This is a genomic window from Limnospira fusiformis SAG 85.79 (assembly GCF_012516315.1).
Classification (GTDB): Bacteria; Cyanobacteriota; Cyanobacteriia; order Cyanobacteriales; family Microcoleaceae; genus Limnospira; species Limnospira fusiformis.
On the sequence record NZ_CP051185.1, the window covers coordinates 3,571,487 to 3,686,829 of the forward strand.

Genomic DNA, 115,343 nt, shown 5'->3' on the forward strand with positions numbered 1-115,343 from the left:
AGACTCGGATTATCCTTATGGTTACTGCGAGGAAGGACAACGCTTCGGTGCCCTCAAATCCGGGAAGAGGCAGGGCAGGGTGAGCTATATGGCCGCATGGTGTCATCAACAACTCTTAGCCCCCTTTACCTTTGAGGGTTGTTGTAATCGGACAGTGTTTGAGTTGTGGCTGGAGTTCATCTTAATTCCAACATTGAAGCCAGGTCAAACTCTGGTAGGGGTCGAAAGGGAAGTCGCCTTCCCCAACTCCCATTCAAAACCGTGCTTGATACTTTCGCATCACACGGCTCCTGATGTGGACACCCTATTTGTCATTAGGAACAGGGTGACAAATCCCTGCTTTTGTGACTTCAACTTTAGGAAGCTATATACAACACGTAGTCTTTAAACTCGCTCACGTCATGCACTTTTATAGCACCAGACAGGAAAGTTAGGACGTATAATGGAGAGGACGAGATGACTAAGAAGAACAAAAATGCCAGCCCCCTATAGTTACGACCTCAGACAAAAAGTTATTGATGCAATTGCACTAGACGGTATGCCCAAAACAGAAGCCAGTCAAGTTTTCCATGTCAGCCGGAACACCATTAATCTCTGGCTGCAAAGAAAAGCACAGACCGGAGACTTCCTCCCTAAACCTAATCACCCACCTGGCAATAACCACAAAATTACCGACTGGCAGAAATTCCAGGCTTTTGCCCAAGAGCATGGCCACAAAACCTCCGCTCAAATGGCTCAACTTTGGGATGACGACATCTCTCCTCGCACCATATCCAGAGCCTTGAAGAAAATTGGCTTCACCAGAAAAAAAACTTACGGCTACCAAGAAGGTGATCAGCAACAGCGAGAGGAGTTTATTGCTCAGATTGAACAGATGGAGCGACAAGAAGTGGTCTACCTCGATGAAGCTGGCATGAATAGTCAAGACTCGGATTATCCTTATGGTTACTGCGAGGAAGGACAACGCTTCGGTGCCCTCAAATCCGGGAAGAGGCAGGGCAGGGTGAGCTATATGGCCGCATGGTGTCATCAACAACTCTTAGCCCCCTTTACCTTTGAGGGTTGTTGTAATCGGACAGTGTTTGAGTTGTGGCTGGAGTTCATCTTAATTCCAACATTGAAGCCAGGTCAAACTCTGGTAGGGGTCGAAAGGGAAGTCGCCTTCCCCAACTCCCATTCAAAACCGTGCTTGATACTTTCGCATCACACGGCTCCTGATGTGGACACCCTATTTGTCATTAGGAACAGGGTGACAAATCCCTGCTTTTGTGACTTCAACTTTAGGAAGCTATATACAACACGTAGTCTTTAAACTCGCTCACGTCATGCACTTTTACATCATCGCAGTCTCTATATCCACACCGTGACTAGTGGGCATATCCCAACCATTACAGTTAGGCATTGGCTTTTAGTCACATCCTTTCCCCTTATGGGGTTAGGGGTCGAGAGTGAAGTCACCTTCACCCTCTCCCATTCAGAACCGTGCTTGATAGTTTCCCATCACACGGCTCCTGGTGTGGATACCCTATTTGTCAAAGGAGCAGAATCAAGAGACCTGCTTTCTACTTCGATGTTCAGAGCTATATGCACCACGTAGTCTTTAAACTCGTCCTCGCCATTATACTCTTACTGACCGCAGTATCTATATCCCCACCGTGACCTGTGGGCATATCCCAACCATGACAATTGGGCTTTAGCTTCTGGTCACATCCTTCACCCTCTAAGCATGCGCTTACATTTTTCACTACTGCCTTGTGAATAGCATTACTCACTGGTTTATAGGCAGAGCGTTAGAGGGGTTACAACGTTCCGATTATATGGGCATTCCATCGTTAGATTTGTCCTCTCCGCCGGGGTACTTTTAAAGGTCTGTATAGGTAGTCGCACGAACCCCCTACTTTTCCCCTTGCCCTTTTGAGCGCAGCGTGTCAACCTATTTCGCTGCTAGTGTATTACGATGGTTCAAGTCGGACATTCGGTCTTGCTAATCATAGATGGTTGGCAGTGGTCGCGTCTTGGTAGTAGGTTCTACCTCACGCCTTCCGTTCCCCGCTTCAATCCTGGAGTTATGATTTCCAAAACTGGGGGTGGCTATCGCCGTTACTCTCTACTCCCTGATTTCTCAGTTCGTTTATGACCTTGAGTTCCCTGCCTTGCTTAGTTCCCTAAGCGTCGGGACATATAACCAGTTATGAGGATGGTCAGGAGAGGTCTCCTTATATCCAGATTCGGAGCTGGAATCCTCACCGGGTAGTTATTTCGGGCATTTCAGCCCTATTTCATACCCGAACGTCTCGCACCATGCGCTTACACTTTTCACTACTCTACGAGATGTGCTCGCAGAGAGCCTAATAGGGGTTTAAACGTTCCGTATATATGGGCATTCCATCTTTAGATTTGTCCTATCCACCGGGGTACTTATAAAGGTCTGTACAGGTAACCGTTTCAATTCCCTGTTTTTCCCCTTGCCCTTTTGGGCGCAGCGTGTCAACATATTTCGCTGCCCATTGTTAACGATGGTTCAAGCCAGACATTCGGTTTCCCTAATCTCCTGGATGGTTGGCAGTGGTCGCCTTTAGTAGTATGTTCTATAGCACAAGACAGAACACTTAGGACGTATAATGGAGAGGACGAGATGACTAAGAAGACCCAAAATGCCAGCCCCCTATAGTTACGACCTCAGACAAAAAGTTATTGATGCCATTGAACTAGACGGTATGCCCAAAACAGAAGCCAGTCAAGTTTTCCATGTCAGCAGGAACACCATTAATCTCTGGCTGCAAAGAAAAGCACAGACCGGAGACTTCCTCCCTAAACCTCATCACCGACCTGGCAATAACCACAAAATTACCGACTGGCAAAAATTCAAGGCTTTTGCCCAAGAGCATGGCCACAAAACCTCCGCTCAAATGGCTGAACTTTGGGATGACGACATCTCTCCTCGCGCCATATCCAGAGCCTTGAAGAAAATTGGCTTCACCAGAAAAAAAAACTTACGGCTACCAAGAACGTTGGAAGCAACAGCGAGAGGAGTTTATGGCTCAGATTGAACAGATGGAGCCGGAAGAAGTGGTCTACCTCGATGAAGCCGGCATGAATAGTCAGGACTCGGATTACCCCTATGGTTACTGCGAGGAAGGAAAACGCTTCCATGCACTCAAATCAGGGAAGAGGCAGGGCAGGGTAAGTATGATAGCCGCATGGTGTCATCAACAACTCTTAGCTCCCTTTAGCTTTGAGGGTTGTTGTAATCGGACAGTGTTTGAGTTGTGGTTGGAGTTCATCTTAATTCCAACATTGAAGCCAGGTCAGACTCTAGTATTGGACAATGCAACGTTTCATAAAGGGGGGCGGATTGCTGAACTGGTGGAGGCAGCTCAATGCCGTTTACTCTATCTACCACCTTATTCGCCAGACCTCAACAAGATAGAGAAATGTTGGTCGTGGCTGAAAGCCCGTATTCGCCACTGCATTGAGCAGTTTGATTCTCTCCATGATGCCATGGATTCCGTTCTCAAAGCTGCGTCCTAACCACCTTGACTAATGCTATACATCACGTCTTCCGTTCCCCGCTTCAATCCTGGGTTTGTGATTCCCAAAACTGGGGGTGGCTACCGCCTTTACTCTTTCCCATAATCGCCCCAAGTGAGTTTAATACTCCTCCTAAGTATACTTGGACGGTATATTGCTATTTCTTAAAATGGGATTGACCTTGAGTTTCCTGCCTTGCTCGTTTTAGACCGAGCGTCGGAACATATAGCACCAGACAGGAAAGTTAGGACGTATAATGGAGAGGACGAGATGACTAAGAAGACCAAAAATGCCAGCCCCCTACAGTTACGACCTTAGACAAAAAGTTATCAATGCAATTGAACTAGACGGTATGTCCAAAACCAAAGCCAGTCAAGTTTTCCATGTCAGCCGGAACACCATCAATCTCTGGCTGCAAAGAAAAGAACACACCGGCGACTTCCTCCCTAAACCTAATCGCCCACCTGGTCATAGCCACCAAATTACCGACTGGCACAAATTCAAGGCTTTTGCCCAAGAGCATGGCCACAAAACCTCCGCTCAAATGGCTGAACTTTGGGATGACGACATCTCTCCTCGCACCATATCCAGAGCCTTGAAGAAAATTGGCTTCACCAGAAAAAAAACTTACGGCTACCAAGAACGTTGGAAGCAACAGCGAGAGGAGTTTATGGCTCAGATTGAACAGATGGAGCCACAAGAAGTGGTCTACCTCGATGAAGCCGGCATGAATAGTCAGGACTCGGATTACCCTTATGGTTACTGCGAGGAAGGAAAACGCTTCCATGCCCTCAAATCAGGGAAGAGGCAGGGCAGGGTGAGCTATATAGCCGCATGGTGTTATCAACAACTCTTAGCTCCCTTTACCTTTGAGGGTTGTTGTAATCGGACAGTGTTTGAGTTGTGGTTGGAGTTGATCTTAATTCCAACATTGAAGCCAGGTCAGACTCTAGTATTGGACAATGCAACGTTTCATAAAGGGGGGCGGATTGCTGAACTGGTGGAGGCAGCTCCATGCCGTTTACTCTATCTTCCGCCTTATTCGCCAGACCTCAACAAGATAGAGAAATGTTGTTCGTGGTTGAAAGCCCGCATTCGCCATTGTATTGAGCAGTTTGATTCTCTCCATGATGCCATGGATTCTGTTCTCAAGGCTGCGTCCTAACCGTATTGACTAGTGCTATATATACAGTTAGGGGGTAAACTGGGTCGAGTCAGTCTATCTCCCTCTAGGAGGTTATTTCAGGCATTGCAGCCTTATTTCATTCCTAAACGTCTCGCACAGTACTGGACAATGCAACGTTTCATAAAGGGGGGCGGATTGCTGAACTGGTGGAGGCGGCTCAATGCCGTTTACTCTATCTTCCGCCTTATTCGCCAGACCTCAACAAGATAGAGAAATGTTGGTCGTGGTTGAAAGCCCGCATTCGCCATTGTATTGAGCAGTTTGGTTCTTTCCATGATGCCATGGATTCTGTTCTCAAGACTGCGTCCTAACCGTATTGACTAGTGCTATATTACCATGGTTCAAGTCGGACATTCAGTTTCCTTAATCATAGATGGTTGGCAGTGGTCGAGTAGGAGGTAGGCTCCTCCACACGCCTTCCGTTCCCCGCTTCAATCCTGGGGTTATGATTCCCAAAACTGGGGGTGGCTATCGCCGTTACCCTCTGCTCTGTGATTTCTCGGTTCGCTTAGGACCTTGGGTTCCCTGCCTTGCTTAGTTCCCTAAGCGTCGGGACATGTAAACAGTTATGAGGATGGTCAGGAGTGCGCTCCTTATATCCAAATTCGGGGCTGTAATCCTCACCGGGTAGTGATTTCGGCCATTTCAGCCCTATTTCATACCCGAACGTCTCGCACCATACGCTTACATTTTTCACTACTGCCTGTGAGTAATATTGCTCACTTATTGATGGGCAGAGCATTAGAGGGGTTACAACGTTCCGTTTATACGGGCATTCCATCGTTAGATTTGTCCTATCCACCGGGGTACTTTTAAAAGTCTGTGAAGATGGTGTGTCGAAACCTCTTCTTTTCCCCTTGTTCTTTTGAACGCAGCGTATCAACCTATTTCGCTGCTTACTGATGACGGTGGTTCAAGCCAGACATTCGGTTTCCCTAATCATGGATGGTTGGCAGTGGTCGCATCTTGGTAGTGAGTTCTACCTCACGCCTTCCGTTCCCCGCTTCAATCCTGGAGTTATGATTTCCAAAACTGGGGGTGGCTAACGCCGTTACTCTCTACTCCCTGCTATATCATGGAGTCTACACTCTCCAATCAAAACAGTTTGTTTATGACCTTGAGTCCCCTGCCTTGTTTGGAAGGTTGTCTTTCCAAACGTTGGGACATATAAACAGTTATGGGGATGGTCAGGAGCGAGATCCTTATATTCAACCAAGGGGCTGAAATTCCCACCAGGAGGTTATTTCGGGTATCTCAACCCTATTTCATGCCTGAACGTCTCGCACCAACATTATCAGAAAATCATAATAATATTTAGTATTTGAGACTTACAGCCATATAGTTATCTGTTGAGAGATTATATTCTCCAGGCGATCGCTATATAAATCCCCCCTTCCAGCTATAATCTAGCTAGGCTATTATTGACAACCCAGACATCTACATCTGTAGGAAATTACCCCCATTGATGAATGTCCTAGTATCCGATAGATAATGGCTAGAGTATTTCACCATAGTAATATTTGGGAAAAAATTGATGATGAACACACCTAATTTTTTGTCAATTCAATCCTGGAAACAGTCAGAATTTTGGCTGATGGCGATCGCCGCCGGTTTAATGTCAATTCACCTCACCCTAATTTATCATCGTAATAACGTCAGTTTTTTGGCACTAAGTATCATGTTTTGGCTATCTGCATCTTCCTTGGTATGGGAGAAAATCCAGGAATTAGCAAAGCAAACCAGCAGCCCCTGGGCCACCTTATTAGGGATGCTAATAATTGCCATAGTGTTGCTAAAAAGCGCTACCCGTCCTACTTCTAACTGGTTAGGGATTTCGCCATTTATATCAGCCCTGGGCTGGACACTAATAGCTTCCGGTTTTAGTGGCTTTCGGGAATACTGGCGGGAACTAACAATCTTATTTTTTCTGGGTGTTCCCAAAGTATTTATTTGGCCGTTAGTAGATATTTCAGGTATTACCGCTAAATTTGCCGCCTTAATTTTATGGTACGCTGGGGCTGATGTTTCTCTGGATAAATTTAACGTCATGCTACCGGAGGGAGGAGTGAGTGTCAATATGGGATGTTCCGGGTTAGAAGGAATGTTTTACCTGTTAGGATTATCAGTGCTATTTCTGGTGATGTTTCCCCTAGAGGTACTCTGGAAAAAAATTATTATTCCCGTGGTAGCAGTATTAATTAGTTTTGTAGTCAATGGATTTCGGATTGTCTTATTAGCTGTGCTGGCTAATGCCCAAAAACCCGAAGCAGTTGATTACTGGCACGTCGGAGAAGGTTCTCTGATATTTTCTATGATTTCGGTGGCATTGTTTGGCTGTTTTTGTTGGTTTATGATTAAACAGGATACACCACCAACTAATCAAGACACCCTCAGCCCATAAATGTTATGAAAATCTGGGAAAATTTGCGAATTTCATTACTTGTGCTAACATTTGGGGGAGTAGTTATAGTTCTAGGAAAATCAATCCTAGAGCCCCAGAAAACTACTGAACAAGTTGTCGAACTCTTTACCTTTCCGGCGATCATCCCCTTACCTGGATGGCAGCATCAGGAAAGTGAAGCACTGACAGAACCCTGGGGAAATACTTATCGTTATCAGCAGAATGATAAAATTCTACAGATAGAAATGCGATATGTTGATCATCCTCATCCCAATGAAAAACTGTTTCGCCAGTATGATCCGAGGGATGCTTCTGTTACGGCACAATTTCCGACACTAACTCGCACCAATAATACAGGTTCCTATAGCCTTTCGGTTGACAATTACCGTGTCTACCTTCGATCTTGTATTAATCCACGATCGCCTAGTGCTATCACCTACGAACAGTTCATTCAAAACCGCTATACCTATGACTTACACTTTTCCCGACTTATACCAGTTATCATGGGAGCAGAACCCCTAAGAGATCACCGATGTTTGTGGTCTCATTTATCACTGCCAATTTCCAATAATTCTTTTGAGGAAACTTACCCAATTTTAGAGGAAGTTTGGCAAGTGTGGTATCAGTGGTGGCATCCTCGTTTCCCTCGACTTGAGCGCTGATTATACCCGTTCTCAATTTACCAACTTTTAAACCTATGACTCAATCTGATGGCAAGCCTCTTAATGATAAAATAGAGGTACTTTGGAAGTTCAGCTCTAACCTGTTAAAAACTATTCCTCCCCTGCGAGCGGTTGGCTACGGGTTATTATTTTTATCAATGCTAGATTTGCTCACCATTATACTTCCTCCCCAACTTATGAACCCGGTTTGGGAGTTTCAAACTATGGGGGGGATTGTGGAAAGGTCTGCTGTTCCTCTCATTTCTCTGGTGTTTATTTTCTTTGGGGAACGCAATTTACGAGGTCGATTTGAAGAACCTTTGTTAATGTTCATGTCCTGGTTTTCCTTACTGTTAGGTGTACTATTTATTTTAATGGTTCCCCTAGGGATTTTCAACACTCTGAGAATTGAGCAACAAAGCAGTGAGCAAATTGATAGTCAAGTGGAACAACGCATCACGGATATTCAAACGGTTCAGCAGCAGTTAGAACAGACCACATCAGAAGACCAAATGCGGGAACTTATCAGCCGTCTGGATACCCAAGGACGCTCTCCTGATATTCAAAACCGGGAACAGGTGAACCAAATTAAAGAAGAGCTTTCTGGTTTTCTGTCTACTACGGCGCAAAGGACTCAAATTGAAGCAGAACAAACCCGCAGAAACCGCAGAATTACCCTCTTCAAAAATTCGGTTAAGTGGAATATAGGGGCTTTGGTTTCCGGTGTCTTATTTGTGACTATTTGGAGAGGAACAGCTTGGGCTAGGAAAAAAGTTTAAGCAGTTACTCAGCGACTATTAAACGGGGGAAGAACTAGACGATCGCATGGGTATCAACTTGGAGGAAATCCGAGAAATTAGTGCGATCGCATCTTCTTCTAAAGATTGATAATTAGAAGGGAAAGGATAACGCCCTTGTCTATCAGCTTTCAGATAAACAAAATCACAGACAGCCCGCCGGAAATTAGTCTGATTATTAATCTTTAATTGGTCTATACATACTCCGGTCAGTGTAGCTTGCTCAAAATTTGTATGGAAAGCTAAAGCATTTGACAAATTTACTTCTTCGAGGTTAGCGCGAGTTAAATTAGCATTTTCCAGGTTAGCCGACCGTAAGTCTGTACCTAATAAATTAGCACTTAATAGATTAGCTTTACACCATTTAGTTTCACTGGCGATCACTCCCATTAATTGCGATCGGTAAAGATTTGCGCCACTAAAATCAGCACCCTGAATATCAGCACCTCGAAAATCTACACCCACCAAATGAGCATTAGTAAAATTGACATTTCGCAAGTCAGCACCTTTAAAACTTGACCCTTGCAAATAAGCCCCAGTAAAATCAGCCTCTTTCAAATAACTACCATCAAAATGAGCTTGATCACCCTCAACATTTTGGAAACTTCCCTTTAAACAATAGGCTCCTTTTAAATCCGTATCTGTGAGGTTAGTTTCTCTAAAATTAATCCCTTTGAGATACATTCCTTTGAGGTTAGCATTCATCAGATCCGGCTGTACTTCCGGGTAATCTTCTCGCCATTTGTTCCAAAATGCAACCCCTCGTCTCAAGCAGGTTAACTGTTCCTGGTTTACCACTGTTAAGCCACCCCCTAATTTAGATTCTACTGAATATTCAGGAATTTTAAAAGTTGCTAATTGGGACATACATACTACCCTCAATTTATGGGATTATTTGTAGTTATAAAACATATCTGAGGCGATCATATCATCAATTTTATTTATATAAAAATAAATTATGGATGGTTGGAGATATATATAGGGAGCCATATCAATCTAATTTCCCCTTCAGCTAAATGGTATATATACTTAATAGGTGTGGGAGTTAGTTGTTGAAGTAATTTTAAGCAATTTTCATACTTAAATTTACACTGATGAGTGTAGCACCCTAATGGCCTAGAAAACATCTACCTAGAGAATGATGATCGCCTCAGATATAATTGCTAGTATCGCTAACTTTAAATTAATCCTCACAGCCATGATTATACAGTTGTTAATATTACATTAACCACAGCACACAACCAGGTTGAACCGTAGTAACAATGGCTCAATCAGCACCCGGTAGGGATAGTGGTGACTTTTTACTAAAAAGTGGGCCTTTTTATTGACATTGCCTAAATCGATGATTAGACTGGTGTTAAATACAGAAAAACTACAGCCATATGAGGGGTGAATCACCCTACCGAGGCTGTAGTAAAAAGCGATCGCGTACCGTGCGCGTAGCAGGTACTCTCCATCGTAATTTAGTGAGGAATTTCAAGATATGGAAGCTGTTCTCATTGGTGTGATCTTACTAGGATTAATCTGGCGAACGGAACCCGCTCCAGCCAAAAAACCAGCACCTCCCAAGCGATTTTATGTTGACAAGAAAATTCTCAAAAGGGTTACCACCAACAGCAAAGTCCCCGCCGACTGGGGGGATCCAGATGATGATTAGGATTGAATTTCCAGTTAATTATACCCACTTAATCATGATTAATGAGACCAGATAAAACCTCAGATATTTTGATTTTTGGCAGGGATAAATCAGCTTAATTTTGCTGTATTTGGCATCTCTAAATTGCCAATAATAATTGACATAATCAACCCGGTGGGTGAGGTATAGGGTGCAGCCCGAACCGGGTTAATGTGCAAGTATCGGTTAATTAATCATCAGAAAGTAAACTAGCTAATAATGCTTTTTGGGCGTGCATTCGGTTTTCCGCCTGGTCCCAAACCCGCGATCGCACACCTTCAATTACCCCATCAGTAATTTCCTGATCTCGATGAGCAGGTAAACAATGGAGAACGATCGCATCATCATCAGCCTTAGCTAATAGACTGTCATTCACCTGAAAAGGCATAAATAAAGGAATACGATCATCCGCCTCACTCTCCTGACCCATACTCGCCCAAACATCAGTATATAACACATGAGATTTCTGGACAGCTTCAGCGGGGTCATCGGTAATAATCACCTCAGTTTTACCAGCAGCGATCGCCTTAGCCTGTTCGACAATTTCGGGATTTGGCGGATACTGAGATGGGGTAGCAATTCTAATATTCATCCCCACCATAGCACAGCCCAAAAGCAGAGAATGAGCCATATTATTAGCCCCATCTCCCAAATAAGTTAAAGTCAGTCCAGCCATGCGATTAAAACATTCTTGAACCGTCATCAAATCTGCCAAAACTTGACAAGGATGCTCCCGATCTGTGAGAGCATTAATTACCGGAATTTCCGCATAACTAGCAAAAGTTTCCAAATCCTTTTGTTCAAAAGTCCGAATAGCGATCGCATCTAAATATCGACCCAATACCCGCGCCGTATCAACCAAAGGTTCCCCCCGACTCACCTGGGTAACACTAGGATTTAAATCAATTATATGTCCCCCCAATTGATACATAGCCACCGAGAAACTGACACGGGTGCGAGTCGAAGCCTTAGAAAACATCAACCCCAAAACCTTCCTTCGCTGTAGTTTCCGCATTCCCGACTTTAACTGAATCGCCAAAGATAAAACCGAGTGTAACTCAGCCACAGTCAAATCAGCCAAACTCAGCAAATCTCGTCCTTTTAATGATTCCATAATTGCTCCTAATTATTTGAATATGGCGATCGCCCCATCGAGCAAATCACATCCCTGCTGAACCGTCTCCACCTTAGCCAGTTGTTCCCGCAGTTCATTTGCTCCTGGGAAACCTTTAGCATACCAAGTCATGTGTTTACGAGACTGATAAATACCACGCTGACCTTTGTACACCCAAAGTGCTTGTAAATGTTCCTTCGCACATTCTAAACGTTCAACCACCGTCGGCGCTGTCTTCATCTGGCCAGTTTTCAGGAAATAATCAATTTCCCCCACCAAAAACGGATAACCCAGAGTTCCCCGAGAACACATAACTCCATCAGCGCCAGTTTCCTGTAAACACTGAACCGCCGAGGACACCGAGACAATATCCCCATTAGCAATTACTGGAATCGATACATTCTGCTTGACCCTAGCGATCCATTCCCAGTTAGCTTTCCCTGTATAACCCTGAGCGCGAGTGCGTCCGTGAATGGTCAGCATTTGCGCTCCCGCATTTTCCATGCGTTTGCTAAAATCTAGGATATTGATTTCGTCCTCATCCCAACCTAAACGAGTTTTTACAGTGATGGGAACTGATACAGCTTCGTTAAGCGATCGCACTATTTTCTCAGCGATTTCCGGTTGTCGTAACAGCGAAGAACCGCCGCCATTTTTAGTAATTTTATTCACCGGACAACCCATATTCACATCAATAGTATCCGCCCCTTCTTCCACAGCTTTTCGCGCCGCCTCCACTAAAAAATCTGGGCGACAATCAAATAATTGAATACTAATCGGGCGTTCTCCTGGGTCAATTTCCATCAGAATTGGTAACTCCCGCACATGAATAATTTGGGAAGCGTGTACCATCTCTGTATACATCATCGAATTGGGAGCATAGCGCCTCACCAAGCGCCGAAATACCAAATCTGTCACCCCTGACAGAGGCGATTGTAACACCCTACTGTTTACCTCTAATTTACCAATTTTTAGGGGTGAGGATAGCCGTTCTTTTAATTCAGCAGATAGGGCAGACATAGCAGGCAGACAATTAAGCAAATCAAACTTTCATTATACACTAATATATAATAAACTGCAATCATTCATAAATCCTTGGGGCGGTCATTTACCAGCCAGCCACAGACAACCGGGAGGGTTTTCTGTGGTAGATGAGACCCCGTGGCTCAACCCTCACTGTTATAGTTATAGGAGTCGCCATACCAGATTACAATCTAAATTGTTACAATTATATCTCTTGTGGTTTACCATACCGCCATCATTCCCTGGAACCTCTAATTAGGAGAAATTACAGATGATTCAAATGCGTAAGCGTTCAACTCCCTGGATTCAACAAAAGTCACGTTTGATTATTGCTGGAATTGGTGCTTTTGGTGCTGCTATTACCTCTTATCTAACCATACAAGCACTACAGGAAGGACCGACTAGCTGTCCTACAGAAGGCTGTGAGAGTGTCCTAGATAGTCCCTATGCGGAAGTTTTTGGCTTACCTCTGGCTTTGTTTGGCTTTCTGGCTTATGTCTATATGATTGCTATGGCGGTTATCCCACTATTGATTAGTTCAGAAACTCAGACAACTTGGCGGAAGAAAGCCGAAAATTACACCTGGCTACTGATGTTTATAGGTGGGTGTTCTATGGCGATTTTCAGTAGCTATTTGATGTATATCATGGCTTTTGAAATTCAATCTATTTGCTGGTTTTGTATCGGTTCAGCGATCGCCTCTTTCAGCCTGTTAGCATTAACTATTATTGGCCGTAATTGGGAAGATATCGGTCAACTGGTTTTTTTAGGTGTCATTGTCGCTATGGTTACTATAATTAGCACTCTGGCTATTTATGCTCCCATTAATAACCCCTCCCTCACTGATGGTAGTCAAAATTCTTACAATATCACCTCAGTTTCTAATCCAGATAATATCTCCCTAGCTCAACATTTAACTAATGTGGGTGCTGCGATGTATGGTGCTTACTGGTGTAATTTCTGTGAACAACAAAAACAGTTATTTGGTAGGCAAGCTATCAATTATCTTACCTATATTGAATGCGACCCCGCTGGAGAAAACCCTCAACCAGAGCTGTGTCAAGCTAAGGGTATTCCCGGATATCCAGCTTGGGAAATTAACGGCGAATTACATCCGGGGTTAATTTCTTTAGAACGTTTAGCCGAATTAAGCGGTTACACGGGTTCCCGTAATTTTGGGAATTCCTAAAAAAAGCAGCTTCGTCGGGTGCGTCAGAATAGGTCAATCCCAATCATCACCCAATTCTTAAAAACTGACGCACCTATAATTCTGGGTCTACTATAGAACCCATAAACCAAATGGTGCGGGTTTGATTATCGCGAATGGCTACGAAAAATGGACGATTTACCACCATTGAGAATGGTTCAGTTATGGAGGGGGTACTTTCTGATAATACCGTAACTGAAGTGACAGCAGCGGCTTCTGTTCCCTCCTCATTAACCTCTACAAAAGTCTTATGTTTAACCTCAGAAATGCGTACATTGTTATCTAAAGTCATATTAGAAAAATCAGCTTGATTCGGGTGAAAAGCTATATCCATCCCCATGGATTTCAAACTATCGTTTAAACCGACTTCATACTCCAGTTTAAACCGGGGGAGTCGGAGCGAACCTGGTCGCGATCGCATTTGATTAATCCACTCTTCCCACTGGGTAGCATTCAACCGTGTATAAAAGCGATCAATGCTCACATTTTCACGGGGGAGAAATACATATAAACTAAATCTAGCATCATCACCGTAGGGAATGCTAATCCCTTGAAAATCAGAGTTTTCTAGATACAAATAATTACCGAATTTAAACATCAGGGGATGAATTTTCTGGCTACCATCAATCAGGGTAAAAGGCTGTGATTCGGTGAGTTGTTCTTCAAATTTTTCCGACCATATCCCCTTAAAATATATGGCATTAATTAGATACAGAATAGTTTGATTGGGGATAGTTTGGACAATCTGAGCAATTTTGCCATTAGTTTCCTGTTTAACCCAATCATTAATTTGGGATGGCGTATCAGGACTACTAAAATCAACTGCTGTGAGTTGAGCCTGATAAAACTGATTTACCCTCTCCAGAAAATCTGGTAAGAAAAAAGCAGATTCATGTAACCACAGAGAATTAGCAATATTAATTTGCACATCTTGATTAATGGCTGAAATTGAGTTATTGAGATCTAAATTCGCCTGATTGAGTTCTGCTAAACTGATACCCTGAACTTGCAAAGTTTCAGCGATCGCCTCTTGAGTAGTTCCCGCCGCCCCATTATAGGTCATAGCCAGAGCATTAGTAATACTCGCCGGAGAAATAAAAATATTTTCCTGACTTTGATGCTGATAAACATGATCAAACAGCTTAAACGCAAAACCGGTGTAAGCCGCCGCGACTTGGTAATTAATCCTCATATTTTCCGTAGTTTGATGTGCGCTTAAATCCGATGTTAAATGGGAATCTGGAATTTGATCAACAGCCCAACCACTGACTGCCACCATGACAGCCGTGGCTATTAATAATCCGATGTATTGGCAAGAATTAGCCCATAATTTTTTCATAAAATAACCTCAAATCATTGGGCAGCGATCCTGTCTAAAGATCTACTATTATTGATATCTATGTAGTCATCAAAAATCCGCCAATTATCGCATCCAAATATCTCTCTCGATCCCAGCCTTAGCCCCAGCCAGGTAGGAGTTAAGGTCCCAGGGGAGTTGGGGGGAGTTGGGGAGGACTCAGCCATTTCTGTAGTGAAGGTGAAAAAAGCGATCGCGGTTAGGGGGGTAAGAGATGGGACAATTGCTGCCCAAGATGCCACTAATTTAACCTTCATAGATCCAGTAAATAATGATTATTTGTTAACGTAAATTGCCCTAGGGAGGATAATTTATGCTATCATGTGGCTATAATTGTGGCATAGTTCCCAACTTAATGGGAAATGTTATAAAGTACCGACAGTTTTATGTCCATTAGTCTCCCAGCTAAGATTGAAGCGATTTTGTACCTGAAAGGTCAAGCCTTGTCCTTGTCCGAGATTGTACAATTAGCTCAATGCGATCGCGCCGAAGCAGAAGAGGCCATAATTCAACTAATGTCAGATTATGCCCACCGGGATACTGCCTTAGAAATTGTGGAAACCAAGAAAGGTTACAGCCTGCAACTGCGCCAAGCCTACGGGGAACTAATGCACACCCTAGTACCACCAGAATTAGGTGTAGGGGCTTTACGGACTTTAGCAGCGATCGCCCTTAATGGTGGCATTACCCAAACCGATCTCGTAGAATTACGAGGTTCAGGGGCTTATCAGCACGTTCAGGAACTGGTAGAATTAGAATTCGTCACCAAACGACGACAACCCCAAGCCCGTTCGTATTGGTTACAGGTAAGCAAAAAATTCCATCAATACTTTCAACTAGACCAACTTCCCCAGCAACTTTCGCTAAATTTAAAAGCAAATTTGCCCGAAGATACCACAGCATCCAGTTAAATCGACTAAACTAGAAGTAAAGTACAGCAGACACTAACAAGTCACCTCATGGTTTTTAACTCCGACTTTCATTCGTCTAATGACCAAGAAATCTCTGAGAACCCCCTGTTGCACTATCTACAACATCAACATCCCGATGTTTTAGCCCACATTGCTCAATCAGCCAGTCCAGAGATCAAAGAAATAATTTCCCGCAATGTCCAAGGTCTGGTAGGCGTTTTACCCTCAGATGACTTCGACGTACAAATCACAACCAATAGAGACAACCTGGCTGGCTTACTAGCTTCAGCCATGATGACTGGTTATTTTCTCCGTCAGATGGAGCAACGTATGCACCTGGAGGAAAATATATCCAGGACCGCGTCTTCGCGTTCCCAATCAACTAAACCAGAACGGGATTAACCGGATTAACCGGATTAACGGGTAATAGTAATTTACCCAAAAATCAGTCAACTCCTGATAGGGCGGAGTCTGGAGCTGCAGCCATCTGCACTTTCATGGTTTCGATTTTTCCAAGGCGGTCAATCTCAATTTCCAACTCTTGTCCCACTAGGGTCAATTGTATTTGCTCTTGGACTTGGGTGGGGGTGCTAACCGGGGTTCCGGCGACTCGATTAATGATATCTCCCCGTTGAATACCAGCATTAGCGGCGGGTGAACCTTCGACCACCCGAACCACCAACACTCCCCGATCCTTAGTCAGTTTAAGATTAAGTTGCTGATCCATCTCGTCCTTAATGGTGGGGTTAAGGGCTACCATTTTCACCCCTAGGAAGGAATGGTCTGCTCTTCCGTTATCAAATAATTGATTAGCAATTCGCAGGGCGGTTTCAATAGGGATAGCAAAGCCCAAACCTTGAGCATTAGAACGAATAGCGGTATTAATGCCAATAACTTGACCCCGATCATTTAACAGGGGACCTCCTGAGTTACCAGGGTTAATAGCAGCATCAGTTTGAATAAAGCGCACCCGTTTATTAGGGATACCGACCTGAGAACTCGATCGCCCGATCGCACTAATAATTCCCACAGTTACGGTATTATCCAAACCGAGGGGATTACCAATAGCGATCGCCCACTGACCGGGAATCAACCCCTCAGAAACACCAATAGGGGCTGTAGGTAGGTCTTGGGCTTCAATTTTGACCACAGCAATATCAGTTAACTCATCGACCCCCCTCACCTGACCTTGAAACACGCGACCATCGTTAAGAGTGACACGGACTATATTAGCCCCATCAACGACATGAGCATTAGTAATCAGACGACCATCAGAACTGATAATAAATCCAGAACCAGTTCCCCGCTGCAACCGTTCAGAGTCCTGGGGAATGCGATCGCCAAAAAATCGTTTAAACAGGGGATGATTCAAAGCATCTGGTAAATTCTTAGAAGCAGTCCGCACAGCATCAATACGAATAACCGAGTGTCCTACCTTTTGTACAGCTTCAGCGATAAAATTGGAATTACTGCGAGCAGCAATAGGACTCTGACGGTAGTAGGGTTGAGTTTCCGGGGACACTTCTCGAACCACGGGGACGGCGGGAGAATTAGTCACCAGATGATTAGCATACAAATAGCGACCACCGATTAAACCAGTACCGCCCCCGATCGAAAGTAGGGCCAGATACACGGTTAGCTGCCTAAAAGATAAATCCATGTTTAAATATTCCGACCGGATCGATATCTGATACATTTACGCGACATTTATCCGGCTATTGCCTGACAATGCGACGATAGCACTATTACCCGTTAAGGTAACAGAGGCGGTATCCCGCAAAGCTTTTAGAAAGATTCCAAAAGCACCGTTCCAGTCCCTGGGTAGAGTGAACCCACACTCAGGACATCGGAACACTTTTGAGCCACCTAGCTGGGAATGCACATGACCACAGTGAGTACAGGTTTTGCTGGTGTATTCTTCCGTCACATCTACAACTGTGGTTCCAGTTATTTCCCCTTGATGTCTCAGGGTTAGTTTGAATCGATAATGCGCCCATGTCAGCATGGCGCGGGCAGTCTTAGACCTGATTAGACGCTTCACCTGACTGGCCATATCGGAAGTCTCGAAGGTGGGCAAAAAAATTAGGCTGCAGTTGTGAGTCAAGTAGTGAGCAATTTGTTTGTGGGCTTCATCAACTAGATTGCGGATTTTGGTTCTCATTCGTTGAGCCGCTTGCCTCATCCGTCGCCTCCTTGAACGACAGGGTTCCTTGGCGATTCGGCTGATCAAATCATCCAAATGTTGACATAACCGAGTGATGCGTCCTATATCTCCGGAGCCCAATTCCAGAAATCGTGAACCATCAAACCCAGTTATGAAAGTTCGGACGCCCGGGTCTAATGCAATCACGCCAGTAGCGTCAGTTGGGGTAACGGCAACTGGTTCAGGGAAAATCGCCAACCATCGACCTTTGGTAAACACCAACTGAGTCCCTTGCCCGCAAGTTTTAGGGATGGGTTCGGAAACCATGAAAGTTAATCCTTTCGTTAGTCTTGGATAACAACTCCCTGAAGAGAAATTAGTATTATTGAACTTAATCCCTTGAGAGCTGTCACGACAACTTCTAAACCTTGCATCAGGACTAGCGGTCAAAGCCTGATAGGCATCAAAGATGGCATTTTGCCGAATGTGGCAGGGTGTTTCTTTGACCCATTCGGGTAAGTCACTCTGCATCACTTTATTGCGTAATTTCAGTTTACTTAGTCGTTTACCACTCCTAGATAATGCAATTGCTTGGTTGTAGCAATACCGACAAGCGGCTAACCATTTGCGCCAGACTTGATTTAGCTCCGGGCTGGGGTAAATCCGGATCTTCTTTGACCTGAGTTTTGTATTTACTCCGTCCGTATAATCGGGAACTGAAGCAGTGGAGGATGGCGAGGATGTCCTCAACCATTTGTCGTTCTGGACTGAGACTTGTCTGGTTGAGAACCATGAGTGAGCACCTGTTTTGCTCACAGAGCCATCGAAACCAGTTCCATCCAAATCTGGCCAATCGGTCTGGGTGGGCAACGACAACCATGCGGACATCTCCTGACAAATGATGTCCCAGTCAGGCCAGCATTTTCTTTCCCTTGAAGTTGAGCCCGCCTCCGATTTCTGAGACGACTTCTGCTTCGGGGTAGAGGTTGGACAGTGCGGCCACCTGTCGGTTGAGGTCGGACTGCTGGGCGCGGCTACTAACTCTGGCATAGATAACGACTTTGCGTTTGTCACTGCCTGAAATGGAATCAGAATATGACTCAACGTTGTATCGTCGTTGCCCAGCGGGGGTTCTGATGGTCTCGATTGAGCCATTTTCGTCCCATCTGCGGAGTGTTCTTTCATGGACTCCAAGGATTTTGGCCGCTTCCTTGGGTTTGACATATCTGGCAATAGGTTTATCCTCAACTCTTCTCGCTTATTATTTTATTATACCGTATTGCCCTAAAATGTTAACCTAATTTGAGATTAAATCATGCTCTCAATCAAATGAACCCCAGCCATCAAGCTAAGTTCCTTCCCTCAATTCTAGCAACTGTATCCCAGCCTCGGCTATATTAAAGCCAATATTGCCCGGCTGCTACCATGAAACAAAATTAATATGGACTGAATATGATCTGCAAGTCAGCCTTGATCTCTGTTATCCTCCTAGGTGCGATCGCCCCTGTGGGACTAGCTAACGTATTTTCCCAGGAAGCGCGAGAAGTTTGTCCAACTCCGGTTTTATCCCGTTTGCAACGTCATCGTGTCGCCCCAGGCGAAACCCTAGAAACCATTGCGCGACAGTACAATTTAATTGCTGCTACCCTCATGGGTCTGAATCCCAGTTTACGCGATGGTGTAGTCTCCGTCGGACAAGAGATCCTGATTCCCCCCTACAATGGCATTCAGATAGAAGTAGAACCCGGTCAGACCTGGGTGGATGTAGCCCGCGCCCATAATACCAGGGCGGATGTAATTTTTGAAGTCAATGGCTGTCAACCGGAACCCAGGGTAGTATTTATTCCCGGAGTCAACTGGGCCCCTGCGCCGCCAGTTACCCTCTCCCCTGACCTGTTATCTGGTCATCCCTTGCCAATGATGACTGAGGTACTGTTTCGCTATGGGTGGCAGTTAGATCCTGTTAGTGGTCAAGTAGTATTTCATGGAGGTATTGATTTATCCGCACCTACCGGAACTCCTGTTTTAGCTGTAGGCAAAGGTGTGGTAGCTTTTGCTGGATATAGAGAGGGCTATGGTAATCTGGTGGTAGTTAATCACGCCCAGGGAAAACAAACCCGCTACGCTCACCTTTTGGAAACGGTGGTTGACACCGGACAGCAAGTAGCATTAGGGGAAACTCTAGGATTAGTGGGTCAGACGGGCCGACCAAGTAGCGATCGCCCCCACCTTCATTTTGAAGTCCGCTATAACTCCAATTTAGGATGGGTTGCCGAAGATCCTAGTCCTTACTTAAATATTCAAGAAGCAGACAGCCAGTATAAACGCCGAGTCCGCCGACAATAGGCTGGTTAAATTTAACCCCCTCGACTCCCTCCTGCACCTCTAAATGTAGCGCCGCGACCACCGGAACCAAAACCACCTCGTGTCACACCACCAACAGAGGGACTTCTACCTCCAGGAGTGGTATTACGAATACCTGCACTAGATGGAACAGCACGAGGGCTAGAATTAAAGCTACGATAGTAATAGTAGCGACCCCCGCGATGTTTATAGTAAGGACCATAATGGTAACCTACGGGGTAGGAACCATCGGTAATTGGTTCACATAGATCAGCTTCACCCCATTGTTGGTGACAGTCCTGAAGATTTCTATATACTTCTCGTCTTTTATGGTAAGAGGCGCAGGCTTCCAGACCGACTGATGCTATCAGGACTAGGGTGATAACTGCTGTTCTTTTATATCTGCGAAATTTAATTTTATCCATGATGAGACTCAGAAATTTGGCTTTGACATACTCCTAGGCGAAATCTGAACACAGTATAATGAGGACTATTTCTTTCTCTAGGATAACCAATGATCCGTGCCAGACCAAATTATGAGTCAACTTTTAACTTTCTTTTTAGATTTTCTGGTAGTCTTCTGATTTTGAGAAGGTGGTGTTGCTGCTTGTAAAGTTGGCATAGCGATAGTAACTGTAGTACCTTGGTCATGTCCGGCGCTGTCAAGTTTAATACCGCCACCCATCATTTCCATGAGACGACGCGCGATCACTAATCCTAAACCCACTCCTCCCGACTCCCTAGTGGTGGAACCATCAACCATCACGAAAGGCTGAAATAGTTGGCTTTGCTTCTCTGGGATTACCCCAATTCCTGTATCAACAATAGTTACAATTACCTGTTCAGATGCTTTGATAATCTGACCGGAATTAGAAGCGATCGCATTCCCCCAATTCGGGAAGCGTTCAAGTTTGCTAGAAATGGTGATACTACCAGCTTTGGTGAACTTGACAGCATTATTAATAATATTGATAAAAACCTGTTTAAGTTTATCTCGGTCTGCTTGTACTTCCAGAGGTTCAGGGGATAACATTAAGTTTAAATCTAAACCTTTCTGCTGAAGATCCAGAGTTTGTAAAGCGATCGCCTCTTGGAGAATCACCCCCAAGTCCGTCGGTTCCAAAAATAAAGATAGTTGACCTTCCTCAATCAAAGCAATATCTAAAATATCATTAACAATATCAAATAAATGCAGAGCCGAGTCATTAGCCATCTGTAAATATTCCATTTCCTCATCGCGATCGTCACAAAATCCTTCCTGAATCAAATTCAGGGAATTAATAATGCCATTAAGCGGGGTTCTTAACTCATGGGATATAACCCGCAAAAATTCATCTTTTAGCTGGTTAGCCACCCGCGCCTCCTTAGTCGCAAAAGCCAAGGCTTGAGCGCGAGACTGCAAACGATCAACCATAGTCCGCAAAGCCTGAGCCAACTGCTCAACTTCCCGGATTTTCAGATTTTTGGGAACCTCTACATGGGATTCAATGCTGTTAACTTGTAAAGCATAATCTCGGAGTTTTTCTAAAGGACGCGCCAAATCCCTAGATAGATATAATGCTGCACTAATAATCGCTATAATTAAACTCAGAATTAGCACAACTAAAACCGAATTAATATCCTTTAAGCCATAGAGAGCATCATCTAAACTCGCCACCGCCAAGATAACCCATTGACTATCATAATTCTTGGGAAAAACCGGACTTTCAATAGCATGATATCCCGCCAATAATTCTTCCCCATTTGGTTCAAAAGCAAACAAATGAATAAAATTAGTACGACCCGCCAACGCACTACGCAGTAAACTCTCTAGCCGCTGAGAATCAGCGTGATCTCTAATATTTAATCCCACCCACTGCGGATTAGGATGAGCTACAATAGTTCCAGCTTCATCTAAAATTACAGTCGAACCTGTTAAAGATTTCGGGGTGTGTTCACCTCTGAGTAAAGAATAAGACTCCAGACTTAATCCATAACGGAGTCGATTAACTTCTCCATCAGCAATATAAACCGGAGCAATAGAGATTAAACTTAGTTGATTATTTTGGCGACGAAGTAAAACTCTACTTCCCTCTGGACTATCGGACTCACTATCATCGAGATGTTGGGGAAAAAAGCCTTTGTCAGCCTCTGCAGTTCCCACATTAATAATATGAGCTTCCGACTGACTCACAGCCCAGTTCTGAGATTGAGTAGCAGACCATAAATCCTGGGGAAATTGAACCCGCGCCCCCTCGTCACAGGTACTAGCTACCATCTGATTGGTTTCCAGATTAGTCATTTGCAGACAGTTGACCTCAAAAGGTAATTCGGAGACGACCTCTTCGAGAAAACCTTGAAAATTCTCCTCTTCTCCAGACTGCAAAACGGAACTGTGAGCCACTAAAATCAAACTTGATCTCAAGGACTTCGCCCATTCATCAATACCCGCAGCTTTTTTAACTGCACTTTCAGTTAAGTTCAGACGAGCCGTTTCTAGTAAAGCTGAACGAGCTTTGCGATAGGTCACATATTGTCCAACCAACAACACCGGAAGGCTTAACAGCAAAATCCGGGATAGCAGAAGACGGCGAAATGAAGATTGACCGCGTTTAGACATAATTCACATCAAACAGAGGTGCTATGGCTCAGGGCTGCCCAATTCTCATAGTAGCGCGAACCCTGGCGTTATGAATCACTTGACAAATCATCGGGTTCTGATTTGGGGCTGAAACTGTGACTCAAAACGGAGGTATAGCACAAGACAGAACACTTAGGACGTATAATGGAGAGGACGAGATGACTAAGAAGACCAAAAATGCCAGCCCCCTATAGTTACGACCTCAGACAAAAAGTTATTGATGCCATTGAACTAGACGGTATGCCCAAAACAGAAGCCAGTCAAGTTTTCCATGTCAGCAGGAACACCATTAATCTCTGGCTGCAAAGAAAAGCACAGACCGGAGACTTCCTCCCTAAACCTCATCACCGACCTGGCAATAACCACAAAATTACCGACTGGCAGAAATTCAAGGCTTTTGCCCAAGAGCATGGCCACAAAACCTCCGCTCAAATGGCTGAACTTTGGGATGACGACATCTCTCCTCGCACCATATCCAGAGCCTTGAAGAAAATTGGCTTCACCAGAAAAAAAAACTTACGGCTACCAAGAACGTTGGAAGCAACAGCGAGAGGAGTTTATGGCTCAGATTGAACAGATGGAGCCGGAAGAAGTGGTCTACCTCGATGAAGCCGCCATGAATAGTCAGGACTCGGATTACCCCTATGGTTACTGCGAGGAAGGAAAACGCTTCCATGCACTCAAATCAGGGAAGAGGCAGGGCAGGGTAAGTATGATAGCCGCATGGTGTCATCAACAACTCTTAGCTCCCTTTAGCTTTGAGGGTTGTTGTAATCGGACAGTGTTTGAGTTGTGGTTGGAGTTCATCTTAATTCCAACATTGAAGCCAGGTCAGACTCTAGTATTGGACAATGCAACGTTTCATAAAGGGGGGCGGATTGCTGAACTGGTGGAGGCAGCTCAATGCCGTTTACTCTATCTACCACCTTATTCGCCAGACCTCAACAAGATAGAGAAATGTTGGTCGTGGCTGAAAGCCCGTATTCGCCACTGCATTGAGCAGTTTGATTCTCTCCATGATGCCATGGATTCCGTTCTCAAAGCTGCGTCCTAACCACCTTGACTAATGCTATAAACGGAACGTTGTAACCCCTCTAATGCTCTGCCTATAAACAAGTGAGTAATGCTATTCACAAGGCAGTAGTGAAAAATGTAAGCGCATGGTTAGAGGGTGAAGGATGTGACCAGAAGCTAAAGCCCAATTGTCATGGTGGGGATATGCCCACAGGTCACGGTGTGGATATAGATACTGCGATTATTAGGAGTATAGTGGCGAGAACGAGTTCAAAGACTACGTGCTGCATAAAGCTCTGAACATTGAAGTACGAAAGCAGGGGGTAGTAACCCTGTTCCGATGACAAAAGGGTATCCACATCAGGAGCCGTGTGATGGGAAACTATCAAGCACGGTTTTGAATGGGAGTTCGGGAAGGTGACTTCACTCTCGACCCCTAACTCCTAGAGGATGTGAGATGTAGCCAGAAGCCAATGCCCAACTGTAATGATTGGGATATGCGTGCGAGAAGTTCAGGTATGAAATAGGGCTGAGATGCCCGAAATAACTACCTGGTGGGGACTTAAGCCCCTAGTCGCTGGATATAAGAGGTTAATCTCTGACCATCCCTATAACTGTTTATATGTCCCAACGTTTGGAATTCAACCTTCCAAACAAGGCAGGGAACCCAAGGTCATAAACGAAGTGTCTAGTGGGAGTCGTGAACCGATTGAGCATAGAGTAAAGGGCAACGGCGATCGCCATCAGCCAAAATTCTGACTGTTTCCAGGATTGAATTGACAAAAAATTAGGCGTGTTCATCATCAAGTTTTCCCAAATATTACTATGGTGAAAGACTCTAGCCATTATCTATCTGATACTAGGACATTCATCAATGGGGGTAATTTCCTACAGATGTAGATGTCTGGGTTGTCAATAATAGCCTAGCTAGATTATAGCTGGAAGGGGGGATTTATATAGCGATCGCCTGGAGAATATAGTCTCTCAACAGATAACTATATTGCTGTAAGTCTCAAATACTAAATATTATTATGATTTTCTGATAATGTTGATTTTTGTTAACAATATCTAAAATACATGGTATTTTCAGATAACATCCCTTACACTTTGCTGATAACAGTAGTTTATCAGTAACTTATTGATGATTGACATTAGTATATTCCCCCCGGCTCATGTAGTGATTAATCTTGTCCCAGTTATATTAGGTCAACAGAATACAGTTCCACAACTAGATATTCCCTACGAGCAAGTAGAACCAAACCCAGGAATATTGCTCGGCTATTTAATTGGCTATTTAGTGTTTGGTTTTTTATCATGGAAAATTTATCAAAGATGTGGAGTAGAAAATGCTTGGTTTGCTTGGATTCCCATTTTAGGAACCTATATAAATTTCGTGGCTGGGGATGAAGATAACCCGATTTTATGGACGATTTTGATGTTCATTCCCTGCGTCAATATTATTGCCATAATTTGGTTGATTAAAGCCTGGATTAGAATTTGTAAAAAACTAGAAAAAACTCCATGGTTAATTCTTTTGTGGATAGTTCCTGTGGTAGGAACCTTAGTTTTCTACTCCTATCTCGCTTTTGGTTAAGTTAATGTGGGAATCAAAATTATGCTAAAACTCAAGCACAGAAAAACGATATTTTGGTTTTTGATTGCCTTATTAGCTGGGAGTTCCATGGCGGTATATTCCCAGTCAGAGATTAATTTTTTCGTGAAAACTTTTGAACTTGTGTTATTTCAGCAATTGGCAACCGTGGTCATTTACCTAACCTGTTTTGGGGTAGATTTGCTAAAAAGTCGCTAATTGATGGGGAATTATAATGGTAGGTAAAACACTCAAATCGCCTGTTCTGCTTTCTCGCCAACAGCGACAAAAACGGATGTTTAGTTTAGCGATCGCCTTAATACCTATTATCGGTAGTATAGGGTTTAACCTAGGTATTCATCTGGAGTTTTTGAGATGTCCGCTAATGCGATATGTGGGGGTTCCTTGTCCAGCCTGGGGGTTAACTAGATCGTTAATGGCTACAGTCAGAGGTGACTTAAATCAGGCGATCGCCTACCATTTATTCGGTCCCCTAATTTTCTTGGGTTTTGTGATTGCTATTATTCATCTAATTTTGGAAATTATCAAAAATCGAAAATTAGATATTTTTTATATTCACTGGTTAACTAATCCCCAGGTACAAATTTTGATTTTTCTGATTCTACTCGGCTATCACAGTGTGCGATTGCAACATTTGTGGCAAATTGGTAAACTGTATCCATCTTTCCTAAACTCCCCGATAGGACGCTTGCTCCTTAGCTAAATCTCCGATAGCATCTGAAGGCTATGATCATCAAAAATTTGCCAATCTTCCAGAATTCAGTTATGATGTGTAGGCATTGTTGCTAACTGAGGAGGATCATGAAAACCTGGTCGTGGATTTTACCCCTAGAGGCGATCGCTTGTTTAGACAAATCCCTAGGGGGTAACCATGAATAATAAAATACTCCGAAAAATCACTTATTTTATCAGCATTTTTGTCTTGACATTTTCCTTAAATGTCGCTTTTCACAGTCCCGCTTTCGCTCAATTTTCCTTATCTCCCGCCTCATCAACCACTGATCAGCAAAGTCAAACCTTTTTGTGGAATGTCAACCGCGCTTATAGCTGTGGTGCTAGTTGGTGTAGCAAAGTTTATTTAGGTGACCAAGGTTTTCGTGGCGGATTAACCCTCGGTGCGCGACGGAGTTTAGAACAAGATGACCGCGAAACTGCCTTAACCTTAGAAAGACGTGCAAAATTAGTACAGGAAGCCTTTAATCGAGGTCTCCGCAATATTAGCAGAAATCAAGAATTACCACCAACATATCATCGAGAAGATTGGCAGTTTTGGCGGTTGTTTAATAATGATAAACCTCTCCATCCATTTACGCCGCAATTAAATATAGGTATTAAGAATAATGAAACGGTAATTTATACTCAACCAGATCCTGATTTACGCATCCCTAGAGTTGTAGTAATAACCGTCAATAATCATGATGCCATTGTTAATGGCACAACAGTTGAAGAATTAGCATCAGTTTGGCGAGACCAAATCACCCAATATGCTAGTGAGGCATTATGGGGCAAAGAATTTGATGCTCAATATCCTTTAGCAAGAATTACAATCAGCTTGGTTATTGTGGGATTTACTTTCCTATGTCTGAGGCTGATTTCGGGGTTAAGCAAATTACTAACACAATGGCGCACTCGAATTAAAATAAAATTAAAATATCTGGTCGATGAGGCGAAAGTTAACCCCGAGACCTTATCAGGAGAAACTATTTCTGATGCTGTAGTTAACCAGCATGAAGACATCAGTTATGATGCCGATGAAGTTGAGGATGTGAAAAGTAATGGTCAACGCTATAGTTCAGGTTATCTCAATCAAAAGATTCATGAAAAAATCAATCAAATCCCTAAACTGATCGCCAGGAGATTAAATAGTCAAGTATCACTTCAGCAAGAAAAAAACTTAGTAGAATTATTGCGGAGATTTCTGTTTATAGGGAAATTATTAGTTATTTTAATGGGTATCAGTTTAATTTGTTTTGTATTTCGGCAAACTCGTCCTTTAATTATTATGTTTGCCTATCAAGCAATTCTGATACCTAGCCTGTGGATTAGTATTAGCTTAATTGATAAGCTGTTAGATTTTTTCATTGATAATACCTTAAATAGTTGGGCTAAAGAAAAACAAGAATCCCATCCTAATTCTAACCGTTACACTATGAGAGTTAGCACCTATTCTCCGGCGCTAAAAGGTGGTAAAAGTTGGATTTTCTCCGGTCTGGGAATTTATTTAACTGTGGTTATCCTGGGCATCAATCCGGCTTTCCTAGCCGGGGCGGGAGCCTTCGCTTTATTAACTGCTTTTCTATCTCGAAATTTAATAGAAAATATGTTAAATGGCATCTTAATTTTTATTACAGACCGTTATGCTGTCGGTGATGTAGTCCAAATTGGCAATTTAGCCGGAGCCGTAGAAAGCATGAATTTGTATTGTACTAATCTCCGCAATTTAGATGGTCAATTAATAACTATTCCTCATGGTCAAATCACCACAGTTATTAATAATACTAAAGACTGGTCAAGGGTTAACCTAGGCTTGAAAATTGCCTGGGATGCTGACATCAAAAAGGCTATGGAAATTATTCTTAAAGTCTGTCACAAGATGCAAAATGAGGCGGAATGGTCAGACAAGATTTTAGAACCTGCTGAGATTCTGGGAGTTGACGATATTTCCCATGAGGGAATTGTGATCCGGTTTCTGGTTAAAACTATACCTAGCCAACAATGGGCGGCAGCAAGGACCCTGCGGTTACGACTCAAACAAGCCTTAGATGAAGCAGAAATTGCCCTAGGTGTTCCTCAGCGTTCCTTATGGTATAATAAACATGATAATCAAACTTCTGAGGATTTCCTGAATTTGCTCAAGCCCTGATTATTAGTTAATTTATGTACTCTAATCAACCCGATATTGGTTATGTTCCTACCCCTCAAGATTTGCTAGAGGATGTTCTCCGTTGGGTGAAAGTTGGTGCTGATGATGTTTTATATGACCTAGGTTGTGGAGATGGACGGGTAGCGATCGCCGCCGCCGAAAAATTTGGCGCGAGGGGAGTTGGTATTGATATTGACCCCGATCGCATTAAGGAAGCCACAGAAAATGCCCAAATAGCCGGAGTTAGCGATCGCGCCATCTTCCGTCAAGCCAACCTGTTTAACAGTAATTTTCAGGAAGCCACAGTTATCTTTATTTATCTGTTACCTCAGCTTAACCTACGCTTAAAACCCCAATTATTCCAACAACTACAGCCGGGAACCCGCATTGTCTCCCGCGACTTTGATATGGGAGAATGGACCCCGGACGCTGTACTGCATTTAACCCACCCCGAAGAGGAATGCACATTCTATTTTTGGAGTATCCCAAGTCCGGTAAAATAATAACTGTTATTCAGATTCGTAAAAACCAGAAGGTGAAATGGGAACAATGTTAGTTTGTTGCTGGTTATTTAGGGCGCGGTTATTCCACACAGCGATCGGCAACCACAAAAACCTAAGATGCTATTAACACTATACCATGAAAATTGCGATTCTATCCCAAGATAGTTCCCTTTACTCTACTCGGAGACTGAAAGAATCAGGGGAACAGCGGGGTCATGAGATGCACGTAATCGATTACCTGCGCTGCTACATGAATATTACCTCCCATAAACCCATGGTTATGTATGGGGGAAAACCCCTAGAAGGATTTGATGCCATTATTCCTCGTATTGGTGCATCTAAAACTTTTTATGGTACTGCTGTTGTCCGCCAATTTGAGATGATGGGTGTGTTTACTCCCAATGAGTCTCAAGCCATTTCTCGGTCTCGTGATAAGCTGCGTTGCTTGCAATTATTAGCCAGAGAAGGCATAGGTCTTCCGGTGACAGGATTTGCCCATTCTACCAAAGATATTGATGGTTTGATTAACGTAGTTGGTGGGGCCCCCTTAGTGATTAAACTGTTAGAAGGAACCCAGGGAATTGGTGTAGTTTTAGCTGAAACATACCAGGCGGCTAAGTCTGTAATCGAGGCTTTTCGGGGACTTGATGCCAATATTTTAGTCCAGGAATTTATTAAGGAAGCTGGGGGGGCAGATTTACGCTGTTTTGTAGTTGGTGAAAGGGTGGTGGCTTCCATGAAACGCCAAGGCGCAGAAGGAGAATTTCGATCTAATCTTCACCGGGGAGGAAGCGCCCAAAAAGTCAAATTAACCCCAGAGGAAAGATCAACCGCTGTCCGCGCTGCTAAAATTATGGGGCTGAAAGTGGCGGGGGTGGATTTATTACGATCCAATCATGGACCTGTGGTAATGGAAGTTAACTCCTCACCGGGACTAGAAGGAATTGAGACAGCAACAGGAGTAGATGTACCTAGGAAAATTATGGAGTTTCTGGAAAAGTATGCCGCACAAGGTAATGCGCGCGATCGCACCCAAGGTTAAAATTTACGATCCAACTAGCCAATTTAATGATATCCTAGGGAGGTAGGTTTCTTTTGTGTATTAACAAAGTTGGATAATTATGGAAGTTAATGACCTAGGATTTGTTGCCAGCATTCTTTTTGTGCTAGTTCCTGCCGTGTTTCTTCTGATTCTGTATATCCAAACCCAGAGTCGCGAAGGCAAAGAAGGATAAACTCACATTTTGCCAGTTTTTTCCCAATTAAAAAAGCGCCGAGGCTATTAGCCAATAGCGCTTTTTTAGTCATGATTTTAGTTAAAGCATTCCCGTTGCCACCATCTGGCGTTGATAGCCAATATTGGCTTCTTTTAGGCGTTTGACCGCTTCCGCCAAGCGATCGCAATCAGCAATCAGACTAATCCTAACATAGCCTTCTCCTCCCGCCCCAAAAGCATTACCTGGAGTCACCACCACCCCAGTTTGTTGCAGGACTGATAGGGCAAAATCCGTTGAGTTCATACCCACGGGACAGGGAGCCCACAAATACATCGCCGCTTTGGGTTTAGGAATATTCCAGCCTAATTCTCCCAATTCTCGGACTAGAAAATCCCGGCGGGTGCTATACCTATTTTGTACCTCTTCTAAGTAGGAATCTGGCAAATTTAAAGCTGTTTCTGCCGCCGATTGTAAAGCCGAAAATAAACCATAATCTAAGTTTGTTTTCAGAGTTCTTAATCCCTGAATTACTCGCGAATTTCCCACCACAAAACCTACCCGCCAACCCGCCATATTATAGGTTTTTGACATGGTATGGAACTCTACCCCAATCTCTTTACCTCCCGGAATTTCTAGTAAGCTAGTCGGTTGATAACCATCAAAAGCTAGTTCCGCATAACAGAGGTCATGAACCAATAGAATTTGATGTTTGTGGGCGAAAGCCACCAAATCCTCAAAAAACTCCCTGGGGGCGGTTGCACCTGTGGGATTATTAGGATAATTAAAATAGAGAATTTTGGCGCGATCAGCAATATGATCCGGGATATCTGCTAAGTCTATAATCCAATCATTTTCTGGTTTCAGGCGAATTTTGTAAACATCCCCCCCAGAAATTAACGGACCCCGAAAATGGGCGGGATAAGCCGGATCTGGCGATAAAACCACATCTTGAGGGTTGACATAGGCTAAGGCTAAATGGGTGAGACCTTCTTTAGACCCTAATAGGGGTAAGGCTTCACTATTGGGGTCTAGGTTAACTCCATAGCGACGGTGATACCAACGAGTAATGGCCGCGCGGAAACTAGCAGTCCCTTCAAAGGGTGGATAGCCATGATTGGCTGAATTTCGCAAGGCGGCGATCGCCGCTTCTACTACAGGTTCAGGAGTCGGTCCGTCCGGGTTTCCCATACCCAAATCAATTAAATCAAGGCCTTGTTCACGGGCATGGGCTTTTAATTCATCTAATCGCGCAAATACATAGGGGGGAAGCTGTTTAACCCGATCTGCTGGGGTAATCCAATCTAAATTCATGTTGATTTCTGGTTGTTAACTTAAAAGTCAGTCGAGGGAATAGGGGGCGGTTTGACAGGTGAGTTTATAGTGCAATTTATTTTGATTAGTGATTAATTGCCCCAGACCTGAAGACAGATTAAACCGCCCATAGTTAACCTTTAACTCTTAGTTGCGCCCACAGGTACAGTAGTAGAAACCATGGCTGCCATTAATGATTCTGGGCAAACTTTAAAGGGTAGTCGGTGAATGTCAGACTTTTCACCACAGGCAATTTCTGCCCCATGCCTTAACTCGGCTAAGGTAATATTTCCTAACCCCAAATCCGCCAAAGTTTGGGGTAAGTGGATATCGCTATAAAACTTCAACAGTTGCCCTCTAGCAGAAGCTGCTAGTTGATTTCCTTGCAACATTTCTTCTAGGCGCAACTGTACTAAAATGCCATAGGCGACTTTTTCTCCGTGAAGGGTCTTGTGGGTGGCAGATAGGTGAGTTAAACCATTATGGACGGCATGGGCCGCTACAGTCCGACACTGCGCCCCCCCTAAACCACCGATCGCCCCAGCCAGTAAAACTGTGGCATCAACCACTTCTCGCCAGGTTTGGCTTCCGGGTTCATTGAGGGCTGCTACGGATTTTTGAAACAAAATGTCCCGCAGGACTCTCGCCTGTTGCACTGCTGCCACAATCAGGGTTTCTTCTGAATGTCCGCTACTGACTGACGCTTCATACCATTTGGCGATCGCATCTCCAATACCAGCAATTAAAGTCCGCATTGGCGCTGTTTGAATCAGGCTATAGTCCAGGATTAGCAAATCAGGACACTTGGCTAACCCTACATCATACAAGAATGCTCCCTCATTTGTATAGATATTTGATAGGGCAGTCCAGGCGGCGCAGGTCGCCCCAGAGGTGGGAATAGTTATAATGGGTACTCTCGTCCTATAAGCTAGGAGTTTGGCAAGATCTAAAGCCTTTCCGCCGCCAACTCCGATCACCAAGTCCCCTTGATGGTCCGCGCCAATTTGTTGGAGTTTCTCTAAACTGCTTTCGCTACAGTCGGGGGTATAGTTAGCCCAATTAGCCTTGAGTTGATGGGTTTCTATAATCGGTTGTAAATGGGGTTGAATTAATTTTAGGGTGCGATCGCCTCCCACTATTACCGGACGACTACCAAAGGCGGCGATCGCCTCTCCCGCCTCCGCCAGTCTGTCAACTCCTCGAATTACCTGGGCTGGGGCAATACTTAATGCCGGAGTTGGGCTGATATAAGTGGTTTTGGTCAATAGGGGAGAGGATAAAGGTTCCATACAGGCCCTCGCAAAATTCGTTAAGTCGCTAATTCTAGCCGATTTTACTCATAACTGGGAAGATCTCATCCCATTAATTTTGATTTTACATACATTGGGCTAAAACTTCCACCGTTTGCTCTCCGGTTTTCTGCCAGGAAAATTCTTGACATCTACTGAGTCCTTTTTGTCTAAGTTGTCCCGCCATTTGTGGATCGCTGATTAGGGTTTTCATGGCGGCGCTGATCTCTTCTACTTCATAGGGATTTATCAGTAGGGCTGCCTCTCCAGCTACTTCCGGCAATGATGCTAAATTTGACGTGATTACAGGGGTTCCACAGGCCATAGCTTCTAACACCGGAAACCCGAAACCTTCCCATAAACTTGGGAAAACTAAGGCGATCGCCTGATTAATTATTGACGGTAATTCCCCCGCTGCCACATAGTCTAAAAATTTTACCTGTTCCCTTAGTCCCAATTCTTTTACCTGTTGTTTTAATAGGGGTGTATAGGTGCTGTCACTCGGCCCCGCTAACCACAGTTCATAATCTTTCGGTAATTCGGAAAATGCTGTAATTAGCCTCGGTAGATTTTTATAATGATCATGGCGACCAATATACAAAAAGTAGTTTTGCGTCGGTAAATCTAAAAATTGAAACCTCTGGCGATCGTACCCTAATAAAATTGGAGTGATTTTCCTGGCACTAATTCCTAACATCTCCACTAAACTATTCCCCGTCGCTTCCGAATTGCAAACAATATGTTCCGCTTGTTTTAGCACCGCCGGAACATAGGATTTAAAATAAGCTGTTAATCGCGACCCTCGCTTCGGAAATTTTAGCGGAATTAAATCATGAGCCATTACTATTGACCTACAACCTGTATATAAAGGCGCTTCTGGTAGGGGTGAAAATAACAACGTAGCGCCTGATTTTTTATAGATTAATGGTAACTTAAATTGAGTCCAAATTAATCGCCTCAAATGTCCCTTTGTACCATGGTCAGGTGTCATATTATTCGGAATTTTCTGGCATTCATAACCACCTATATCATCAGCAGTTAGCAATAAAGGCTCTAGGGGTTTCAACCAGGGTATAAGATTAGAAGCATATACTGATATACCTGTGGCTTTCGGTATTAAAACTGATAGATTAATTGCTAACTTACCCTTCAATTATCATCTCCTCAATAAATCTATATAAATAGTAATTATCGCCTGGCTTAATATCCCCATATTCCATAACTTACTCCTTGAGGATATATTCATTTATGTCAATATTCCATCAAGAGCCGATAACTTTTACTTTGGATGTGGACATAAATTTTTCCTGCCACTATTTCCCATTCTCTTATAATAGGTCAATAAAGGGAGTTTGTCAATAGGTAATTATGGGTATTTAGTCAAAAGCGATCGCACTTCATAACCAGATATATCTGAGGTTAAATGAATATTTTATATGGATTCGATGAAGTCCATTAAATTGTCATAATTTCTATCAACAACCTAGCCATTTGTGGCTGTATGCTTGACAAAAACCAGTTTTTGTGAAAAAATATCATACACATGGTATCGTGGCTGTTTTTTTGAGAATTTTAGGCTATAAGTGAGACCTAAGCCATTTTTAGCCTCTGGAGTTAAGTTAAATCTTGTGGGTAACGATTCCCAATTGTTGTAAATGCTGACCGAGTTTAGATGGTGTCTGAGAGGGTTGGCTATCCTCTACAGAAACCGATGCTGATGTGTCTGACGGTAACTCTTCTGGGAGAGGAATCCAATGACCACGGCTATCATACCAACGCAGCCAAAAGCGCTTTAAGCCTTGGTATTCTCCAGACCACAAGCCGAGACCCAAATCTAATCCAGGAAACCAAAACTGATTGTTGTTTAACTCCTGTTTCTGATAGCGATCGCCTAACAGCTTAAACAACTGTAAACTATTGGTAGTATAGTCAAAAATCACATAGAAAGGAATCCCCAGAATTTGCTCATAAACCTCCCAAGCTGTAGGTTGTTGAGGTGATGATGGTTGTTTGGCTGATTCATCTCGGCTAGGGAGAAACTCCATAACCATTGCTGGTCGTCGTCCTTCCTGCCAGGTATAATAGCCTTGTTTCCGAGGTAAATCAACTAGAGACTCAGATAAACCAACTACCGCAAACCAATCGGGATATTCGCACCAGGTGGGGTTTAATGGGTCATAATAGAGACTCATATTATTAGCCATCAAAATCCGATCTCTCGAATATTGAGGAGGTGCAAAAGTGAAGCAAAATAATTCCGACTGTAGCTGATGATAGCTGTGATTATCTCCGGGCTGTTTACACTTGTTGATATCCATAATAACTAACCACTATTTACTGCAAATTATTTTATCCCAAAACCCTATATTTTACATAGTCTACAACTCCCATTAATTTAGCTAAACTAGCCTGATGATAACGGGGAAAAGTGATTAGGGAAACCACAGTAATCCGTAGTATTCGATACCAGCAAGCCGAACTTTTAGCGTGTTTTTCTAAACTCAGCAGATAGCTATAGATACTATGTTTGAGTTTCAGATGAGGATTTCTCCCAGTAATCGATGAGGGATGGTGAATTACCCCAATGTGGGGAGTCATCCCAATTTGATGTCCGAGTTTACTATAACGCAAACACAGGTCAAAATCTTCGTAATATAAAAAATAATCTTCATCAAACTGAGGACAGTTTCCGAATTTTTTGAGATTCATTAACAAGCTACAAGCGGTAACCCAGGTAGTGGGGATACAATCAGAGACCGATGCGGGGAGATGCTGTTGCTGGACAATCAAGCCAGTTTCCTGTATAAATTCTCCTCCCCCAAACCAAACCCGTCCATCAGGTTGATAAACTAATGTTCCCAAAATTGAGAATTGGGGATTTTTCCTCAAGACCGCTAAAATTTGGTTAGGGGTATCTTCTGGAATGACAACATCAGGATTAACTAGCCACACCCAAGCATTGTTGTCTCGCTGATAAACCCACTGTAACCCCAAATTACAGGCGCGACCAAATCCTAAATTGTGGGAAGCATCTAAAATAATGACTTGTTTGGTGTGTAGTTTCCAGATGCTTTTATCTTGGGGGGAGTTGTTGACAATAATAATCTGATGGTCAAGACTTGAACTATTAGCGATAGATTGAATGAGTGTCTCAATCAAATCAGTAGAGTGATAATTAACAACTATCCAATAAATCACAAAAGCTGGTTTTAGATATAATCATAATTTGGGTTTATAGAAATAACCCCAGGGTAGCCATAATTAAGTAAGTTGAAAACAGCATATATATGTCGGCACATATTCCCATTCTTATATAGTAAGTCAAGTCGGATAATTTGTCAATAGTAAGGATGAAAAAAAGATGGTAGGAACAATGGGGAAATTGCTCCTACAGAGAGAAGGGAAGAGATGAACAGATTAGGAAAATCCCATCAAGTCAATTCCACCTGAGAATCATCCCCCAACATAAACCGTAAAGCCTTGGGTCTTTGTGGTGCGGTAGTCAATTGAGCGCGGCGACCAATTAGAGTATCAACAATGCGGTGATTAATATTAATAATTTTCGCCTCGGATAAAATCACACTATGCTCAATTTCAGCATCAATCAAATTGACAGCATCAGCAATACTGGTATAAGGACCAATAAAACTATTTTCCAGGTGACAATTTTCGCCAATTATGACGGGACCCCTAATAGTACAGTTAATCAACTTAGTTCCCCGACCAATTTTAACCCGTCCAATAATCTGACTTTGGGGGTCAACATCTCCTTCAACATTATAGGTAGAACGTTCATCCAAAATAATCTGATTAGCACTGAGTAAATCATCTTTTTTACCCGTATCTAACCACCAACCTTCGAGGGTACAAGCATCGACTTGCTTATCAGTGTTGATTAGTTGTTGAATAGCATCAGTAATTTCCAACTCTCCCCTAGCGGAAGGCTGAATATTAGCTATAGCCTCATGAATAGTATTATCAAAGAAATAAACCCCGACCAAGGCTAAATTTGAGGGAGGATTTTGGGGTTTTTCTACCAACTGTAATACCCGACCATTATCACCGACAACGGCGACACCGAAAGAGGTGGGATTTTCGACGGGTCGCAGCAAAATCAAACCATCAAGCTGCTTTTGTTTAAACTGTTCCAAAAAGGGAGATAGGGGATTTTGAATTAGGTTATCTCCCAAGTACATAATAAAGGGAGAATTACCCAAAAAAGGCTGGGCAATTTTTACGGCATGAGCTAGACCAGCGGGGGTATCTTGCAAAATATAAGTAATTTTTGCGCCAAATCGATCGCCTTTACCTGTCAAACTTTTAACTTCTTCGCCAGTTTCAGGACTAATAATAATGCCAATATCGGTAATTCCCGCCGCGACAATTCCTTCAATTCCGTACCATAAAATAGGTTTATTAGCGACGGGAACGAGTTGTTTTGCACCAGTATAAGTGAGGGGTCTTAGTCGAGTTCCTTTACCACCAGAAAGAATTAATGCTTTCATGAAAATTCACCTAATTAGGACTGTTTTAGAAAAGTTTTTAACAGGCTAGAAGCCTGTTTTAGTGATGTTTTAGCCTTGGTTAACTAGGGTTGTGAGCATAGTTCGGAGTCCAGACCGCCACTGAGGAGGATGATTTCCCAGGAGGGTGGCTAACTTTTTACCATTCAAAACCGAATAAGCCGGACGACGCGCGGGAGTAGGATATTCAGCGGTTGTAATGGGAATAACCTGTTGAATTTTCAGAGGTAAACCCAATAATTTAGCTTCCTCAAAAATAGCGATCGCAAAATCATACCAACTGGTAACACCACTATTAGTATAATGATAGATACCAGATGTTTCTGAATTTAATTGGGGAATTAACCGGACAATTGCGGTAGCTAAATCTCCTGTCCAAGTGGGAGTCCCCACCTGATCCATGACGACTTTCAACTCTTCTCGTTCCCCACCTAAACGCAGCATAGTTTTGACAAAGTTTCCGGTTCCTCCTGCGCCATAAACCCAGGCGGTGCGAATAATGGCATAATTCGCATCAGTGGCTAAAATGGCTTGTTCTCCGGCTAATTTTGATGCACCATACTGTCCTAATGGGTTAGTGGGGTCGGTTTCGACATAGGGATGACTTTGGGTTCCATCAAAGACATAATCGGTGGAGACGTGAATTAATTTAGCATTAATCCGCTGGCTTTCGGCGGCTAAAATACCGGGTGCTATGCCATTAATAGCGGTGGCTAAATCGGTTTCTGTTTCGGCTTTATCAACGGCTGTATAGGCGGCAGCATTAACGACTATATGAGGTTGAATCTCTGCCATTAATGATGAGATAGCATCAGGTTTAGCTAAATCTAGGGTATCTCGTCCGACGGCGAAAACCTCACCCAGGGGAGTGAGTAAAGGTTGTAATTCTGAGCCTAATTGTCCGTTTTTTCCGGTTAGTAAAATACGCATTATTCAAAAAGCTCTGCATTGGTCAAAGTGTTGCCATTTTTATCTTTTTCAGATAACTTAGGTTCTAGGGATTCTAGGGGCCATTCAATGGCGATATCTGGGTCATTCCAGAGAAGCGATCGCTCATACTGTGGTGCATAATAATCAGTGGTTTTATAGAGAACCTCAGCTACAGGAGAAGTTACTAAAAAACCATGAGCAAATCCGGGAGGAATCCACAATTGTTGCTTATTTTCAGCACTCAGATAATAGCCTACCCACTGACCAAAAGTTGGGGAACTTTTCCGAATATCTACTGCTACATCAAAAACTTCTCCTAGGACTACCCTAAGTAGTTTACCTTGGGTTTGTTGAATTTGATAATGGAGACCCCGCAACACTCCTTGACTAGACCGAGAATGATTGTCTTGTACAAAGTCTGTGGTTACACCTGTTTTTTCGGTAAATACTTTCTGGTTAAAACTTTCAAAGAAAAAACCGCGATCGTCTCCAAAAACTTTGGGTTCTACCAGGAAAACATCAGGAATTTTCGTGGGAATAACGTTCATTTGACAGTTCCGCAAAATGGCATCAATATCTAGTTTACTATATGGGGGGATATAAAATCATCAAAGTTGAGTAATTTGCACAATTACCTTTCCATTGAGGCGGACAAATTGATGTTTATCTGGGTCATAAACCCAAGCCTTGATTTGTGTTTCTCCGGGTGGTAGAGATTCGGGGGGGAGGGTGGTTGTCCATCTTGATTGTTGGTAGCGATCGCTTTGGAGAATATCGGCTAAGTCAGGACTGTATAAGTTCACATAAGCACTAGCAAAAAATAGCTGTTGGTCGTCTTTAGATAAAAATACTAATTGTGGTTGTTGGTCTCGGTCTGGTAAAATTGCCCAACCTCTGAGAGTTAAGGATTCTGATGATTGAATGACTTGGGGGGAATTAGTATTTATTGGAAAGTCAATATAACCATAGTTTAACTCAGGATTATCGGTGAATTTAAGTGGGTCAGCGAAATTTCTAAAGCCGATATTTTGGAGAGATTCGACACCTTCTTGAATCCACCAAGTCGATCTACTGAGGGGGAGCAAACAACGTTGAGGGGAGTTTTGAAAAAAGGTTGATTGTGAGTCCAAATAGGGAAATAAATATAGACAAGTTTGCGCGGTTTGGCTATAAAATAAATTGGTCTGAACTCTGGCGATCGCATTTCCTGAACTCACCCAAACTAAACAGCATAAAACCCCACAAATAAAGCTATAAATTAAAGTAGGAATAGGCAAGTTAAAACTAGGATATTTCTCAGAAATCCACTGAATACTGAGATAAACTATGGCAATTAGTAATAATGTGCTATGGCTAGTATAGCGAACGGCTGTTAGCGGGTAGTTAGCGCCCAAATCAACTCTTCCCCAGCTCATTAATAGAGATGTTAATAGGGAAAATATTCCCAAAGAAATCCAGGGACTAGCATCTAAAAAAGTTTGAAATTTCCAGTATTTTCCGCTATGATAGTATAGTAAATACAGGAAAAATATCAGAATTACCAACCCCAATAACCAGGAGATTTGGGGAGATTGAACTATGGGTGCAGCCAGAACATTTAACCAGAAATGAATAAAGGTATAAACTCGCTCCCAACCGGAGAGGGTAATAGATAATGGTTCCCGTTGATAACCAATGGCATATAATCCACAGGATAGCAAAAAGAGGAGTAACCAAATAAGCGATCGCTTTCTTTGCTGTGTAGCATTTCCTGGTAGAGAAATTAGGGAAGGGATAACCGCCAACCAGGACACCAAACCTTGGGCGGAGGAAAAACTAGCGATCGCACATAAACCAGCAGCTATCAAGAACTTATAGTGATGATTTAAGGGACTTGGCATGAAGATTAACACCGCGAAAATCAGGCAAAAATTAATCAAAAAAATGGGGATTTGAAACCCCCAAAGCCATTCTTGATTGAGTGAAAAAAACAGGATACAGGTGAGCAAATTAGCCAGATGAAAGAGATAAATATGAGTTACCCCATTCGCCAAAACTGATAATTTATATAACCCCAAAAACGAGATAATTGCCAGACCCAGACTAAAATATAATTCGGCTTTAATATTCCATTGGGAGAGGAAACCCAGACCGATAAAAATCAGTCTAGGAAAGAGAATTCTATGGGTGTTATGGAGAGCAAACAAATCAGCAAAGGTTAAGTTCCCGGTAGCGGTCTTTTCAAATAAACCGGGTAAAACCCACTGGTCAAAGGAAGGCACATCAACAGCAAAGTACCCCACAAAAGCGATCGCACATAGTACAGGAAGGAGATAACAAATCCACAATCCAGGATGAAATTCAAGTAGCGATCGCCGAGGGGTATCAAACATTTAAAGTCAATTAGGCTTATCTCAAGTCAGTGATACTTTCAAACTTACCTGTGAGTCGGCTAAACAGCATTTGCAGAACCGTGCGGCTACCGATATTAACCTTAGTATTGACTGCCATACCAGACTGCAATTTAATCTGAATTTCCTGTCCTGGTATATCTTCATTGAGCATAAAATATTGTCTTTCCAACTTAATATTTGCCCTAAAGGAAAAGAATGGGCGACCTTCTTCTGGAGGAATAGCATTTTGGCTAATCCATATCAACTCACCCGGAACCGTGCCAAACTCATTAGAAGGGAAGGCATCAATATTAACTTCCACCCCAATACACTGCTCATCAGCAATGCCAATTTCCTCTCGTGCCGCCGCCGAAGTAGGACAGATGCAGTCTTTTTCCACCTGACACTCAATCACCTCTCCTGCCACTTCCTTACCATCAAAAGGAGTCAACAACTCCCGTTTCATCCGCAGAGCATTTAACACCAGTGCCATATCACTGTTATTGATATGAACCTCTGCTTTTAAGCCTTGATCATCATCTAAAATCGTGACCAGAGGTTGAGTTTGTTGAGCCTCAAAATAGGCTTCATCACAACGGGAAGGCATAGGATCGCCAGGCCGGAGAATGGAATTGATGACATAGGAGCAAATCTCATCCTGATTCATATCCAAAGCAGCATTAGATTTAGTCGAAGGCTCCAATTCAAAGATAATCCCCGAAGCAGGTGCTCTCAAAACCTGAGTATTTCTCTGTTCCTGCAACTTTTCAATTTGAGACTTAATGTCAGAGATTCTTTTTTCATTCTCCAATCGTGAGCGGCTGAGTTGAGAATCAGAGCTGGCAATTTGTTTATGATTTTCTTGAATACGATTGTAGATATCTCTAGCCCAGGAATCCTTAGTATTTTGCAACTCTTCCTGAGCGCGGGAGATGGAAGCCAGAGTGCGCTGTTCTTCATTTTCCAGGCGTTGAATTTCTGCCCGTTGCTCTTGAATCTCCCGACGGCGCTGGTTAATTTCACCTTGGCGCTGTTCAATTCTATCTTGTTGTCCGATGACTTCATTTTGACTTCTGAGTATTTCCTGTTCCCGCTGTTTGCGTTGCAGGTCAGACATAGCCCCTTGCTCAACCAACGGAGAAATCTGAGCTAAAATCGACTCATTAACACTCAGGAGTTCCTCCGACTTAGATAACTGATTGCCAGCCAAGTTCAACTGCTGTTCCGAATAAGTCAATTGATTTTGTGTATATTCGAGCTTTTCGGTGGCAGCACGCAAAGAATCTCGATTTTGCTGAAGCTGTCTTTCCAGTTCTATAATTTTCAGTTGGCCGGTAGCAACTCTTGATTGATATTCAGCGCGATAGTTAGCCACTAAACCAGCCATAGCCGGGCTAAAACTCATAGCAGTTCCTCGGCCATGGTAAAGTTCGTCCACCAAGGATTGTAGAGTTTGATTTTCTTGACTGCGAGCTTCTCTGTCTCTGATCAAATCTGCTAACTGTGGGGGTAAGTTAGTAGTAATTTGATTATTAACAATGCTCTCATAGAACTCGTTTTCCTTTTCTAGGGTAGCTCGCAAAGTTTCAACCGCGCGCAGATCAGCGCTAGGATTAGTGGGGCTAAAAGTAAGTATAGGCTGATTTCTTTCGACCCGATCGCCATTTTCCACGTGCAAGCGGACCACCGCGCCAGTAGTTGGGGCTTGAATTTCCCTAGCTCCCGATGTCAGGGCCAATTGTCCCATAGCTGGAACCGTTTGCTCAATATTAGCAAAATAAGCCCAAATGACCGATGTGGTGCTTACTAGCATAATCATCCACAGAAACAAGTGGGAGAGGAGGCCAGGTTTTTCTAGGATGACCGGTTGTTCAGAAATAGATGCTGATTTCATAAGTCCTGTTATCTGTTGTTCAATACCAATAGAAAATGCTTAAAAACTCGACTCCTCTACCACCAATGACGTTGACCGCCTTACTGTTGTGCCTCTTGTTGTTGATACAGGCAATAGTAACGTCCTTTGATAGCCATTAACTCATCATGGGTTCCTTGTTCTACAATGGAGCCTTGATCCATCATAATGATAGCATCCGCATTTTTGATAGCGCTGAGGCGGTGGGTAATAAAGAACACGGTGCGATCATGAAATTCTTGACTGAGATTTTGACTAACTAAGCGTTCTGACTGATAATCGAGGGCGCTAGTTGCCTCATCAAGAATCAATAGCCTTGGCTTTTGTAGAACCGTGCGGGCGATCGCAATCCGTTGTCGCTGTCCACCAGAGAGACCGGAACCACGCTCACCCACCACCGTATTGTACCCATTAGGTAAACCCATAATAAACTCATGGGCATCAGCCACCTTAGCTGCTCGGATAATTTCATCGGTACTAGCTTCTGGGTTAGTGAGGGCGATATTTTCCTGTACTGTCCCACTAAATAGCAAAGTATCCTGAAGCACCACCCCAATTTGACGACGGAGGGAATATAGTTCCACCTTATTGATATCGTAATTATCAATTTTAATCCGGCCCGACATAGGTGGATAGAGACGTTCGAGGAGTTTCATCAACGTACTTTTACCGGAACCACTCAACCCCACAATTGCCACAAAGGAGCCGGCCGGGAATTCTAAATTAATATTTGCCAATTGCAAAGGGCCACTGGGTCCAAAACGGAAAGATACCTCTTCAAAGATAACAGAGCCATCAATTTCCGGCATGGGGATATTATTGCGATCGGCTTCGTCAGCTTCAGGAGCCGTATCTAAGACATCTCGCAGACGTTCTACAGACATTCCCACCTCTTGGAAACTTTGCCACACACTGACAAAGCGCAACAGAGATCCGGTCACGTTTCCAGCAATAATTCGGAAGGCAATCAATCCCCCGATAGTCAGTTCATTATTAATCACCAAATAGGCCCCTACCCACAACAGAGCCAAGGCTGAAAGTTTATTCAAAAACCCACTAATGGAGTTAGCCGCGGTCTGGGTGAGAATAGTTTTGAAACTAGAGCTCATATAACGGGCATAGCGTCCCTGCCATTCCCAGCGGGAGGTCAACTCAATATTTTGAGCCTTCACGGTTTGCATACCGTTAAGCACCTCCACCAGATAGGCTTGGGAGTGACCGTACAACTCAGCTTTTCTCCTGAGTAGTCTTTGGATAATGGGGGAGTTGATGATAATAATCAGAGCAAACAGGGGTAGGGGTGCTAAAGCCACTAGAGCCATAGTCACATTCAGATAGAACATGACCGCCACATAAACCACGGAGAAAACCGCGTCCAACACTACGGTTAAGGCTGTACCTGTGAGGAAGTTACGGATATTACTGAGTTCCCCCACCCGTGCCATCAAGTCTCCGACCTTGCGGTTATCGAAATAGTTGAGAGGTAGGCGTAATAGGTGGTCAATTACTTCGGAACTGAGTTTAACATCGAGTCGGTTGGTGGTGTCAACAAACAGATATGTTCGCAGCGCAGACAGCAAGGCTTCAAATAGAGCTACCCCCAACATCAAAAATGCCAAAATATTGAGAGCGTCAATGTTGCGCTGTCCCATCACCTTATCGATGATGATCATGGTCAGCAGGGGGTTCACCAAGCCGAAGAGTTGCACAAAGAAGGAGGAGAGCAGGACTTCTACAAATACTCCCCGGTGTTCCATAATGGCTGGAACAAACCACCAGAAGCTGAACTGTTCCTGCTGGTCGCCTTTGGTTTCTTGGAGTAGGAGAACTTGACAGGCTTCTCCGTAAACTTCCACAAACTGGCCAGGGCGCATCTTTACTACCCCTTCTTCGGGGGATGCCATGATCAGTTGTTTTTCACTGATGCTATAAATGATCGCAAAGCTATTGCGCCACGGGATCATCGCGGGAGCCTTCAGTCGGCATAAGGCTTTGGAGGGGACTTGCACTAACTGGGCGGTAATTCCCATCATTTGAGCGATCGCACCACAGGCTTGCAGGGTTAGAGAACCCGCCGTTTCTAGCTGACCTTCAATGATGCGCCTAATTAGTTCTTTGCGGAAATTTACCCGAAAATGCTTACTCAACATATTGAAGCAAGCTAAGGGAGCGTCAACAGTACCCCGTCCCCGCACTAGGGGGAATCTTTGAATTTGTTGGGACGAGTCTAGTTCTGGCTCTGGCGGGGTTTCTGGCGCGGGGATAACATTGGGTAATAATGCTTTTAACCCGTCTTTTGAGGTGTCTTCTTCTGATACTACTTCCGTCCGCGTCGGTGCTGTTCGCAAACCTACCAGTCGCGCTCCCCTCGGTCCTTCGACTTTCAGGCTTTTACCCAAGGTTTCTAAATTGATGCCATTTCCGATAGAATAATCTCCCACCACTCCGCTACTGACTAACCAGAGACGATTGGCATCTAGTCTGAATTTTAGATCAGAGCCTTTGGTTTGACCGTTTAGCAGGTTGACGACGATCGCATCTGGCCAATATTCTTTGGTCATTTCTTTGATGTTACCGCCGGAGTTCGCCACCTGTTGCAGGTTTTGGCTCAGTAATTCAAATACTTCTGATATGGCTGCATGGTCCCGAAATGCCTCCGCAAACTGGGGTTCTTTCTCCATTAGTTTCATAAAGACCGCCGCCGGGATGCTTATACAAATCATCTCTGTCGAAGCGATCACTGTTTCGCAGGGAACTCCCCTTAGCAAACCAGCCCATCCCAGGATTTCTTTGGCTCCTAGTAGTTGTAAGCTGGTATGGCGTTGGCTTCTGGAGTCGTATGCTAACAGTCGAGCTTGTCCCTGGTAAATTACTGCTACCTGGGTGGGGAGTTTGTCTCGCTCAAAAATTGGTTGTCCTGTCCGGTAGCTTAATAACTGACATTGCGGTAATATGTCTCGTAGCCCCTTTTCGCTAATGCGATCGAAGGGGCTAATTTCCAGCAGAAATTCCTGGATCTGTAGGTTGGAAACGGCAGATGTGGTCATGATACGGAAGACACCTCAGTATGCAGGGGTTCAAGACAGCCAACTTTGGCTATTTCCTCTCGGAGCCAAGTCTCAAATAGTTCGTCAATTAAATGACGGCGCATGGACTCATCGAGTTGGGCTGGGATAAATTTTTCTAGTCTAATAATTACCATCCATTCTGATAAAGGACGCGGGGGCCACAGTTGCCCCGGTTGACTTACTGCTAACAGTTTACTAATTGCCGGGTGGGGTTGAGCTAAGGACACTGGCCCCATGATTCCCCCAGTTCGGGATTCTGGCCCATCTGAGTATTCCCGTGCGGCTTCGGAAAATTCTTGCTCTCCTTCGGATATGCGAAAATACAATTCGTGGGCTAGTCCGGGATTTTTGGTCCTGATTAAAGAATACACTACATGATCTAAGCTACTTTTCCTGGTGATAAAGTGGCTTTCTACTTTGTTAGTCCACCGTTCACGCTTGAATTTTTCTATTTTAATCGGACGCTCGGCGATCGCCTGAGCTTCCTCTAAGGTTAGTTTATTTAAGTTTAACCAGGCTTTTTGAGCTTCTGGAGAGGTCAGTTGGTGTTGGGCTGCAAATTTTTCCAGCGCCGCCGCTGCTTCCTCTTCTGTACAGGTAATGTCGGCGATCGCTTCGTCTAAAATTACCTCCCGCACAAATTGCACCATCATCTGATAGTGCTTTAGTCGCGAGGGGATCTCCTCTGCCTTAATAATAGTCTCTCCGACTTTGTACACTCCGGTCATTGCTCTCTCCCACTGACTGGGGCTTCCCCCTGAGCCTTTATCGCTTCACTACCCTAGGGCAATGATTGTGTTTACGCAAGTTTTTCATATTATGCACCGATGATAACAGACCTTTTGCCGCTCCTGTCCTGACGAAGCAAAACAAGTTTCGGTTCCGCCTGCCATACCACTGGCTTCCCTAAATTATTGCCTAATATATTCTATATGTTGCATCATCAGACTATATTCACACTCTCCCTTATATACCATTCCCAATCTGTAGCGATCGCGTCAGGAACATTAATTGACTCCACAACATTTCAACATTTTTTTATTTTTGCTATTGACAAATTCTGTGTTTTGTGATACAGCTTACACTTAGTCAGGGTGGTAAGTCCATACCCCGTTATGGCCATTAACCCCAAAACTCGTGACGCGCCAGCCATAATTGGCGCAGTGGCTAGGCGGGGGACACTGGCTGACCGACCCAGCACTAGGTAACCATAGCATACCTGGAAACTCCTTATATATCTGGCTTTGCTAGTGATTCGTGTTTCGGGTTAACTCCCTCCAAGTCTCAGTGATATGGGCTATTAGCGGAAATTTGCATAAAACACGACCATTTTACCTTCCTATATTGTACAAAATTTAATGATAATGTCAAGTCCCTAAAAAATAAAGTTTTCTGACAATAGGATAAAAGGCGCTTTTCGGGAATTGAACTAATCACAATTAACCGGGAATTGGCGATTAATTTAAGGCGTTGTAAAGCAGACTTACGGGATAATTGGCGGTCAAAATTAGGGAGTGTGGTGGCGACCATAAAAAACCCAAACCGCGTGGCGATCGCTCAATATTTCACTGATATCTTGATTAAGGTTCATCAAAGGTCGTTCATCCCATAATTCTAAAGCAATTTTAGCCACATAAACCCAGAGACTGACTTGGGAAGGTGATTCGTCAATATGGCGTTTTAAGTATTTCCATACTCCGCGAGTAAAATTCACATAATCACCCCTATCTTTGTCATCAGTAAAGTGGTAACTAGGGGAGAAAATGAATTTCAGAAAATCCTCAAATAAATAATTAGGAATCACCGCATTATGATAATTTATCCCCAATTGATAAGCCGGCTTATATAGCATAGCAGCCAACCAAGATTGACAACCATTTTGAACAGAAAACCCCTGAGAAACCCGGATTTTTAATGATTCGACAAACTCAGATTCGCTGGGGGTCAATGTCAACTCACGGATACCACTATTAAGGATAATTTTATGCACTTTTCCTTGAACACCATCAGATAATTTTTGCAAGGAAGCAGCCTCAGATTTAAGCCAGAGCATAGCCGTCAGTTTTCGCAGGAGTCGAAGGTGTTGCTGGGTAGGTTGATGATGGGGGTTATGACGATATTGATTAACCAATTCTTCGGCTAAGTTTAGATAATCTTGGGGAGACTTAGACAACAGTTGATAAAAGATATATTCTTTGATATTTAACCCCAAAAACCGATAGTCAGGGTCAATAATCATTTTCCGATATAGTCGGCTATAGTCTCGGATATTCTCACCAGCGATAATATTGAGTTGAGTTTGTTGTTGGCGATGAATTCGCAGGGTAGATAAGGCTTTATCAACAAAGGCTATTTGATAATCTGCCATAATTCTAAACCACATATCTGCATCTAATAATTGATGTAGGTCGGGGTCAAAGCCTCCTAATTGAGCAAAGACATTACGCCGAATTAAAACAGTTGTCGGTTCGCCGATTTTATTTAACCGACCTCGGAAGCATTTAGGGTCTGATAATAATTGGGAACCGGGTTGAATGGTTTTTAAGTTTGACCAGTCTTGATGCAGGTTTTGGGTTCCTTTGTAGGCGGCTTGACATTGGGGATGAGTCTGGGAATTATCATCAAGGATAATATGGCGGCGGGAGAAAACTAAACCAATTTCTGGGTTGGCTTCAGCCATAGCCACGAGTTGTTCTATACAGTTGGGTTCAAGGGTATCATCTTGGAATAGGAATTTAACATATTTTCCTTGAGCTTGGGAAATACAGAAATTGAGGTTATCAACTAAACCATAGTTAATATGGGTGAGGATACGAAAAGGGATAGGTGATGAGACTTGCAAAGATTTGGCGATCGCTATAGTATCATCTATGGAACCATCATCGGCTAGGATGATTTCACAATTACTATAGGTCTGGTTTAAGGCGCTGAGAATTGCTTCTCTAATAAAGGTTTCGCCGTTGTAGGTGGGAATGCAAATACTGACCAAGGGAGGAGTTGTCGTTTCCGGTGACAATTCCATAATGGGAACTGAACGTATATCAGTAAAGTTTTGGGTAGCATTGTGAATAATTTGCAGGCGAGACAAAATGCGATCGCCGATAGTTTGAGGACTTAATTGGGTTCTGATATCGGTAGCTGCTTGCTGACCAATTTGATGAGCAGCTTCTGGGTAGTTAACCACATATTGCATTAACTCAGCTGCCTGTTTAATATTGGGGGCAGCCCACACATTCCCCGGTCGATAGGGTCCGTCTGTTTGGTCAATTAAAACTCGCCGATATTTGACCAAAAAACTATTGGCTAAATTCATAAATTCCGTATTGGAAGAATAGCCAGTAGCTATGACGGGTTTACCATAAAACATAGCTTCCGCCATGGTTAAACCAAAACCCTCGGAACGATGTAGGGAAATATAACAATCACAGTTATAAACTAAACCATTAATTTGTTCCCGTGATAAATAGCCATCAATAATTTGAATGGCTGGACAATTAGCGATCGCTTGAAAAAGGTGATTTCTTTCTTTGGGGAAACGATCAGAGTTAGAACACTTTAAGATTAACACCACATTAGTAGGATGATTTCCGAAAGCGGTTTTAAAGGCTTCTACTACTGCCAAGGGATTTTTGCGTGCTATGCGGCTATAGAAATCAAACATAAATAAAAAGATAAACTTGTCGGGGGGAATTGATAAATTTTCCCGACTTAAATTTACCTCTGGCAGTGACACGGTAGGCATCATTTTAATTACGGGAATTGGCGACACCCGCCGAATAGCAGAGACACAATAATCACTATAAGTCCAGATTTCGTGAAATAGAGAAAATGCCTTAACCCACTCTGGGGGAAACTCTGGTAATTCCCACGCCCAGAAACCGATATTATATCGATTTTTAAAATAGTCAGCACCGACAAGTTGAGCAAATCTCAACACATCATTAGCATTAATTTGAATTAAGTTTATGGGATAAGGATGTGCGGAAGTAAAATTGTCAAAGCTATGATCTTGTTTCCGGTGAGGACTCCCGGTAAAGTTATTAATTGCCACATTTAAGTTAACCGCTTCCATAGCCCTCAAGGTGGCGCGTACTCCTTCACCAATGCCAAATTCTCCATTAACAAAGCCAGCGACATTAACACCTAATTCGGGAGTTATAACTTCCGGTTTTTGGGAAGATGCGACTGTTTCTAAATTGGCTAAAGTTTGGCTATAACTACGGGAAAACCACAATAATCTTCGTAACTCAGCGGCGTTATATTGAGCGATTTCGGTAAACTCTTCTGGTGGGATAGCCTTCTCGGTTAATAAGTGCAAGGATGAACCGTTAGAGTAAATATTCAAGCCGAAGTTTTGGGCGATTATTTGTAATGATTGGGGTGTGTAAATAGCTATATGCTGTCCTTCCTGGGGTGCATAATACCACCACTGACCAGGGTGGGGATTATGGGGGGGGATAAGTTCGGTTGAGAAGAGAATATTTTTAGATAATTTCAGGATCTTGTTGATTTCATCTAGGGGGTTAGCGAAATGTTCAAATACTTCAAAGGCGGTGATGAGTTCATAGGGGTTGTCTGGGTTTAAATTGGCTTCTAACCCGGTGGCTAAAAAATTGGGACAGAAGCTATCATACCAGTCAAATTTAAAGCGGATATCTCGCATGAGGCGGACTAATAAACCATAACCGCCACCATAGTCGAGAAATTGATTATCGGGATTAAAAAATTTGGTGATGATTTGGCTGGTTAGTTGCGCTAACATGAGATTACGGAAAACTAAACCATCGTCGCTGTTAGCAATGGGGTGCTTATAGGCTTCTGGCAACCAGTAGGGATTTTCGGTTTGCACAAATCCGCAATTCTGACATTGAAAATAGTTAACATTATATCTGTTCAAAACTATGGTTTTACCGAAGGGTATCGTAGCGGAGTCACAAATTTTACACTGCATAATTTACCGATTGTATTAATCACAGACGATACTCTACTCCCTGTCAATGGGTTTTGACAAGGGGGAGATCATGGTAAAATGGTGGGAAAGTGTGTCTAATTGCGAATATTTGGGCGCACTATAGCCAACAGGATTATAGTTTAAACAATCATTGGGTGAAGACATTGAATTCGGAATTGTTGAGGGTGTTACCTATAGATGCCCGTGTCATTGTTGAAATTAGCGATCGCCCTAACCCAGATCTGAAGTCAGCCTATCTGCGGAATAACCCAGAATGCCAATATTGGCAGATTTCTCCCCATCAGGACTTGACAAAAAGCACAATTTGTGATTCGATGGGGAGGATAGATGTTTTGGTTTATGGCTGTGTCAATTCTCCGGATCAGGATTTTGGTAAACTGGTCAATGATTACAGTCGCTGGCTGAAACCTAACGGTCAATTTATCGCTGATATTCCTAACAGTCAATATTGGCGGCGGCTAGTTAGTTTACCGTTGGATAAGCCACAGTTGTCGGGTGTAGGTTTAAGTTTACAGGAAATCCGATCGCATTTTAACCAAGCGGGATTATATATCTATGAAGTGCGGACAAAAGGCGATCGCACTTGGGAGTTTAACCAGTTTTTAGAGAGACAGAAATCAGCCAATCCCTCTACTGTTGTCTACCTGAAAGAGTATAGAGCGCAAACGGTAGCGGAAAACTATCTAGTGCGGGGCATCAAGTCGAGTCACCCCCCAAGACGGCTATTAATCCAAACGGCAATCATGGCACCAACTGGGTGCGATCGGATTCGAGTTTTAGACCCCGATCGCTTTAGTGCCACTATTCCTGGAGTCCGCACCTTTTCTTCAGTCAGATCAGCGCGAATTATACCCACTATACCACAGGAAGCCAAAATTTTCATCTGGCAGCGCACCATCATGTCAGCGGGAGAACATCTTTCCGTGCTGAAAAGACTACTACAGGAAAACTATTTAATCATTGCTGAAATTGATGATAACCCCCTACGTCGCCGAGAATATGCAGATCATAATTATTTGAGTTATCGAGGCTGTCACGGTGTCCAAACCTCCACTAAACCTTTGGGAGTATTTCTGCAACAATTTAATCCTAATATAGCAGTTTTTCCTAACCAACTAACCGAAGTTTCCCCCCCACGCCATAATTATGACAACGAGAAAATCAGTCTATTTTTTGGTGCATTAAACCGCGAGAAGGACTGGGAACCCATTATGGCATCTCTAAATAAAGTTTTATCAGCCAATTCCGGTCGAGTCCTGGTGCGAGTAGTTCACGATCGCCAATTTTTTGAAGCCTTAGCCACCGACCAAAAAACCTTTGAACCTTTCTGCCATTATAACCGCTATTTAGAAATTCTGCAAAACTCCGATATCGCCTTACTTCCCCTGACCCCCACACCAGTTAATCTCATGAAATCAGATTTAAAATTCCTAGAATGTGCAGGTAGTGGGGTAGCCGTCCTCGCGAGTCCTACCGTTTATGAATTATCTATTCAGCCGGAAAAAACCGGGTTAATTTATCGGACGATCCGAGAATTTGAAACCCAACTCAACCGCCTAATTAATAACCATACCTTACGCCGCCAAATTGCCGAAAATGCCTATAATTGGGTTAAACAAAATCGGCTACTTTGTCACCATTACCAACAGCGTCACCGCTGGTATTTAGAAATGTGCGATCGCCTCCCAGAGTTAAACAGACAACTCCAGCAAAGAGTCCCGGAACTGTTTAATAATCCCTAGAAATAAATCCCCCCATGTCAGTGATATAGGGGGGATAAACTGTTAGATAAACTGTTAACTATCTAACACCCATTTTAACAGGATAGGGTTAACCAACTCCGGTGCTTCATCCTGGGGGCAATGTCCAACCCCCTCCAGAGGAATAAACTGTTTTACTGTGTCAAATTTAGCTAATTCTTGTCCAAGTTTTATCGGTTCCCATGGGTCTTCTGTCCCCCATAAAATTATCGCCGGACAGGGAAGAATGGGGAGTAAATCTTCTGGTAAAGGTCCTTGAGAATAAGTAGTAAAAGCCACAAAAACATCGACAGCATTGGGGTCATTGGCGGGGGTGATAAGCATGGTCACTAATTCATCGGTGACAGCCTCTTTGCGCCGATAAGCCTGTAGGAGGATATTACGGACAGTTTTAGGAGTAGCAAGTTGTCGAAAAAATAGCTGACTAACCCATCGTAAACCTAACACTTTTTGGGCTAATTCTGCACCCATACCCCGATACCAGGGTATTTCTGCCCTTTTGCGATCGTGTAATAGTCGCAGAGAACAATTTAATAAACCTACAGCGATCGCTATTTCTGGGTGAGAGACAGCCGCCTGCATAGCCACAATACAACCAATAGAATTTCCCACTAAAAAAGCCGGACTTCCGACCACCTCCCGACAAAAATCTGCCACTTGATCACCCCAAGTTTCAAAGGTATAAGATAGGCTACTACAGGGTAAAGGTTTAGCTGACCCACCAAACCCTAAAAGGTCGATCGCAAATACCCGACATTGATTAGCTAAAATAGGGATATTTTTGCGCCAGTGTCCCCAACTTGCACCAAACCCATGAATTAATACTACCGCTGGTCCTGTGTCTCCAGCGGCGCTATAACAGATAGGAAATCCTTTCCACAGCCAAGTTTGAGTTTCTACGGTAGTTGTTGTCATGGGAACAGTTAATCTTGAATAATTGATAATCGATAATTATAGCAATCTTCAATGATTAAGAATGGCTAATAGGTAACAGGGAATGGCAGAATTTGGTAATTATGAGGTGATCATTCCCTATCAGACAATTATCAATCATCCATTGTCGATAACTTCTTCGACTTCTTCCATGGTTTCTTCTATGGTTTCTTCTATGGTCGGTTTTTCGATGGGTTTAACAAATAAATTATTAGCCCTAACAAAACAATTGGCGGGAGTTCCGTCAGCTTTTTCTTCAATATATATCCACGGTTTCAAATCAGAATCCAAAGTGACAATAAACCCACCATAACTCAACTTACCAGTAAATACCTCATCAGTCTGTAAACGTTCAACCACCGGAAAATTGATAATGTTAGGAAAACCAGATTTTTCCGGGTTCCATACTTCTTTAATTGATTCAGAACCCATGCGACAATTTAAGCCATTGGGGTCGGGGTCAACTACCTGCCAATATAGGTGACTAGAATTGCCAATATAATCACCATTATCATTAGGTTGTGGTAAAGAAGTATCCGCTAAAACCCCTGCTGTACCAACGCCAAACACTAATCCAGCAATTAGAACTATCATTAACCCCAAAACTGGTAATTTCTTTAACATAATCTTCCTCTGAATATCTGACAAATATTTAGTCATGAATTCCCCCAATACTTGCTCTGGGCTACTCCTAGGGCATATGATCAGATATCAGGCGCAACCCGCGAGGTGGGTGGTCAGCAGAGTGTATGAGATACCTTACTGATTACCCTGAGTCTAACCTTCATCAACCGCCATAGGGATAGGGCGATTTGAGTTGGGGGGAACCCCTAGCAGCACTATCTCATCAAGTCCGGTAAGACCCCACAAGTTTTCCCTTCCCCGGTTGTCTGATATGTTTTTAAAAACTGGTGCGCCTTCCGCCTTTCCAGGGGTTGACGAGAACCCGAATCCGTGATAAGATTGGATATAGTCTTTTATAATTGACTATAAAACACTAAAAAAATTAGGCATATTCCCATTATATAAAATATAAACCCATGGTCAAGGGATAAGTCAACCTATACCCCCCAAATGATGGGTTTTTTTACAAAAATTTACATATTAGCTGGGCTACTTTGTGGACAAGTGAGGCGTGTGAAATCCCCCAATTAATTTGCTAAAGTGGAGAATATGTTAAGATTCCGAATAATGGTCAACACAGACATTTCCCTGAGCTTTCACGCGCTATCTGACCCCCTACGGATTCAGATTCTAGAACTCTTACGCCACCAGGAATTATGCGTGTGCGAAATCTGCGAAACCTTAGAGGTTAGCCAGTCGAAACTGTCCTTTCATCTCAAAACGCTCAAAGAAGTGGGATTAATCAAAGGACGACAAGAGGGCCGCTGGATATATTATAGCATTAACCTGAGTCAAATGATTATCCTAGAAGAATATCTAGGGGAGTTTCGGCGATTTAGTCCAGTGGTTCCGGCTTTACCTTGCTCAAATTAATCATCATTTTCGGAGTTAGGGGGAGTGACTGGCTGTGATGATTGGGAGGTCAAGGCTTTAAGCGATCGCACTTCTTCCTGTAGTCGTTTAACCTCCTCTAACAATTGTTCATTAGACTGTGATAATTGCTGCGCCTGGCTACTAAGATAAGGGTCACTTTCCCACCAATTAATCCCAATTTCCTTAGCCTTATCTACGGAAGCAATTAATAAACGAATGCGGATACTTAACAATTCCGTAGACCCGACCGAGACGGAAATATCCCCAGCAATAACTATGCCTTTATCCAAAACCCTCTCTAGGATATCCGCGAGGGATGAACCGGAGGTAGACATCGGCACTCCGCGCTGAGGACTAGATGAACGTGATTGTAATGTCATTAATCACCCTCATAAACAACAAACAGGCGATTATCCTGTTGTGTCAAATAACTTTTTCTTAACAGCGAGCGCAAAGCATCAGTAGTTTGCACCCTGTTTAACCCCAAAGCTATCTCAATTTCGGAGACTCGCGCCCCATCAGAGTCTTTGATATAAGTATAGATTTTCTGTTCGGTATCGGAAAGATTATTAGGTACTGATGAAGTGGTCAATTCTTCCCTAGGGGGTAAAGCGATAATCTGGTCATTTTCCAGTCCTGATAAATGGTCAAATATCTGATGAAGTCGGCTTTCTAATTCAGCAATATCTCCAATAGCGCGCGATAAGAGGATATCACGGCAAACCTCTTGAAAATCGGGGTCAATGGGAACAATAGGGATATTATGTTCTTGACATATTCTGGCTAGCATCAAACTAGGTCGCAACCCAGAGGCTTTATCGGCGTTAGTTTGTTGTCTGGCTACCGTCTGAATTTTACTAGGGGCGATCGCATGGGTAGCCTCTCGGAATTGCTGCACTAATGTTACAATAGTTTGGGCTTCTTCCGGTGTAACTGCCACTTTTTGGATGAGGATTTCCTGTTGGGTAGCCTCGTCCGGTTCCGGCATATTCATGGTAATGAGGCGATCAAGTAAAGCATCCTGGGTGCTATAAACGCCACAGTATTCTTCAGGATTAGATGTAAAAATCGCCCGAAAATGGGGGTTAACCCTAATATATTCGGAACGGCTGTTATTGGGAGGCAGCACTAATAGTTTTTCCTCTAAAGCCGATAACAGAACGTTATTGACTTCAGGGCGGGAACGGTTAAACTCATCATAAACGAGGGTAAATCCTTCGCGACAGGCGAGGGTTAAACGGGAATCAATCCAGTTTTGCTTGAGTGAGTCTTCTAATTTAACTACACTGTGGATAAAGTTATCCACCACTTTTTTACGGGTGTAACCAGTTTGATTACCAATCATATCGGAGGACTTGAGTTCATCGTCCCCAAAAATCAACATAATCGGACGATTAAGCAAATCTGCCAAATGTAGGGCGAGGGTAGTTTTTCCGGTTCCCGCTGGTCCGCGCAAATGCACAGAAAACCCTGATTGAAGATACCGCAACGCCCTAACTGTAATTCTTTCAATGGCTGGAGTGTTAACAAATCCTTTAGGAACAGCACGAAGCACAGTGGTCATATTAATGTTAGATTGTAAGCTACCAGGCTAGGGATATTTTAGTCCCGAACCCTATTTTCATTTGATCTGTTGGCATAGTAGGCTTGAACGCTCTGAACAATCCAACCTTGGTTCAGAAGTTATCGCAAAGCATAAACGGTTTGAATGCGATTTAACTGCAAATCCTCCTCAATATCAGTCAATCGTACCCTCGACTGCTGATAAATGTAATCATAAACCCGTTCATCCGGGGTTAGGGGGATGAGGAACAACAGTAGTTGGTTTAGGCTGATTAGGGGGAACTGCTGGTTTTGTTGGTTCAGCAACCACCACAGCGGTAGGTGTTGTTGATTGGGCTGCTGTGGTAGTACTAGGCGCTGATTTAACCGCCTTCGGCTTGGTTTGAGGAACCAATGTTTGACTAGCCTTCGCCTTCTGAGGCGTTGCTGGGGTCGATTTCACCCTTTCACCACCCCAAACTGACTTTTCCCGTTCCCGACGATACTCTTGTAATTGCATCCGAAACTTACCCATATCCTCAAACATGGACTGAATACCTGCTAGGCGTTCGGCTTTCGCCTCTTGGGTTTGCTGTAGCAATTTTTCAGCCATAATGGTGCGGATAATATTGAACTCTTGCAAATCCCCTTGTACCTGCTGGGCGAGTTTTCGGCGACCGGCAGCTCTTTCCTGGTCCTGTTGTTGCCACTGCTGTTGCCATTGAGCAACCGTATCTCGAAGTTCCGCCCGAAAATCCCGTAACTCCTGCGCTAATTCCTCAGCTTTTTCGGCTCGGGACTGGGCGCTCTCCTCCAGAAAGGTAGCAGTTTCTTTCTGAAGCGATCGCACAAACTCTTTTAAATCCTCAGCTAGTTGTTCTGCTTGCTGACGATGGTTATTATGAGCGTCTGCCAAAAAGGCTTGATTTTCTTGTTTTAATTGAGATACAAAAGCCTGTCGATCTTGTTTTTGAGTGATCGCCTGGCTGTATCGTTCTCGTTGCCATAAACCGATCGTCGCCCAAATCTGTTTTTGGCTTTCAGCCAAAACCTGGCGACGCTCTAGGTGGCTTTGTTGCCAATCATCCTGTAACGCCATAGTACTTAACGATATCCCCCCAGTTGGTAGTTAAGCATCGGACATCTGTGGTTTTCTGTGGTTTTCTGTAGTCTTTCCTGTCAGCCTTACTTTAGGGTCTTCCCTAGAGAATCATATAGCCCCCTGAAACTCAGGCATTGGCTTTCCGACTCAGATTCAGGCTGTAGCTAGATGGACTTAATCAGAAGACAGAATCAGATGTCCGACCGCTAGTTAACTGTGAAACCCTTTATACAGAAGGAACAGCAGCTTGAGCCGTTAGACCCACAGCTTCTGCATATTTGAGGTAAGTTTCCACAGATGCAATCACAACCCTTGCTTCTACCGATAACAGTTCTATGCCCACTAAGGAAACACGAACCCAGGCATCAATTACAATCCCTTTATCTAGGATACGATCAATAACCTCAGCCAAGCTCGAAGATGAGTTTACTTTTTCAACTGCCATGAGTCAATTACCTCTTAATTTTCATATTGACACCCCCACCGTCCAGCTAGGCTGTGATGGTAGATTGTTGCTAGTATTACTGTTGACCAGGCTACCAGGGAAGTCCTGTTATCCTCCGTCATACAGAATCCAGACAGATTTAACCGTCAAGAATGTGGCAATAGCCCGAAGCTTCTGAGTATGATACAATCAATAGTGAGGCAATCATGCCATTGGTGAAGGTATCTCTCAAAGCCTCCAACATTCTGTTCAAAGAGGACTATTGTCACGTACAAATCGCCTTTTTAAAACCAAGATATACAGGCTATGTACTTCACGTCCACCCTTAAACAGCTATGGAGCATCATCCTACGACAACGGTTTGGAGTCTATCAGTACTTGGGTATAATGTCAAGCATTTTGGTAATAATTATTAGGGTTTGACTAGCCTTCGCCTTCTAAGGCGTTGCTGGGGTCGATTTCACCCTTTCACCACCCCAAACCGACTTTTCCCGTTCCCGACGATACTCTCGTCATTGCATCCGAAACTTACCCATATCCTCAAACATGGACTGAATACCTGCTAGGCGTTCGGCTTTCGCCTCTTGGATTGGCTGTAGCAAGTTTTCAGCCATAATGGTGCGGATCAGATCATATTGAACTATTGCCATACCTGCTGGGCGAGTTTTCGGCGACCGGCAGCTCTTTCCTGGTTCTGTTGTTGCCACTGCTGTTGCCATTGAGCAACCGTATCTCGAAGTTCCGCCCGAAAATCCCGTAACTCCTGCGCTAATTCCTCAGCTTTTTCGGCTCGGGACTGGGCGCTCTCCTCCAGAAAGGTAGCAGTTTCTTTCTGAAGCGATCGCACAAACTCTTTTAAATCCTCAGCTAGTTGTTCTGCTTGCTGACGATGGTTATTATGAGCGTCTGCCAAAAAGGCTTGATTTTCTTGTTTTAATTGAGATACAAAAGCCTGTCGATCTTGTTTTTGAGTGATCGCCTGGCTGTATCGTTCTCGTTGCCATAAACCGATCGTCGCCCAAATCTGTTTTTGGCTTTCAGCCAAAACCTGGCGACGCTCTAGGTGGCTTTGTTGCCAATCATCCTGTAACGCCATAGTACTTAACGATATCCCCCCAGTTGGTAGTTAAGCATCGGACATCTGTGGTTTTCTGTGGTTTTCTGTAGTCTTTCCTGTCAGCCTTACTTTAGGGTCTTCCCTAGAGAATCATATAGCCCCCTGAAACTCAGGCATTGGCTTTCCGACTCAGATTCAGGCTGTAGCTAGATGGACTTAATCAGAAGACAGAATCAGATGTCCGACCGCTAGTTAACTGTGAAACCCTTTATACAGAAGGAACAGCAGCTTGAGCCGTTAGACCCACAGCTTCTGCATATTTGAGGTAAGTTTCCACAGATGCAATCACAACCCTTGCTTCTACCGATAACAGTTCTATGCCCACTAAGGAAACACGAACCCAGGCATCAATTACAATCCCTTTATCTAGGATACGATCAATAACCTCAGCCAAGCTCGAAGATGAGTTTACTTTTTCAACTGCCATGAGTCAATTACCTCTTAATTTTCATATTGACACCCCCACCGTCCAGCTAGGCTGTGATGGTAGATTGTTGCTAGTATTACTGTTGACCAGGCTACCAGGGAAGTCCTGTTATCCTCCGTCATACAGAATCCAGACAGATTTAACCGTCAAGAATGTGGCAATAGCCCGAAGCTTCTGAGTATGATACAATCAATAGTGAGGCAATCATGCCATTGGTGAAGGTATCTCTCAAAGCCTCCAACATTCTGTTCAAAGAGGACTATTGTCACGTACAAATCGCCTTTTTAAAACCAAGATATACAGGCTATGTACTTCACGTCCACCCTTAAACAGCTATGGAGCATCATCCTACGACAACGGTTTGGAGTCTATCAGTACTTGGGTATAATGTCAAGCATTTTGGTAATAATTATTAGGGTTTGACTAGCCTTCGCCTTCTAAGGCGTTGCTGGGGTCGATTTCACCCTTTCACCACCCCAAACCGACTTTTCCCGTTCCCGACGATACTCTCGTCATTGCATCCGAAACTTACCCATATCCTCAAACATGGACTGAATACCTGCTAGGCGTTCGGCTTTCGCCTCTTGGATTGGCTGTAGCAAGTTTTCAGCCATAATGGTGCGGATCAGATCATATTGAACTATTGCCATACCTGCTGGGCGAGTTTTCGGCGACCGGCAGCTCTTTCCTGGTTCTGTTGTTGCCACTGCTGTTGCCATTGAGCAACCGTATCTCGAAGTTCCGCCCGAAAATCCCGTAACTCCTGCGCTAATTCCTCAGCTTTTTCGGCTCGGGACTGGGCGCTCTCCTCCAGAAAGGTAGCAGTTTCTTTCTGAAGCGATCGCACAAACTCTTTTAAATCCTCAGCTAGTTGTTCTGCTTGCTGACGATGGTTATTATGAGCGTCTGCCAAAAAGGCTTGATTTTCTTGTTTTAATTGAGATACAAAAGCCTGTCGATCTTGTTTTTGAGTGATCGCCTGGCTGTATCGTTCTCGTTGCCATAAACCGATCGTCGCCCAAATCTGTTTTTGGCTTTCAGCCAAAACCTGGCGACGCTCTAGGTGGCTTTGTTGCCAATCATCCTGTAACGCCATAGTACTTAACGATATCCCCCCAGTTGGTAGTTAAGCATCGGACATCTGTGGTTTTCTGTGGTTTTCTGTAGTCTTTCCTGTCAGCCTTACTTTAGGGTCTTCCCTAGAGAATCATATAGCCCCCTGAAACTCAGGCATTGGCTTTCCGACTCAGATTCAGGCTGTAGCTAGATGGACTTAATCAGAAGACAGAATCAGATGTCCGACCGCTAGTTAACTGTGAAACCCTTTATACAGAAGGAACAGCAGCTTGAGCCGTTAGACCCACAGCTTCTGCATATTTGAGGTAAGTTTCCACAGATGCAATCACAACCCTTGCTTCTACCGATAACAGTTCTATGCCCACTAAGGAAACACGAACCCAGGCATCAATTACAATCCCTTTATCTAGGATACGATCAATAACCTCAGCCAAGCTCGAAGATGAGTTTACTTTTTCAACTGCCATGAGTCAATTACCTCTTAATTTTCATATTGACACCCCCACCGTCCAGCTAGGCTGTGATGGTAGATTGTTGCTAGTATTACTGTTGACCAGGCTACCAGGGAAGTCCTGTTATCCTCCGTCATACAGAATCCAGACAGATTTAACCGTCAAGAATGTGGCAATAGCCCGAAGCTTCTGAGTATGATACAATCAATAGTGAGGCAATCATGCCATTGGTGAAGGTATCTCTCAAAGCCTCCAACATTCTGTTCAAAGAGGACTATTGTCACGTACAAATCGCCTTTTTAAAACCAAGATATACAGGCTATGTACTTCACGTCCACCCTTAAACAGCTATGGAGCATCATCCTACGACAACGGTTTGGAGTCTATCAGTACTTGGGTATAATGTCAAGCATTTTGGTAATAATTATTAGGGTTTGACTAGCCTTCGCCTTCTAAGGCGTTGCTGGGGTCGATTTCACCCTTTCACCACCCCAAACCGACTTTTCCCGTTCCCGACGATACTCTCGTCATTGCATCCGAAACTTACCCATATCCTCAAACATGGACTGAATACCTGCTAGGCGTTCGGCTTTCGCCTCTTGGATTGGCTGTAGCAAGTTTTCAGCCATAATGGTGCGGATCAGATCATATTGAACTATTGCCATACCTGCTGGGCGAGTTTTCGGCGACCGGCAGCTCTTTCCTGGTTCTGTTGTTGCCACTGCTGTTGCCATTGAGCAACCGTATCTCGAAGTTCCGCCCGAAAATCCCGTAACTCCTGCGCTAATTCCTCAGCTTTTTCGGCTCGGGACTGGGCGCTCTCCTCCAGAAAGGTAGCAGTTTCTTTCTGAAGCGATCGCACAAACTCTTTTAAATCCTCAGCTAGTTGTTCTGCTTGCTGACGATGGTTATTATGAGCGTCTGCCAAAAAGGCTTGATTTTCTTGTTTTAATTGAGATACAAAAGCCTGTCGATCTTGTTTTTGAGTGATCGCCTGGCTGTATCGTTCTCGTTGCCATAAACCGATCGTCGCCCAAATCTGTTTTTGGCTTTCAGCCAAAACCTGGCGACGCTCTAGGTGGCTTTGTTGCCAATCATCCTGTAACGCCATAGTACTTAAGGATATCCCCCCAGTTGGTGGTTAAGCATCGGACATCTATGGTTTTCTGTGGTTTTCTGTAGTCTTTCCTGTCAGCCTTACTTTAGGGTCTTCCCTAGAGAATCATATAGCCCCCTGAAACTCAGGCATTGGCTTTCCGACTCAGATTCAGGCTGTAGCTAGATGGACTTAATCAGAAGACAGAATCAGATGTCCGACCGCTAGTTAACTGTGAAACCCTTTATACAGAAGGAACAGCAGCTTGAGCCGTTAGACCCACAGCTTCTGCATATTTGAGGTAAGTTTCCACAGATGCAATCACAACCCTTGCTTCTACCGATAACAGTTCTATGCCCACTAAGGAAACACGAACCCAGGCATCAATTACAATCCCTTTATCTAGGATACGATCAATAACCTCAGCCAAGCTCGAAGATGAGTTTACTTTTTCAACTGCCATGAGTCAATTACCTCTTAATTTTCATATTGACACCCCCACCGTCCAGCCAGGCTGTGATGGTAGATTGTTGCTAGTATTACTGTTGACCAGGCTACCAGGGAAGTCCTGTTATCCTCCGTCATACAGAATCCAGACAGATTTAACCGTCAAGAATGTGGCAATAGCCCGAAGCTTCTGAGTATGATACAATCAATAGCGAGGCAATCATGCCATTGGTGAAGGTATCTCTCAAAGCCTCCAACATTCTGTTCAAAGAGGACTATTGTCACGTACAAATCGCCTTTTTAAAACCAAGATATACAGGCTATGTACTTCACGTCCACCCTTAAACAGCTATGGGGCATCATCCTACGACAACGGTTTGGAGTCTATCAGTACTTGGGTATAATGTCAAGCATTTTGGTAATAATTATTAGGGGTCGAGAGAGAAGTCACCTTCTCCCCCTCCCCTTCAAAACCGTGCTTGAGACTTTCACCTCACACGGCTCGTAGGGTGCGTCATATCAAGTCCGGATAATCAATTATAGTGAAGTCTCGATTTGAGGCCACCAATGAAAACTCATCAAGCCTCGAATTAATTCGCGCTGTTCCCACAAACTTCGGCAGCTAGCACACAAGAGTTCCTCTAGCTGCTCAAGATTCTCAAATGAGCGATTGGCAATGGGTTCATCTACCAGAGGCCACAGTCTTTCCGCCGGTTGCAGTTCCGGGGAATGGGACGGTAGAAACATTAAATGCAGTCCTTCGGGTACTTTCAGATTCTTACTGATATGCCATCCGGCTTGGTCAACCACTAACATAATGTGTTGATTTGGACCTATAGCATTAGTCAAGGTGGTTAGGACGCAGATTGGAGAACGGAATCCATGGCATCATGGAGAGAATCAAACTGCTCAATACCGTGGCGAATACGGGCTTTCAGCCACGACCAACATTTCTCTATCTTGTTGAGGTCTGGCGAATAAGGCGGAAGATAGAGTAAACGGCATTGAGCTGCCTCCACCAGTTCAGCAATCCGCCCCCCTTTATGAAACGTTGCATTGTCTAGCACTAGAGTCTGACCTGGCTTCAGTGTTGGAATTAAGATGAACTCCAACCACAACTCAAACACTGTCCGATTACAACAACCCTCAAAGCTAAAGGGGGCTAAGAGTTGTTGATCACACCATGGGGCCATATAGCTCACCCTGCCCTGCCTCTTCCCTGATTTGAGGGCATGGAAGCGTTGTCCTTCCTCGCAGTAACCATAAGGATAATCCGAGTCTTGACTATTCATGCCAGCTTCATCGAGGTAAACCAACCCTTCCGGCTCCATCTGTTCAATCTGAGCAATCAACTCCTCTCGCTGTTGCTTCCAACGTTCTTGGTAGCCGTAAGTTTTTTTTCTGGTGAAGCCAATTTTCTTCAAGGCTCTGGATATGGTGCGAGGAGAGATGTCGTCATCCCAAAGTTCAGCCATTTGAGCGGAGGTTTTGTGGCCATGCTCTTAGGCAAAAGCCTTGAATTTGTGCCAGTCGGTAATTTTGTGGTTATGACCAGGTGGGCGATTAGGTTTAGGGAGGAAGTCTCCGGTGTGTTCTTTTCTTTGGAGCCAGAGATTGATAGTGTTCCGGCTGAGATGGAAAAATTGACTGGCTTTGGTTTTGGACATACCGTATAGTTCAATTGCATTGATAACTTTTTGTCTAAGGTCGTAACTGTAGGGGGCTGGCATTTTTGGTCTTCTTAGTCATCTCGTCCTCTCCATTATACGTCCTAACTTTCCTGTCTTATGCTATAGTTGAGGCAAGACGTGTTCTTGAGTAAGAGCACGAACACTCTTCTCATTGGCTTCAAGGGTGGTCAGTTCAGTAGGGTTAGCTTCGCTGTAGAGAATGGCCGCAATCGCGTCAAGGTGTTGCTGGAGTTGAGCTGGTTTCTGAGAATCCATGAGTAGAGGGAGGGTGAGTGGTGCTTCGCTCATTATGTAGGGCTGTGGGTGAAGGTTGCACTAAGTACAATTACTCATTTCTTAACTGAGATGCACCCTTTGAATGGGAGGGGATGGAGGCGACTCCATTCTCGACCCCTACCAGACGTGCCACGGTGTAGATGTAAATCCGGCAATAAGTAGGAGTTTTACGGCGAGAGCGAGTTGAAAGACTACGTGGTGCATATAGCTCTGAACGAAGAAGGACCAAGCGGTGAAATCAACACTATACCAATAACAATTGGGCAACCACATCAGGAGCCGTATGAGGCGAAAGTCTCAAGTACGGTTGGGAAAGGGAGGGGATGGGGGCGACTCCATTCTCGACTCTACCCATACATTATACTGTACTTTGTGTTTTGGGTAAAGGCTGTATAGATAATTAAGGGGAAATTAACAGCGAATAATTGATAAAAATTGACCTATATGGGTTAATATGGGTTTTGGGCTCAGTTCCTCTCCGTGTGGCGGAAAAGAGGGGGTGTCAAGACTTGTTTCCTATAGAGCGCGTAAAGTACCTCAGCATCTGGCATTTGTGAATGTTGGTTAGCCAAAATGTATCGGTTGGTCTAGCACCAGGAGTCCAATGTTCTCAACTCATAACCGGTGGTTAGTTATGTCCGAATTTTTTGATTTTCTGAAACACAAACACGCCTATATTGCGATCGGGGAGTTTAAGCCTGGTAAATTTGAAGAAGCCTGGAACTGTTTGAACAAGCAGTTTCAACCTACAGTACCGGGTTCAAAGGGTCTTATTTGCTACAGGAACCGGGAACTGATCGTGGTATTGCCATTATCTTCTGGGAAAATATCCAAGACATGGAAGCCAATCAAAGTGAAGCATATCAGGCTTTGCTAGATCAAATGACACCCCTATTCGCCAAAGCCCCGACTACTTCATTCTACGAAGTTCGCAGCGAAATTCGTGCCGCCGCCGAATCTCTAGTTTAATCAAAACTTGGGGCTGGTAACTCAAAAGCAGATAATGAACCTTGATTAATCATCACCCTGGTCGAGTTGAGTTAAACAGAAGCGTTTACCGTTGTCTTGGAATTGTAGAAGTCCAGATTGGTGTCAAGGGACTTAATGCGATCGCTTTTTTGCCCTAGCTGGGAATTTGTACTTATTTTGTCCATCTTCCCAGTAGGTTGTCCTCCATTGGGTCAGTCTGATTAATTACTCCTTGGCTTTTTCCCTAGGATGGTTAATTCGGCTAGTGCGATCGCTTAATCCTGTTGGGTACTGCCTATATTGATTTAGGATTGTGTAAATCAGCTTCATTAATTCGTTGTCTCTGGAGTTAACCTCTGATATCAGTTTCTGATTTTGCTTCATTAACTGCCAGACTAAAAAAACGGTAATGCCATCAGTTCCCAGTTTGACTATCTCAGGTAATATAGCACCAGACAGGAAAGTTAGGACGTATAATGGAGAGGACGAGATGACTAAGAAGACCAAAAATGCCAGCCCCCTATAGTTACGACCTCAGACAAAAAGTTATTGATGCCATTGAACTAGACGGTATGCCCAAAACAGAAGCCAGTCAAGTTTTCCATGTCAGCAGGAACACCATTAATCTCTGGCTGCAAAGAAAAGCACAGACCGGAGACTTCCTCCCTAAACCTCATCACCGACCTGGCAATAACCACAAAATTACCGACTGGCAAAAATTCAAGGCTTTTGCCCAAGAGCATGGCCACAAAACAGCAGCTCAAATGGCTGAACTTTGGGATGACGACATCTCTCCTCGCACCATATCCAGAGCCTTGAAGAAAATTGGCTTCACCAGAAAAAAAAACTTACGGCTACCAAGAACGTGATGAGCAACAGCGAGAGGAGTTTATGGCTCAGATTGAACAGATGGAGCCGGAAGAAGTGGTCTACCTCGATGAAGCCGGCATGAATAGTCAGGACTCGGATTACCCTTATGGTTACTGCGAGGAAGGAAAACGCTTCCATGCACTCAAATCAGGGAAGAGGCAGGGCAGGGTAAGTATGATAGCCGCATGGTGTCATCAACAACTCTTAGCTCCCTTTAGCTTTGAGGGTTGTTGTCATCGGACAGTGTTTGAGTTGTGGTTGGAGTTCATCTTAATTCCAACATTGAAGCCAGGTCAGACTCTAGTATTGGACAATGCAACGTTTCATAAAGGGGGACGGATTGCTGAACTGGTGGAGGCAGCTCAATGCCGTTTACTCTATCTTCCGCCTTATTCGCCAGACCTCAACAAGATAGAGAAATGTTGGTCGTGGCTGAAAGCCCGTATTCGCAACTGCACGTGAGCAGTTTGATTCTCTCCATGATGCCATGGATTCCGTTCTCAAGGCTGCGTCCTAACCGCATTGACTAGTGCTATATCAGTGCCGAGAGCGAAGTCCATGGCAACCACTGTGAAGCACACAATGCTGCCTGACGTCGTCGTTGTAGTGCCTTTCGGCGCCGACAAAATCTCTACGCCAAAACGCCATCAGGACTCGATCGAGCACTCTCGGTACAGCGTTTAATCCATAATTTGGTTAGACCGCGATGGTCGAGTTGGGAGACTCCTGCCATGGCGCTCGGTTTCGCCTCACGAGCGGTGAGTGTTGGCCCAATGCTTTCTCTGAGGAGCTTTCGAGACTTGCCACCTTAAGTGACCAGTACCATCAATAATAAACTAGCAGTTCACATCAAATTTCTGTACGTTTTTTAGCATTTATAGTGTTTAGGGCTGGCCCTAGTCAATCAAACTCAAGCGGGAGGTGTGAAATACCCATATATGGTAGAATATATAGGCAGTTTTGCTGTTCGCATAGCCTCCCTGGAAGGGAAGGATTAGTCCCTATAGGCGGTTAAAGCTGAAAACCTTTAGACAGAGTTTTGGACAATGCCCCGAATTTTAGTGATTGATGATGATCCCGCGATCGCAGAGCTGGTGGCGATTAACCTAGAGATGGCTGGTTATGAAGTCACCCTAGCCCCTGATGGTATAGTAGGACAAGCACTAGCGCTGCAACTACTGCCCGACCTGATTATTTTAGACCTAATGCTGCCCAAAGTCGATGGGTTCACCGTCTGTCAGCGTCTACGCCGAGATGAACGCACCGGAGATATCCCGGTTTTGATGTTGACAGCCTTGGGACAAACCCAAGATAAAGTCGAAGGCTTTAACGCAGGGGCTGATGATTATTTATAGCATTAGTCAAGGTGGTTAGGACGCAGCTTTGAGAACGGAATCCATGGCATCATGGAGAGAATCAAACTGCTCAATGCAGTGGCGAATACGGGCTTTCAGCCACGACCAACATTTCTCTATCTTGTTGAGGTCTGGCGAATAAGGTGGTAGATAGAGTAAACGGCATTGAGCTGCCTCCACCAGTTCAGCAATCCGCCCCCCTTTATGAAACGTTGCATTGTCCAATACTAGAGTCTGACCTGGCTTCAATGTTGGAATTAAGATGAACTCCAACCACAACTCAAACACTGTCCGATTACAACAACCCTCAAAGCTAAAGGGAGCTAAGAGTTGTTGATGACACCATGCGGCTATCATACTTACCCTGCCCTGCCTCTTCCCTGATTTGAGTGCATGGAAGCGTTTTCCTTCCTCGCAGTAACCATAAGGGTAATCCGAGTCCTGACTATTCATGCCGGCTTCATCGAGGTAGACCACTTCTTCCGGCTTCATCTGTTCAATCTGAGCCATAAACTCCTCTCGCTGTTGCTCATCACGTTCTTGGTAGCCGTAAGTTTTTTTTTCTGGTGAAGCCAATTTTCTTCAAGGCTCTGGATATGGTGCGAGGAGAGATGTCGTCATCCCAAAGTTCAGCCATTTGAGCTGCTGTTTTGTCGCCATGCTCTTGGGCAAAAGCCTTGAATTTCTGCCAGTCGGTAATTTTGTGGTTATTGCCAGGTCGGTGATGAGGTTTAGGGAGGAAGTCTCCGGTCTGTGCTTTTCTTTGCAGCCAGAGATTAATGGTGTTCCTGCTGACATGGAAAACTTGACTGGCTTCTGTTTTGGGCATACCGTCTAGTTCAATGGCATCAATAACTTTTTGTCTGAGGTCGTAACTATAGGGGGCTGGCATTTTTGGTCTTCTTAGTCATCTCGTCCTCTCCATTATACGTCCTAAGTATTCTGTCTTGTGCTATAACTAAACCCTTTGAACTCGAAGAAATGCTGGCTCGTGTCCGCGCGCTATTGCGACGCACCGATCGCATTCCGCAAGCGGCTAAACACAGCGAGATCCTCAGTTATGGAGTTCTTACCCTAGTTCCCGAAAGGTTCGAGGCGATCTGGTTTGATCAGACAGTCAAACTAACTCACCTAGAATTTGAGTTACTGCACTGTTTGCTACAACGTCACGGTCAAACCGTAGCCCCCAGTGAAATTCTCAAGGAAGTTTGGGGCTATGACCCGGACGATGATATCGAAACTATCCGGGTTCATATTCGCCATTTACGCACCAAAATGGAACCCGATCCACGTCATCCTCGCTACATCAAAACCGTTTATGGTGCTGGTTACTGTTTGGAACTTCCAGCAGGTAACGGCAAAAACTCATCAGAGGTGGGAGAGACTGATCTATCTGATGTATCTGATCAGGTGTAGCACCTCAATCAATGGTTTTTGAGTCGTTGATAGACAGTGACTAACCCGTTAGCATCACCCACATTACCTGGAAACAGGACAACGGGAAGATTAGGGAATTGGGTATGTGATGCGGGGGTTTTAACCATTGAACAACCAGCCATAACCTGTCCCAAGAGTCGCGCGGTGGGGAGGCTTAGACCTTTACTAAGGACATCATTGGAGGTGATGCCTCCCTTGCTAATCAAAAATCCAATATCTTTTGGTAAACCCCGGACAATATCCATTAACAAATCTGAAACCGCCACCCCAAATTCTAACCGGACTTGAGTATTGTCAAAGGTGATTTCTTGGCGAGAGGTGTACACTACAGGGGTTTGACCCGGTTTATGGATTTGAGCAATGCGATCGCTAATTTGGCTGAGTAACTCTTGACGTAGAGAGGGACTATCATCTAACAGGTGAGACACATCTACCTCAACCCCCACGATATCTGGTTCTTTCAATAACTGTTCAAGCTGTTGGGTAGATTTTTTCACATGGGAACCCATCAACACCACTCCCGGTTGATTATTTCGGGTATATTTCCCCATAGACTCCGGTGGTAATGGTTGGGGACCCAGGGAGGCTAGGGAGGTGAGGATACTCGCCGCGCTGCGGAATAAGAAACGTTTTCCCTTACTGGCGGCGGCTAGGATATCCGAGGCGAATTGGTCTAGGTCGCTTTGGGTTTCCCCGTCAACTCCCACACATTGGTTATCACTGAGTTGCATCAGTCGGTCTAGGGTCCCGTTGCGAATGTCCCCCAATGTGAAAAGTTGCACAGCTTCGGCTTTAATGCGTCCTTGGGTCTTTTCCTCTACATAATCGGGTAGGTAGGAATAATGGTAGCTGAATACTGAATCGCGAGCAAATTCCGTTTGGTGTACAGGGGTATCAACGCCGTCTATTTTCAGGTAGTGGGTTCCCCCTCTGGTTATCCGTCCCCCTTCAAAGAAAGCGGGAACTAAAAAATGAGCGTCAAAGGGGCCTAATTCTTCGGCGATCACATCGGTTTCTATGGGGTAGTGACCCCGTAGGGTGGAGTCAGACCGACTCACCACTAAAAAGTCTTCGATAGACTCGGCGGCGATCGCTATTTTCAGATTATGGGTAACTTCTCGTGTAACTGTGGCTGCTGCTTCTGGGGTTAATGCTCTGGTATTAGTTAAGATAAAGAATATCGGAGACTGGTCACTAAGTCCCAGCCGTAAGGTTTCTACGTCCCATTGTGTCAATAACAGACAACTATGAACCGTTTGGGAACCGGTGGGGTCATCATCCAGAACTATAATTTTAGGTGCCATTGCTTTAGTGTGGAAGTAACAAGAGAAAGATTGAGTCAGACCGTAGGACTCTCTGACCACCTTACCATTAATGGTAACTTGAATCTACAGCCCATACAAATTTGTTAATGGCTTTCCAGTTATCATTGACAGTCAACAGGTTGTAGGATGATCGCCAGATGAATCAGTTGATTTATAGTCTTCCCAAAGCCGAACTACATCTTCACATCGAAGGGACTTTAGAACCACAGATGATGTTTGACCTCGCTCAAAGAAACCATCTATCTTTATCTTTCGCGTCAGTGGCGGATGTGCAACAATCCTATCATTTCTCCAATTTACAATCCTTTCTGGATTTATATTATCAGGGCGCTAATGTTCTCCGCACTGACCAGGATTTTTATGATTTAACCTGGGCTTATTTACAAAAATGCGTTCAGCAGAATGTCCGCCACACGGAAATCTTTTTTGACCCCCAAACTCATAGCGATCGCGGTATTGATTTCTCCGTTGTCTACCAGGGGATACACTCCGCCCTACAAGATGCCAAAACCTATCTAAATATCTCCTCCCACTTGATTCTTTGTTTCCTCCGAGATTTAAGCGCAGAAGCTGCCATGAATACCCTTGAACAAGCCTTACCTTATCAAGATGGCATTATGGCTGTCGGTTTAGATTCGGCGGAATTGCACAATCCTCCTAGTAAATTTAAACAGGTATTTGATAAAGCCAAATCTGAGGGGTTTTTAACTGTCGCCCATGGGGGAGAAGAAGCCGGCGCTGATTATATTTGGGAAGCCATTAATCTCTTACAGGTATCCCGGATTGATCACGGTGTCCGCTGTACAGAAGACCCGGAATTGGTTGCTTATTTGGTACAGCAACAAATCCCCTTAACTGTCTGCCCTTTGTCTAATGTTAATTTGAGGGTCTTTCCTGACATAAAATTCCATAATATTAAAAAATTGCTTGAGTTGGGTTTATGTGTTACTATTAATTCGGACGACCCCGCTTACTTCGGGGGATATATTAACGAAAATTATCTCGCTGTTCAAGATGCTTTGCATTTCACTAATTCTCAACTGATACAGTTGGCGAAAAATTCTTTTATCGCTTCCTTTCTCAGTCAAGCCGAAAAAGATAAGTATTTAGCCGACATCGATAATAATCTATATAATTGTGGTAATTGTGGCGGCGGGTTCCCCTGTTAATTATCTATAGAAGGTTATGTTAACTTTTGTAACGAAAAGTTAAGAAATGTTGCGAACAATTTTTTCTGGAGGGGGCGGTGGTTTTTTGGTGAAGTTTGTGCTATCATTTTAAATAATGGGAATATTTGTTAAATTTTTATTTAAGCAAAAAGTCGATTATTTAAAAGTATGTCAAGATAATATCATTAGTTCTGGGTGCTTGTCAACCTGTTGGCGCTAATTTGTCGGAACAATTTTTTAAAAATTGAATAATAAATCAACACGGGGTGAAGATTAGGCGATCGCATGAATGAATATGGATAAATAGAGTTGTTGAAGGAAGGGGACAAAGAGAATGTTAAAATGGCCAGATGTGGTTATTCTGCGGCGTAGTAGGTGTGTGAAAGTTGTAGCAGTGATGTTGCTGCTAGTGGTGTTAATTAGAAGCATTCCTTATTCAATACCAATTAGGGCGAAAGATATCCGTCAAAATTCGGTATCGATGGAATTTAGCGATCGCCAAGGTTTAGCATTAGGAACAATTCTCAGCCAAGACCAAAGTCATACGGCTGTAGTCCCCTTAAAGGAAGTTTCCCCGTATTTTATCCAAGCCATTATTGCAGCAGAAGATAAGCGATATTATCAACATGGTGCTGTAGATATAATAGCGATCGTGAGGGCGGTCATGGAAGCCATACAAGCCAGAGAGATAGTTAGTGGCGCGTCTACTATTACCATGCAACTAGCGCGAATGTTAGAACCCTCACCCAATACTCTCCCGCACAAAATCAGAGAAATTTGGTTATCTTGGCGACTATTTGCTGGAATGAACCGAGACGAAATTCTAGCAGCTTATATTAACCGTATTCCTATGGGTGGTAACCTGTATGGTGTGGAAGCGGCGGCGCGGACTTATTTTGGTATAGGTGCTTCTGACCTAAGTTTATCGCAAGCGAGTGTATTAGCGGGACTTCCCAACGACCCAACGGATCTAAATCCTTATTTCAATTGGGAGGGACTGAAACAGCGGCAAAAATATGTTTTAGATCGCATGGTAGAAGATGGGTATATAACCCCAGAAAAAAGCGATCGCGCCTATCGAGAAACTCTGAGAATTGCACCTCGCGAACAGGGTATTATCGCCGCGCCTCATTTTTTATTTTGGGTAGCTAGTCAACTGTCAAAGGCAGAAATTACCAGCCCCAAAATACAGACCACCTTAGACCGGACTCTCCAGCAATTTGTAGAAACCCAAGTCCGTCATGTCGTGACGGCTTTAGGGGGTCAAAATGTTAATCATGGGGCGGCTATAGTGATTAATAATCATACGGGGGAAGTTTTAGCGTATGTAGGTTCTCCTGATTATTTTAACTGGCAAAATTTAGGTTCAAATGATGGAGTGCAAGCCTGGCGACAGCCGGGTTCAACCCTGAAACCATTTTTATATCAATTAGCGATCGCCCAAGGAATTATCCGACCGAATACCATACTCCCAGACGTACCCACATATTACCCTATTCCCGGTGCTAAACTGTATGCACCCGTTGATTATAGTGAAACCTTTTTAGGACCTGTGCGGGTACGAATTGCGTTAGGTAATTCCTTAAATATTCCGGCTGTGCGAGTTTTAGAAAAAGTCGGTGTAGGTGAGTTTTTATCACGTTTACATCAACTAGGTTTTACCCACCTTGACCGAGAACCGGAACATTATGGACTTGGGTTAAGTTTAGGTAGTGGCGAGGTGAGTCTTTGGGAATTAGCCCAGGCTTATTTAACTTTTGCGAACCGGGGAAAGTTCACGCCACTGGTGACTACAATTATACCAGAAATTGCGCCCCCGTGTAAACAGAAATGTATGCAAATAGACACAGCCACCAGTTGGGAATTAATTGTAAATATGCTGGCGGACTCCCATGCTAGGGCTACAGCCTTTGGAGTTGATTCCGTGTTAAATTTACCCTTTCCGGTAGCCGTAAAAACAGGGACTTCTTCTGATTATCGAGATACTTGGACGGTGGGATTTACTACTGATTACACCGTCGCAACTTGGGTGGGAAATTTCGACTCTCAGCCGATGCAAAATATTTCGGGTGTCATGGGGGCTGCGCCGTTATGGAATCAGATTATGATGTATCTTCATAGAAACAAAAAACCGGATAATTTCCCGCCGCCAGAGGGATTATTTGAATTGCCGATTTGTAGCCATACGGGATGGAAACCCACTGATGATTGTGGCTCAGGGATTGTGTTAGAATATTTCTATCCAGAGGATATTAAGGATTATGATAACCTGTCTGTGACGGGGGAGTTACCCGCCGCATATAATGAGTGGTTATCGCAACAGGAATCGCCTCATTTAAGTTCAGGAAAACTGAGGATTGTTTTACCTCAAAATAATGATTATTTCCTGGTCACTGCGGGTCATGATTCGCCCCTAGAGTTGAAAGTTGCGGGAGTTGACAATCAAGAAATCCAATGGTTTATTAATGATAATAAGATAGCCACAACCACCAGCAAATCAATATTTTGGCAGCCAGAAATCGGAGATTTTACCCTGAAAGTAGTCACCCGTGAAAATATGAGCGATCGCATTAATTTTCAAGTGAGGGAAGCCGAAGTCAAACCGTATCGGCGGGGTTTTTCCATAGGTGAAGATTGACAGGGGCTGCGGGACAGACCCCAAACCGAAGCCAGCCGAGGGAATGTAAAGTTTAATTACAACTTTTGTGAAAATATTGAGAAATGTTCCAAAACCTCATCTTAGCCTTAGCCTAGAATTTTATAAGTCACGAGATTAACTGAGATGGAAAAGTTAAAGAAATACCGGATCAACTGTACCCTTACCTATGGCGACATTTACGGTCAAATCATGATTTGGCTGATCGTCATTTTCATCGCCCTAGCCTCCTCCCTAGCCTTGTGGAGTAGTTCTCAGCAAATTTTTGCCCTCACCATGCTAGGACTGATTGTAGTGCTATCGCTGCCGTTTCTGCTGTTTGCCTTCGTTACCACCTTGTTAAACCATATCGAAGTCATGCCCACAGACATCAACTCAGAAACAGCAACAGATCAGGAAATTAAGGGATCTGAACAGCCAGCGCAAGCTACCAGTTAAGACACCATAGCAGTCAGTCAACCCTAAAGACTTCCTTGCCTTTTGGCAGGGAGGTTTTTTTTTGTTTAACTATGGAATATGTGCAAATATCGAACAAACTAGAGAACTATGCTAGAACATGATGTAATTATCGTTGGTGGTGGTTTAGCGGGAAGTCGCGCGGCCGTTGAGATAGCCCGGACTGACCCCAGCCTAAATATTGCTGTTATAGCTAAAACGCACCCCATTAGGTCTCACTCTGTAGCAGCCCAAGGAGGTATCGCGGCGACTCTCAATAATGTTGACCCTGAAGATACCTGGGAAGCCCACGCCTTTGATACGGTGAAAGGGTCAGACTACCTAGCAGACCAAGACGCTGTGGAAATTCTGGCGAAAGAGGCCCCAGATGTAATTATTGACCTGGAACACATGGGGGTTTTGTTTTCGCGCCTCCCGGACGGTCGTATCGCCCAACGGGCTTTTGGAGGTCATACCCACCGCCGCACTTGCTACGCGGCTGATAAAACTGGACACGCTATCCTCCACGAGTTAGTTAATAACCTGCGTCGCTACGGTGTGCATATCTATGATGAGTGGTATGTAATGCGCCTGATTCTGGAAGAAGGGGAAGCGAAAGGTGTGGTGATGTATAATATCCTCGATGGTACTATCCAAGTGGCTAGGGCTAAAGCGGTGATGTTCGCTACGGGTGGCTATGGTCGGGCTTTTAACACTACTTCTAATGATTTTGCCTCTACGGGGGATGGCTTGGCTATGTCGGCTTTGGCGGGGATACCGTTACAGGATATGGAGTTTGTCCAGTTTCACCCGACAGGCCTTTATCCGGTGGGTGTGTTAATTTCTGAGGCGGTACGCGGTGAAGGGGCTTATTTGATTAATAGTGAGGGCGATCGCTTTATGAAAAATTACGCCCCCGGTAAAATGGAGTTAGCCCCCCGTGATATTACTTCTAGGGCAATTACGTTAGAAATTCGTGCCGGACGGGGTATTAATCGTGATGGCACTGCGGGCGGCCCGTTTGTGTATCTGGACTTGCGACACATGGGGCGGGAAAAAATTATGAGTCGCATTCCTTTCTGTTGGGAAGAAGCCCATCGTTTGGTGGGGGTTGATGCGGTGGTTGAACCTATGCCTGTGCGTCCTACGGTTCACTATTCTATGGGGGGTATTCCCACTAATACTGATGGTCGGGTTCTCGCTAGTGCTGATAGTTTGGTAGATGGGTTATTTGCTGCGGGTGAGGCGGCTTGTGTGTCTGTCCATGGGGCTAACCGTTTGGGTAGTAATTCTCTGTTGGAGTGTGTGGTTTATGGGAAGCGGACGGGGGCGGCGATCGCACAATTTGTACAAAACCGTAAATTGCCAAATGTCAACGAGTCGCACTACCTCCAAGAAGCTAAAAATCAGGTACAGGAATTACTGGATAAGTCCGGGGACTGTCGCATTGGTCAACTTCGACAAGAATTTCAGGATGCTATGACTTTGCATTGTGGAGTTTTTCGCACTGAAGATGTCATGCAGGAGGGCTTAAATCAGCTTCAGATATGCCGTGAACGTTACCAAAATATTTATTTGGATGACCGGGGTAAATTGTGGAATACAGAAGTTATTGAAGCCTTGGAATTACGGAATATTATGATTGTGGGTGAGATGATTTTGACTTCTGCCCTCAACCGTCGCGAGAGTCGGGGCGCTCACAGTCGCGAGGATTATACTACCCGCGATGACCAGAATTTCCTCAAGCATACTCTTGCTTACTATTCCCAGGCTGGCATTGATTTGGCTTATCGTCCTGTGGCTATTACTATGTTTGAACCCCAGGAACGCAAGTATTAAATCACTCAAATTATCATCTCCCCTGTGACCAAAGAAGACTTTTACAGGGGAGAAAATTTAATTGATAATTCAAGATATCGGTCAGGGAAAGGCGATCGCCTACGGGGTTCCGGTATACCTCGCCTCCCACGGAAAAGATTAATACACCCGCCACTGTGAACACAAGCTGACTTCCCAGAAACCGGGTTTCTGAAATCTTGACATTTGGGATGGGATAGTGGAAAGTGAGTGATTGGTGATGATTTCGGGTAAACAGTTCCCGGTGAAGAATGTGCTTAACCAATTATTATGTCTGAAGAAAACTTAGAAGAAACCGCCGAAGAAACCGCCGAAGAAACCGCCGAAGAAACCGCCGAAGAAACGGCAAAGGGATTTGGGCAGAGTGATGGTAATTCCCAAATCCGGTTTAAACGGGAGGGTGAGAATTTACTGCTGATTTTACCAGAGGAAGGCGATCGCTCTGAGAACTCCAACAGTAGTAGTTGGGGGGATTTGTTGCAGGTGATGAAACATCGGATCACAGGGGAGGAACATAGCTGGGAAGAGGGGCTAGAAGTGCATCTGGTCAGCCCAAATAGGCTGTTAGATAGTCGTCAATTGCAGGATATTAGAGATATCCTGACATCGGCGAAATTAGAGCTAAAGCGGGTAAGAACAGGTAGGGCGCAAACAGCGGTAGCGGCGGCGACGGCGGGATATTCAGTCGATCGCGAATCGGATCGCGACCATTTAAACCAAAAGGAAAGGGAAAGGACTACCGTAGAGGCTGAACCCCTATACTTAAAGATGACTTTGCGATCGGGGGTAGAAATACGTCATCCGGGGACGGTGGTAGTTTTGGGAGATGTTAACCCAGGTAGTTCCATAGTTGCTAATGGGGATATAATCATTTGGGGTCGTTTGCGGGGAACCGTCCATGCTGGGGCTAACGGAAACCTGCAAACCATGATTATGGCCTTGCAAATGGAACCGATGCTGATCCGCATAGGGGATCAGGTGGCGCGGGGTCCAGAAAACCCGCCGGAGGAATTTTACCCGGAAGTAGCTTATATGACGGCGAAAGGCATCCGTATTAGCCGGGCTACGGAAATGGGGCGAGTGAAACTCTGGCAAATCAGCAAAGCCCCTAGTGATGACAGCCTGTAATACTATTGCTGTTGGATATGGCTAGGGAATCTGCTATCATCCGATCGCATTTATTGCCCATGTAGCGATCGTTAATATTAATAACTGTTAACCAACTAAGAACCCCCATGAGTCGCATTATAGTTGTAACCTCTGGAAAGGGAGGAGTCGGAAAAACTACCTCTACAGCCAATCTTGGCATGGCTCTCGCCCAACGAGGACACTCAGTTGTGGTGATTGATGCTGACTTTGGTTTGAGAAATTTAGACTTGCTGCTGGGACTGGAAAACCGCATTGTATATACGGCGGTGGAAGTCCTATCAGGGGAGTGTCGTCTGGAACAGGCTTTAGTGAAAGACAAGCGCCAACCCCGGTTAGTATTGTTACCAGCGGCTCAAAATCGGATGAAGGATGCGGTAACGCCGGAACAAATGAAGGAGTTGATCAGCCAGTTGAGTCCGAAATATGAGTATATTTTGATTGACTGTCCGGCGGGTATTGAACAAGGTTTCCAAAATGCGATCGCCGCGGCGAGTGAGGCTATTGTGGTAACGACACCGGAAATATCAGCCGTGCGAGATGGCGATCGTGTGATTGGCTTATTGGAGGCGAATGGTATCAAGCGGATACGGCTGCTGATCAACCGGATTAAACCGGGGATGGTAAAAGCTAATGATATGATGTCGGTTCAGGATGTCGAGGAAATTCTAGCCATTCCACTGGTGGGCGTAGTTCCCGATGATGAACAGGTAATTGTTTCGACTAACAAGGGTGAACCTTTGGTATTAACGGAAACTATTTCTCCGGCGGTGACAGCCTTTAATAATATTGCCCGCCGCCTAGAGGGGGAAAAAGTGCCGTTTATGGAGTTAGACCCAGCGCCTCCTGGTTTTTTTGCGCGACTGCGTAGGCTGTTGTCGTCTAAGATTATGTAGTAACCCTTTGAATAACTCATCGCCGGGGCGGTAGGGGTCTGGGGGCTTTCTCAAGAGGTGACTAGGGACGTGCGGAGTATTGGATCATCGAGGTATTTATCGCCCAGGTGTAGGTTTTGATCCACTGTTCGATAATGTAGCAACAGCAATGAAAATTAATGAATTTATCGACAAATTTTTGAACCGCAAGAGGCCTAACAGTCGTGATGCGGTCAAACAACGGTTAAAATTAGTTCTCGCCCACGATCGCGCTGATTTATCTCCCGAAGTTGTAGAAGCTATGCGGCGGGAGATTTTGGAGGTGGTATCTAGGTATGTGGAAATTGATACAGATGACTCAGAATTTGGGTTAGAAAGCGACCAAAGATCGACTATTTTGATAGCTAACCTTCCGATCAGACGAGTGAGAAAAACCGTCGCGCCGGACTCCTAAACTGGCACTCCCAGGAGAACTGCTTTTTTGTGTTGTCAAACCGACCCGGAGTGGGAGGCTTTAGTCAACCGGCGGCGCGTGCAGCAGATTAAGGAAAAAGTGGTATATTATCTGCCAACATTAGACATCTAGCCTATTATGAAACCGGGTTTCTTTGAGAAACCGGGTTTCTGGGAGTTCGTTGGGAGGAGAGGTATTCGCAGAACCCGACCCTACAATTATTAATTATTAATTATTAATTCTCAAAGCGATCGCTTGCCATTACAAAATAGTTAAATAAGTTTCCATTGAGTCTTTGGTAGCGTTAGTTGGGGGTAAATTTCTGCCTCCAATTAACCATCTCTATTGCCAACGTAACGCACCTTTTTGGCTAAATATTGGTGCGTTACGGCGGATTGGTAAATTTTCGTAAAAATCTCAAGTTGGTCGCCGCCTAACGCTACAATAAAGAAACTCACTTTTTGGCTCAATATTGGTGCGTTACGGCGGATGGCTAAATTTTCGTAAAAATCTCAAGTTGGTCGCCGCCTAACGCACCCTACAATAAAGAAACTCACTTTTTGGCTCAATATTGGTGCGTTACGGCGGATTGCTAAATTTTGGTAAAAATCTCAAGTTGGTCGCCGCCTAACGCTACAATAAAGAAACTCACTTTTTGGCTCAATATTGGTGCGTTACGGCGGATGGCTAAATTTTCGTAAAAATCTCAAGTTGGTCGCCGCCTAACGCACCCTACAATAAAGAAACTCACTTTTTGGCTCAATATTGGTGCGTTACGGCGGATTGCTAAATTTTGGTAAAAATCTCAAGTTGGTCGCCGCCTAACGCACCCTACAATAAAGAAACTCACTTTTTGGCTCAATATTGGTGCGTTACGGCGGATGGCTAAATTTTGGTAAAAATCTCAAGTTGGTCGCCGCCTAACGCACCCTACAATCAAGTAAAATTTCTCAGTAAGTCTTTGGTAGGGTGCGTTAGTTGGGGGTAAATTTCTGCCTCCAATTAACCATCTCTATTGCCAACGTAACGCACCTTTTTGGCTAAATAAATATTGGTGCGTTACGGCGGATTGGTAAATTTTCGTAAAAATCTCAAGTTGGTCGCCGCCTAACGCTACAATAAAGAAACTCACTTTTTGGCTCAATATTGGTGCGTTACGGCGGATTGCTAAATTTTGGTAAAAATCTCAAGTTGGTCGCCGCCTAACGCACCCTACAATAAAGAAACTCACTTTTTGGCTCAATATTGGTGCGTTACGGCGGATTGCTAAATTTTGGTAAAAATCTCAAGTTGGTCGCCGCCTAACGCACCCTACAATCAAGTAAAATTTCTCAGTAAGTCTTTGGTAGGGTGCGTTAGTTGGGGGTAAATTTCTGCCTCCAATTAACCATCTCTATTGCCAACGTAACGCACCTTTTTGGCTAAATATTGGTGCGTTACGGCGGATGGCTAAATTTTCGTAAAAATCTCAAGTTGGTCGCCGCCTAACGCACCCTACAATAAAGAAACTCACTTTTTGGCTAAATATTGGTGCGTTACGGCGGATGGCTAAATTTTCGTAAAAATCTCAAGTTGGTCGCCGCCTAACGCACCCTACAATCAAGAAACTCACTTTTTGGCTAAATATTGGTGCGTTACGGCGGATGGCTAAATTTTCGTAAAAATCTCAAGTTGGTCGCCGCCTAACGCACCCTACAATCAAGTAAAATTTCTCAGTAAGTCTTTGGTAGGGTGCGTTAGTTGGGGGTAAATTTCTGCCTCCAATTAACCATCTCTATTGCCAACGTAACGCACCTTTTTGGCTAAATAAATATTGGTGCGTTACGGCGGATTGGTAAATTTTCGTAAAAATCTCAAGTTGGTCGCCGCCTAACGCTACAATAAAGAAACTCACTTTTTGGCTCAATATTGGTGCGTTACGGCGGATGGCTAAATTTTGGTAAAAATCTCAAGTTGGTCGCCGCCTAACGCACCCTACAATAAAGTATAATTTCTCAGTAAGTCTTTGGTAGGGTGCGTTAGTTGGGGGTAAATTTCTGCCTCCAATTAACCATCTCTATTGCCAACGTAACGCACCTTTTTGGCTAAATAAATATTGGTGCGTTACGGCGGATTGGTAAATTTTCGTAAAAATCTCAAGTTGGTCGCCGCCTAACGCACCCTACAATAAAGAAACTCACTTTTTGGCTCAATATTGGTGCGTTACGGCGGATGGCTAAATTTTGGTAAAAATCTCAAGTTGGTCGCCGCCTAACGCTACAATAAAGAAACTCACTTTTTGGCTCAATATTGGTGCGTTACGGCGGATTTCTAAATTTTGGTAAAAATCTCAAGTTGGTCGCCGCCTAACGCACCCTACAATCAAGAAACTGGCATCGGAATTTGGAGAATACCATCGGTTCCCACATGACAATTTAGCTTAATTTTTTCCATCTATTTTGCTCCAGAAAAACCTATTATATTTTATCTAAAATTAGTCTAAATTTACCAGTATATTGATAATTAATCTTACAACCAAACAAACCGGGTTTCTATCAGCATGAAGGTTGGGTGACAGAGATGGTCGTCAATTACCCGGTTTCTGGATAGAGGCGATCGCCTCATCCTAGGTACTGTCTCAATACAGGTGACATCCGATAAAGGCGATCGGTTTTTTCCAGCCAACAACGACGGCTAAGAGATTGTAAGGTATTGAGTAAATCTGCAGATGGCATCGGGGCAATTTCTAAGAGTTTGACTAGGGCGATCGCCTCATCTTCTTTAGCTAAAAGCGATAAAAGTTGCTTTTCTGGTTCCGATAGGTAAGCCAACGGTTGCTGTAAAATATCTTGCAAATCTTGAGGCAATAAAAAAGGCTGATTTGCTAACAATTCACTCACGGTTAAGCCTAATTCAACCATGAAATTAGCCACAGTTTTTAACCATAACGGGTTGCCTTGATAATAGTCAATAAATCGGGAGCCATTTGCTTCGGGTTCTAATCCTTGTTGGGCGATAATTTGGTGAGCGGATGCAGTGTCTAACCCCCTCAAGATTAAGTTATGGGTATTTGGGTGTTTAATTTGAGCAATTTCTCGCGGGTATTCCCAACCCATCAGGATAAAACAACTTTGATGCGATCGCTCTTTAATTTGTTTAAATAAACTGCGATAATCCTCAGATTTTGGTTGATAGTGACCAGCCAATTCACCCCGCCCAAACAGGTAATTGATATCATCTAAAATAATTAAACAGCGATGATTTTGTAAATATTTCATCAGGGGTAGCCGTGAAGTTTGATTATCCCCCTCGGTAAAAATTTCGGTTAAATTATTTTGCAATTGGGCGACAGTGGGGCAAGTTTCCAGACTACGCCAAATCACATATTCAAATTCATGTTTAATTTCTTCTACCAGTTTGATACCCAGGGCGGTTTTTCCCATCCCTATCATGCCAGTAATAGTTAAAAGTTGTGCTTTTTCTGTGAGGATTAATGTTTTGAGGAGTTCCAGTTCAGCAGTACGATTATAGAAGTTACCTAACTTAGGCATTTCACTTAAATCGTGATGAAAAGTTGGGCTTTGTTGGGGGTTAGATGTTACTTGATTTTCCGGGTTTTGGTTGGGTATATCTGGTGGTTGTCTGGCTTGTCCACAAAAGTTAATGCTGTTAATTTGGACAGATTCTCTTTGTGCAATATTTGAAACTATCGAAAATTGCAATCTCTCCATTGTCGAGCGAAAATTGGATTTCTTAACCTCTTCCCCCAACTCCTCTGAAAGAGTCTGCCATAATTTCGCTCCAACATCCCGAACATAACTCTCGTTACAGTGCTTTTCCTGGGCAATTTCGCTGTATTTCTTGCCTTGCAGAGTTCCCCGTGCGATCGCCTGTTGCAAGTCATCAAGGTGTTGCCCAGTCTTAGCAAACACCAGAGCGTCAGCCATTTTTAGCACTTCATCAACATTCATGGAGTCGGGTAGATTTTGTGATTTTCCATATTATAGCCAACATTTACCAGCATTTTACCACAAATTATTGCATTTTACCACATTTTTGACGAGGTGGAGTTGGAGTTGCCAACAAAATTGCCAACAAAATTATATTTTTTCCAAACCCAGTCATAACAAGTCGTTGCTATGATCAATATAAATCAACTGTTATCGATTTATTAAGGTTAACTACATGGAGCAAGCTCTAGAGAAGCACACAGAGCAACCTGCACCTTTTAGGCTCTACAATAGCAAGCAGAGCCTAACCATAAAAATCCTTAAAGAAGGCGATCAAGTTTTGAATGTCTCATACATTGGCGATAAAATCCATATAGCGGTGCGCCAAAAAAATGAGGAAGTTTTAAGTTACGTCGTCTTTCTTGATGAGGGTGGACAGCCTAGATTGTCTAAAAATTCAGCGATTACTATCACTTATGGAGATGATGAAATTGAAGCATTGGTCGTCGATCCTAATAGGCTCGACAATAACCAAAAGAGCCTAATCATAAAAATCCTTAAACAAGGCGATCAAGTTTTGAATGTCTCATACATTGGCGATAAAATCCATATAGCGGTGCGCCAAAAAAATGAGGAAGTTTTAAGTTACGTCGCCTCTTATGATGAGAGTGGACAGCCTAGATTGTCTAAAAATCCAGCAATTACTATCACTTATGGAGATGGCGAAGTTGAAGCCTTGGCCGTCGATCCTAATAGTGGACAGGAAATTTTGTCTATAACGAATTAATGAGGTAAATAGTGGGTAAGAAGTCTCTGAAAATTACTGTCAATAATTTGGATGATGATAACTACGCGGATGTTGCTCATAAGATAGTTAAGGCAGTCAAGTCCGAAGCTCCCAATAGTGATGTTTCTATTCTAGGGGCCAGTCCAGAAGTGTTTGAAGCTTCCTCTAAGAAGAAAATAAAAGGTGAGTAATGTGGCTCTTAAAAAACGACCCAACGAACACAAAAAAGCACAAAAATTAGTTAAGCAGCGGGATGGGAACGAATGTGAAATTTGCGGTAAAATCGAAGAAATCGCACATGGACATCATGTTATTGCTTACAGTGATGGTGGGCCAGCGGATTTAAAAAATATGATGACGCTTTGCCCAGACTGTCACAGAGCTTATCACAATGGTGAAATAAAAGTAGATATTTGGCGATTTTAATTAAAACGTCAAATTTTTGTGTAGTAGTTTAATTGAACGTGATAGTGTGCGTTATGCGGATAAAAATTTATGGATATAATCGGTAATTTATAGATTCACTTTAACGCACCTTTGTTGCTAAATATTGGTGCGTTACGGCGGATTGGTAAATTTTCGTAAAAATCTCAAGTTGGTCGCCGCCTAACGCACCCTACAATAAAGAAACCGGGTTTCTGTGAGCATTTTGGTTGGGTGACAGAGATTTGGTGTCAATTACCCGGTTTCTGAATTAAGTTTACCGCTGATGCTATAATCAAATAATCATATCTATAACAATCGATAACTAAGATGTCGCCCGCTAAAGAAATCTCAATTTCCTTACCAACATCCCTAGTACAATTTATTGAGAACTATAAAACCGCCAAAGGATGTCAATCCCCTGACCAAGTGATTCAATTAGCTTTAGAATTATTGAGAAATCAAGAACTAGAATCCGCTTACAGAGAAGCATCTAGTGAAATTGATTCCGCTTGGGATATTACAATTGCCGATGGATTAACCGATGAAACGTGGTGAAATTTACTATGCTAATCTCAGTCCGGCGGTTGGATCGGAAATGGATAAACGCCGCCCCGTGCTTATAGTAAGTAACGATGCAAATAACCGCGCAGCGGATACAGTGACAATTCTACCCATTACCTCTAATGTGACTCGCGTTTACCCTTTTGAAGTGTTAATCAATCCAGAGGATAGCGGTTTATCCAAGCCTTCCAAGGTGCAAGCGCAGCAGGTGCGAACTATTTCTAAACAAAGGATCGGTGGGGATGCCGTGGGTTTTTTGAGTCAGGAAGTTATGCAAATAGTAGAGACTGCCCTCAAACTCCACTTCAAGCTAGATTAAATTTCCTCACGATCGCCATTGATTCATTCACCTTTATTTGTGGTTAAAAAAGCGCGATTCCCGTCTCTGGATCCGCTGCGCGGAATCGCGCCTCAAGCAACTAAGCAAAAAAACCGGGTTTCTATGAGTATTTTGGTTGGGTGGCTTTCGATGGTCGTAAATTACCCGGTTTCTGAAGCCCTCTACCAACCCCAAAACGGCGATCGCTTGCCATTACAAAATAGTTAAATAAGTGTCCATTGAGTCTTTGGTAGCGTTAGTTGGGGGTAAATTTCTGCCTCCAATTAACCATCTCTATTGCCAACGTAACGCACCTTTTTGGCTAAATATTGGTGCGTTACGGCGGATTGCTAAATTTTCGTAACAATCTCAAGTTGGTCGCCGCCTAACGCTACAATAAAGAAACTCACTTTTTGGCTAAATATTGGTGCGTTACGGCGGATTGCTAAATTCTCGTAAAAATCTCAAGTTGGTCGCCGCCTAACGCACCCTACAATAAAGAAACTCAAGTTGGTCGCCGCCTAACGCTACAATAAAGAAACTCACTTTTTGGCTAAATATTGGTGCGTTACGGCGGATTGCTAAATTTTCGTAAAAATCTCAAGTTGGTCGCCGCCTAACGCACCCTACAATCAAGTAAAATTTCTCAGTAAGTCTTTGGTAGGGTGCGTTAGTTGGGGGTAAATTTCTGCCTCCAATTAACCATCTCTATTGCCAACGTAACGCACCTTTTTGGCTAAATATTGGTGCGTTACGGCAGATTGCTAAATTTTCGTAAAAATCTCAAGTTGGTCGCCGCCTAACGCACCCTACAATCAAGTAAAATTTCTCAGTAAGTCTTTGGTAGGGTGCGTTAGTTGGGGGTAAATTTCTGCCTCCAATTAACCATCTCTATTGCCAACGTAACGCACCTTTTTGGCTAAATATTGGTGCGTTACGGCGGATTGCTAAATTTTCGTAAAAATCTCAAGTTGGTCACCGCCTAACGCACCCTACAATAAAGAAACTGCCTCATTAACAGTAAGATTATTTTCAGAGGCAATATTTTCAATTAGATAGTATAATTCATCAGGCAAGTTTTCAATTTGCAGTGTAACCATTGCCATCACACAATAAATTGATTGAGCGATATTACCAGTTTAACTTAATAACTGCCAGAAAATCAACCCAATCCACCTGATTTAGGGGAGTTCGTGAGGAGGAGAGGTATTCGCAGAACCCGACCCTACAATTATTAATTATTAATTATTAATTCTCAAAGCGATCGCTTTCAATTACAAAATAGTTAAATAAGTGTCCATTGAGGTTTCGGGTAATAGCTTTAATTGCTGATTTGTCAAATCCAGTTCGATTCCTAATGCTTCCAAAGGCAAAACCCCCAAAAGCGGGTCGCGTCCTCCAGGTAATTCTAAGCATTCAAAAGTTCCTTCTCTACCCAATAGGGAAATACTAGCGTCTCGGAAAACTCTGGCTTTACTGAATCCGTTAGCCGTGGCTACATCAACTTCTTTTAGTAATTCTAAACCTAATTGGGCGATCGCATTGGAAGGAAGGCATAATGTCGTAGCTCCTGTATCCACCAGAACATTATTTAAAGTTAGCGATCGCACTTGTTCGACTGGAATCAAACCTTGTCTGGCATTGGCTTGGTCGATCCGGTTCGTTATGGTTAAAGTCGTGATAATTCGGCCCATGGTCTTTTCGGTGGGATTTGACATGATTGTACCTCCTGCTACTCTACCTCAATTATGACTAAAATTTGAGCAGAGGTGGGATTTCCAAAGCCATGGAGTCTCATGATCACCTTCAACTCAGAAACCGGGTTTTTGCCACTTTCATCACCAGTTTAGCACAAGAAAGCCAACCCAGCACAGACACAAACGGGGTTGCTCATGTAAAATTATTAATTAGTTAGCGGGATCAGAAACCGGGTTTCTGGAAATCGGCTTTTTGGGGGGAGTTATATTACCTACTATAAAATTATCAATTATTAATGATTAATTTTATCGACTTTTAGATTCCGGCTTGGGAAAACTGTAGTCAGTACGATCGCCAGTCGGGATTTTTCGCCAGCGCACTCATTCGCCGGGTCGCCGCCGGGTTGGGTCTCCTGTTGCATAATCATGGAAAAATGCGATCGATTATGGGTTGTCAGTTTCACCCGGGGGACTTGGAGCCTATTCAAACATCCTCCGGGCGGCCGGGTTTCACTTCCAAAAAGAGGGCGATCGCCTTTGGACTCTCTTATCGGACAATGGCCACAATCGCCGGGTCACTTTTCCCCGGAAGCCTTCGAGGATGACCCCGACCTAGCATTGATGACCTGGGGCGACCCCCCTCTGTCACCTTCTCCTAGAAACCTTTAGGGCGACCCTCCCAAAAAAAGCCCCCAGGGGTTGACAACCACCCAGAGTTAATGCTAATATCTTGACATATTGTTTAATAATGGAATATTTGCTAAAATCCAAAAAACGGCAATATTTCGATTATATCAAATAATAGCACGGTGAAAGACAAAAAGCAAGCCCGCCCACTGACCAAAAAAATGGGGGTGGTAAGGAAGGATAGTTTTTGGGGACGGTATCAATTTTATCAGCTAAGTTGTTCTTGATGTCTCCATAGAGTGATACCCTAAGAAATGGCAATATTAAATTCTTCTAAAGCTTGCCGAAACATCGGATTAGCGAAATAAGGAAATAGGCGAAAGCATGGTCAGCACCGCAGAAAAAACAAAAATCGGCTACATTACCCAAGTAATTGGTCCAGTTGTAGATATTAAGTTCCCTGATGGCAAACTGCCGGAAATCTACAACGCTCTGAAAATCTCTGGCAAAAACGAAGCCGGCCAAGAGATTTCCGTGGTCTGTGAAGTTCAGCAACTTCTTGGGGATAACCAAGTGCGATCGGTTGCCATGAGTGGTACAGATGGCTTGGTTCGGGGTATGGAAGCCACAGACACAGGGAGAGCGATTCAGGTTCCGGTGGGTTCTGGAACTCTAGGTCGTATCTTTAACGTGGTGGGCGAACCCATTGATAACCTGGGTCCGGTTCCCAATGATGAAACTTCTTCTATCCACCGCCCCGCACCCGCTTTTGTAGATTTGGAGACTAGCCCATCGGTCTTTGAAACAGGCATTAAAGTGGTAGACCTGTTGGCTCCCTATCGTCGTGGAGGCAAAATCGGCCTATTTGGGGGGGCTGGTGTTGGTAAAACTGTAATTATTATGGAGTTGATCAACAACATCGCTAAGGCTCACGGGGGTGTTTCCGTGTTTGGTGGTGTGGGAGAACGTACCCGCGAAGGGAATGACCTCTACAACGAAATGATCGAGTCCGGCGTAATTAACAAAGAAGATCTGGGTCAGTCTAAGGTGGCTCTGGTTTATGGACAAATGAATGAACCCCCCGGAGCGCGGATGCGGGTGGCTCTGTCGGCTCTGACAATGGCTGAATACTTCCGTGATGTCAGTAAACAAGACGTTCTATTATTTATTGACAATATCTTCCGGTTTGTACAAGCGGGTTCGGAAGTGTCTGCTCTCCTGGGACGGATGCCTTCTGCTGTGGGATATCAGCCCACGTTGGGGACGGAAATGGGTGAGCTGCAAGAACGGATTACTTCTACGAAAGAAGGCTCGATTACCTCTATTCAAGCGGTATATGTTCCGGCTGATGACTTGACCGACCCGGCTCCGGCTACTACTTTCGCTCACTTGGACGCGACCACTGTATTGTCTCGTTCTTTGGCATCTAAGGGTATTTATCCGGCGGTTGACCCCCTCGATTCCAGTTCCACTATGTTACAGCCTAGTGTGGTCGGGGAAGAACACTACCAGACCGCTCGTGCTGTACAGTCTACTTTGCAGCGCTATAAAGAACTGCAAGATATTATCGCGATTCTGGGTCTTGATGAACTTTCTGAGGAAGACCGCCTGGTTGTGGCTCGGGCTCGGAAAATTGAACGGTTCCTATCTCAGCCTTTCTTTGTGGCTGAGGTGTTTACTGGTTCTCCGGGTCAATATGTGCCCCTGGAAAAAACTATTAAGGGCTTCCAGATGATTCTCAATGGAGAACTTGACGATATGCCAGAACAAGCCTTCTATATGGTCGGTGATATCGATATGGCGATCGCTAAATGGGAAAAAATGAAGGCTGAGAATAAATAACTCGGTCTGATTAACCTGCAAAGGTGTAGTTAGAGAATCAGAGTCAGAGGAGATAATCCGCCTGATTCTGATTCTTGAGTGCAAAAAAGGCGCTTCAATTGTGGATTTTACTATTAATAACTGAAAATGACATTAACTGTGCGTGTTATAGCCCCTGACCAAACGGTTTGGGATGATACGGCTCAAGAGGTGATTCTCCCAAGCACTACCGGTCAGCTTGGTATTCTTAGTGATCACGCTCCCCTACTAACGGCTTTAGATCCGGGAGTTATGAGAGTGAGAGCTAAAAATGAATGGGTGACTATTGCCCTCATGGAAGGGTTTGCCGAAGTTCAAAATAATGAAATAACTGTTCTGGTCAATGGTGCCGAGAAAGGTGCAAATATTGATGTGGGGACAGCCCGCGAAGCCTATAATCAAGCTCAAGCAGCCGTAGAAGCTGCTAACGCTGGTGGGAATGTGCAGGAGCAAATGAAAGCGAAGCAAGGGTTAAAGCGTGCCAGAGCCCGTCTACAGGCGGCGGGTGACAAGGCAATGGAATAACCAGTTTCTGGTGAAATCAACCACCAAGATCAAAGAGACAAGGCGTGCTTATAGACAGGGCGTGCCTTGTCTGTACATTTTTTATCAAAATGTTTAGTGATGGTTTTTCAGACTGCCAATTAGCGTGAACTAACCAACGACACACAACAGTATGATCGCTAATTTCCCATGGACGGGAAATACAACCTGGGAGTTAGGGTTTGCCACCACATCAAATGCGATCGCTACCTCTACAGTATTCAATAGATATCGCCAACAGCGAGGAAAGGTTAGTTGGCAAGGAGTCTAACCGTCCCTAGAGGTTCGGTAAATACCCCTTCATCAAAATGACTAACCACCCACAGTATAGAGATAAGAATCGATCCTGAAGATCTTATTCAAATAAGAACCCCCGGACTAAATTAAAGTTTCCAGGTTTGACCTGTGGTCAGATACTTGGGCAAATCAATAGCGCCTGAGTAAAGCCGATTTTGTAGTTATGATAGGAGCCAAGACACCAATATGGGAAAAGTAGTTGGAATTGACTTAGGAACCACAAACTCTTGTGTAGCGGTAATGGAAGGTGGTAAACCCACTGTAATAGCCAATGCAGAGGGTCTTCGCACCACCCCGTCAGTAGTTGCTTATGCTAAAAATGGCGATCAGCTAGTGGGACAAATCGCCAAGCGCCAAGCGGTCATGAACCCGGACAACACATTCTATTCAGTAAAACGGTTCATTGGTCGTAAGCAGGAAGAAGTTAGTAATGAGTCTACAGAAGTTTCTTACAAGGTTCTCAGAGACAGTAGCGGCAACGTTAAGCTAGACTGTCCCGCACGAGATAGACAATTTGCGCCAGAGGAAATTTCCGCCCAGGTACTACGCAAACTGGTGGAAGATGCTAGTACCTATCTAGGGGAAACGGTAACGGAAGCTGTAATCACTGTTCCGGCTTACTTTAATGACTCTCAACGCCAAGCGACTAAGGATGCTGGTAAAATTGCTGGTGTTGAAGTTAAGCGGATTATCAACGAGCCTACCGCTGCTTCCCTAGCCTATGGGATGGATAAAAAAAGCAATGAGACTATTTTAGTCTTTGACCTTGGGGGTGGTACTTTTGATGTTTCCATCCTAGAAGTGGGTGATGGGGTATTTGAAGTATTGGCTACCTCTGGTGATACTCACCTCGGTGGTGATGACTTTGACAAAAAAATAGTGGACTACCTCGCTGGGGAGTTCATGAAAGCAGAAGGTGTTGATCTGCGTAAGGATAAACAGGCGCTACAACGTCTAACAGAAGCGTCGGAAAAAGCGAAGCAGGAACTATCTAGCGTTACCCAAGCTGAAATTAACTTGCCGTTTATTACGGCGACTAGCGATGGTCCTAAACATTTGGATATGACCCTCACCCGCGCTAAGTTTGAGGAAATCTGCTCTGATTTAATTGACCGCTGTCGCATTCCTGTGGAAAATGCGATCCGGGATGCGAAACTGGATAAGTCTGCTATTAATGAAGTGGTAATGGTAGGAGGTTCTACCCGTATTCCAGCGGTTAAGGAGTTGGTTAAACGGGTTCTGGGTAAGGAACCTAACCAAACGGTGAACCCTGATGAAGTGGTGGCTGTGGGTGCTGCGATTCAAGCGGGTGTTCTGGCTGGTGAGGTTAAGGATATTCTGCTGCTAGATGTTACTCCTCTGTCTCTGGGTGTGGAAACCCTGGGCGGTGTGATGACTAAGATTATTCCCCGTAATACCACTATTCCTACTAAGAAGTCTGAGGTGTTCTCAACAGCAGTTGATGGTCAGACTAATGTGGAAATTCACGTTCTCCAGGGTGAACGGGAAATGTCCAATGATAACAAGAGTTTGGGAACTTTCCGCCTCGATGGGATTCCTCCGGCTCCCCGTGGTGTTCCTCAAATTGAGGTAACTTTTGATATTGATGCCAATGGTATCTTGAATGTTACTGCTAAGGATAAGGGTACTGGTAAGGAACAATCTATCAGCATTACTGGTGCTTCGACTTTACCGGATACGGAAGTTGAACGCATGGTTAAGGAAGCTGAAAAGAATGCAGCCACCGACCGTGAACGCCGTGAACGTATTGACCGTAAGAACCAGGCTGATACTTTGGCTTATCAGGCTGAAAAGCAAATTTCGGAACTGGGTGATAAGGTTCCCGCTGATGATAAGTCTAAGATTGAGGCTATGATTAAGGACCTGCGGGATGCGATCGCTCAGGAAAATGATGATCAGATTAAAACCTTGACTACAGATCTGCAACAGGCGCTATATACTCTCAGCAGTAATCTATATCAGCAAGCTGGTGGCGCTGCGCCGGGTGCTGAGGGGCCTGGACCGGGTGCTGGTCCTACTGATGGTGATGGAGGCGGTTCTGATGATGTAATTGATGCGGACTTCACCGAAGCTAAATAAGTTAGTAAAGGTTGAGTATTGCAGATAATTTGACTCGGATTCTATGATAGAGGGTATTATATTAATATCCCTCTATTTTTTTGGGAATTTGTCGAGGAGGTTCTTTGAAAAAAGCGATCGCACTACGAGAACTCAGACAATTTAGTGATTTTTTAGATCGAGCTATTCGCATTCCCGGAACTTCCCAAGGTATTGGTTTAGATCCTCTCATCGGATTAATTCCTGGTGGTGGTGATTTATGGGGAGCGGTATTAGCTGCATATATTGTGTTTAGGTCTTTGCAATTAGGTGTACCTAAGAAATTATTGCTGATTATGACATACAATATTGTCATAGATACGGTGTTAGGAAGTGTGCCAATATTTGGTGATTTATTTGATGTATTTTGGCAAGCCAATGTTAAAAATGTCGATATATTAGAGTCATATTTAAGTGATTGTGAAGGGGAAGATATAAACAATATTAAAAACTATTCAGCCGGGAATTTTTCGGGTAAAGGTTGCCTGATATTTACGGCGGTGTTATTCGTCACATCAATCATAGTTTTGGCATTAATAATTATTGTGTCTTTCAGCGGTTAAATAATGTGGAATTGCCTATATATATGGGCAGAGATTGGGGGTTAATCCTAATTAAATATCAAAAGGCGATCGCTTGAATCATACTTAACAAAAATTTAACATATAGTAACTGCCAGGATAATTAGGGAGTTGGCTGTTCCCTGTGGTAAGTAAAGACCAGGCACAGCTTACCCCTACTTTTCAGTGTTAAACTTCCTGTAGTATGTATTACCTGTTACCCGATTCAGGTATTATCCAATCAATCACCTGTTTCCCGGACTCCCGGGATTAATTTGAGATTATGGCAAAATCTAAAAAAACCGACAACTCCACATCTGTCAAAATTGACATGAAGGACCCTCAATACTTTTTTAACCGAGAACTGAGTTGGCTAGAATTTAACCGCCGGGTACTAGCGGAAGCATTAGATCCTCGCACGCCACTATTAGAGCGTCTAAAATTCATGGCAATATTTAGTTCCAATTTAGACGAATTTTTTATGGTGAGGGTAGCCGGGTTAAAACGCCAAATGGAAGCCCATGTTAATAAACGTACCCCTGACGGTCGCACTCCCAGACAGCAGCTTACAGAAATTCACGAGAAGTTGCTACCCATGGTATCTGAGCAACATAATGTTTTTGATAAAATTATCAAACCTGAACTAGGACAACATAATATTCACCTCCTGAACTACATTGACTTAAATCAGGAACAGCGGAACTATTTACACGAGTATTTCGAGTCACAAATTTTCCCAGTTCTCACTCCGTTAGCCATTGATAGAAGCCATCCTTTTCCCTACTTATCTAACCTCAGTCTTAATCTAGTGGTGGTGCTAAAAAATCCCGAAACTAACGAAGATCTATTGGCTCGAATTAAAGTCCCGAAACTATTACCTAGATTTATTGCTATTCCCGACCAATTCCAGAAACGGGAAGAGAGCGAAAGTTGTTTTTGGGCGGGAGTTCCAATTGAACAGCTAATTGCTCATAATTTGGAATCTCTATTTCCCGGAATGAATATCCTCGATTACTATCCCTTCCGAATTACCCGGGATGCGGATTTATCGGTTCAGGAGGATGAGGGAGATGATTTATTACTAGCGATTGAACAGGAGTTAAGAAAGCGACGTTTAGGCGGTTCGGTGGTGAGATTAGAAGTAAATACCGCCATGCCTGAGTATATCCGAGATATGTTAATGGAGGAACTAGAAATAGATCCAGAGGATATTTATAGCTTAGATGGACTGCTAGACCTGAAGGATTTGATGTCATTTATAGGCCTTCCTATACCGGAGTTAAAAGATCCTGATTGGACTCCGGCTCTACCCAAATGGTTAGCTGATAGTGATGAAACTACCTGTTCGAGTAATGGGGAACTGGAAAAGGATATTTTTGCAATTATTCGACAGGGTGATGTATTGGTGCATCATCCCTATCAATCTTTTTCAGCGACGGTACAGCAGTTTATTACCCAGGCGGCGGATGATCCGAATGTGTTGGCGATTAAGATGACTTTGTACCGAACTTCTGGGGATTCGCCAATTATTAATGCTCTCATTGCGGCGGCGGAGAATGGTAAACAGGTGGCGGCTTTAGTGGAGTTAAAGGCGCGATTTGATGAGGAAAATAATATTCATTGGGCGCGGAAGTTAGAACAGCGGGGAGTTCATGTGGTTTATGGGGTGGTGGGGTTAAAAACCCATACCAAAATTGTGATGGTTGTGCGCCATGAAGAAGGTCATATCCGCCGTTATGTTCATATTGGTACGGGGAACTATAACCCGAAAACGGCGAAACTTTATACAGATTTGGGGTTGTTTAGTTGTCGGGAAGAGTTGGGAGAGGATTTAACGGATTTGTTTAATTTCTTGACGGGGTATTCTCGCCAACAGTCCTATCGAAAATTGCTGGTTGCGCCTGTGAATATGCGCGATCGCTTTTTGGGTTTAATTCGCCGGGAAATTGACAACTGTAACGCCGGGAAGACGGGGCGAATTGTGGCGAAGATGAATTCTTTAGTAGACCCGGAAATAATTGCTACTCTTTATGAGGCTTCCATGGCGGGAGTAACGATTGATTTAATTGTGCGAGGGATTTGTTGTTTACGTCCGGGGGTGAAAGGAATTAGTGAAAATATCAATGTAATTAGTATTGTGGGGCGATTTCTGGAACACTCTCGGATTTTCTATTTCCACAATCATGGTGAGGAGGAGGTTTATATTGGTTCAGCAGATTGGATGCCGAGAAATTTAAACCGACGAGTAGAGGCGATCGCACCAGTAGAAGATCCGAAAATTGTCAAAGATTTACAGGAAATCCTAGGGATTATGCTATCAGATAATCGTCATGCTTGGGATTTACAGTCTGACGGGATTTATATTCAGCGTCAACCGGCTGATAAGGCTCCTGAACTAAGCGCCCAAACAATTTTTATGGAAACAGCGGAAACGGGGAAATAAAGTCCCATCAAAGTGCGAAAAACCCCACCGTTTATAGGTGGGGTAAATTTTCCTAACTGTTAGGAAATCAACCTCTAATTCCCCCTGTTATAAAGGGAGAATTAAGGAGACTGAATTAGTCTAGGTCAGGCATAGCGAGAACTGGCTCAGTCTCGCGATCAATTCCTTTTTCAAAGCCAGCCACAGCAGCGCGGGCGCGACCTGCGTGCCACAAGTGACCAACCAGGAAGAAGAAAGCGAGAATAAAGTGAGAAGCAGCCAGCCAAGCACGGGGGTTAACGTAGTTGAACCCTTGAGCTTCAGTAATGATACCGCCTACGGAGTTGATAGAACCGTTAGGAGCATGGGTCATGTACTCAGCAGCGCGACGTACTTGCCAAGGCTGAATGTCATTTTTGAGCTTGTTCAGGTCAAGGCCGTTAGGTCCACGCAGAGGCTCAAGCCAGGGGCCTTTGAAGTCCCAGAAACGCATAGTTTCACCACCGAAGATGATTTCACCAGTGGGGGAGCGCATCAGGTATTTACCCAGACCAGTGGGGCCTTGGGCGGAACCGATGTTAGCACCGAGTTTTTGGTCACGAACTAGGAACACAAAGGACTGAGCTTGGGATGCTTCAGCGTTAGTGGGGCCATAGAATTCGCTGGGATAAGCGGTGTTGTTAAACCAGACGAAAGCAGAGGCAATGAAAGCCATCAGAGACAAAGCACCGAGGCTGTAGGATAGATAGGCTTCTCCAGACCAGATGAAGGCACGACGAGCCCAACCAAAGGGCTTAGTCAAAATGTGCCAAACACCACCAGCGATGCAGATCAGACCGATCCAGATATGACCGCCGATGATATCTTCCATGTTGTCCACACCAATTATCCAACCTTCACCACCGAAGGGGGCTTTAAGTAGGTAGCCAAAGATAACCAACGGGTTTAGGGTAGGATTGTTGATGATGCGAACGTCACCACCACCAGGAGCCCAAGTATCGTAGACACCGCCAAAGAACATGGCTTTGAATACGAGTAGAAGCGCACCGCAGCCCAACAGAATCAGGTGATAACCGATGATGTTGGTCATTTGGTTTTTATCTTTCCAGTCGTATCCGAAGAAGGAGGAATATTCTTCCAGGACTTCAGGACCACGAACAGCGTGATAAATGCCACCTAAGCCGAGAACTGCAGAGGAGATCAAGTGTAGTACGCCGACGACAAAGTAGGGGAAAGTGTTAATCACTTCACCACCAGGCCCGACACCCCAACCTTGGGTAGCCAAGTGAGGCAACAGAATCAGACCTTGCTCATACATGGGCTTTTCGGGAACGAAGTGGGACACTTCAAACAGGGCCATTGCCCCAGCCCAGAATACAATGAGTCCAGCATGGGCTACATGAGCGCCCAGCAGTTTTCCAGAAAGATTGATTAAACGAGCGTTACCAGACCACCAGGCGAACCCTGTGGATTCTTGGTCGCGACCGCCTAAGTAAGAATTGCTAGAGAGCGTTACCACGCGGTAATACCTCCTCAGGGAATACAAAGTTTTGATGAGGTTGATCGGCTGGAGCCATCCAAGCGCGAATACCCTCGTTGAGCAGAATGTTCTTAGTATAGAAGGTTTCAAACTCCGGATCTTCTGCGGCGCGTAATTCTTGTGACACGAAGTCATAAGCACGCAGGTTTACAGCTAGACCCACTACACCGATGGAACACATCCACAGACCTGTTACGGGAACGAACAGCATGAAGAAGTGTAACCAACGTTTGTTTGAAAAAGCAATACCGAAAATTTGAGACCAAAAGCGGTTGGCTGTCACCATGGAATAGGTTTCTTCCGCTTGGGTCGGTTCAAAGGCTCGGAAGGTGTTAGATCCTTCTCCGTCTTCAAACAGGGTGTTTTCTACTGTAGCACCATGAATAGCACATAGTAGCGCACCGCCGAGGATTCCCGCAACTCCCATCATGTGGAAGGGGTTTAGAGTCCAGTTGTGGAATCCTTGGAAAAATAGGATAAACCGGAAGATACCTGCTACACCAAAGCTGGGAGCAAAGAACCACCCCGACTGACCCAAGGGGTACATTAAGAATACGCTCACGAACACGGCAATAGGGCCGGTGAAAGCGATCGCATTATAAGGACGAATGCCAACCAACCGGGCGATTTCCAACTGACGCAGGCAGAACCCAATCAGTGCGAAAGCTCCATGCAGGGCTACAAAAGCCCATAAACCCCCTAATTGGCACCAGCGGGTAAAGTCCCACTGAGCTTCGGGACCCCACAGGAACAGTAGGGAGTGCCCCAAACTGTTAGCGGGGGTGCTGACGGCAGCGGTCAGAAAGTTGCAACCTTCTAGGTAGGAACTGGCGAGTCCGTGGGTGTACCAAGAGGTAACAAAGGTGGTTCCTGTCAACCATCCCCCGATAGATAGATAGGCGCAGGGGAAAAGCAGGATACCCGACCATCCCACAAATACGAACCGATCGCGCTTCAGCCAGTCATCGAGGACATCAAACCATCCTCTAGTGACTTGAGGGCGCTCGACTGCTATAGTCATTTGAGAACGTTCCTCGGGATTTTCTAAAGATCATGCTTTGTTAAGCAAGTTAACATAAATATATATTACAGTTCACATTTTTGGCAAAGATTTCTGAGATTTTTATGAACACACAGACAGAAAAGGCCGCTATGGGCGATCGCATTCTTGAAAAGCAAATCTTAGGTTCGCGTCGCTTCAGTAACTACTTTTGGGCGACCACAATCACTATTGGCGGGGTAGGTTTTCTGCTGGCTGGGCTTTCCAGCTATTTGGGCCAGAACCTGTTACCCTTTGCTGACCCTTCCCAACTAATTTTTCTTCCCCAGGGGCTGGTCATGGGACTTTATGGCACTGCTGCCATATTATTAGCGACATACCTATGGCTAGTCGTTATCTGGGATCTTGGTGGCGGTTACAATAGATTTGACCAGGAAACTGGGGAAATCGAGATTTTTCGTTGGGGGTTTCCTGGCAAGAACCGCCGGGTTGAGTTCAACTGCAATCGTTCCCAAGTCCAATCTATTCGGGTAGATCTCAAAGAAGGACTTAGCCCCCGTCGCGCCTTGTATCTAAAATTAAAGGACAGGCGGGAAATTCCTTTAACCAGGGTGGGCCAGCCTATGGCTTTATCTGAGCTAGAAAATGATGGGGCCCAACTGGCTAAGTTTCTACAGGTTCCCTTGGAGGGACTTTAACATCAGGTACATGAAAAATAGACTACTAACCATGATTAGAGGGTGGCTGTGGCTTTTGTCTCTGGTGTTCCTGGTTCTGGTAACTGGCTGTGGTAACCCATCAGTTGGGGACTCCATGGGGGTCCAAAATACCACGCCACCCGGCGGCAGTCAAAGGGCTGCTTCCATTTCTGCAACTAATAATTCAAGCATAATGAGCAATTTACCAAGACTCGAAGGAAAGGCAACTATTGTCATGACGGTTAACGGATCGCCGATTACCATTGAGGTAGACGGCATAGCAGCCCCAATTACGGCGGGAAATTTTGTAGATCTAGTTAATCGTGGGGTTTATGATGGGGTGTCTTTTCATCGTGTCGTGCGCGACCCACAACCTTTTGTGGTTCAGGGTGGCGACCCCCAAAGTAAGGATGAAACTGTTCCGACTTCTCGGTTAGGTACGGGGGGATTTATTGACCCGGACACTTCCCAACAGCGCTATATCCCCTTGGAAATTAAACCGAGGAATGCGGATGAACCGATTTATGGCAAAACCTTTGATCAGGCTAAGATTAATGTGGCTCCCCTATTAAGCCATACCCGGGGGGCGGTAGCTATGGCTCGTTCCGCATTACCTGATTCTGCTTCCTCTCAGTTCTATTTTGCTCTGTCGGATTTGCCTTTCCTAGATGGCAATTATGCGGTTTTTGGCTATGTTGTCGATGGTATGGCGGTTGTAGACCAAATTGAACAGGGCGATCGCATTGAGTCGGCTAAGATTATTACGGGGTTAGAGAACCTCCAAAATTAGCAGATTGTTACGATTTGCAACAAGAAACTCAGTTTCTGGGTTGGTAAGTGGCTGTGGATGTTGTGGTTACCGGAATAGGTTTGCGTTCGGCTAGTGGTGATCTTAACCAGACTTGGGAAGCTATCATTAAGGGTCAGACGGCGATCGCCTTGTCTCAACCTTTCCGGGAACTTCCCCCGTCGCCTCTAGCAATGTGGGGAAGCCAACCCACCCACCTACAGCCACTAATTCAGCCGACGGTAGCTGAGACTTTAGCAGATGCCAGGTTAGAATTTCCCTTAACTGATTGTGGGGTAGTAGTGGGGTCTTCTCGTGGCTACCAAGCCGATTTAGAAGGACTGGCTAGGGACACTACAGACAGTTGTCTGGGATTATTCCCTGGTTTTCTGCATGGTCAACTAGCTGCTACGATCGCCGCTATAATTGGCTCTGAAGGTCCGGTATTGAGTCCTATGGCTGCTTGTGCGACCGGACTGTGGGCGATCGCTCAAGGATTTGAGTTACTTAAAACCCAACAATGTCAGCGCGTGATCGTTGGGGCACTCGAGGCTCCCATTACTCCCCTAAGTTTAATCGGATTTGCCAAAATGGGTGCTTTAGCCTCCCGGTCTGCTTACCCATTTTCTCGGCGGCGAGATGGTTTAGCCTTGGGAGAAGGCGCGGCGCTTTTGGTATTGGAGTCAGCAGAACTTGCCCATCGCCGCCATGGTAAGATTTATGGGAGTATTTTAGGCTTTGGTGTCACGGTGGATGCCTGCTATCATAATAAGCCTGATGGTGAGGGAAAAAGTGCGATCGCTGCTATTCAAAGAAGCCTTAATGACAGCCATCTTCATCCTACTGATATTGACTATATTCACGCCCACGGAACTGCTACCATTTTAAATGATAAACACGAAGCCTTTATTATTAATCAACTATTCCCCCATGGTGTAGCGGTGAGTTCCACCAAAGGCGCAACAGGTCACACTTTAGGCGCTTCTGGTGCTTTGGGGGTCGCCTTTTGTTTAAAGGCATTAGAACAGCAACTTTTACCGCCTTGTGTAGGGTTACAGGATTTAGAATTTCCCCTAGATGTAGTCACCACTCCCCGGTCAACGGTGGTCAATAATGTGCTGTGTTTAGGGTTTGGATTTGGGGGGCAAAATGTGGCGATCGCTTTAGGAAAAAATCAGCAACTAATCTAGGGATGATTCATGTACCAAACTGCCGGAATTTGATAGATATCAAGACCATGCCAATTTTAGATAGTTTAAATGGGATTCAATGGCAAAATCGACCTAAGTTAATTTCCTTGTTTTCTGGGTGTGGCGGAATGGATTTACCATTTCATCGGGCGGGTTTTCAAGTGGTTTGGGCGATTGATTGTAATGAGGCGGCTTGTCAGACTTTTAGGCGGAATATTTCCGAGAATATCGCCTGTGATAATATTCAAGAAATTGAGATCACTAAAGTTCCCCAAGCTGACTTAATTACCGGAGGTTTTCCCTGTCAAGATTTTTCGATGATTTGGAAGCGTCCCGGACTCACGGGAACCAGGGGAAATCTGTATACCTACTTTTTAGAGTTTATTCGTTACCATAAACCTAAAGCATTCATTGCGGAAAATGTCAAGGGTTTACTCAGTGCCAATAAATATAAGGCGATCGCTAAAATTATTGCGGATTTTGAAAACATAGAACCGGGTTATGTGGTCAAGCCAAAACTGTACAATTTCGCCGATTATGGAGTCCCCCAATATCGGGAAAGGGTCTTAATTGTGGGGGTAAGAATGGATACAGGCTTTAATTTTATTCATCCTTCCCCGGAATATGGAAGCGATCGCCTTTATCCCTATCTCACCGCCAAACAAGCCTTAAAAGACGTGGAAAAAGTGGCTGATAATAATGAACATCAAAGGATCCATTCTCGCACCGTCGAAATTATCAAGCGCATTAAACCAGGGGGAAATTATACAGATATTCCCCAAGATAGCGAATACTATGTCAAAGGAATGATTAGTCATGTATATCGACGACTCCACCCAGACCAACCCTCCACAACTATTATCGCTGGGGGTGGTGGGGGAACTTGGGGTTATCATTATCAAGAACCGCGATCGCTGACTAACCGGGAACGTGCGAGGTTGCAGACTTTCCCGGATGATTTTGTCTTTGAAGGGTCTGTAACCGAAGTTCGTCGTCAAATTGGAAACGCGGTTCCTCCTGATGGTATGGTAGCATTAGTCAAAGCATTAATCCCACTATTTAACAACTCATATCAACCCGTAGATTTATATCAATTTAATCAGGAATTACAGAAACTTTCCCTTAGCGATCGCCTCAAATTAGCCAATTCCGAATCAGCCATCAACTCCCCAAATAGTCTCAGTAGCTTAACCCTTTCACCTCCTCAGCCACAGCCACCCCCCAACCCACAGAACCAGGAAAAGGAGCCACTTTCCAGCCTTGATTAGTCAACCCAGGATGTACCCCTTTTATTCCGGGTATAATAATCGGAATATCAACCACCTCCAACATAGCCAAATCATTAGGACTATTCCCCAAACCAATAGTCGTAATACTTTCCCCCCTATTAACCTGTTGATATCGATTAACCAGCCATTGAACCGCGCCACCTTTTCCCGCCTGGTCTCCAATTAAATGAGAAAAGCGATCGCCAACCACCACATTAAACCCCAGGGCTTTGACCTGATGTGCTAACCTCTCCGGATCCACATGGTGAGGAGTAATAAAAGGCTCAGTAAACTCTCGATTTTTTGCCCGTTGTGCTTCCGGTTCCGACAAACCAGTTAACTGCATAATATCGGCAATATTCAAATCACCGAACCCCGTCAAATCTTCACCAATCGCCGCGCTCAAATCTCGCAAACCGTCGCGCACTTGTGCATAAACACATCCCCGTTGCCTAAAATAGTATTTTCCCGCCCTTTTCATCTCCTCAGAAAACAGATAATCTTGATGTGGGGGAATAAAAATAGCACTGCCGTTTTCCACAATAAACGAATCCGTCAACCCGATTTCTGTTGATAATACCTCCACCTCGGCGCGAGTTTTGCTGCTGACCGGGATAATCGGGATCTGTTGTTGTTCGAGGTCTGCGATCGCCCTTATAGCCCCATCGTAGCCATAATCATCAGAATTTAGTAGAGTACCGTCTAAATCAGTAAAAATTAGCAACATAGCACAAGCCCAACACAGCCAAAGCAGTGATATAATGACAAAATTATCACCCTAGTAGTTAGTATATTTGGAATTGTTCATGTCAGTTTTGGCTGCGATCGCGGTTCTTGGAATCTTAATCGTCGTTCATGAGCTTGGCCACTTCATGGCGGCGCGACTTCAACATATCCACGTTAATCGATTCTCCATAGGCTTCGGTCCCGTTTTGTGGAAATATCAAGGCCCAGAAACTGAGTATGCACTGCGAGGCTTTCCCTTGGGGGGTTTTGTCGGCTTTCCCGATGAAGATCCCGATAGTGAAATCCCCAAAGATGACCCAAACCTGTTGAGCAATCGACCAATTTTAGATAGGGCGATCGTAATCAGTGCTGGTGTAATTGCTAACTTGATTTTTGCCTACTTGTTATTAGTGGTTCAGGTAGGAATGATTGGCGTTCCCGACTTTGACTATCAACCGGGTGTCCGAGTCCCCTCTGTAGCCAGTGATGTTAGTTCAGCGGCGGCGAAAGCTGGGATTGAGGATAATGATCTAATCATATCCGTGAATGGAGAGGAACTAGGAGCCGAGTCTAAGTCCATTACCCGCTTGATTGAGGTAATTCAGTCTAACCCTAACCAACCTCTAAAAATGGAAGTTCAACGGGGCGATCGCATTATCCCCGTAGAAGTGACTCCAGAACCAGGCTCCGATGGTAAGGGTCGTATTGGAGTACAACTAAGCCCTAACGGTCAAATTGTCCGTTATCAGGCTGATGGGATAATTGATGCGTTTGTCAAAGGTGCTGAGGAATTTCAGCGGATTTTTAACTTGACTTTGGCGGGGTTTTCCCAACTGATTAATAATTTTCGGGAAACAGCTCCCCAACTTTCCGGTCCCGTCGCTATTGTGGCGATCGGTGCTAATATAGCCCGTTCCGATGCTAGTAATTTATTCCAATTTGCTGCCCTAATTAGCATCAACCTCGCTATAATTAACATCCTCCCTCTCCCGGCTCTTGATGGCGGTCAGTTGGCGTTTCTGCTGATTGAAGCCCTACGGGGTAAACCTTTACCGCAACGGGTACAAGAAAGCGTCATGCAAACCGGATTGATGTTGTTGTTGGGGTTGGGTATTTTCCTGATTATTCGGGATACTGCCAATTTAACCGATCTCAGTTGGGTGCGATCGCTACTCCAATAGGATTGAGCCAAAAATGAGCAGCCACCAACACCATAAACTCCGACATCGCGCCCTAGAAGTTCTTGTGCGTCTCAAGCGTTTATATCCTGATGCCGCTTGTACTCTCAACTATGAGACACCTTTACAGCTATTGGTAGCCACTATCCTCTCAGCACAATGTACTGATGAACGGGTTAATCAGGTGACACCAGCTTTATTTAAGCGCTTTCCTGATGCTTTCTCTTTGGCGACCGCGGATTTGCAAGAGCTGGAAACTTTGGTGCGATCGACTGGATTTTATCGCAACAAGGCTCGCCATATCAAAGAATCAAGCCGGATGATTGCTGAGAAATTCGGCGGGGAAGTTCCTAAACGCATGGAACAATTGCTCGAATTACCCGGAGTAGCCCGTAAAACCGCTAATGTGGTCATGGCTAATGCTTACGGGATTAATATGGGCGTGACTGTTGATACCCATGTGCGTCGTCTCAGTCAACGGCTGGGATTGACTCAGCATAAAGACCCCGTTCGCATTGAGCGGGATTTGATGCAGGTTCTACCTCAGCCAGATTGGGAAAATTGGTCAATCCGATTGATTTATCATGGGCGTGGGATCTGTACAGCCCGCAATCCGGCGTGTTACAATTGCAAATTGTCAGATTTATGCCCATCAGCACAGATCGGCTAGTAGGATTATCTAAACTTGATTAGGAGGCGTTAACTCTAAAAATGGCTAAAAAAAGCATGATCGAGCGTGATAAAAAGCGCAAAGAATTGGTTGATAAATATTCCGACAAGCGCCAACAACTGAAAGAACAGTTTGACAGTGCTACTTCTCAGGCGCAAAAAATGACTATTCACCGCCAGATCCAGCAACTACCCCGCAACAGTTCTCGCACCCGTCTGCGGAATCGATGCTGGGTAACAGGACGGCCTAGGGGATATTACCGCGATTTTGGCTTGTGCCGCAACCAATTGCGAGAAATGGCTCACCAGGGACTTTTACCCGGTGTGGTTAAGTCTAGCTGGTAGGATCGGTATCGATGGGGAGTTGGGATAATTCCCCGATTCCCGATCAACACTTGACTACTGACCGCAGCAACGCTCGTATCCTAGGCTCTGTAATAGTAAATCGCTGACGGCATTGGCGATCGCAAACTCACCGAAAAAGGTTTTGGAAAAGTCGAATGATTCCATCTCCGTCACAATGGCGATCACTAAGCAGCCTAGATCGTTTTCCCCCTCTATGCGCTGGCGCACGAAAATCTGTGAGGCGCGTTCCGCTATCTCGGCGTTCACCGCTTCCGGTATAAATTCGCGATCGAGCCAGTCATGTAACGTCTTTTTCAGCCACTCCCCTTCCTGTAGGGGATTTTCAACAGGGGGTAGGGTAATAGGTTTGGGCGGTTCAGCCATAATCATATTATCTCTAGTGTGTTTGCTTCAGTTAGTTTTGAATGACAGTCACAACTGGTGACTCTAAGGTTTTTTCTGTCCCAGTTTGATCATCTCGGTCCAGTTGCTCTATTCTAGCTTGGATCAATGCTACTAGGTGAACTCTCACCATTTCCGCAAATATGCGGTTAATCGATGATTCTACCTGGTTAGCCTCGATTTTGCAGCAAACTTGATAGGTTTTATACTTCTTGACTTTATAGGTCTTCGTTTTGGGGTCTAAAACTTTATTGGTGGTGGTGCGACTCTGAATTGATACTGATGGCTTGGGGCGACGATACCAAAATAGACGATAGGACCGAGTATTTTCATTACTCTGAAACCGTAAAATTGTGTCCGTTGAACCCCACATTCTCACAGTGTAAGCATTATCAACTTTGTGGATCCGTAAATATCCCCAATCTTTTTCGGTTTGATTTAACAGTTTGCTTAAAGTATTCTCCAGCATCGGATAAGAAAGATTGTTAACCATATTATTGAATCAATAAAAGCTGATTTTAGACTAACTTACCATTCTATCACATTTCGGCGAATATGCAATATGATATATCAGCAATTATTGAAGGATATGCTCAAGGCTATTTCTTAATGGCAAATGATGGGGAAGACTCCCTAGGATGGTACAGCAGCCACCAACGAGCCTTGATTCCCCTAGATGAACGTTTCCGCTATCCGCGATCGCTTCAACGATTCCTTAATCAAAATCGCTTTCAAGTCGCGATTAACGGCGATTTTGATGCAGTGGTGGAAGGCTGCGCTGACCGCGAAAATACTTGGATTTCGGCGGAATTAAAGCGCATTTATCAAGTATTGAATAGACAGGGATGGGCTCATAGTTTCGAGACCTGGGAAGGCGATCGCCTCGCTGGGGGGATTTTGGGAATTGCGATCGGCGGCGCTTTTATCGGCGAGTCTATGTTCTTTAATATTCCTAACGGCTCAAAAGTAGCAATGGTCAAGCTCGTTGAACACCTGCAAAAACGGGAATTTTGCCTATTTGATGCCCAAATGAATAACCCTCATTTAGAGCGTTTTGGGGCTTTTATTGTCAGTAAAAAACAATATAATCAGTTACTGTCAAAAGCCCTCAAAAAAAGGTGTTTTTTTGATTAATAAGCCCCGCCGCCTCCTCCTGAATTAGGAGTATCGTTAACAGGAGGATCTTGGGCTTGACAGGCTGAAGCATTAAAGGGATTATTGCAGGCTGCTACAACTTCACCGTCACTAAGGGACGAGTTTCTAGCCTCAGCAACAGTGGTTATGCTGAACGTAGACCCGATGACTAAAACTAAGACAGTTGTAAATTTGAGTAAGCATCTCATAATGGAACATAACCTCTGTGAACTCAATCGCCTGATTCTCGGCTCATAGATTCCCTTTACTGTCTACACTTAATTATATCAGTGATTTTACGGATGTATTTTTCTCCGAAGAGCTAGTGAGCCAACACACAATCTCTAAAGTGGTATCCTGCCACGGATCTAGCTTTTGTAAAGAATTGTTAAGTTTTCAGATATAGACCCTCACCATTTAATATACAGCACTAAGTATTTTTAGACAAGTCACGCTTCTGTAATATTTGGAGGTACAGGGGGGGTCAACTCATAGGAGTTCTGATGTCGGCTTTTGGCGCGATACATAGCCGCATCAGCTTTTTGAACTAAAGTTTCATAATCTTGACTGTCCAGGGGATAGAGGCTAATTCCGATACTCAGACCGATGGTAATAACATGGCCATCGAGTTCTGACTCTTGAGTTACCTGGTCTAGTATTTTTTCCGCCACCCTGACCGCATCAGCATGACTAGGGATTCCTGGTAGGATGATAGTAAATTCATCACCCCCAAGGCGACTCACAGTGTCACTAGCGCGTAAACAGCCTCGCAAACGTTCGGCGACCAGTTTAAGCACTAAATCCCCGACATGGTGTCCGTATTGGTCATTAATAGGTTTAAAATTGTTAAGGTCGAGAAAAAATAGCCCGACAAACTTTTGATTAGTATCAGCCCAGATTAAGGCTTGGGTGAGGCGTTCCTCAAATAGTTGGCGGTTGGGTAAACCTGTGAGGGGGTCATGGTCAGCCCTTTGCTGAAGTTCAGCGTTATATTTTTCCAGCTGTTCGGCTAGTTGTCGGAGGGTTTCTTCGGATTTTTTGCGTTCGGTAATATCGCGAATTATCCCAACCAAAAACAGATTACCTGCTGCGTCTTTATGAAGCGATCGCTTAGTCGCAATCCAGTGATTAACGCCACTAGCATCAGTTAATTTTTCCTCATTTTCCTGTTCCCAGTTAGTCTGAAAAGCCAGTTCATCCTGTTCATAAAAAAGATCCGCTTCCCTCTTCGGGAATAAATCATGGTCACTTTTCTTTAAAATCATCTCCACCGGGAAGCCGACCAATCGCGAATAGGCTTGATTAACCACCATTTTTTTATGGTCTTTAGTTTTGACATAAATAGGGTCAGGAATAGTGTTAATAATGCTATTAAGGAAATCGGTTGAGCGTTTAAATTCTTCTTGAATATGTGCTAAGTAAGTGGTGACTACAATACCAGAAGCCCCCAGGGTAATTAAAGGTGGTACAACGGGAATCCACCAGCCCATTAAAAGCACTAGATAAGCGCCTGTAAAGATACCGCCGCTAAGTAAAATAATCATCAATATGGAACGATAAGGCGATCGCAGTTTCCAGGACAAACTAGCACCGACCCAAGACCAGAAGATAATCCAGAGCCATTCTACAGGTTCTGACCAACTAGACATTAGGGGACGTTCTTCTAGGATTGTAGTTAAAATTTGGCTGAGAAAATTAGCATGAAGTTCCACGCCATAAATAAAACGAGGTTCTTCAAATAGACTGCTACTGTAGGGGGTTAAGTGAAAATCTTTGACACTAAAAGCCGTAGACCCAATCATGACAATGCGATTTTGAAATAGAGAGGGTGGGACATCTCCATTCAACACATCTCTGAGGGAAACGGTTTTAAAACCTACAGCGGGATTGCGAAAATTAGCTAATACTTGATAACCAGCATTATCAGCGCGGACATAAGGCCCATCATTGGGTTGAAATTTCGGAAAAACCACCCCATTAAATTGCACTTCATAATTATCAGTTAAAGTGGGAAAAATGCCATGATATTCCAGTTCTATCAAAGCCAACTGAAGCGCAAAACTCCGTCGAGTCTGACCATCATCACTACCAGCATATAATAAATTGCGACGGATGCGACCATCGGAGTCAATGACAAAGTTATTAAATCCGATCATACCTATTTCCGCCAAAGCCGGGGGAGGTGGAACGGCGGCGACTTTAAGAGTTTCCAGGAGTTCAATACCAATCAAATTAGGAATATTTGTTAAGGCTTGGGTAAATTCATCGTGACCGGGTTCCATGGGTATACCCCGATATAAATCCAAACCGATCGCCCTAGGTTCTGCGTGATTAATAATGTATAATAAATCAGCTAAAATGGCATCAGAAACGGGGAACCCATACTCTCTTAAATCCTGTTCATCAATACCAATAATCACAATCCGGTCTTCTGGAGATTCCGGGAGACGAGCGCGGACTAACACATCAAAAACAGCTAATTCGGAGGTTTGTAGAAGTCCTACAAGCCTGACTATAAGCACAGCCGCCGCCACTCCAGAAGAGGTAATCCAGATGTGCTTACGTTCCAAAAACCATAATTTTAGGGAAGTTAAAGCCTGCTGAGGATACTTACTAAATCCCTGTAAGATTCTGAACATCCGATCGCTTATCCCTACAAATGTGATGGAACTCAGACCCACCCTGATTATAGACAGTTCAAATTATGGTGAGAGCGATCGCTCAACCTCAGAACCTGTGAAAGTTAATCAAAGGAAGAATTAGCAAAATCCTGTCTGTCTTGATAATCAGACAACTCCGCCAGTTTTTGTAAAGATAACCGTCCCTGGTAGAATTTCTGGTTAATTTCCCAAGTCGGATAAGCATTAATTCCAGCTTGTTGACACAGTTGTGGTCGCGCGTTAGGACCCTGTGGATCGCACTCTACATAGTCCAGTATAGCAAAAGCCTGACGGCCAAAAAGCTGCTTTTGTTCGTAGCAATGGGGACACCAATAAGCACCAAAAGTTTTAGCGCCAATCTGTTTAAGATGGGTAGCGAGGGATATTTCGGCTGCGCCTGAATTAGTAGTAATCTGACGGCTGACGAGGGTAGGTGGCTGAGTGGTTGAGGTAGGTTGTCCACCATAAACCCCCAGGACAGTGACCAAAGCCACCATAGTCACAGCCACCCCAACTAAAAGCTGTTGTCCGAAATCATCCCAAAATCGCCCCACCATAGTCAGGAGAAAGAGACTAATGGAGAAAATGGCGGAAGCCACACAGTAGGGACAAAAGGCTTGCAGTTCAAAAGCCAGCAGATACATCAAAAAGCCACTGATAACGGCCATGACGGTAGCCAAACCAAACATAATCCACCAGGTAGCGGATTCTAATTTAGTCCGTAGTTTTTTTTGACTGGAGGGATTGACCAGCCAGGGGGTAGCGGCTAGACTTGCCATAGTGAAATAGGCTAAAAACCCAAATAGGCTAATGGGTATCCCCGCCACGGTGGCTAATGGACTATTGAGAACTTCATGACATCCTTGGGTAGGACAGACAGCCACTCCCCCCAAGAGTTTAACCCCAGTTAAATAGGCAGTTTCGATCGCCCCTATAATAGCGATGGTGAGAATAATTAGACGAGAGTGGCGATAAATCCAGGGAGTAGAAGGACTGCTAACCATAGGAAATGTTTTCAGTTTCTGATTAGGGTTTCAGTTTACTAGGTAGTTCCGACTGTGGTTTAAGTGTCCAGGGGTCTGTTGTTCCTGGCTGTAAACCACGCCCCATAGCCTCGACAAACTGACTAACGCGACTGGGATCAATAGGTTGACTAATGCGGCCATGTCGTTTAAGGGAACTGGCAACAATCACGCCATCAGCAGCTTTAATGAGGGTAGAAATATTTTCATAATCAGCCCCACTGCCGATAAATACGGGAGTATCACCCGCTGCAGTCCGCGCTAGTTCCAGGTCTTCCAGACTAGGGGGACTACCAGTAGACCAGCCTGATAGAATAATTCCATCAGCTAAGGCTCGTTCTGTGGTTTCCTTAACTGCTGTTGTCAGATTGGGAGAACCCAGAGGTCGGCCATGTTTGACTAGGACATCTGCCAATATTTTAACATCGCTTCCTAATTCTCGACGATAGCGCAGGAGTCGGTGAGCATTGCCTTCAATTATTCCCTGGTCGGTAGCCATCACGCCGTTTAAGACGTTGACACGAATGAATTGGGCTCCTACACAGGATGCGATCGCCAAAGCGCTTTCACCGTCATTTCGCAAGACATTGACTCCCAGGGGGACTGTAACTAGATTCATCAGCCGTTGGATAATCATGGTCATGGCGCTGACCACCGCTGGATCTACCTTATCTTTAGCAAAGGGAGAATCAAAAAAGTTCTCGACAATTATACCATGTACACCCCCGGAGGCGAGGGCAGTTGCTTCTTGTTCAGCGCGATCGATTACTGCTTTGATATCCCCACCCCATCGAGGGGAGGTGGGAAGCGGCAGCAGATGCACTACTCCAATGATGGGATTTTCAGTGTTAAAAATTTGATTTAAGTCCACAGATTTACCTTAAACCGCCAAAATGTGATCAGCCCCTTACCGGCCGAAACTTTTAGCATACAACTGCTACGGTGTTTTTGACAGATACATTTAACCAGGAAAAATCTGGCAATAGCCGGAAGTTTATGAGTATGGCACCATCTGGAATGAGGTAATCACGCCATTAGTGGAGGTATCTCTCAAAGCCAAGGGCAGAATGTTAAAGGCTCCATTAATATCACGTCCTATCCTATGACCACAATTAGGGCAAACAAATTGTTTGTTGCCTCCTAGTTGGGTGTGAATGTGACCACATTTTGAACAGGTTTTGCTGGTGTACTCTTTCGTTACGTCCGGGGGCGGGTTTACAAAGCTGATTCTTCTTAGTGGGGGCTGATCGCAGAACCCGCCCCTACACACAGCCATACTTAGCTGCTTGATGCTTCAACAAAGTCTGAAAACGGTAATGAGCCCATGTCACCATGGCGCGTCCCGTTTTCGTGGCCAAGCGTCGTTTTCCTCTCTTGACCAGATTTTTCACTTCAAACTTGGGCAAAAATATTAGTTTATACTTGGTGGTGCGAGACGTTCAGATACGAAATAAGGCGGTAATGCCTGAAATAGCTATCTGGTGGGGCTTCAACCCCTTGGTTGAATATAAGAGGCTCGCCTCTGACCGACCCCATAACTGTTTATATGTCCCGACGTTTGGTATCATACGATACCAAAACCCGGCAGGGAACCCCAGGTTAACATACTCTGTAACAATTCGTAACAATTCTTAACATAACGGAAACGTAACGAAACAGAGGTGAGGGTAACGGCGATAGCCACTCCTAGTTTCAGGACCCACAATCCTGGGATTGAAGCGGGGAACGGAAGGCTCCGAGGTGTAACCCAACACCAGAATCGAGACCACTGCCAACCATCCATGATTAGGGAAACCAAATGTCCGGCTTGAACCATCGTCAATACTAAGCAGCGAAATAGGTTGATACGCTGCGTTCAAAAGAACAAGGGGAAAAGTAGGAGCAAGAATTTAATCCAAGATTTGCTTAACATCTTAAGACAATAAGGTACAATACCCCAAAAGATTCGCAACTCAATAATGAATATACGGTCAAACCCCAGACCATGCCAAATTTCCCTGACGACATACTCATCAAGTCGGATTCATGGTAAAATCCAATCATGCGTGCGAGACGTTTAGGAGTGAAATAGGGATGCAATGCCCGAAATAGCCTCCTAGTGGGACTTCCACCCCTTGGTGGAATATAAGGGACTCGTATCCTGACCATCCCATAACTGTTTATATGTCCCGACGCTTGGAGAAATCTGAGCAAGGCAGGGGACTCAAGGTCATAAACAAACTGAGAAATCAGGGAGTAGAGAGTAAAGGCGATAGCCACCCCCAATTTCAGGATACACGATTCTGGGATTGAAGCGGGGAACGGAAGGCGTGAAGTAGAACCTACTACCAAATGCGACCACTGCCAACCATCCATGATTAGGGAAACCGAATGTCCGGCTTGAACCATCGTAATGATTTAGCAGCGTAATAGGTTGCCACGCTGCGCTCAAAAGAGCAAGGGGAAAAGTAGGGTTTTGCATAAAACACCTACACAGACCTTTTTAAGTACCCCGGTGGAGAGGACAAGTCTAAAGATGGAATGCCCATATAAACGGAACGTTTAAACTCCTCATTGGTTCTCCTTATCAAAAAAGTGAGCAATATTACTCACAAGGAGTAGTGAAAAGTGTAAGCGTATACCATTGAGGGGAAAGGATGTGACTGAAAGCCAATGCCTAATTGTAATGATTAGGATATGCCCACTAGTCACGGTGTAGATATGGAGACTGCGACAAGTAGGAGTAATATGACGAGAGCGAGTTTAAAGACTACGAGTTGTATGCCAAGCTCCCAAAGTTGGAATCATAAAGCGGGGGTTCGTAACCCTGTTCCTAGTGACAAAAAGGGTATCTACATTAGGAGCCGTATGAGGTGAAAGTCTCAAGTACGGTTTGGAAGTGGAGTTGGGGAAGGTGACTTCCCTTTCGACCATAACCGTGCGAGACGTTTAGGAGTGAAATAGGGATGCAATGCCCGAAATAGCCTCCTAGTGGGACTTCCACCCCTTGGTGGAATATAAGGGACTCGTATCCTGACCATCCCATAACTGTTTATATGTCCCGACGCTTGGAGAAATCTGAGCAAGGCAGGGGACTCAAGGTCATAAACAAACTGAGAAATCAGGGAGTAGAGAGTAAAGGCGATAGCCACCCCCAATTTCAGGATACACGATTCTGGGATTGAAGCGGGGAACGGAAGGCGTGAGGTAGAACCTACTACCAAATGCGACCACTGCCAACCATCCATGACTAGGGAAACCGAATGTCTGGCTTGAACCATCGTAATGATTTAGCAGCGTAATAGGTTGCCACGCTGCGCTCAAAAGAGCAAGGGGAAAAGTAGGGTTTTGCATAAAACACCTACACAGACCTTTTTAAGTACCCCGGTGGAGAGGACAAGTCTAAAGATGGAATGCCCATATAAACGGAACGTTTAAACTCCTCATTGGTTCTCCTTATCAAAAAAGTGAGCAATATTACTCACAAGGAGTAGTGAAAAGTGTAAGCGTATACCATTGAGGGGAAAGGATGTGACTGAAAGCCAATGCCTAATTGTAATGATTAGGATATGCCCACTAGTCACGGTGTAGATATGGAGACTGCGACAAGTAGGAGTAATATGACGAGAGCGAGTTTAAAGACTACGAGTTGTATGCCAAGCTCCCAAAGTTGGAATCATAAAGCGGGGGTTCGTAACCCTGTTCCTAGTGACAAAAAGGGTATCTACATTAGGAGCCGTATGAGGTGAAAGTCTCAAGTACGGTTTGGAAGTGGAGTTGGGGAAGGTGACTTCCCTTTCGACCATAACCAATCAAAGCTTTCCGAACCAAACTAAAACTCAATGACCGTCAAGCCACCTTGATGGCCAAACACGCCGGTTATGCTCGGTTCGTGTTTAATTGGGGATTACACTTATGGAGGTCAGCTTATGAAGAGGGACTCAAGCCTAATATAAACTCCATTAAAAAGGTTTTTACTAATTATGTGAAACCTCAATATCCTTGGATGTCCGAATTGTCTTCTAAAGTTGATCAATATGCCTTCATTAATCTAGGGGATGCCTTTAAGCGCTTCTTCAAGGGAATAAGCAGTTATCCTAAATTTAAGAAGAAAGGCCACCATGATAGTTTTACGCTTGACAATTCCGGAAAGCCATTCAATCTGTCAGGAACTCGCCATAAGCTGCCTTTTGTGGGCTGGGTTTCTACATTTGAGGCTCTACCCGAAAGTTGGGTTAAGAAAGTCACTATAGCCCGCCAAGCAGGGGACTGGTATATGAGCTTTTTCGTAGAAATCACACCAGAAATTACACCGAAATATCGAGAGAGAATCGGGGTAGACCTAGGAATTAACAATTGGGCGACTTGCTCCGATGGGACCCAATTCTCTAATCCCAAGGCTTATAAAGCAGCGACCAAAAAACTAGCCAGATTACAACGTCATTTAAGTCGCAAAGTCAAAGGCTCAAAAAATCGGGCCAAATGTCTCTTAAAAGTTCAAAAGCTACATCAAAGAGTAGCAAACATTCGGCGGGACACCATTCATAAAATAACTACTTTCTTGGCTAAGAACCACAGCCAAGTCGTCATTGAAGATTTGAATGTGTCAGGTATGCTGAAAAATCATGGTTTGGCTGGTTCTATCGCTGATGCTTCATTTTATGAGTTCCGTCGGCAACTAGGTTACAAGGCAGAACGTTATGGTTCAAAGTTGATTATTGCCGATAGATTTTATCCATCCAGTCAACTGTGTTCTAATTGCGGTTATCGTCAAAAAATGCCCCTAGTCCGTCGGACTTTTGAATGTCCGAACTGTGGCCTGAAGATTGATAGAGATTTGAACGCCAGTATAAATTTAGAAAAATCGCCTGGTTCAGACGATTACACTTGTGGACGGGGTGCTGCCGACAGTCCCGGACGAAGCCAGAAATAAACATCAATATCCGGCTATGTCCGGTTTTGTTTAAGTTTTATAGAGCAGGTTCACTATACTATAGCATTAGTCAAGGTGGTTAGGACGCAGCTTTGAGAACGGAATCCATGGCATCATGGAGAGAATCAAACTGCTCACGTGCAGTGGCGAATACGGGCTTTCAGCCACGACCAACATTTCTCTATCTTGTTGAGGTCTGGCGAATAAGGCGGAAGATATAGCATTAGTCAAGGTGGTTAGGACGCAGCTTTGAGAACGGAATCCATGGCATCATGGAGAGAATCAAACTGCTCACGTGCAGTGGCGAATACGGGCTTTCAGCCACGACCAACATTTCTCTATCTTGTTGAGGTCTGGCGAATAAGGCGGAAGATAGAGTAAACGGCATTGAGCTGCCTCCACCAGTTCAGCAATCCGTCCCCCTTTATGAAACGTTGCATTGTCCAATACTAGAGTCTGACCTGGCTTCAATGTTGGAATTAAGATGAACTCCAACCACAACTCAAACACTGTCCGATGACAACAACCCTCAAAGCTAAAGGGAGCTAAGAGTTGTTGATGACACCATGCGGCTATCATACTTACCCTGCCCTGCCTCTTCCCTGATTTGAGGACATGGAAGCGTTGTCCTTGCTCACAGTAACCATAAGGATAATCCGAGTCTTGACTATTGATGCCAGCTTCATCGAGGTAAACCAAC

108 protein-coding genes and 14 pseudogenes (2 of these 122 running past the window's edge) are annotated in these 115,343 nt (G+C 44.2%); 58 read left to right on the forward strand and 64 right to left on the reverse strand.

Translation table 11 applies throughout. The features are described from left to right. The 12 genes and pseudogenes from HFV01_RS16785 to hpsJ-A form a co-directional block, all read left to right on the forward strand. A pseudogene (locus HFV01_RS16785) lies at positions 1-217 on the forward strand (IS630 family transposase); its annotated part reaches 449 nt to the left of the window's first position; the annotation flags it as partial. A gap of 258 nt (positions 218-475) precedes the next feature. Further along, positions 476-1,141 (forward strand): annotated as a pseudogene (locus HFV01_RS16790) (IS630 family transposase); the annotation flags it as partial. Between the two features lie 816 nt (positions 1,142-1,957). Then, the gene (locus HFV01_RS16795) at positions 1,958-2,137 is read left to right on the forward strand and encodes a hypothetical protein (protein ID WP_006625930.1); all 180 of its coding nucleotides are present in this window, start codon (positions 1,958-1,960) and stop codon (positions 2,135-2,137) included. Between the two features lie 336 nt (positions 2,138-2,473). Next, positions 2,474-2,671, forward strand: a complete 198-nt coding sequence (locus tag HFV01_RS16800) for a hypothetical protein (protein WP_082113526.1) — start codon at positions 2,474-2,476, stop codon at positions 2,669-2,671. Next, a protein-coding gene (locus HFV01_RS16805; protein WP_108614970.1) for an IS630 family transposase occupies positions 2,655-3,531 on the forward strand; the annotation gives its coding sequence in 2 pieces (ribosomal slippage) (positions 2,655-2,984 and positions 2,986-3,531; 876 coding nt in all). The genes HFV01_RS16800 and HFV01_RS16805 overlap by 17 nt, the downstream gene beginning before the upstream one ends. 289 nt (positions 3,532-3,820) lie before the next feature. Then, positions 3,821-4,696, forward strand: coding sequence for an IS630 family transposase (locus HFV01_RS16810; RefSeq protein WP_006669732.1), 876 nt, complete (start codon positions 3,821-3,823; stop codon positions 4,694-4,696). 119 nt (positions 4,697-4,815) lie between these two features. Continuing rightward, a pseudogene (locus HFV01_RS16815) lies at positions 4,816-5,028 on the forward strand (transposase); the annotation flags it as partial. 62 nt (positions 5,029-5,090) lie between these two features. Continuing rightward, complete coding sequence (locus tag HFV01_RS16820; RefSeq protein ID WP_193520228.1) at positions 5,091-5,255, forward strand: hypothetical protein; 165 nt, start codon at positions 5,091-5,093, stop codon at positions 5,253-5,255. 370 nt (positions 5,256-5,625) lie between these two features. After that, positions 5,626-5,763: a hypothetical protein gene (locus tag HFV01_RS16825; protein ID WP_193520229.1), complete on the forward strand. Its 138-nt coding sequence runs from the start codon at positions 5,626-5,628 to the stop codon at positions 5,761-5,763. Between the two features lie 488 nt (positions 5,764-6,251). Then, complete coding sequence (crtA, locus tag HFV01_RS16830; RefSeq protein WP_006620331.1) at positions 6,252-7,118, forward strand: cyanoexosortase A; 867 nt, start codon at positions 6,252-6,254, stop codon at positions 7,116-7,118. Between the two features lie 5 nt (positions 7,119-7,123). Further along, entirely contained in the window at positions 7,124-7,780 is a 657-nt protein-coding gene (locus HFV01_RS16835; protein ID WP_006669733.1) for a cyanoexosortase A system-associated protein, read from the forward strand. A 35-nt stretch (positions 7,781-7,815) separates the two neighbouring features. Then, complete coding sequence (gene hpsJ-A / locus HFV01_RS16840; RefSeq protein WP_006620333.1) at positions 7,816-8,559, forward strand: HpsJ-like protein, cyanoexosortase A-associated; 744 nt, start codon at positions 7,816-7,818, stop codon at positions 8,557-8,559. 18 nt (positions 8,560-8,577) lie between these two features. On the opposite strand, the gene HFV01_RS16845 is transcribed toward hpsJ-A, so the two are convergent. After that, positions 8,578-9,444, reverse strand: coding sequence for a pentapeptide repeat-containing protein (locus HFV01_RS16845; RefSeq protein WP_193520230.1), 867 nt, complete (start codon positions 9,442-9,444; stop codon positions 8,578-8,580). A 616-nt stretch (positions 9,445-10,060) separates the two neighbouring features. Here HFV01_RS16845 and HFV01_RS16850 point away from each other — a divergent pair. Further along, a complete protein-coding gene (locus HFV01_RS16850; RefSeq protein ID WP_006620335.1) occupies positions 10,061-10,234 on the forward strand; it encodes a hypothetical protein in 174 nt (57 codons plus the stop codon). Positions 10,235-10,442: 208 nt separating this feature from the next. Here the strand turns inward: HFV01_RS16850 and argF are convergent, their stop codons facing one another. Both argF and dusB read right to left on the reverse strand, forming a co-directional pair. Continuing rightward, on the reverse strand, positions 10,443-11,366 hold the full coding sequence (gene argF, locus HFV01_RS16855; RefSeq protein WP_006620336.1) for an ornithine carbamoyltransferase: 924 nt from the start codon (positions 11,364-11,366) through the stop codon (positions 10,443-10,445). 12 nt (positions 11,367-11,378) lie between these two features. Further along, complete coding sequence (dusB, locus tag HFV01_RS16860; protein ID WP_006669735.1) at positions 11,379-12,386, reverse strand: tRNA dihydrouridine synthase DusB; 1,008 nt, start codon at positions 12,384-12,386, stop codon at positions 11,379-11,381. A gap of 274 nt (positions 12,387-12,660) precedes the next feature. On the opposite strand from dusB, the gene HFV01_RS16865 reads away from it, so the two are divergent. Then, positions 12,661-13,578, forward strand: coding sequence for a vitamin K epoxide reductase family protein (locus HFV01_RS16865; RefSeq protein WP_006620338.1), 918 nt, complete (start codon positions 12,661-12,663; stop codon positions 13,576-13,578). A gap of 73 nt (positions 13,579-13,651) precedes the next feature. On the opposite strand, the gene HFV01_RS16870 is transcribed toward HFV01_RS16865, so the two are convergent. Continuing rightward, entirely contained in the window at positions 13,652-14,935 is a 1,284-nt protein-coding gene (locus tag HFV01_RS16870) for a serpin family protein (protein ID WP_193520231.1), read from the reverse strand. Positions 14,936-14,949: 14 nt separating this feature from the next. After that, positions 14,950-15,210 carry a hypothetical protein gene (locus HFV01_RS16875; protein ID WP_035758531.1) on the reverse strand — a complete coding sequence of 87 codons (261 nt, stop codon included), beginning with the start codon at positions 15,208-15,210 and terminating at the stop codon, positions 14,950-14,952. Between the two features lie 129 nt (positions 15,211-15,339). On the opposite strand from HFV01_RS16875, the gene scpB reads away from it, so the two are divergent. Further along, complete coding sequence (gene scpB / locus HFV01_RS16880) at positions 15,340-15,864, forward strand: SMC-Scp complex subunit ScpB (RefSeq protein ID WP_006669738.1); 525 nt, start codon at positions 15,340-15,342, stop codon at positions 15,862-15,864. Between the two features lie 48 nt (positions 15,865-15,912). Further along, on the forward strand, positions 15,913-16,266 hold the full coding sequence (locus tag HFV01_RS16885; protein ID WP_006620345.1) for a DUF760 domain-containing protein: 354 nt from the start codon (positions 15,913-15,915) through the stop codon (positions 16,264-16,266). Positions 16,267-16,309: 43 nt separating this feature from the next. On the opposite strand, the gene HFV01_RS16890 is transcribed toward HFV01_RS16885, so the two are convergent. From HFV01_RS16890 to HFV01_RS32140, 3 genes and pseudogenes are all read right to left on the reverse strand, one after another. Beyond that, the gene (locus tag HFV01_RS16890; RefSeq protein WP_006620346.1) at positions 16,310-17,524 is read right to left on the reverse strand and encodes an HhoA/HhoB/HtrA family serine endopeptidase; all 1,215 of its coding nucleotides are present in this window, start codon (positions 17,522-17,524) and stop codon (positions 16,310-16,312) included. A gap of 36 nt (positions 17,525-17,560) precedes the next feature. Further along, positions 17,561-18,619, reverse strand: a pseudogene (locus HFV01_RS16895) (RNA-guided endonuclease InsQ/TnpB family protein); the annotation flags it as partial. Positions 18,620-18,665: 46 nt separating this feature from the next. Beyond that, positions 18,666-19,241: pseudogene (locus HFV01_RS32140) on the reverse strand (IS607 family transposase); the annotation flags it as partial. 218 nt (positions 19,242-19,459) lie between these two features. Between HFV01_RS32140 and HFV01_RS16905 the strand changes: the two are divergent. After that, positions 19,460-20,353 carry a LysM peptidoglycan-binding domain-containing M23 family metallopeptidase gene (locus HFV01_RS16905; protein WP_006669742.1) on the forward strand — a complete coding sequence of 298 codons (894 nt, stop codon included), beginning with the start codon at positions 19,460-19,462 and terminating at the stop codon, positions 20,351-20,353. Positions 20,354-20,364: 11 nt separating this feature from the next. On the opposite strand, the gene HFV01_RS16910 is transcribed toward HFV01_RS16905, so the two are convergent. Then, the gene (locus tag HFV01_RS16910; RefSeq protein WP_006620349.1) at positions 20,365-20,775 is read right to left on the reverse strand and encodes a hypothetical protein; all 411 of its coding nucleotides are present in this window, start codon (positions 20,773-20,775) and stop codon (positions 20,365-20,367) included. 116 nt (positions 20,776-20,891) lie between these two features. Beyond that, the gene (locus tag HFV01_RS16915) at positions 20,892-22,949 is read right to left on the reverse strand and encodes a sensor histidine kinase (protein WP_006620350.1); all 2,058 of its coding nucleotides are present in this window, start codon (positions 22,947-22,949) and stop codon (positions 20,892-20,894) included. Between the two features lie 198 nt (positions 22,950-23,147). Between HFV01_RS16915 and HFV01_RS16920 the strand changes: the two genes are divergently transcribed. The 8 genes from HFV01_RS16920 (at position 23,148) to psbM (ending at position 30,197) form a co-directional block, all read left to right on the forward strand. Beyond that, a protein-coding gene (locus HFV01_RS16920; RefSeq protein WP_006667970.1) for an IS630 family transposase occupies positions 23,148-24,024 on the forward strand; the annotation gives its coding sequence in 2 pieces (ribosomal slippage) (positions 23,148-23,477 and positions 23,479-24,024; 876 coding nt in all). Between the two features lie 1,101 nt (positions 24,025-25,125). Next, entirely contained in the window at positions 25,126-25,578 is a 453-nt protein-coding gene (locus tag HFV01_RS16925) for a hypothetical protein (protein ID WP_193520232.1), read from the forward strand. Between the two features lie 21 nt (positions 25,579-25,599). Beyond that, a complete protein-coding gene (locus HFV01_RS16930; protein ID WP_006669746.1) occupies positions 25,600-25,794 on the forward strand; it encodes a hypothetical protein in 195 nt (64 codons plus the stop codon). 16 nt (positions 25,795-25,810) lie between these two features. Further along, entirely contained in the window at positions 25,811-26,299 is a 489-nt protein-coding gene (locus HFV01_RS16935; RefSeq protein WP_006620354.1) for a DUF2752 domain-containing protein, read from the forward strand. Positions 26,300-26,467: 168 nt separating this feature from the next. Further along, positions 26,468-28,459, forward strand: coding sequence for a mechanosensitive ion channel family protein (locus HFV01_RS16940; RefSeq protein ID WP_193520233.1), 1,992 nt, complete (start codon positions 26,468-26,470; stop codon positions 28,457-28,459). Between the two features lie 14 nt (positions 28,460-28,473). Continuing rightward, complete coding sequence (locus HFV01_RS16945) at positions 28,474-28,962, forward strand: SAM-dependent methyltransferase (protein ID WP_006620357.1); 489 nt, start codon at positions 28,474-28,476, stop codon at positions 28,960-28,962. A 136-nt stretch (positions 28,963-29,098) separates the two neighbouring features. Next, positions 29,099-30,004: a 30S ribosomal protein S6--L-glutamate ligase gene (gene rimK, locus HFV01_RS16950; protein ID WP_006620359.1), complete on the forward strand. Its 906-nt coding sequence runs from the start codon at positions 29,099-29,101 to the stop codon at positions 30,002-30,004. 79 nt (positions 30,005-30,083) lie between these two features. Then, positions 30,084-30,197, forward strand: coding sequence for a photosystem II reaction center protein PsbM (gene psbM / locus HFV01_RS16955; RefSeq protein WP_006620360.1), 114 nt, complete (start codon positions 30,084-30,086; stop codon positions 30,195-30,197). An 81-nt stretch (positions 30,198-30,278) separates the two neighbouring features. Here psbM and HFV01_RS16960 read toward each other — a convergent pair whose 3' ends face one another. From HFV01_RS16960 to HFV01_RS17025, 14 genes are all read right to left on the reverse strand, one after another. Next, the gene (locus HFV01_RS16960; RefSeq protein ID WP_006620362.1) at positions 30,279-31,490 is read right to left on the reverse strand and encodes an aspartate aminotransferase; all 1,212 of its coding nucleotides are present in this window, start codon (positions 31,488-31,490) and stop codon (positions 30,279-30,281) included. 140 nt (positions 31,491-31,630) lie between these two features. Next, complete coding sequence (locus HFV01_RS16965; RefSeq protein ID WP_006620363.1) at positions 31,631-32,779, reverse strand: iron-containing alcohol dehydrogenase family protein; 1,149 nt, start codon at positions 32,777-32,779, stop codon at positions 31,631-31,633. Positions 32,780-32,864: 85 nt separating this feature from the next. Then, positions 32,865-33,932: a glycosyltransferase family 4 protein gene (locus HFV01_RS16970; RefSeq protein ID WP_006620364.1), complete on the reverse strand. Its 1,068-nt coding sequence runs from the start codon at positions 33,930-33,932 to the stop codon at positions 32,865-32,867. 466 nt (positions 33,933-34,398) lie between these two features. Next, a complete protein-coding gene (locus HFV01_RS16975) occupies positions 34,399-35,097 on the reverse strand; it encodes a Uma2 family endonuclease (RefSeq protein ID WP_193520234.1) in 699 nt (232 codons plus the stop codon). 31 nt (positions 35,098-35,128) lie between these two features. Further along, positions 35,129-35,977 (reverse strand): glycosyltransferase family 2 protein, encoded by an 849-nt coding sequence (locus tag HFV01_RS16980; protein WP_193520235.1) that lies wholly within the window; start codon positions 35,975-35,977, stop codon positions 35,129-35,131. Positions 35,978-36,210: 233 nt separating this feature from the next. Then, a complete protein-coding gene (locus tag HFV01_RS16985) occupies positions 36,211-37,284 on the reverse strand; it encodes a glucose-1-phosphate thymidylyltransferase (RefSeq protein WP_006669749.1) in 1,074 nt (357 codons plus the stop codon). A 69-nt stretch (positions 37,285-37,353) separates the two neighbouring features. Continuing rightward, positions 37,354-38,232, reverse strand: coding sequence for a dTDP-4-dehydrorhamnose reductase (gene rfbD, locus HFV01_RS16990; protein WP_006669750.1), 879 nt, complete (start codon positions 38,230-38,232; stop codon positions 37,354-37,356). Next, the gene (gene rfbC, locus HFV01_RS16995; protein WP_006669751.1) at positions 38,232-38,780 is read right to left on the reverse strand and encodes a dTDP-4-dehydrorhamnose 3,5-epimerase; all 549 of its coding nucleotides are present in this window, start codon (positions 38,778-38,780) and stop codon (positions 38,232-38,234) included. Before rfbC ends, rfbD begins: the two co-directional genes overlap by 1 nt. Positions 38,781-38,840: 60 nt before the next feature. Then, positions 38,841-40,604: a hypothetical protein gene (locus HFV01_RS17000; protein WP_187758173.1), complete on the reverse strand. Its 1,764-nt coding sequence runs from the start codon at positions 40,602-40,604 to the stop codon at positions 38,841-38,843. A gap of 16 nt (positions 40,605-40,620) precedes the next feature. Then, on the reverse strand, positions 40,621-42,498 hold the full coding sequence (locus HFV01_RS17005) for an HlyD family secretion protein (RefSeq protein ID WP_193520236.1): 1,878 nt from the start codon (positions 42,496-42,498) through the stop codon (positions 40,621-40,623). 80 nt (positions 42,499-42,578) lie between these two features. Further along, positions 42,579-45,563 carry an ABC transporter transmembrane domain-containing protein gene (locus HFV01_RS17010; protein WP_193520237.1) on the reverse strand — a complete coding sequence of 995 codons (2,985 nt, stop codon included), beginning with the start codon at positions 45,561-45,563 and terminating at the stop codon, positions 42,579-42,581. Beyond that, positions 45,560-46,312 carry a peptidylprolyl isomerase gene (locus tag HFV01_RS17015; protein WP_193520238.1) on the reverse strand — a complete coding sequence of 251 codons (753 nt, stop codon included), beginning with the start codon at positions 46,310-46,312 and terminating at the stop codon, positions 45,560-45,562. The genes HFV01_RS17010 and HFV01_RS17015 overlap by 4 nt, the downstream gene beginning before the upstream one ends. 556 nt (positions 46,313-46,868) lie before the next feature. Continuing rightward, positions 46,869-47,114, reverse strand: a complete 246-nt coding sequence (locus HFV01_RS17020) for a hypothetical protein (protein ID WP_006620374.1) — start codon at positions 47,112-47,114, stop codon at positions 46,869-46,871. Continuing rightward, complete coding sequence (locus HFV01_RS17025) at positions 47,092-50,535, reverse strand: glycosyltransferase (protein ID WP_193520239.1); 3,444 nt, start codon at positions 50,533-50,535, stop codon at positions 47,092-47,094. Before HFV01_RS17025 ends, HFV01_RS17020 begins: the two co-directional genes overlap by 23 nt. A gap of 89 nt (positions 50,536-50,624) precedes the next feature. On the opposite strand from HFV01_RS17025, the gene HFV01_RS17030 reads away from it, so the two are divergent. Continuing rightward, positions 50,625-52,298 carry a glycosyltransferase family protein gene (locus tag HFV01_RS17030; RefSeq protein WP_006620376.1) on the forward strand — a complete coding sequence of 558 codons (1,674 nt, stop codon included), beginning with the start codon at positions 50,625-50,627 and terminating at the stop codon, positions 52,296-52,298. A 54-nt stretch (positions 52,299-52,352) separates the two neighbouring features. Here the strand turns inward: HFV01_RS17030 and HFV01_RS17035 are convergent, their stop codons facing one another. Beyond that, a complete protein-coding gene (locus HFV01_RS17035; protein ID WP_006620377.1) occupies positions 52,353-53,231 on the reverse strand; it encodes an alpha/beta fold hydrolase in 879 nt (292 codons plus the stop codon). 135 nt (positions 53,232-53,366) lie between these two features. Further along, entirely contained in the window at positions 53,367-53,873 is a 507-nt protein-coding gene (locus tag HFV01_RS17040; protein WP_006670796.1) for a hypothetical protein, read from the reverse strand. 567 nt (positions 53,874-54,440) lie between these two features. Here HFV01_RS17040 and HFV01_RS17045 point away from each other — a divergent pair. Further along, positions 54,441-54,746 (forward strand): ArsR/SmtB family transcription factor, encoded by a 306-nt coding sequence (locus HFV01_RS17045; RefSeq protein WP_006620379.1) that lies wholly within the window; start codon positions 54,441-54,443, stop codon positions 54,744-54,746. Here the strand turns inward: HFV01_RS17045 and HFV01_RS17050 are convergent. The 16 genes and pseudogenes from HFV01_RS17050 to HFV01_RS30870 form a co-directional block, all read right to left on the reverse strand. Beyond that, entirely contained in the window at positions 54,743-55,126 is a 384-nt protein-coding gene (locus tag HFV01_RS17050; RefSeq protein ID WP_006670797.1) for a gas vesicle protein, read from the reverse strand. The two genes, HFV01_RS17045 and HFV01_RS17050, sit on opposite strands and share 4 nt — an antisense overlap. Beyond that, positions 55,126-56,310 (reverse strand): gas vesicle protein GvpN, encoded by a 1,185-nt coding sequence (gvpN, locus tag HFV01_RS17055; RefSeq protein WP_006620381.1) that lies wholly within the window; start codon positions 56,308-56,310, stop codon positions 55,126-55,128. Before gvpN ends, HFV01_RS17050 begins: the two co-directional genes overlap by 1 nt. Before the next feature lie 222 nt (positions 56,311-56,532). Further along, positions 56,533-57,387, reverse strand: coding sequence for a gas vesicle protein GvpC (gvpC, locus tag HFV01_RS17060; protein WP_006620383.1), 855 nt, complete (start codon positions 57,385-57,387; stop codon positions 56,533-56,535). A 229-nt stretch (positions 57,388-57,616) separates the two neighbouring features. Beyond that, positions 57,617-57,835, reverse strand: coding sequence for a gas vesicle structural protein GvpA (gene gvpA / locus HFV01_RS17065; RefSeq protein WP_006616598.1), 219 nt, complete (start codon positions 57,833-57,835; stop codon positions 57,617-57,619). A gap of 512 nt (positions 57,836-58,347) precedes the next feature. Beyond that, complete coding sequence (locus HFV01_RS30855) at positions 58,348-58,485, reverse strand: hypothetical protein (RefSeq protein ID WP_008049827.1); 138 nt, start codon at positions 58,483-58,485, stop codon at positions 58,348-58,350. Further along, positions 58,476-58,931, reverse strand: coding sequence for a gas vesicle protein GvpC (gene gvpC, locus HFV01_RS17070; RefSeq protein WP_260378305.1), 456 nt, complete (start codon positions 58,929-58,931; stop codon positions 58,476-58,478). Before gvpC (HFV01_RS17070) ends, HFV01_RS30855 begins: the two co-directional genes overlap by 10 nt. A gap of 229 nt (positions 58,932-59,160) precedes the next feature. Beyond that, positions 59,161-59,379, reverse strand: coding sequence for a gas vesicle structural protein GvpA (gene gvpA / locus HFV01_RS17075; RefSeq protein WP_006616598.1), 219 nt, complete (start codon positions 59,377-59,379; stop codon positions 59,161-59,163). A 512-nt stretch (positions 59,380-59,891) separates the two neighbouring features. Beyond that, positions 59,892-60,029: a hypothetical protein gene (locus tag HFV01_RS30860; RefSeq protein ID WP_008049827.1), complete on the reverse strand. Its 138-nt coding sequence runs from the start codon at positions 60,027-60,029 to the stop codon at positions 59,892-59,894. Next, positions 60,020-60,475, reverse strand: a complete 456-nt coding sequence (gene gvpC, locus HFV01_RS17080; protein WP_260378305.1) for a gas vesicle protein GvpC — start codon at positions 60,473-60,475, stop codon at positions 60,020-60,022. The genes HFV01_RS30860 and gvpC (HFV01_RS17080) overlap by 10 nt, the downstream gene beginning before the upstream one ends. 229 nt (positions 60,476-60,704) lie before the next feature. Then, entirely contained in the window at positions 60,705-60,923 is a 219-nt protein-coding gene (gene gvpA, locus HFV01_RS17085; protein WP_006616598.1) for a gas vesicle structural protein GvpA, read from the reverse strand. A gap of 512 nt (positions 60,924-61,435) precedes the next feature. Beyond that, positions 61,436-61,573 (reverse strand): hypothetical protein, encoded by a 138-nt coding sequence (locus tag HFV01_RS30865; RefSeq protein WP_008049827.1) that lies wholly within the window; start codon positions 61,571-61,573, stop codon positions 61,436-61,438. Further along, complete coding sequence (gene gvpC / locus HFV01_RS17090; protein WP_260378305.1) at positions 61,564-62,019, reverse strand: gas vesicle protein GvpC; 456 nt, start codon at positions 62,017-62,019, stop codon at positions 61,564-61,566. The genes HFV01_RS30865 and gvpC (HFV01_RS17090) overlap by 10 nt, the downstream gene beginning before the upstream one ends. A gap of 229 nt (positions 62,020-62,248) precedes the next feature. Then, positions 62,249-62,467 (reverse strand): gas vesicle structural protein GvpA, encoded by a 219-nt coding sequence (gvpA, locus tag HFV01_RS17095; RefSeq protein WP_006616598.1) that lies wholly within the window; start codon positions 62,465-62,467, stop codon positions 62,249-62,251. Positions 62,468-62,988: 521 nt separating this feature from the next. Then, a pseudogene (locus tag HFV01_RS17100) lies at positions 62,989-63,288 on the reverse strand (transposase); the annotation flags it as partial. A 17-nt stretch (positions 63,289-63,305) separates the two neighbouring features. Continuing rightward, a pseudogene (locus HFV01_RS17105) lies at positions 63,306-64,181 on the reverse strand (IS630 family transposase). Positions 64,182-64,244: 63 nt separating this feature from the next. Further along, positions 64,245-64,397, reverse strand: a pseudogene (locus HFV01_RS30870) (ISKra4 family transposase); the annotation flags it as partial. 655 nt (positions 64,398-65,052) lie between these two features. Between HFV01_RS30870 and HFV01_RS17110 the strand changes: the two are divergent. Next, positions 65,053-65,387: pseudogene (locus HFV01_RS17110) on the forward strand (antibiotic biosynthesis monooxygenase family protein). A gap of 225 nt (positions 65,388-65,612) precedes the next feature. Here HFV01_RS17110 and HFV01_RS17115 read toward each other — a convergent pair. Next, positions 65,613-65,846 carry a hypothetical protein gene (locus tag HFV01_RS17115; protein ID WP_035759725.1) on the reverse strand — a complete coding sequence of 78 codons (234 nt, stop codon included), beginning with the start codon at positions 65,844-65,846 and terminating at the stop codon, positions 65,613-65,615. A 50-nt stretch (positions 65,847-65,896) separates the two neighbouring features. On the opposite strand from HFV01_RS17115, the pseudogene HFV01_RS17120 reads away from it, so the two are divergent. From HFV01_RS17120 to rpaA (HFV01_RS17125), 3 pseudogenes are all read left to right on the forward strand, one after another. After that, positions 65,897-66,774 (forward strand): annotated as a pseudogene (locus HFV01_RS17120) (IS630-like element ISAtsp1 family transposase). A gap of 19 nt (positions 66,775-66,793) precedes the next feature. Continuing rightward, positions 66,794-67,069, forward strand: a pseudogene (locus HFV01_RS30875) (IS1 family transposase); the annotation flags it as partial. A 234-nt stretch (positions 67,070-67,303) separates the two neighbouring features. Then, positions 67,304-67,609: pseudogene (gene rpaA, locus HFV01_RS17125) on the forward strand (two component system response regulator RpaA); the annotation flags it as partial. An 18-nt stretch (positions 67,610-67,627) separates the two neighbouring features. Here rpaA (HFV01_RS17125) and HFV01_RS17130 read toward each other — a convergent pair. Next, positions 67,628-68,504 (reverse strand): IS630-like element ISAtsp1 family transposase gene (locus tag HFV01_RS17130; RefSeq protein WP_108614764.1). Its coding sequence is split into 2 segments (ribosomal slippage): positions 67,628-68,173 and positions 68,175-68,504, totalling 876 coding nucleotides; the frame shifts between segments, so codons are not numbered across the junction. Between the two features lie 62 nt (positions 68,505-68,566). On the opposite strand from HFV01_RS17130, the pseudogene rpaA (HFV01_RS17135) reads away from it, so the two are divergent. Then, a pseudogene (rpaA, locus tag HFV01_RS17135) lies at positions 68,567-69,028 on the forward strand (two component system response regulator RpaA); the annotation flags it as partial. An 8-nt stretch (positions 69,029-69,036) separates the two neighbouring features. Here the strand turns inward: rpaA (HFV01_RS17135) and HFV01_RS17140 are convergent. Next, positions 69,037-70,353, reverse strand: a complete 1,317-nt coding sequence (locus tag HFV01_RS17140; RefSeq protein WP_006620393.1) for a four-carbon acid sugar kinase family protein — start codon at positions 70,351-70,353, stop codon at positions 69,037-69,039. 158 nt (positions 70,354-70,511) lie between these two features. On the opposite strand from HFV01_RS17140, the gene HFV01_RS17145 reads away from it, so the two are divergent. From HFV01_RS17145 to minC, 5 genes are all read left to right on the forward strand, one after another. Continuing rightward, a complete protein-coding gene (locus HFV01_RS17145; protein WP_008049781.1) occupies positions 70,512-71,543 on the forward strand; it encodes an adenosine deaminase in 1,032 nt (343 codons plus the stop codon). Between the two features lie 334 nt (positions 71,544-71,877). Further along, positions 71,878-74,181: a penicillin-binding protein 1C gene (gene pbpC / locus HFV01_RS17150; protein ID WP_187757978.1), complete on the forward strand. Its 2,304-nt coding sequence runs from the start codon at positions 71,878-71,880 to the stop codon at positions 74,179-74,181. Between the two features lie 144 nt (positions 74,182-74,325). Then, entirely contained in the window at positions 74,326-74,637 is a 312-nt protein-coding gene (locus HFV01_RS17155) for a hypothetical protein (protein ID WP_006620397.1), read from the forward strand. A gap of 108 nt (positions 74,638-74,745) precedes the next feature. Next, positions 74,746-76,473: a succinate dehydrogenase/fumarate reductase flavoprotein subunit gene (locus HFV01_RS17160; protein WP_006620398.1), complete on the forward strand. Its 1,728-nt coding sequence runs from the start codon at positions 74,746-74,748 to the stop codon at positions 76,471-76,473. A gap of 288 nt (positions 76,474-76,761) precedes the next feature. Then, positions 76,762-77,619: a septum site-determining protein MinC gene (minC, locus tag HFV01_RS17165; RefSeq protein WP_006620399.1), complete on the forward strand. Its 858-nt coding sequence runs from the start codon at positions 76,762-76,764 to the stop codon at positions 77,617-77,619. Here minC and HFV01_RS17170 read toward each other — a convergent pair. Next, positions 77,600-77,800, reverse strand: a complete 201-nt coding sequence (locus HFV01_RS17170; RefSeq protein ID WP_162198535.1) for a hypothetical protein — start codon at positions 77,798-77,800, stop codon at positions 77,600-77,602. The two genes, minC and HFV01_RS17170, sit on opposite strands and share 20 nt — an antisense overlap. On the opposite strand from HFV01_RS17170, the gene minD reads away from it, so the two are divergent. Both minD and minE read left to right on the forward strand, forming a co-directional pair. Then, on the forward strand, positions 77,727-78,533 hold the full coding sequence (minD, locus tag HFV01_RS17175) for a septum site-determining protein MinD (RefSeq protein WP_006670760.1): 807 nt from the start codon (positions 77,727-77,729) through the stop codon (positions 78,531-78,533). The genes HFV01_RS17170 and minD overlap by 74 nt on opposite strands. A gap of 148 nt (positions 78,534-78,681) precedes the next feature. Further along, complete coding sequence (minE, locus tag HFV01_RS17180; protein ID WP_006670759.1) at positions 78,682-78,966, forward strand: cell division topological specificity factor MinE; 285 nt, start codon at positions 78,682-78,684, stop codon at positions 78,964-78,966. A 2,600-nt stretch (positions 78,967-81,566) separates the two neighbouring features. Here the strand turns inward: minE and HFV01_RS17185 are convergent. Continuing rightward, complete coding sequence (locus HFV01_RS17185; RefSeq protein ID WP_193520240.1) at positions 81,567-82,916, reverse strand: helix-turn-helix domain-containing protein; 1,350 nt, start codon at positions 82,914-82,916, stop codon at positions 81,567-81,569. A gap of 214 nt (positions 82,917-83,130) precedes the next feature. Between HFV01_RS17185 and HFV01_RS17190 the strand changes: the two genes are divergently transcribed. From HFV01_RS17190 to HFV01_RS17210, 5 genes are all read left to right on the forward strand, one after another. After that, positions 83,131-83,682, forward strand: coding sequence for a hypothetical protein (locus HFV01_RS17190; protein ID WP_035758546.1), 552 nt, complete (start codon positions 83,131-83,133; stop codon positions 83,680-83,682). 11 nt (positions 83,683-83,693) lie between these two features. Continuing rightward, positions 83,694-83,873, forward strand: coding sequence for a hypothetical protein (locus tag HFV01_RS17195; RefSeq protein WP_035758548.1), 180 nt, complete (start codon positions 83,694-83,696; stop codon positions 83,871-83,873). Next, positions 83,866-84,108 (forward strand): HNH endonuclease, encoded by a 243-nt coding sequence (locus tag HFV01_RS17200; protein ID WP_006620405.1) that lies wholly within the window; start codon positions 83,866-83,868, stop codon positions 84,106-84,108. The genes HFV01_RS17195 and HFV01_RS17200 overlap by 8 nt, the downstream gene beginning before the upstream one ends. A 327-nt stretch (positions 84,109-84,435) precedes the next feature. Further along, positions 84,436-84,663: a hypothetical protein gene (locus HFV01_RS17205; protein WP_006620406.1), complete on the forward strand. Its 228-nt coding sequence runs from the start codon at positions 84,436-84,438 to the stop codon at positions 84,661-84,663. Continuing rightward, positions 84,650-84,988: a type II toxin-antitoxin system PemK/MazF family toxin gene (locus tag HFV01_RS17210; RefSeq protein WP_006620407.1), complete on the forward strand. Its 339-nt coding sequence runs from the start codon at positions 84,650-84,652 to the stop codon at positions 84,986-84,988. The genes HFV01_RS17205 and HFV01_RS17210 overlap by 14 nt, the downstream gene beginning before the upstream one ends. Positions 84,989-86,262: 1,274 nt before the next feature. Here HFV01_RS17210 and HFV01_RS17215 read toward each other — a convergent pair. Together HFV01_RS17215 and HFV01_RS17220 are read right to left on the reverse strand one after the other, a co-directional pair. Next, complete coding sequence (locus HFV01_RS17215) at positions 86,263-86,706, reverse strand: aspartyl protease family protein (protein WP_006620410.1); 444 nt, start codon at positions 86,704-86,706, stop codon at positions 86,263-86,265. Between the two features lie 272 nt (positions 86,707-86,978). Next, the gene (locus HFV01_RS17220; RefSeq protein WP_006620411.1) at positions 86,979-87,149 is read right to left on the reverse strand and encodes a hypothetical protein; all 171 of its coding nucleotides are present in this window, start codon (positions 87,147-87,149) and stop codon (positions 86,979-86,981) included. A 547-nt stretch (positions 87,150-87,696) separates the two neighbouring features. Here HFV01_RS17220 and atpD point away from each other — a divergent pair. The 5 genes from atpD to ppk1 all read left to right on the forward strand — a co-directional run bounded on the left by atpD (position 87,697) and on the right by ppk1 (position 95,133). After that, positions 87,697-89,154: a F0F1 ATP synthase subunit beta gene (gene atpD / locus HFV01_RS17225; protein WP_006620412.1), complete on the forward strand. Its 1,458-nt coding sequence runs from the start codon at positions 87,697-87,699 to the stop codon at positions 89,152-89,154. A gap of 126 nt (positions 89,155-89,280) precedes the next feature. Next, a complete protein-coding gene (atpC, locus tag HFV01_RS17230; protein ID WP_006620413.1) occupies positions 89,281-89,697 on the forward strand; it encodes an ATP synthase F1 subunit epsilon in 417 nt (138 codons plus the stop codon). 501 nt (positions 89,698-90,198) lie between these two features. After that, the gene (dnaK, locus tag HFV01_RS17235) at positions 90,199-92,112 is read left to right on the forward strand and encodes a molecular chaperone DnaK (RefSeq protein ID WP_006620415.1); all 1,914 of its coding nucleotides are present in this window, start codon (positions 90,199-90,201) and stop codon (positions 92,110-92,112) included. A gap of 104 nt (positions 92,113-92,216) precedes the next feature. Further along, the gene (locus HFV01_RS17240; protein ID WP_006620416.1) at positions 92,217-92,693 is read left to right on the forward strand and encodes a DUF4112 domain-containing protein; all 477 of its coding nucleotides are present in this window, start codon (positions 92,217-92,219) and stop codon (positions 92,691-92,693) included. Between the two features lie 280 nt (positions 92,694-92,973). Further along, positions 92,974-95,133, forward strand: coding sequence for a polyphosphate kinase 1 (gene ppk1, locus HFV01_RS17245; protein WP_006620418.1), 2,160 nt, complete (start codon positions 92,974-92,976; stop codon positions 95,131-95,133). 115 nt (positions 95,134-95,248) lie between these two features. Here ppk1 and psbC read toward each other — a convergent pair whose 3' ends face one another. Then, complete coding sequence (psbC, locus tag HFV01_RS17250; protein ID WP_006620419.1) at positions 95,249-96,631, reverse strand: photosystem II reaction center protein CP43; 1,383 nt, start codon at positions 96,629-96,631, stop codon at positions 95,249-95,251. After that, on the reverse strand, positions 96,615-97,673 hold the full coding sequence (gene psbD / locus HFV01_RS17255; RefSeq protein ID WP_006620420.1) for a photosystem II D2 protein (photosystem q(a) protein): 1,059 nt from the start codon (positions 97,671-97,673) through the stop codon (positions 96,615-96,617). The genes psbC and psbD overlap by 17 nt, the downstream gene beginning before the upstream one ends. A 104-nt stretch (positions 97,674-97,777) precedes the next feature. On the opposite strand from psbD, the gene HFV01_RS17260 reads away from it, so the two are divergent. From HFV01_RS17260 to HFV01_RS17275, 4 genes are read left to right on the forward strand one after another with little or no spacing between them, the layout of a single operon-like run. Next, complete coding sequence (locus HFV01_RS17260) at positions 97,778-98,350, forward strand: photosystem I assembly protein Ycf4 (protein ID WP_008049765.1); 573 nt, start codon at positions 97,778-97,780, stop codon at positions 98,348-98,350. Positions 98,351-98,360: 10 nt separating this feature from the next. Continuing rightward, complete coding sequence (locus HFV01_RS17265; protein WP_081587629.1) at positions 98,361-99,140, forward strand: peptidylprolyl isomerase; 780 nt, start codon at positions 98,361-98,363, stop codon at positions 99,138-99,140. A gap of 47 nt (positions 99,141-99,187) precedes the next feature. Further along, complete coding sequence (locus HFV01_RS17270; protein ID WP_006620424.1) at positions 99,188-100,327, forward strand: beta-ketoacyl-ACP synthase; 1,140 nt, start codon at positions 99,188-99,190, stop codon at positions 100,325-100,327. A 47-nt stretch (positions 100,328-100,374) separates the two neighbouring features. Further along, the gene (locus tag HFV01_RS17275) at positions 100,375-101,595 is read left to right on the forward strand and encodes a DNA cytosine methyltransferase (protein WP_193520241.1); all 1,221 of its coding nucleotides are present in this window, start codon (positions 100,375-100,377) and stop codon (positions 101,593-101,595) included. On the opposite strand, the gene HFV01_RS17280 is transcribed toward HFV01_RS17275, so the two are convergent. Continuing rightward, positions 101,507-102,322, reverse strand: coding sequence for an HAD-IIB family hydrolase (locus HFV01_RS17280; RefSeq protein WP_193520242.1), 816 nt, complete (start codon positions 102,320-102,322; stop codon positions 101,507-101,509). The two genes, HFV01_RS17275 and HFV01_RS17280, sit on opposite strands and share 89 nt — an antisense overlap. Positions 102,323-102,401: 79 nt before the next feature. On the opposite strand from HFV01_RS17280, the gene rseP reads away from it, so the two are divergent. Genes rseP through rpsN form a run of 3 tightly spaced genes read left to right on the forward strand, consistent with a single transcriptional unit; the run spans position 102,402 to position 104,513 of the window. Further along, entirely contained in the window at positions 102,402-103,502 is a 1,101-nt protein-coding gene (gene rseP / locus HFV01_RS17285) for an RIP metalloprotease RseP (protein ID WP_006669657.1), read from the forward strand. A gap of 13 nt (positions 103,503-103,515) precedes the next feature. Continuing rightward, positions 103,516-104,169: an endonuclease III gene (gene nth / locus HFV01_RS17290; protein ID WP_006620428.1), complete on the forward strand. Its 654-nt coding sequence runs from the start codon at positions 103,516-103,518 to the stop codon at positions 104,167-104,169. A 41-nt stretch (positions 104,170-104,210) separates the two neighbouring features. Then, the gene (rpsN, locus tag HFV01_RS17295; RefSeq protein ID WP_006620429.1) at positions 104,211-104,513 is read left to right on the forward strand and encodes a 30S ribosomal protein S14; all 303 of its coding nucleotides are present in this window, start codon (positions 104,211-104,213) and stop codon (positions 104,511-104,513) included. Between the two features lie 54 nt (positions 104,514-104,567). On the opposite strand, the gene HFV01_RS17300 is transcribed toward rpsN, so the two are convergent. Next, on the reverse strand, positions 104,568-104,897 hold the full coding sequence (locus tag HFV01_RS17300) for a DUF8822 family protein (protein WP_006617915.1): 330 nt from the start codon (positions 104,895-104,897) through the stop codon (positions 104,568-104,570). 31 nt (positions 104,898-104,928) lie between these two features. Beyond that, a complete protein-coding gene (locus HFV01_RS17305; RefSeq protein WP_006620431.1) occupies positions 104,929-105,408 on the reverse strand; it encodes a hypothetical protein in 480 nt (159 codons plus the stop codon). Positions 105,409-105,470: 62 nt separating this feature from the next. On the opposite strand from HFV01_RS17305, the gene aat reads away from it, so the two are divergent. Beyond that, positions 105,471-106,049, forward strand: coding sequence for a leucyl/phenylalanyl-tRNA--protein transferase (gene aat / locus HFV01_RS17310; protein ID WP_006669656.1), 579 nt, complete (start codon positions 105,471-105,473; stop codon positions 106,047-106,049). Here aat and HFV01_RS17315 read toward each other — a convergent pair. The 8 genes from HFV01_RS17315 to HFV01_RS17355 form a co-directional block, all read right to left on the reverse strand. Then, positions 106,046-106,258, reverse strand: a complete 213-nt coding sequence (locus HFV01_RS17315; protein ID WP_006669655.1) for a hypothetical protein — start codon at positions 106,256-106,258, stop codon at positions 106,046-106,048. The two genes, aat and HFV01_RS17315, sit on opposite strands and share 4 nt — an antisense overlap. Positions 106,259-106,498: 240 nt before the next feature. Then, a complete protein-coding gene (locus HFV01_RS17320) occupies positions 106,499-108,688 on the reverse strand; it encodes a CHASE2 domain-containing protein (RefSeq protein ID WP_008049657.1) in 2,190 nt (729 codons plus the stop codon). 104 nt (positions 108,689-108,792) lie between these two features. Continuing rightward, the gene (locus tag HFV01_RS17325; protein WP_008049656.1) at positions 108,793-109,713 is read right to left on the reverse strand and encodes a vitamin K epoxide reductase family protein; all 921 of its coding nucleotides are present in this window, start codon (positions 109,711-109,713) and stop codon (positions 108,793-108,795) included. Between the two features lie 22 nt (positions 109,714-109,735). Beyond that, positions 109,736-110,602 carry a photosystem I biogenesis protein BtpA gene (gene btpA, locus HFV01_RS17330; protein ID WP_006616631.1) on the reverse strand — a complete coding sequence of 289 codons (867 nt, stop codon included), beginning with the start codon at positions 110,600-110,602 and terminating at the stop codon, positions 109,736-109,738. Between the two features lie 123 nt (positions 110,603-110,725). Then, positions 110,726-111,007, reverse strand: coding sequence for a zinc ribbon domain-containing protein (locus HFV01_RS17335; RefSeq protein WP_215905439.1), 282 nt, complete (start codon positions 111,005-111,007; stop codon positions 110,726-110,728). A 355-nt stretch (positions 111,008-111,362) separates the two neighbouring features. After that, positions 111,363-111,590 carry a hypothetical protein gene (locus HFV01_RS17345; protein ID WP_081471180.1) on the reverse strand — a complete coding sequence of 76 codons (228 nt, stop codon included), beginning with the start codon at positions 111,588-111,590 and terminating at the stop codon, positions 111,363-111,365. A gap of 350 nt (positions 111,591-111,940) precedes the next feature. Then, on the reverse strand, positions 111,941-112,162 hold the full coding sequence (locus HFV01_RS17350; RefSeq protein WP_193520220.1) for a hypothetical protein: 222 nt from the start codon (positions 112,160-112,162) through the stop codon (positions 111,941-111,943). 650 nt (positions 112,163-112,812) lie between these two features. Beyond that, entirely contained in the window at positions 112,813-113,034 is a 222-nt protein-coding gene (locus tag HFV01_RS17355; protein WP_193520191.1) for a hypothetical protein, read from the reverse strand. Between the two features lie 538 nt (positions 113,035-113,572). Between HFV01_RS17355 and HFV01_RS17360 the strand changes: the two genes are divergently transcribed. After that, positions 113,573-114,643: an RNA-guided endonuclease InsQ/TnpB family protein gene (locus HFV01_RS17360; protein WP_318286292.1), complete on the forward strand. Its 1,071-nt coding sequence runs from the start codon at positions 113,573-113,575 to the stop codon at positions 114,641-114,643. Between the two features lie 79 nt (positions 114,644-114,722). On the opposite strand, the pseudogene HFV01_RS30880 reads toward HFV01_RS17360, so the two are convergent. Continuing rightward, a pseudogene (locus HFV01_RS30880) lies at positions 114,723-114,867 on the reverse strand (transposase); the annotation flags it as partial. Between the two features lie 12 nt (positions 114,868-114,879). Then, positions 114,880-115,343 (reverse strand): IS630 family transposase gene (locus HFV01_RS17370; protein ID WP_235720235.1). Its coding sequence is split into 2 segments (ribosomal slippage): positions 114,880-114,942 and positions 114,944-115,343, totalling 876 coding nucleotides; it runs 413 nt beyond the window's last position; the frame shifts between segments, so codons are not numbered across the junction.

What these genes read in the sequence shown, in the direction of transcription:
- HFV01_RS17025 (WP_193520239.1), bottom strand. Translation starts at nt 50,535, where the DNA reads ATGCAGTGTAAAATTTGTGACTCCGCTACGATACCCTTCGGTAAAACC.
- HFV01_RS17040 (WP_006670796.1), bottom strand. Translation starts at nt 53,873, where the DNA reads ATGTTAAAGAAATTACCAGTTTTGGGGTTAATGATAGTTCTAATTGCT.
- HFV01_RS17005 (WP_193520236.1), bottom strand. Translation starts at nt 42,498, where the DNA reads ATGAAATCAGCATCTATTTCTGAACAACCGGTCATCCTAGAAAAACCT.
- HFV01_RS17335 (WP_215905439.1), bottom strand. Translation starts at nt 111,007, where the DNA reads ATGGCTGTGTGTAGGGGCGGGTTCTGCGATCAGCCCCCACTAAGAAGA.
- HFV01_RS17155 (WP_006620397.1), top strand. Translation starts at nt 74,326, where the DNA reads ATGGAAAAGTTAAAGAAATACCGGATCAACTGTACCCTTACCTATGGC.
- gvpC (WP_260378305.1), bottom strand. Translation starts at nt 58,931, where the DNA reads ATGGCGTTACAGGATGATTGGCAACAAAGCCACCTAGAGCGTCGCCAG.
- dnaK (WP_006620415.1), top strand. Translation starts at nt 90,199, where the DNA reads ATGGGAAAAGTAGTTGGAATTGACTTAGGAACCACAAACTCTTGTGTA.
- HFV01_RS17300 (WP_006617915.1), bottom strand. Translation starts at nt 104,897, where the DNA reads ATGGCTGAACCGCCCAAACCTATTACCCTACCCCCTGTTGAAAATCCC.
- gvpC (WP_006620383.1), bottom strand. Translation starts at nt 57,387, where the DNA reads ATGGCGTTACAGGATGATTGGCAACAAAGCCACCTAGAGCGTCGCCAG.
- HFV01_RS16930 (WP_006669746.1), top strand. Translation starts at nt 25,600, where the DNA reads ATGCTAAAACTCAAGCACAGAAAAACGATATTTTGGTTTTTGATTGCC.
- crtA (WP_006620331.1), top strand. Translation starts at nt 6,252, where the DNA reads ATGATGAACACACCTAATTTTTTGTCAATTCAATCCTGGAAACAGTCA.
- HFV01_RS17145 (WP_008049781.1), top strand. Translation starts at nt 70,512, where the DNA reads ATGAATCAGTTGATTTATAGTCTTCCCAAAGCCGAACTACATCTTCAC.
- HFV01_RS17265 (WP_081587629.1), top strand. Translation starts at nt 98,361, where the DNA reads ATGAAAAATAGACTACTAACCATGATTAGAGGGTGGCTGTGGCTTTTG.
- HFV01_RS17275 (WP_193520241.1), top strand. Translation starts at nt 100,375, where the DNA reads ATGCCAATTTTAGATAGTTTAAATGGGATTCAATGGCAAAATCGACCT.
- atpC (WP_006620413.1), top strand. Translation starts at nt 89,281, where the DNA reads ATGACATTAACTGTGCGTGTTATAGCCCCTGACCAAACGGTTTGGGAT.
- HFV01_RS16935 (WP_006620354.1), top strand. Translation starts at nt 25,811, where the DNA reads ATGGTAGGTAAAACACTCAAATCGCCTGTTCTGCTTTCTCGCCAACAG.
- HFV01_RS17280 (WP_193520242.1), bottom strand. Translation starts at nt 102,322, where the DNA reads ATGTTGCTAATTTTTACTGATTTAGACGGTACTCTACTAAATTCTGAT.
- minC (WP_006620399.1), top strand. Translation starts at nt 76,762, where the DNA reads ATGTCTGAAGAAAACTTAGAAGAAACCGCCGAAGAAACCGCCGAAGAA.
- pbpC (WP_187757978.1), top strand. Translation starts at nt 71,878, where the DNA reads ATGTTAAAATGGCCAGATGTGGTTATTCTGCGGCGTAGTAGGTGTGTG.
- HFV01_RS17315 (WP_006669655.1), bottom strand. Translation starts at nt 106,258, where the DNA reads ATGAGATGCTTACTCAAATTTACAACTGTCTTAGTTTTAGTCATCGGG.
- HFV01_RS16915 (WP_006620350.1), bottom strand. Translation starts at nt 22,949, where the DNA reads ATGTCTAAACGCGGTCAATCTTCATTTCGCCGTCTTCTGCTATCCCGG.
- HFV01_RS30860 (WP_008049827.1), bottom strand. Translation starts at nt 60,029, where the DNA reads ATGGCAATAGTTCAATATGATCTGATCCGCACCATTATGGCTGAAAAC.
- gvpA (WP_006616598.1), bottom strand. Translation starts at nt 59,379, where the DNA reads ATGGCAGTTGAAAAAGTAAACTCATCTTCGAGCTTGGCTGAGGTTATT.
- psbD (WP_006620420.1), bottom strand. Translation starts at nt 97,673, where the DNA reads ATGACTATAGCAGTCGAGCGCCCTCAAGTCACTAGAGGATGGTTTGAT.
- HFV01_RS17305 (WP_006620431.1), bottom strand. Translation starts at nt 105,408, where the DNA reads ATGGTTAACAATCTTTCTTATCCGATGCTGGAGAATACTTTAAGCAAA.
- HFV01_RS30855 (WP_008049827.1), bottom strand. Translation starts at nt 58,485, where the DNA reads ATGGCAATAGTTCAATATGATCTGATCCGCACCATTATGGCTGAAAAC.
- HFV01_RS17160 (WP_006620398.1), top strand. Translation starts at nt 74,746, where the DNA reads ATGCTAGAACATGATGTAATTATCGTTGGTGGTGGTTTAGCGGGAAGT.
- HFV01_RS17360 (WP_318286292.1), top strand. Translation starts at nt 113,573, where the DNA reads ATGGCCAAACACGCCGGTTATGCTCGGTTCGTGTTTAATTGGGGATTA.
- HFV01_RS16925 (WP_193520232.1), top strand. Translation starts at nt 25,126, where the DNA reads ATGATTGACATTAGTATATTCCCCCCGGCTCATGTAGTGATTAATCTT.
- HFV01_RS16940 (WP_193520233.1), top strand. Translation starts at nt 26,468, where the DNA reads ATGAATAATAAAATACTCCGAAAAATCACTTATTTTATCAGCATTTTT.
- HFV01_RS16850 (WP_006620335.1), top strand. Translation starts at nt 10,061, where the DNA reads ATGGAAGCTGTTCTCATTGGTGTGATCTTACTAGGATTAATCTGGCGA.
- aat (WP_006669656.1), top strand. Translation starts at nt 105,471, where the DNA reads ATGCAATATGATATATCAGCAATTATTGAAGGATATGCTCAAGGCTAT.
- HFV01_RS16875 (WP_035758531.1), bottom strand. Translation starts at nt 15,210, where the DNA reads ATGAAGGTTAAATTAGTGGCATCTTGGGCAGCAATTGTCCCATCTCTT.
- gvpC (WP_260378305.1), bottom strand. Translation starts at nt 62,019, where the DNA reads ATGGCGTTACAGGATGATTGGCAACAAAGCCACCTAGAGCGTCGCCAG.
- HFV01_RS30865 (WP_008049827.1), bottom strand. Translation starts at nt 61,573, where the DNA reads ATGGCAATAGTTCAATATGATCTGATCCGCACCATTATGGCTGAAAAC.
- gvpN (WP_006620381.1), bottom strand. Translation starts at nt 56,310, where the DNA reads ATGACCACTGTGCTTCGTGCTGTTCCTAAAGGATTTGTTAACACTCCA.
- HFV01_RS16890 (WP_006620346.1), bottom strand. Translation starts at nt 17,524, where the DNA reads ATGGATTTATCTTTTAGGCAGCTAACCGTGTATCTGGCCCTACTTTCG.
- HFV01_RS17185 (WP_193520240.1), bottom strand. Translation starts at nt 82,916, where the DNA reads ATGAATGTTGATGAAGTGCTAAAAATGGCTGACGCTCTGGTGTTTGCT.
- psbM (WP_006620360.1), top strand. Translation starts at nt 30,084, where the DNA reads ATGGAAGTTAATGACCTAGGATTTGTTGCCAGCATTCTTTTTGTGCTA.
- HFV01_RS16835 (WP_006669733.1), top strand. Translation starts at nt 7,124, where the DNA reads ATGAAAATCTGGGAAAATTTGCGAATTTCATTACTTGTGCTAACATTT.
- HFV01_RS16845 (WP_193520230.1), bottom strand. Translation starts at nt 9,444, where the DNA reads ATGTCCCAATTAGCAACTTTTAAAATTCCTGAATATTCAGTAGAATCT.
- HFV01_RS17045 (WP_006620379.1), top strand. Translation starts at nt 54,441, where the DNA reads ATGGTCAACACAGACATTTCCCTGAGCTTTCACGCGCTATCTGACCCC.
- minE (WP_006670759.1), top strand. Translation starts at nt 78,682, where the DNA reads ATGAAAATTAATGAATTTATCGACAAATTTTTGAACCGCAAGAGGCCT.
- HFV01_RS16870 (WP_193520231.1), bottom strand. Translation starts at nt 14,935, where the DNA reads ATGAAAAAATTATGGGCTAATTCTTGCCAATACATCGGATTATTAATA.
- rfbD (WP_006669750.1), bottom strand. Translation starts at nt 38,232, where the DNA reads ATGCGTATTTTACTAACCGGAAAAAACGGACAATTAGGCTCAGAATTA.
- HFV01_RS16910 (WP_006620349.1), bottom strand. Translation starts at nt 20,775, where the DNA reads ATGGATAAAATTAAATTTCGCAGATATAAAAGAACAGCAGTTATCACC.
- HFV01_RS17015 (WP_193520238.1), bottom strand. Translation starts at nt 46,312, where the DNA reads ATGACCGGAGTGTACAAAGTCGGAGAGACTATTATTAAGGCAGAGGAG.
- HFV01_RS17190 (WP_035758546.1), top strand. Translation starts at nt 83,131, where the DNA reads ATGGAGCAAGCTCTAGAGAAGCACACAGAGCAACCTGCACCTTTTAGG.
- ppk1 (WP_006620418.1), top strand. Translation starts at nt 92,974, where the DNA reads ATGGCAAAATCTAAAAAAACCGACAACTCCACATCTGTCAAAATTGAC.
- HFV01_RS17210 (WP_006620407.1), top strand. Translation starts at nt 84,650, where the DNA reads ATGAAACGTGGTGAAATTTACTATGCTAATCTCAGTCCGGCGGTTGGA.
- HFV01_RS16810 (WP_006669732.1), top strand. Translation starts at nt 3,821, where the DNA reads ATGCCAGCCCCCTACAGTTACGACCTTAGACAAAAAGTTATCAATGCA.
- HFV01_RS17050 (WP_006670797.1), bottom strand. Translation starts at nt 55,126, where the DNA reads ATGACATTACAATCACGTTCATCTAGTCCTCAGCGCGGAGTGCCGATG.
- gvpA (WP_006616598.1), bottom strand. Translation starts at nt 60,923, where the DNA reads ATGGCAGTTGAAAAAGTAAACTCATCTTCGAGCTTGGCTGAGGTTATT.
- HFV01_RS16820 (WP_193520228.1), top strand. Translation starts at nt 5,091, where the DNA reads ATGGTTGGCAGTGGTCGAGTAGGAGGTAGGCTCCTCCACACGCCTTCC.
- HFV01_RS17205 (WP_006620406.1), top strand. Translation starts at nt 84,436, where the DNA reads ATGTCGCCCGCTAAAGAAATCTCAATTTCCTTACCAACATCCCTAGTA.
- hpsJ-A (WP_006620333.1), top strand. Translation starts at nt 7,816, where the DNA reads ATGACTCAATCTGATGGCAAGCCTCTTAATGATAAAATAGAGGTACTT.
- HFV01_RS16945 (WP_006620357.1), top strand. Translation starts at nt 28,474, where the DNA reads ATGTACTCTAATCAACCCGATATTGGTTATGTTCCTACCCCTCAAGAT.
- argF (WP_006620336.1), bottom strand. Translation starts at nt 11,366, where the DNA reads ATGGAATCATTAAAAGGACGAGATTTGCTGAGTTTGGCTGATTTGACT.
- minD (WP_006670760.1), top strand. Translation starts at nt 77,727, where the DNA reads ATGAGTCGCATTATAGTTGTAACCTCTGGAAAGGGAGGAGTCGGAAAA.
- HFV01_RS17325 (WP_008049656.1), bottom strand. Translation starts at nt 109,713, where the DNA reads ATGGTTAGCAGTCCTTCTACTCCCTGGATTTATCGCCACTCTCGTCTA.
- HFV01_RS16865 (WP_006620338.1), top strand. Translation starts at nt 12,661, where the DNA reads ATGATTCAAATGCGTAAGCGTTCAACTCCCTGGATTCAACAAAAGTCA.
- HFV01_RS17260 (WP_008049765.1), top strand. Translation starts at nt 97,778, where the DNA reads ATGAACACACAGACAGAAAAGGCCGCTATGGGCGATCGCATTCTTGAA.
- atpD (WP_006620412.1), top strand. Translation starts at nt 87,697, where the DNA reads ATGGTCAGCACCGCAGAAAAAACAAAAATCGGCTACATTACCCAAGTA.
- rpsN (WP_006620429.1), top strand. Translation starts at nt 104,211, where the DNA reads ATGGCTAAAAAAAGCATGATCGAGCGTGATAAAAAGCGCAAAGAATTG.
- dusB (WP_006669735.1), bottom strand. Translation starts at nt 12,386, where the DNA reads ATGTCTGCCCTATCTGCTGAATTAAAAGAACGGCTATCCTCACCCCTA.
- gvpA (WP_006616598.1), bottom strand. Translation starts at nt 57,835, where the DNA reads ATGGCAGTTGAAAAAGTAAACTCATCTTCGAGCTTGGCTGAGGTTATT.
- HFV01_RS17215 (WP_006620410.1), bottom strand. Translation starts at nt 86,706, where the DNA reads ATGTCAAATCCCACCGAAAAGACCATGGGCCGAATTATCACGACTTTA.
- HFV01_RS17320 (WP_008049657.1), bottom strand. Translation starts at nt 108,688, where the DNA reads ATGTTCAGAATCTTACAGGGATTTAGTAAGTATCCTCAGCAGGCTTTA.
- gvpA (WP_006616598.1), bottom strand. Translation starts at nt 62,467, where the DNA reads ATGGCAGTTGAAAAAGTAAACTCATCTTCGAGCTTGGCTGAGGTTATT.
- HFV01_RS16885 (WP_006620345.1), top strand. Translation starts at nt 15,913, where the DNA reads ATGGTTTTTAACTCCGACTTTCATTCGTCTAATGACCAAGAAATCTCT.
- rfbC (WP_006669751.1), bottom strand. Translation starts at nt 38,780, where the DNA reads ATGAACGTTATTCCCACGAAAATTCCTGATGTTTTCCTGGTAGAACCC.
- HFV01_RS17140 (WP_006620393.1), bottom strand. Translation starts at nt 70,353, where the DNA reads ATGGCACCTAAAATTATAGTTCTGGATGATGACCCCACCGGTTCCCAA.
- HFV01_RS17000 (WP_187758173.1), bottom strand. Translation starts at nt 40,604, where the DNA reads ATGTTTGATACCCCTCGGCGATCGCTACTTGAATTTCATCCTGGATTG.
- HFV01_RS17035 (WP_006620377.1), bottom strand. Translation starts at nt 53,231, where the DNA reads ATGACAACAACTACCGTAGAAACTCAAACTTGGCTGTGGAAAGGATTT.
- scpB (WP_006669738.1), top strand. Translation starts at nt 15,340, where the DNA reads ATGTCCATTAGTCTCCCAGCTAAGATTGAAGCGATTTTGTACCTGAAA.
- HFV01_RS17170 (WP_162198535.1), bottom strand. Translation starts at nt 77,800, where the DNA reads ATGCCAAGATTGGCTGTAGAGGTAGTTTTTCCGACTCCTCCCTTTCCA.
- nth (WP_006620428.1), top strand. Translation starts at nt 103,516, where the DNA reads ATGAGCAGCCACCAACACCATAAACTCCGACATCGCGCCCTAGAAGTT.
- rimK (WP_006620359.1), top strand. Translation starts at nt 29,099, where the DNA reads ATGAAAATTGCGATTCTATCCCAAGATAGTTCCCTTTACTCTACTCGG.
- HFV01_RS16965 (WP_006620363.1), bottom strand. Translation starts at nt 32,779, where the DNA reads ATGGAACCTTTATCCTCTCCCCTATTGACCAAAACCACTTATATCAGC.
- rseP (WP_006669657.1), top strand. Translation starts at nt 102,402, where the DNA reads ATGTCAGTTTTGGCTGCGATCGCGGTTCTTGGAATCTTAATCGTCGTT.
- HFV01_RS16905 (WP_006669742.1), top strand. Translation starts at nt 19,460, where the DNA reads ATGATCTGCAAGTCAGCCTTGATCTCTGTTATCCTCCTAGGTGCGATC.
- HFV01_RS16795 (WP_006625930.1), top strand. Translation starts at nt 1,958, where the DNA reads ATGGTTCAAGTCGGACATTCGGTCTTGCTAATCATAGATGGTTGGCAG.
- HFV01_RS16960 (WP_006620362.1), bottom strand. Translation starts at nt 31,490, where the DNA reads ATGAATTTAGATTGGATTACCCCAGCAGATCGGGTTAAACAGCTTCCC.
- gvpC (WP_260378305.1), bottom strand. Translation starts at nt 60,475, where the DNA reads ATGGCGTTACAGGATGATTGGCAACAAAGCCACCTAGAGCGTCGCCAG.
- HFV01_RS17020 (WP_006620374.1), bottom strand. Translation starts at nt 47,114, where the DNA reads ATGGTCGCCACCACACTCCCTAATTTTGACCGCCAATTATCCCGTAAG.
- HFV01_RS16975 (WP_193520234.1), bottom strand. Translation starts at nt 35,097, where the DNA reads ATGGATATCAACAAGTGTAAACAGCCCGGAGATAATCACAGCTATCAT.
- HFV01_RS17010 (WP_193520237.1), bottom strand. Translation starts at nt 45,563, where the DNA reads ATGACCACATCTGCCGTTTCCAACCTACAGATCCAGGAATTTCTGCTG.
- HFV01_RS16985 (WP_006669749.1), bottom strand. Translation starts at nt 37,284, where the DNA reads ATGAAAGCATTAATTCTTTCTGGTGGTAAAGGAACTCGACTAAGACCC.